At 39.8% G+C, this 115,343-nt stretch carries 91 protein-coding genes and 2 pseudogenes (2 of these 93 cut by a window edge); 42 read left to right on the forward strand and 51 right to left on the reverse strand.

Going from position 1 to position 115,343, the window contains the following annotated elements; translation table 11 throughout:
• The 7 genes from BLS33_RS08120 to BLS33_RS08150 form a co-directional block, all read left to right on the forward strand.
• On the forward strand, positions 1 to 350 hold the end of the coding sequence (locus tag BLS33_RS08120) for a sodium:solute symporter family protein (RefSeq protein ID WP_089887260.1). Its footprint begins 1,156 nt before the window's first position; 350 of the gene's 1,506 nt are visible here — the last part of the coding sequence; its start codon lies beyond the left edge, outside the window; its stop codon occupies positions 348 to 350.
• A 4-nt stretch (positions 351 to 354) separates the two neighbouring features.
• Positions 355 to 570, forward strand: a complete 216-nt coding sequence (locus BLS33_RS08125; RefSeq protein ID WP_089887263.1) for a hypothetical protein — start codon at positions 355 to 357, stop codon at positions 568 to 570.
• Positions 571 to 623: 53 nt separating this feature from the next.
• Positions 624 to 857, forward strand: coding sequence for a manganese efflux pump (locus BLS33_RS08130; protein WP_089887267.1), 234 nt, complete (start codon positions 624 to 626; stop codon positions 855 to 857).
• Positions 858 to 943: 86 nt separating this feature from the next.
• Entirely contained in the window at positions 944 to 3,466 is a 2,523-nt protein-coding gene (locus tag BLS33_RS08135) for a glycoside hydrolase family 2 protein (RefSeq protein WP_176801357.1), read from the forward strand.
• Positions 3,447 to 4,727: a DegT/DnrJ/EryC1/StrS family aminotransferase gene (locus tag BLS33_RS08140; protein ID WP_089887273.1), complete on the forward strand. Its 1,281-nt coding sequence runs from the start codon at positions 3,447 to 3,449 to the stop codon at positions 4,725 to 4,727. Before BLS33_RS08135 ends, BLS33_RS08140 begins: the two co-directional genes overlap by 20 nt.
• A 24-nt stretch (positions 4,728 to 4,751) precedes the next feature.
• A complete protein-coding gene (locus tag BLS33_RS08145) occupies positions 4,752 to 5,759 on the forward strand; it encodes a Gfo/Idh/MocA family protein (protein ID WP_089887275.1) in 1,008 nt (335 codons plus the stop codon).
• A gap of 4 nt (positions 5,760 to 5,763) precedes the next feature.
• Positions 5,764 to 6,711 (forward strand): ROK family protein, encoded by a 948-nt coding sequence (locus BLS33_RS08150; protein WP_089887278.1) that lies wholly within the window; start codon positions 5,764 to 5,766, stop codon positions 6,709 to 6,711.
• A gap of 113 nt (positions 6,712 to 6,824) precedes the next feature.
• On the opposite strand, the gene BLS33_RS08155 is transcribed toward BLS33_RS08150, so the two are convergent.
• The gene (locus tag BLS33_RS08155; RefSeq protein WP_089887280.1) at positions 6,825 to 7,331 is read right to left on the reverse strand and encodes a peroxiredoxin-like family protein; all 507 of its coding nucleotides are present in this window, start codon (positions 7,329 to 7,331) and stop codon (positions 6,825 to 6,827) included.
• 47 nt (positions 7,332 to 7,378) lie between these two features.
• On the reverse strand, positions 7,379 to 8,008 hold the full coding sequence (locus BLS33_RS08160; protein WP_089888140.1) for an SDR family oxidoreductase: 630 nt from the start codon (positions 8,006 to 8,008) through the stop codon (positions 7,379 to 7,381).
• A gap of 504 nt (positions 8,009 to 8,512) precedes the next feature.
• Between BLS33_RS08160 and leuC the strand changes: the two genes are divergently transcribed.
• The 4 genes from leuC (at position 8,513) to leuB (ending at position 13,353) form a co-directional block, all read left to right on the forward strand.
• Positions 8,513 to 9,928 (forward strand): 3-isopropylmalate dehydratase large subunit, encoded by a 1,416-nt coding sequence (leuC, locus tag BLS33_RS08165; RefSeq protein ID WP_089887283.1) that lies wholly within the window; start codon positions 8,513 to 8,515, stop codon positions 9,926 to 9,928.
• Positions 9,929 to 10,039: 111 nt separating this feature from the next.
• Complete coding sequence (leuD, locus tag BLS33_RS08170) at positions 10,040 to 10,636, forward strand: 3-isopropylmalate dehydratase small subunit (RefSeq protein ID WP_089887285.1); 597 nt, start codon at positions 10,040 to 10,042, stop codon at positions 10,634 to 10,636.
• Positions 10,637 to 10,763: 127 nt separating this feature from the next.
• Complete coding sequence (locus BLS33_RS08175) at positions 10,764 to 12,278, forward strand: alpha-isopropylmalate synthase regulatory domain-containing protein (RefSeq protein WP_089887289.1); 1,515 nt, start codon at positions 10,764 to 10,766, stop codon at positions 12,276 to 12,278.
• 19 nt (positions 12,279 to 12,297) lie between these two features.
• The gene (gene leuB / locus BLS33_RS08180; protein WP_089887291.1) at positions 12,298 to 13,353 is read left to right on the forward strand and encodes a 3-isopropylmalate dehydrogenase; all 1,056 of its coding nucleotides are present in this window, start codon (positions 12,298 to 12,300) and stop codon (positions 13,351 to 13,353) included.
• An 80-nt stretch (positions 13,354 to 13,433) separates the two neighbouring features.
• Here leuB and BLS33_RS08185 read toward each other — a convergent pair whose 3' ends face one another.
• The 8 genes from BLS33_RS08185 to ilvD form a co-directional block, all read right to left on the reverse strand.
• Positions 13,434 to 14,636, reverse strand: coding sequence for an MFS transporter (locus BLS33_RS08185; protein WP_089887293.1), 1,203 nt, complete (start codon positions 14,634 to 14,636; stop codon positions 13,434 to 13,436).
• A 531-nt stretch (positions 14,637 to 15,167) separates the two neighbouring features.
• Positions 15,168 to 16,760, reverse strand: a complete 1,593-nt coding sequence (locus BLS33_RS08190; protein WP_089887295.1) for an NADP-dependent glyceraldehyde-3-phosphate dehydrogenase — start codon at positions 16,758 to 16,760, stop codon at positions 15,168 to 15,170.
• A gap of 261 nt (positions 16,761 to 17,021) precedes the next feature.
• Positions 17,022 to 18,320: a threonine ammonia-lyase gene (ilvA, locus tag BLS33_RS08195; protein WP_089887297.1), complete on the reverse strand. Its 1,299-nt coding sequence runs from the start codon at positions 18,318 to 18,320 to the stop codon at positions 17,022 to 17,024.
• A 159-nt stretch (positions 18,321 to 18,479) separates the two neighbouring features.
• Complete coding sequence (ilvC, locus tag BLS33_RS08200) at positions 18,480 to 19,955, reverse strand: ketol-acid reductoisomerase (protein ID WP_089887299.1); 1,476 nt, start codon at positions 19,953 to 19,955, stop codon at positions 18,480 to 18,482.
• A gap of 29 nt (positions 19,956 to 19,984) precedes the next feature.
• Positions 19,985 to 20,515: an acetolactate synthase small subunit gene (gene ilvN, locus BLS33_RS08205; RefSeq protein ID WP_089887301.1), complete on the reverse strand. Its 531-nt coding sequence runs from the start codon at positions 20,513 to 20,515 to the stop codon at positions 19,985 to 19,987.
• A gap of 64 nt (positions 20,516 to 20,579) precedes the next feature.
• Positions 20,580 to 21,161 (reverse strand): O-methyltransferase, encoded by a 582-nt coding sequence (locus BLS33_RS08210; protein WP_089888143.1) that lies wholly within the window; start codon positions 21,159 to 21,161, stop codon positions 20,580 to 20,582.
• A 75-nt stretch (positions 21,162 to 21,236) separates the two neighbouring features.
• Positions 21,237 to 22,970 carry a biosynthetic-type acetolactate synthase large subunit gene (gene ilvB / locus BLS33_RS08215; protein WP_089887303.1) on the reverse strand — a complete coding sequence of 578 codons (1,734 nt, stop codon included), beginning with the start codon at positions 22,968 to 22,970 and terminating at the stop codon, positions 21,237 to 21,239.
• A gap of 94 nt (positions 22,971 to 23,064) precedes the next feature.
• Positions 23,065 to 24,741: a dihydroxy-acid dehydratase gene (gene ilvD / locus BLS33_RS08220; RefSeq protein WP_089887306.1), complete on the reverse strand. Its 1,677-nt coding sequence runs from the start codon at positions 24,739 to 24,741 to the stop codon at positions 23,065 to 23,067.
• Positions 24,742 to 25,235: 494 nt separating this feature from the next.
• On the opposite strand from ilvD, the gene BLS33_RS08225 reads away from it, so the two are divergent.
• Genes BLS33_RS08225 through BLS33_RS08235 form a run of 3 tightly spaced genes read left to right on the forward strand, consistent with a single transcriptional unit; the run spans position 25,236 to position 29,183 of the window.
• The gene (locus tag BLS33_RS08225; protein WP_245731335.1) at positions 25,236 to 26,243 is read left to right on the forward strand and encodes a cytochrome-c peroxidase; all 1,008 of its coding nucleotides are present in this window, start codon (positions 25,236 to 25,238) and stop codon (positions 26,241 to 26,243) included.
• A gap of 6 nt (positions 26,244 to 26,249) precedes the next feature.
• Positions 26,250 to 27,758, forward strand: coding sequence for a parallel beta-helix domain-containing protein (locus BLS33_RS08230; RefSeq protein ID WP_089887310.1), 1,509 nt, complete (start codon positions 26,250 to 26,252; stop codon positions 27,756 to 27,758).
• 60 nt (positions 27,759 to 27,818) lie between these two features.
• Positions 27,819 to 29,183, forward strand: coding sequence for an aldehyde dehydrogenase (locus tag BLS33_RS08235; protein WP_089887313.1), 1,365 nt, complete (start codon positions 27,819 to 27,821; stop codon positions 29,181 to 29,183).
• On the opposite strand, the gene BLS33_RS08240 is transcribed toward BLS33_RS08235, so the two are convergent.
• The 3 genes from BLS33_RS08240 to pxpA are packed head-to-tail and all read right to left on the reverse strand — an operon-like array spanning position 29,175 to position 31,487.
• The gene (locus BLS33_RS08240; RefSeq protein WP_089887315.1) at positions 29,175 to 30,017 is read right to left on the reverse strand and encodes a 5-oxoprolinase subunit C family protein; all 843 of its coding nucleotides are present in this window, start codon (positions 30,015 to 30,017) and stop codon (positions 29,175 to 29,177) included. The genes BLS33_RS08235 and BLS33_RS08240 overlap by 9 nt on opposite strands.
• Positions 30,010 to 30,747, reverse strand: a complete 738-nt coding sequence (gene pxpB, locus BLS33_RS08245) for a 5-oxoprolinase subunit PxpB (RefSeq protein ID WP_089887319.1) — start codon at positions 30,745 to 30,747, stop codon at positions 30,010 to 30,012. The genes BLS33_RS08240 and pxpB overlap by 8 nt, the downstream gene beginning before the upstream one ends.
• Positions 30,744 to 31,487, reverse strand: a complete 744-nt coding sequence (pxpA, locus tag BLS33_RS08250) for a 5-oxoprolinase subunit PxpA (protein WP_089887321.1) — start codon at positions 31,485 to 31,487, stop codon at positions 30,744 to 30,746. Before pxpA ends, pxpB begins: the two co-directional genes overlap by 4 nt.
• Positions 31,488 to 31,812: 325 nt before the next feature.
• Between pxpA and BLS33_RS08255 the strand changes: the two genes are divergently transcribed.
• The gene (locus BLS33_RS08255; RefSeq protein ID WP_089887324.1) at positions 31,813 to 32,256 is read left to right on the forward strand and encodes a hypothetical protein; all 444 of its coding nucleotides are present in this window, start codon (positions 31,813 to 31,815) and stop codon (positions 32,254 to 32,256) included.
• 10 nt (positions 32,257 to 32,266) lie between these two features.
• On the forward strand, positions 32,267 to 32,830 hold the full coding sequence (locus BLS33_RS08260) for a hypothetical protein (protein ID WP_089887326.1): 564 nt from the start codon (positions 32,267 to 32,269) through the stop codon (positions 32,828 to 32,830).
• A gap of 81 nt (positions 32,831 to 32,911) precedes the next feature.
• On the opposite strand, the gene BLS33_RS08265 is transcribed toward BLS33_RS08260, so the two are convergent.
• The 21 genes from BLS33_RS08265 to BLS33_RS08360 form a co-directional block, all read right to left on the reverse strand.
• Positions 32,912 to 34,258, reverse strand: coding sequence for an ATP-binding protein (locus BLS33_RS08265; RefSeq protein WP_089887328.1), 1,347 nt, complete (start codon positions 34,256 to 34,258; stop codon positions 32,912 to 32,914).
• The gene (locus BLS33_RS08270; RefSeq protein WP_089887330.1) at positions 34,236 to 35,078 is read right to left on the reverse strand and encodes an N-acetylmuramidase domain-containing protein; all 843 of its coding nucleotides are present in this window, start codon (positions 35,076 to 35,078) and stop codon (positions 34,236 to 34,238) included. The genes BLS33_RS08265 and BLS33_RS08270 overlap by 23 nt, the downstream gene beginning before the upstream one ends.
• Positions 35,079 to 35,158: 80 nt before the next feature.
• Positions 35,159 to 39,442 (reverse strand): eCIS core domain-containing protein, encoded by a 4,284-nt coding sequence (locus BLS33_RS08275; RefSeq protein WP_089887332.1) that lies wholly within the window; start codon positions 39,440 to 39,442, stop codon positions 35,159 to 35,161.
• A 207-nt stretch (positions 39,443 to 39,649) separates the two neighbouring features.
• Entirely contained in the window at positions 39,650 to 39,973 is a 324-nt protein-coding gene (locus BLS33_RS08280) for a hypothetical protein (RefSeq protein WP_089887334.1), read from the reverse strand.
• Between the two features lie 10 nt (positions 39,974 to 39,983).
• Positions 39,984 to 40,433 carry a hypothetical protein gene (locus tag BLS33_RS08285; RefSeq protein WP_089887336.1) on the reverse strand — a complete coding sequence of 150 codons (450 nt, stop codon included), beginning with the start codon at positions 40,431 to 40,433 and terminating at the stop codon, positions 39,984 to 39,986.
• Positions 40,434 to 40,512: 79 nt separating this feature from the next.
• Entirely contained in the window at positions 40,513 to 41,388 is an 876-nt protein-coding gene (locus BLS33_RS08290; RefSeq protein ID WP_089887338.1) for an eCIS core domain-containing protein, read from the reverse strand.
• Positions 41,389 to 41,414: 26 nt separating this feature from the next.
• Complete coding sequence (locus BLS33_RS08295; protein ID WP_089887340.1) at positions 41,415 to 42,503, reverse strand: M12 family metallopeptidase; 1,089 nt, start codon at positions 42,501 to 42,503, stop codon at positions 41,415 to 41,417.
• Between the two features lie 18 nt (positions 42,504 to 42,521).
• Complete coding sequence (locus BLS33_RS08300) at positions 42,522 to 44,054, reverse strand: contractile injection system tape measure protein (protein WP_089887343.1); 1,533 nt, start codon at positions 44,052 to 44,054, stop codon at positions 42,522 to 42,524.
• A gap of 9 nt (positions 44,055 to 44,063) precedes the next feature.
• Entirely contained in the window at positions 44,064 to 47,906 is a 3,843-nt protein-coding gene (locus tag BLS33_RS08305) for a PKD domain-containing protein (protein ID WP_089887345.1), read from the reverse strand.
• 4 nt (positions 47,907 to 47,910) lie between these two features.
• Entirely contained in the window at positions 47,911 to 50,748 is a 2,838-nt protein-coding gene (locus BLS33_RS08310) for a hypothetical protein (RefSeq protein WP_089887348.1), read from the reverse strand.
• A gap of 9 nt (positions 50,749 to 50,757) precedes the next feature.
• The gene (locus BLS33_RS08315; RefSeq protein WP_089887350.1) at positions 50,758 to 54,123 is read right to left on the reverse strand and encodes a baseplate J/gp47 family protein; all 3,366 of its coding nucleotides are present in this window, start codon (positions 54,121 to 54,123) and stop codon (positions 50,758 to 50,760) included.
• An 11-nt stretch (positions 54,124 to 54,134) separates the two neighbouring features.
• Positions 54,135 to 54,545 (reverse strand): GPW/gp25 family protein, encoded by a 411-nt coding sequence (locus BLS33_RS08320; protein ID WP_089887352.1) that lies wholly within the window; start codon positions 54,543 to 54,545, stop codon positions 54,135 to 54,137.
• A 4-nt stretch (positions 54,546 to 54,549) separates the two neighbouring features.
• Positions 54,550 to 54,840: a PAAR domain-containing protein gene (locus BLS33_RS08325; protein ID WP_089887354.1), complete on the reverse strand. Its 291-nt coding sequence runs from the start codon at positions 54,838 to 54,840 to the stop codon at positions 54,550 to 54,552.
• A 9-nt stretch (positions 54,841 to 54,849) separates the two neighbouring features.
• Positions 54,850 to 56,595, reverse strand: coding sequence for a type VI secretion system tip protein VgrG (vgrG, locus tag BLS33_RS08330; RefSeq protein ID WP_089887357.1), 1,746 nt, complete (start codon positions 56,593 to 56,595; stop codon positions 54,850 to 54,852).
• A 6-nt stretch (positions 56,596 to 56,601) separates the two neighbouring features.
• Entirely contained in the window at positions 56,602 to 57,288 is a 687-nt protein-coding gene (locus BLS33_RS08335; protein WP_089887360.1) for a CIS tube protein, read from the reverse strand.
• Between the two features lie 12 nt (positions 57,289 to 57,300).
• Positions 57,301 to 57,459, reverse strand: a complete 159-nt coding sequence (locus tag BLS33_RS24825) for a DUF5908 family protein (RefSeq protein WP_176801358.1) — start codon at positions 57,457 to 57,459, stop codon at positions 57,301 to 57,303.
• A gap of 2 nt (positions 57,460 to 57,461) precedes the next feature.
• Positions 57,462 to 57,905 (reverse strand): phage tail protein, encoded by a 444-nt coding sequence (locus tag BLS33_RS08340; RefSeq protein WP_089887363.1) that lies wholly within the window; start codon positions 57,903 to 57,905, stop codon positions 57,462 to 57,464.
• Complete coding sequence (locus tag BLS33_RS08345; protein WP_089887366.1) at positions 57,905 to 58,354, reverse strand: phage tail protein; 450 nt, start codon at positions 58,352 to 58,354, stop codon at positions 57,905 to 57,907. The genes BLS33_RS08340 and BLS33_RS08345 overlap by 1 nt, the downstream gene beginning before the upstream one ends.
• Before the next feature lie 36 nt (positions 58,355 to 58,390).
• On the reverse strand, positions 58,391 to 60,346 hold the full coding sequence (locus BLS33_RS08350) for a phage tail sheath family protein (RefSeq protein ID WP_176801359.1): 1,956 nt from the start codon (positions 60,344 to 60,346) through the stop codon (positions 58,391 to 58,393).
• 29 nt (positions 60,347 to 60,375) lie between these two features.
• The gene (locus BLS33_RS08355) at positions 60,376 to 61,353 is read right to left on the reverse strand and encodes a hypothetical protein (protein WP_089887371.1); all 978 of its coding nucleotides are present in this window, start codon (positions 61,351 to 61,353) and stop codon (positions 60,376 to 60,378) included.
• Complete coding sequence (locus BLS33_RS08360) at positions 61,350 to 61,937, reverse strand: Pvc16 family protein (protein WP_089887373.1); 588 nt, start codon at positions 61,935 to 61,937, stop codon at positions 61,350 to 61,352. Before BLS33_RS08360 ends, BLS33_RS08355 begins: the two co-directional genes overlap by 4 nt.
• An 855-nt stretch (positions 61,938 to 62,792) precedes the next feature.
• On the opposite strand from BLS33_RS08360, the gene BLS33_RS08365 reads away from it, so the two are divergent.
• Entirely contained in the window at positions 62,793 to 63,881 is a 1,089-nt protein-coding gene (locus BLS33_RS08365) for a Gfo/Idh/MocA family protein (RefSeq protein ID WP_089887377.1), read from the forward strand.
• A gap of 130 nt (positions 63,882 to 64,011) precedes the next feature.
• On the forward strand, positions 64,012 to 66,252 hold the full coding sequence (locus BLS33_RS08370) for a polysaccharide lyase family 8 super-sandwich domain-containing protein (protein ID WP_089887379.1): 2,241 nt from the start codon (positions 64,012 to 64,014) through the stop codon (positions 66,250 to 66,252).
• Between the two features lie 183 nt (positions 66,253 to 66,435).
• Here BLS33_RS08370 and BLS33_RS08375 read toward each other — a convergent pair whose 3' ends face one another.
• Positions 66,436 to 67,164: a hypothetical protein gene (locus BLS33_RS08375; protein ID WP_143017588.1), complete on the reverse strand. Its 729-nt coding sequence runs from the start codon at positions 67,162 to 67,164 to the stop codon at positions 66,436 to 66,438.
• Between the two features lie 475 nt (positions 67,165 to 67,639).
• On the opposite strand from BLS33_RS08375, the gene BLS33_RS08380 reads away from it, so the two are divergent.
• The 3 genes from BLS33_RS08380 to BLS33_RS08390 all read left to right on the forward strand — a co-directional run bounded on the left by BLS33_RS08380 (position 67,640) and on the right by BLS33_RS08390 (position 69,391).
• Entirely contained in the window at positions 67,640 to 68,185 is a 546-nt protein-coding gene (locus BLS33_RS08380; RefSeq protein WP_143017589.1) for a hypothetical protein, read from the forward strand.
• Between the two features lie 464 nt (positions 68,186 to 68,649).
• A complete protein-coding gene (locus BLS33_RS08385) occupies positions 68,650 to 69,081 on the forward strand; it encodes a hypothetical protein (RefSeq protein ID WP_143017590.1) in 432 nt (143 codons plus the stop codon).
• The gene (locus tag BLS33_RS08390; RefSeq protein ID WP_089887390.1) at positions 69,068 to 69,391 is read left to right on the forward strand and encodes a hypothetical protein; all 324 of its coding nucleotides are present in this window, start codon (positions 69,068 to 69,070) and stop codon (positions 69,389 to 69,391) included. Before BLS33_RS08385 ends, BLS33_RS08390 begins: the two co-directional genes overlap by 14 nt.
• Before the next feature lie 61 nt (positions 69,392 to 69,452).
• Here the strand turns inward: BLS33_RS08390 and BLS33_RS08395 are convergent, their stop codons facing one another.
• Together BLS33_RS08395 and BLS33_RS24650 are read right to left on the reverse strand one after the other, a co-directional pair.
• The gene (locus BLS33_RS08395; RefSeq protein ID WP_089887392.1) at positions 69,453 to 72,593 is read right to left on the reverse strand and encodes a TIR domain-containing protein; all 3,141 of its coding nucleotides are present in this window, start codon (positions 72,591 to 72,593) and stop codon (positions 69,453 to 69,455) included.
• Between the two features lie 301 nt (positions 72,594 to 72,894).
• A pseudogene (locus BLS33_RS24650) lies at positions 72,895 to 73,036 on the reverse strand (ATP-binding protein); the annotation flags it as partial.
• A gap of 591 nt (positions 73,037 to 73,627) precedes the next feature.
• Between BLS33_RS24650 and BLS33_RS08405 the strand changes: the two are divergent.
• Entirely contained in the window at positions 73,628 to 74,080 is a 453-nt protein-coding gene (locus tag BLS33_RS08405) for a DUF1036 domain-containing protein (RefSeq protein WP_176801360.1), read from the forward strand.
• Between the two features lie 242 nt (positions 74,081 to 74,322).
• Here the strand turns inward: BLS33_RS08405 and BLS33_RS08410 are convergent.
• From BLS33_RS08410 to BLS33_RS08425, 4 genes and pseudogenes are all read right to left on the reverse strand, one after another.
• Positions 74,323 to 75,036, reverse strand: a pseudogene (locus BLS33_RS08410) (YifB family Mg chelatase-like AAA ATPase); the annotation flags it as partial.
• A gap of 31 nt (positions 75,037 to 75,067) precedes the next feature.
• Positions 75,068 to 75,979: a hypothetical protein gene (locus BLS33_RS08415; protein ID WP_089887398.1), complete on the reverse strand. Its 912-nt coding sequence runs from the start codon at positions 75,977 to 75,979 to the stop codon at positions 75,068 to 75,070.
• A gap of 51 nt (positions 75,980 to 76,030) precedes the next feature.
• Positions 76,031 to 77,566, reverse strand: coding sequence for a YifB family Mg chelatase-like AAA ATPase (locus BLS33_RS08420; RefSeq protein ID WP_089887401.1), 1,536 nt, complete (start codon positions 77,564 to 77,566; stop codon positions 76,031 to 76,033).
• An 82-nt stretch (positions 77,567 to 77,648) separates the two neighbouring features.
• Positions 77,649 to 80,057, reverse strand: coding sequence for a penicillin acylase family protein (locus BLS33_RS08425; RefSeq protein ID WP_089887403.1), 2,409 nt, complete (start codon positions 80,055 to 80,057; stop codon positions 77,649 to 77,651).
• A gap of 190 nt (positions 80,058 to 80,247) precedes the next feature.
• Here BLS33_RS08425 and BLS33_RS08430 point away from each other — a divergent pair, with 190 nt between their 5' ends.
• The gene (locus BLS33_RS08430; protein ID WP_089887405.1) at positions 80,248 to 81,486 is read left to right on the forward strand and encodes a hypothetical protein; all 1,239 of its coding nucleotides are present in this window, start codon (positions 80,248 to 80,250) and stop codon (positions 81,484 to 81,486) included.
• 158 nt (positions 81,487 to 81,644) lie between these two features.
• Here the strand turns inward: BLS33_RS08430 and BLS33_RS08435 are convergent, their stop codons facing one another.
• From BLS33_RS08435 to BLS33_RS08460, 6 genes are all read right to left on the reverse strand, one after another.
• Positions 81,645 to 83,501, reverse strand: coding sequence for a CocE/NonD family hydrolase (locus BLS33_RS08435; protein ID WP_089887407.1), 1,857 nt, complete (start codon positions 83,499 to 83,501; stop codon positions 81,645 to 81,647).
• 98 nt (positions 83,502 to 83,599) lie between these two features.
• A complete protein-coding gene (locus BLS33_RS08440) occupies positions 83,600 to 85,579 on the reverse strand; it encodes a protein-disulfide reductase DsbD family protein (RefSeq protein ID WP_089887409.1) in 1,980 nt (659 codons plus the stop codon).
• Positions 85,579 to 86,883, reverse strand: a complete 1,305-nt coding sequence (gene tilS, locus BLS33_RS08445) for a tRNA lysidine(34) synthetase TilS (RefSeq protein WP_089887411.1) — start codon at positions 86,881 to 86,883, stop codon at positions 85,579 to 85,581. Before tilS ends, BLS33_RS08440 begins: the two co-directional genes overlap by 1 nt.
• Before the next feature lie 69 nt (positions 86,884 to 86,952).
• Positions 86,953 to 87,777, reverse strand: a complete 825-nt coding sequence (locus BLS33_RS08450) for an alpha/beta hydrolase (RefSeq protein ID WP_089887413.1) — start codon at positions 87,775 to 87,777, stop codon at positions 86,953 to 86,955.
• A 99-nt stretch (positions 87,778 to 87,876) separates the two neighbouring features.
• Complete coding sequence (locus tag BLS33_RS08455; protein ID WP_089887415.1) at positions 87,877 to 89,175, reverse strand: anthranilate synthase component I family protein; 1,299 nt, start codon at positions 89,173 to 89,175, stop codon at positions 87,877 to 87,879.
• A gap of 3 nt (positions 89,176 to 89,178) precedes the next feature.
• Complete coding sequence (locus tag BLS33_RS08460; RefSeq protein ID WP_089887418.1) at positions 89,179 to 89,712, reverse strand: NADPH-dependent FMN reductase; 534 nt, start codon at positions 89,710 to 89,712, stop codon at positions 89,179 to 89,181.
• 169 nt (positions 89,713 to 89,881) lie between these two features.
• On the opposite strand from BLS33_RS08460, the gene BLS33_RS08465 reads away from it, so the two are divergent.
• Positions 89,882 to 91,066 (forward strand): heparan-alpha-glucosaminide N-acetyltransferase domain-containing protein, encoded by a 1,185-nt coding sequence (locus BLS33_RS08465; protein WP_089887421.1) that lies wholly within the window; start codon positions 89,882 to 89,884, stop codon positions 91,064 to 91,066.
• A gap of 174 nt (positions 91,067 to 91,240) precedes the next feature.
• Positions 91,241 to 91,765 carry a GNAT family N-acetyltransferase gene (locus tag BLS33_RS08470; protein WP_089888145.1) on the forward strand — a complete coding sequence of 175 codons (525 nt, stop codon included), beginning with the start codon at positions 91,241 to 91,243 and terminating at the stop codon, positions 91,763 to 91,765.
• A gap of 87 nt (positions 91,766 to 91,852) precedes the next feature.
• Here the strand turns inward: BLS33_RS08470 and BLS33_RS08475 are convergent, their stop codons facing one another.
• From BLS33_RS08475 to BLS33_RS08485, 3 genes are read right to left on the reverse strand one after another with little or no spacing between them, the layout of a single operon-like run.
• A complete protein-coding gene (locus BLS33_RS08475; protein ID WP_089887423.1) occupies positions 91,853 to 92,743 on the reverse strand; it encodes a transglutaminase family protein in 891 nt (296 codons plus the stop codon).
• Position 92,744: 1 nt separating this feature from the next.
• Positions 92,745 to 95,306 (reverse strand): circularly permuted type 2 ATP-grasp protein, encoded by a 2,562-nt coding sequence (locus BLS33_RS08480; protein WP_089887426.1) that lies wholly within the window; start codon positions 95,304 to 95,306, stop codon positions 92,745 to 92,747.
• Positions 95,307 to 95,318: 12 nt separating this feature from the next.
• Complete coding sequence (locus tag BLS33_RS08485; protein WP_089887428.1) at positions 95,319 to 98,645, reverse strand: transglutaminase family protein; 3,327 nt, start codon at positions 98,643 to 98,645, stop codon at positions 95,319 to 95,321.
• A gap of 373 nt (positions 98,646 to 99,018) precedes the next feature.
• Here BLS33_RS08485 and BLS33_RS08490 point away from each other — a divergent pair, with 373 nt between their 5' ends.
• The 9 genes from BLS33_RS08490 to BLS33_RS08530 all read left to right on the forward strand — a co-directional run bounded on the left by BLS33_RS08490 (position 99,019) and on the right by BLS33_RS08530 (position 107,117).
• Entirely contained in the window at positions 99,019 to 100,032 is a 1,014-nt protein-coding gene (locus BLS33_RS08490) for a hypothetical protein (RefSeq protein WP_089888147.1), read from the forward strand.
• A 140-nt stretch (positions 100,033 to 100,172) separates the two neighbouring features.
• Complete coding sequence (locus BLS33_RS08495) at positions 100,173 to 101,897, forward strand: purine-cytosine permease family protein (RefSeq protein ID WP_089887430.1); 1,725 nt, start codon at positions 100,173 to 100,175, stop codon at positions 101,895 to 101,897.
• Between the two features lie 6 nt (positions 101,898 to 101,903).
• A complete protein-coding gene (locus BLS33_RS08500) occupies positions 101,904 to 103,376 on the forward strand; it encodes a mannitol dehydrogenase family protein (RefSeq protein WP_089887433.1) in 1,473 nt (490 codons plus the stop codon).
• 143 nt (positions 103,377 to 103,519) lie between these two features.
• On the forward strand, positions 103,520 to 104,140 hold the full coding sequence (locus tag BLS33_RS08505; protein WP_089887435.1) for a MarC family protein: 621 nt from the start codon (positions 103,520 to 103,522) through the stop codon (positions 104,138 to 104,140).
• A 166-nt stretch (positions 104,141 to 104,306) separates the two neighbouring features.
• Positions 104,307 to 105,068, forward strand: coding sequence for an SDR family oxidoreductase (locus tag BLS33_RS08510; RefSeq protein ID WP_089887438.1), 762 nt, complete (start codon positions 104,307 to 104,309; stop codon positions 105,066 to 105,068).
• A gap of 8 nt (positions 105,069 to 105,076) precedes the next feature.
• Positions 105,077 to 105,529 (forward strand): GNAT family N-acetyltransferase, encoded by a 453-nt coding sequence (locus tag BLS33_RS08515; protein ID WP_089887441.1) that lies wholly within the window; start codon positions 105,077 to 105,079, stop codon positions 105,527 to 105,529.
• Between the two features lie 118 nt (positions 105,530 to 105,647).
• Positions 105,648 to 106,214 carry a PAS domain-containing protein gene (locus BLS33_RS08520; RefSeq protein ID WP_089887443.1) on the forward strand — a complete coding sequence of 189 codons (567 nt, stop codon included), beginning with the start codon at positions 105,648 to 105,650 and terminating at the stop codon, positions 106,212 to 106,214.
• Positions 106,211 to 106,594 (forward strand): acyl-CoA thioesterase, encoded by a 384-nt coding sequence (locus tag BLS33_RS08525; RefSeq protein ID WP_089887446.1) that lies wholly within the window; start codon positions 106,211 to 106,213, stop codon positions 106,592 to 106,594. Before BLS33_RS08520 ends, BLS33_RS08525 begins: the two co-directional genes overlap by 4 nt.
• 97 nt (positions 106,595 to 106,691) lie before the next feature.
• Entirely contained in the window at positions 106,692 to 107,117 is a 426-nt protein-coding gene (locus BLS33_RS08530; protein WP_089887449.1) for a DUF1801 domain-containing protein, read from the forward strand.
• Between the two features lie 90 nt (positions 107,118 to 107,207).
• On the opposite strand, the gene lpdA is transcribed toward BLS33_RS08530, so the two are convergent.
• Positions 107,208 to 108,614, reverse strand: a complete 1,407-nt coding sequence (gene lpdA, locus BLS33_RS08535) for a dihydrolipoyl dehydrogenase (protein ID WP_089887452.1) — start codon at positions 108,612 to 108,614, stop codon at positions 107,208 to 107,210.
• A 166-nt stretch (positions 108,615 to 108,780) separates the two neighbouring features.
• Here lpdA and nhaC point away from each other — a divergent pair, with 166 nt between their 5' ends.
• The 8 genes from nhaC to BLS33_RS08575 all read left to right on the forward strand — a co-directional run.
• Positions 108,781 to 110,271 carry a Na+/H+ antiporter NhaC gene (gene nhaC / locus BLS33_RS08540; protein ID WP_089887455.1) on the forward strand — a complete coding sequence of 497 codons (1,491 nt, stop codon included), beginning with the start codon at positions 108,781 to 108,783 and terminating at the stop codon, positions 110,269 to 110,271.
• Positions 110,272 to 110,419: 148 nt separating this feature from the next.
• Positions 110,420 to 110,974 carry a hypothetical protein gene (locus BLS33_RS08545; protein WP_089887458.1) on the forward strand — a complete coding sequence of 185 codons (555 nt, stop codon included), beginning with the start codon at positions 110,420 to 110,422 and terminating at the stop codon, positions 110,972 to 110,974.
• A 209-nt stretch (positions 110,975 to 111,183) separates the two neighbouring features.
• A complete protein-coding gene (locus BLS33_RS08550) occupies positions 111,184 to 111,828 on the forward strand; it encodes a peroxiredoxin (protein WP_089887460.1) in 645 nt (214 codons plus the stop codon).
• 111 nt (positions 111,829 to 111,939) lie between these two features.
• Positions 111,940 to 112,254, forward strand: a complete 315-nt coding sequence (locus BLS33_RS08555; protein WP_089887462.1) for a thioredoxin family protein — start codon at positions 111,940 to 111,942, stop codon at positions 112,252 to 112,254.
• The gene (locus BLS33_RS08560; protein WP_089887463.1) at positions 112,235 to 112,492 is read left to right on the forward strand and encodes a DUF6952 family protein; all 258 of its coding nucleotides are present in this window, start codon (positions 112,235 to 112,237) and stop codon (positions 112,490 to 112,492) included. Before BLS33_RS08555 ends, BLS33_RS08560 begins: the two co-directional genes overlap by 20 nt.
• Before the next feature lie 257 nt (positions 112,493 to 112,749).
• The gene (tpx, locus tag BLS33_RS08565) at positions 112,750 to 113,256 is read left to right on the forward strand and encodes a thiol peroxidase (protein ID WP_089888150.1); all 507 of its coding nucleotides are present in this window, start codon (positions 112,750 to 112,752) and stop codon (positions 113,254 to 113,256) included.
• Positions 113,249 to 113,614 carry a diacylglycerol kinase gene (locus BLS33_RS08570; RefSeq protein ID WP_089887464.1) on the forward strand — a complete coding sequence of 122 codons (366 nt, stop codon included), beginning with the start codon at positions 113,249 to 113,251 and terminating at the stop codon, positions 113,612 to 113,614. Before tpx ends, BLS33_RS08570 begins: the two co-directional genes overlap by 8 nt.
• Positions 113,615 to 113,676: 62 nt before the next feature.
• A protein-coding gene (locus BLS33_RS08575) for an FtsK/SpoIIIE family DNA translocase (RefSeq protein ID WP_089887465.1) crosses the window boundary here: on the forward strand, positions 113,677 to 115,343 show its 5' portion. The gene runs 706 nt beyond the window's last position; only the first 1,667 of its 2,373 coding nucleotides appear in the window; its start codon is at positions 113,677 to 113,679; its stop codon lies beyond the right edge, outside the window.

The raw sequence follows: 115,343 nt of genomic DNA on the forward strand, positions 1-115,343 counted from the left end.
CGCCAATAAGCAGTGATTTTCCTGGTATCTATGTTGCGATACAAACCTTTATGTCATATTTTCAAGGACCAATCTTTTCAATACTATTGCTTGGTATTTTCTGGAAACGTACTACACAATGGGGTGGACTTTCAGCTCTAGTTATCGGAATTGGTTTCGCAGTTTTTCTTAATGTATTTAAAGCTGATTACTTTACGATAGAAGATCCGTTTTTATACATTTCTTGGTGGTCGTTCGTGTTAGGTTTTATAGTTAATATCACGGTAAGTTTATTGACCAAGAAACACTCAGATGCTGAACTGGAAGGTTTAGTTTTCAGTTCAAAAATTATAACTAAAAATAAAAGCTAAGATTATGTTGAATTTTGATTGGCTTTCAGGAGTTTCACCTGAAACAGCAAAAATGATATTTTTCGGACTCTATATTCTCATTGGTTTATTGGTGCTGAGTTTGCCTAATGAATATATTTGGGTAGGCATTAAAAAAGAAGACCGTCATTGGTATAACAATCTAAAAATTTGGTCAGTGACAGTATTGAGTATTTTGGCAACTGTTTATTATCAGTTTTAAGGAGAATAGAATTATTCCCGTATAGGACTTAGTGAAGTAAAAGCATAAATATTATGGACGAATTAGAGCGGCTTTCAATAATTAAATCGGCACAAATAAATCAAGCGTTAGGAGTATTTATATTCATTTTTGGCATAATTATCACTTTCGCTATGAGCTATACGGAGACTTTTGTGCAGCAAATGACTGACTTGGTCGCCGGTTTGGTTTTGATTACGATAGGCGGTGGAATGATATGGAAGTCAAAAAGAACCATTCGAAAATTTAAGAAGACCAACGATAAATAAGTAGTGTGTAGATGGAGTGTCTGAAAATCGAATTACGCGAGAATTGGAAAATTCAATCGTCTAAGCATGTTTCCCAAACCGGAAAAATGCTTTCAAAAGAATCCTCGCTTGCCGAAGATTGGCTACCCGCCCAAGTCCCTTCTACCGTTTTGGGTACTTTGGTTGCCAACCAAATATATAAAGATCCCTATTTTGGTGAGAATCTTAAAAATATACCAACTGAACCATTTGAAATTCCATGGTGGTACACAACCTCCTTTCAAATTAACGAGAAACAGGCAGCTCTTAATGCCTGCTTGAATTTTGATGGCATAAATTACAAGGCAAATGTTTGGTTGAACGGAAAACAAATTGCCGACTCCAAAGCTATAAATGGCGCATTTCGTATTACTTCGTTCGATGCAAGCACCGCTATTATTGCGGGTAAAAATGTATTGGCCATAGAGATTATTCCACCAAAACCAGGAGATTTTAGCACTGGTTTCGTCGACTGGAACCCGGCACCACCTGATGGCAATATGGGTATATTCAGGCCCGTAACGCTCCATTTATATGAAGGCGTTTTAATAAAGAATCCCTTTGTGCAATCAAAGGTAGACTTGAAAAATCTGAATAGAGCGGCTTTAACTGTTTCCGCAGAATTACAAAATACTACCGGGGCACCTATTTCCGGCATTTTGGTCGGTCAAATAGAGAATATACAGTTTCAACAAAAAGTGACCATCGCCGCAAATTCCTCAGGGTTCTTTAAGTATAATCCTATTGAATATCCACAATTGAACCTAGACAATCCTAGACTTTGGTGGCCCGTTCATTTAGGGAATCCGGATTTGTACAAATTAGAAATACATTTTATTGTGAATGAAGCGGTATCCGATACCACTGAAATCAAGTTCGGTATTCGTGAAGTAGAAGATTATTGGTTAAACGATATACATCGTGGCTATAAAATCAATGGCAAAAAAGTATTGATTAAAGGTGGCGGTTGGACCGATGACCTTTTCTTAATGGATACGGATGAAAATATCGAGGCACAGGTAAAGTACGTCAAGCAAATGAATTTGAATACCATTCGTTTAGAGGGCTTCTGGGGCAAAGATCATAAACTCTATGACCTTTGTGACGAGCATGGTATTTTACTTATGGTCGGATGGAGTTGTCACTGGGAACATGAAATTCATATGGGCGTGCCGGTAAACGAACGCTTTGGAGGGGTTTATAAACCCGAAGACATTGATCATGTGGCCCAAGCTTGGGAAGATCAGTTGATTTGGTTGCGTAACCACCCAAGCATCTTTGTATGGACAGTCGCCAGTGACAAAGTACCCATTACCGAATTGGAGCAGAAATACATTGAAACCTTCATGAAATATGACCCTACCCGCCCCTATTTAAATTCTACAGGTGGTGTAGGAAGTGATCAGCATGTCATTGGTAGTGAAGATGTTATCAGTGAAATAAGCGGCTCATCAGGTGTAAAGATGTTAGGGCCATACGCCTATACGGCACCGGTGTATTGGTTCACCGACACTAATTTTGGCGGAGCATACGGTTTCAACACGGAAACGGGCCCGGGTGCCCAAGTACCCCAATTGGAAAGTTTAAAGAAATTTATTCCCGAAGACAAACTCTGGCCGATAAGTGATGTTTGGAATTATCATTGTGGCCGCTACGAGTTTGCCGACCTGAGTCGTTTTATTACGGCCATAAATGAGCGTTATGGCATTCCAAAAAATATTGAGGGGTTCGATAAGATGGCCCAGGCCATGAATTATGAATTGATGCGCCCCATGTTCGAGGCTTTTCAAGTTCATAAAGATCGGTCAACGGGTATAATCCAATGGATGTTGAACGCGGCATGGCCCAAAATGTATTGGCAACTCTATGATTACTATCTTATGCCTACGGGGGCTTTCTATGCGACACAAAAAGCTTGTTCTCCCTTACACCTTGTATATAATTATGGGGACCATAAAATATATGTAATAAACGATCACGCAGATACTGTTGAAAATTTACGGGCTCAAATCCGTATTTATGATATTGATTCACAACTGTATTTAGACAAAACCATTAAATTTGAAGTATCAGCAGATGCATCCCATCCTATATTTGAAATTACAGGCATTGAGAATCTTTCTACTACCTATTTTGTCGACCTGCGATTATTTGACGAGACGAATAAAGAAATCGATACCAATTTTTATTGGTTGTCGACCAAAGAAGAGGTGTTAGACTATGAAGCAGACTTAGGAGAATTTGCCTTTCATACACCGAGTAAAACCTATGCCGATTTTTCATTGTTAAATACCTTGGAAAAAGTCGATATCGGGGTAGATTACAATTTTGAAGAAATTGAGGACCAACAGCAAATTACGGTAACCCTGTCAAATTCAAGTAATGTAATTGCTTTTTTAATCAACCTCAAACTTGTTGACAATGATACCGGGGAACCTATCTTGCCCGTTTTTTGGGAAGATAATTTTATTAGTCTACTACCAGGAGAACAAAGAACATTACAAGCAACGTTTAAGTACAACGCCAATGCCAACCTAATAGTCGAGGCTTGGAATTCAAATAATACAACCTATGGAAAAATTAGCGATTAAAGGCGGGAAGCCCTGTCGTGATACCAACTCTAACCCATGGCCAAAATGGCCGGTTTGGGGCAAAGAAGAAGAAGTTGCCCTTATTGAAGTACTCAATAGTGGGGTTTGGTCGTATAACGGACCAAAAGAGATGGAATTCAACCAACTATTTGCAGAATTCACCGGTACCAAATTTTCTATTTGTACCGTAAATGGCACAATTACAATGCAACTTGCGTTAGAGGCCTTGGGTATTGGAGTTGGTGATGAGGTTATAGTGCCAGGTATTACTTGGCAAGCTACAGCGGCAACCGTAATTGATGTAAATGCAACTCCGATTCTAGTTGATGTTCTTGAAGACACCTGGTGTATTGATCCGGTTGCCATAGAAAAAGCAATTACGCCTAAAACCAAAGCAATTATTCCGGTGCACTTGTATGGTGCATTTGCTGATATGGACGCTATTATGGAAATTGCTAAAAAGCACAACCTATATGTAATTGAAGATTGTGCCCATAAACATGGCGGTGAATGGAAAGGTAAAAAAGCAGGTAGCATAGGTGATGTTGGCAGTTTTAGTTTTCAATTGTCAAAACATCTAACGGCAGGCGAAGGTGGATCCATGACAACGGATGATGCTGACTTAGCTGAAAAATTGGATGCCCTAAGAAATGTTGGCCGTAGACCCGAAGGTGATTCCCTGATAGGAGCCGATAAAGGGATAGGAGATTATGGTGATGATGGTAATTTTATTCAGTCCGGCAACTTTCGGATTACGGAATTTCAAGCGGCTATGCTGATTGAAGGCTTAAAAAGATTGCCAGAACAAAATGCCAATAGAGATGCAAACGGTGCTTATTTAAATACCTTATTAAAAGAATTGCCAGGAGTAACTCCTTTAAAAAGAGATGACCGGGAAACGAAAAAGGCATATTTTAATTTTGCGTTTCGGTATGATCAAAGTAAATTTAATAATTTACCTATTGACAAATTTAGAGCTGCATTAGAAGCTGAATTGGGCATAATAGTAGACGCATGTTATGAGCCGTTAAATAATTGTTCGCTTTATGTGCCGCACACTAAACCAGCACGGCACAAACTAAATGAAAGTTATTGGGCAGCAATAGATCCCAAACGTTTTTCACTACCTGTTAGTGAACGCATTTTTGAAAAAGAGTCAGTTTGTTTACACCACAAAATTCTTATGGGTACTAAAGCAGATATGGACTTGATTGCGAGGGCCATTCAAAAAGTATACGATAACGCCGAATCTCTTTTTTAAAGCCAGTTTTAACAAGAACACCCTATGAATACCATTAAAATAGCGCTAATCGGAGTCGGGTACATTGCAGACTATCATGCTCGTGGATTACAAACCATTCCGAATGTGGAAATTGTTTGTGTAGTTTCCAAACGTATCGAAAGTGCCAAAAAATTTGCTGCTAAATATGATATTAAAGAAGCTTATACAGATATTCAGAAAGTAATCGATAATGGCGAAATTGATGGGGTCATTATCAGTACGCCCAATCAATTTCATGCACCTTACGCTATTTCATTTTTAGAAAGTGGTAAGGACGTTTTTCTTGAGAAACCCATGGGAATGAACCCTGAAGAGGGCCGACAAATTGATGCCGCGGCCAAGGCAAATAACCGATTGGTCATGGTCGGCCACATGTGGCGTTTTGATATCGATACTAATTATATCAAAGATGCCATCGATGCCGGGAAGCTGGGGAGAATTTTTAAGACGAAAGGCTACGGTATTCATGAAAATTGGGGGCCAGAAGGTTGGTTTACCAAGAAAGAGTTGGCCGGTGGCGGTGCCCTCGCAGATATGGGCGTTCATGCCATAGATACTGTAAGATACCTTATTGGTGACCCGAAACCCGTTAAGGTTTATGCTAGAATTTCAACGGAATTCGGCGATTACGATGTCGATGACACCGGCATTATTATAATTACATGGGACAATGAAGTAGAAAGCATTATTGAAAGTGGTTGGTGGCATCCACATATGGATGGACCTGAAGCGAGTACGGGGCTTTTCGGAACCAAAGGCTATGCAAGTTTATTTCCGACCTTATTGAAGCTAACGACAGGCGTAGAATCTTCCGAAGAGATTGTCCCTGACCTACCCAAGCGGGAAGACCATTGTGCCCAAATAATATATACCAAACAAATGGAACATTTTGTAGACTGCATCAAAAGTCGAACTCCCCCCATACCTGGTATATTGGAAGGACAAATTGTATTGGATATCGTAAATGCAGCATATAAATCTTCCGAAACGGGAGAAGCTGTTAACCTTTGAGCTAATGACAATCAATAAAAATTTAAAATATGCCGTAGGCGTTGATTTAGGAGGCACCTTCGTAAAGGTTGCCTTGATATCAGAACTTGGTGACATCCTTTTTAAAAACATGCTACCTATAGGTAGTGATGCCAATAAGCAGATTATTTTAGACACTATTGAAAAAATTATTCTGATTACTATTGACCAAGCCATTGAAAACGACTTAAAAGTTATCGGCATTGGCATAGGAACCCCGGGAATCATCTATAATGGGGTACTCTACGGAGGTGCAGACAACCTTAATGGGTGGGAGAATATCGACCTTGCCAATTATTATTCAAAAATTTTCAATCTTCCCGTTCAGGTAGATAATGATGCAAATCTGATGGGATTGGGTGAATTCTATTATGGCGCGGCAAAAGGCTGTACAGATGCCGTTTGCCTAACGGTTGGCACTGGTATCGGAGGTGCCATCATTGCAAATGGAGCCTTGTATGGAGGGTTTAAGAATAGAGGTACGGAATTAGGCCATATCGTTGTGGAACACAACGGGCCAAACTGCAATTGCGGAGGAAAAGGATGCTTGGAACAATATGCTTCCACTACAGCATTAATTCAACGATATGCTACCCTCACGGGTATGGATATTAAAAATCTGAACGGCCATTATATTGTCGATAAATATCATGAAAACGAGGAGCATGCCGTAAAGTGTCTTCAAGAACAAACCGATTATTTGGGGCACGGAATTGCATCATTTATAAATGTTTTCGCTCCTCAAAAAGTTGTTATCGGTGGAGGAATTTCAGATGCGGGACAATTCTATATTGATATGGTCGGCGCAGCGGCCACAAAATATATGATGTCAGATTGTGGAGGGCATACCGAAGTTGTCGGCGCGAAACTGGGGAATGCAGCGGGAAGCCTTGGCGCCGCCGCGTTGCTACTTAAAAATCCTGCTTTACAATAAAAGATGCCCGATTTTGAGAGAAGGGTCGGCATTAGTTTCCATTTTGCTACAGCCCTCAATTTAGGCGTATGGTGGCAAGCTAGGGAAAAAATTCTTCGAATTTTGACTAGATACTATGCCTCGCCACGTGGGGGATACTCCTTATCAACGATATAATCTATAGCTTTTAGAAGGTCGTCAAATTGAGGTCTGGCAAATGGCATACTCTGTATAGAAGCGCTGTACAAGGTGCAATCGGGTCGAATCAAGAAGAGTCCGGGTTCAATAAAAGTTTCCGGTTCATCTTTAATTCCTTTCGAAATAAAAAGCCTCCATTCGCGTGCCGCCTCTATATTGAAATCATAGCCAATCGGCACATCGGCCACTTTCCATTCCTCATAGGAAGCCAGTGCCTTTTCCTTGGTATCGGAGCTTATTGCGATTACATTTACACCGCGTTCGGTAAATTGTGATATCTTTTTTTGAAGTTCCTGCAAATAAGTTTTGCAAACAGGGCAATGTTTACCCCTATAAAAAACAACCATGGTAAAGTGTTTGGGCTTTTGATCGTTCAAAGCCCAACGGGTATTATTTACTAAATCTACTTCTATTTCAGGTACTTTATCTTTAGGTTTCAACATTGCATATACTCTTCTTTAAACATATTATTTCGCTCCAATCGCTATTGCTATACTATTGTATTGGTAGCTTCGCTAATAGGCGTATCACCTGATACTATTTCAAAAGTCGTTTTATTCGCCTTACCGCCTCGCAATACATCCACTAAAGTTTGTGCTACATCATCCCTACTGATCGATCCTGAATTATTTAGCTTTTTATCTAGTTTTATTTTCCCCGTACCATTGTCGTTGGTCAATGTTCCCGGTCTTACGATAACATAATCAAGATTACTGGCCTTCAAATATTCGTCAGCATTATGCTTAGCCTCCAAGTATTCCTTAAGATCAGCTGCGTTTTCTGGCTCGTCTGCACCCATAGAACTTAACATCACGAACTTTTTTAAACCAACATTTTTCGAAGCATCAATCAGTTTCTTAGCGCCGTTTTGATCCACCTTCACTACTTTCTCACCACCAGAACCGGCTGCAAACACAACTTTATCTATATTTTTGACAGTATGCGAAACATCTTCTTCCAAATCTCCCAAAACCGTTTCTATTTGTTCTTTTTTAAAGTGTTCCATCTGACTCTCTTTCCTTACCATCGCAACTGGATTGAATTCATATGAGGCTTTTAAAAGTGCCGTAATCTTTTTCCCTGTGGTACCGTTGGCACCGGCGATTAAAACATTCTCCATATTATTATTTTTATTTGTTTTCATATATCTACAAAAGTCATCATTCTGTTCACCAAGCTTTGATGCATACTAATTGAATATTGACGCATATCAAAAAGCCACTAAGCCCTATAACCAGAAAATAGCTGTATTTAAAAAAGGGAATATGCCTATGACCAACTGAATATTACTAAAAAAAGCGGTAGAATTACACCAATTTTGGAATACCGAAAAAAAATAAACCTGACCAAACTAAAAAAGGCATTCCTGGAAATTGAAAGAAGAGTTCAGGCCTTCCATTTTATGTTTCATAAAGCAAATGTACCGCAACCGTACTTGAGTAAATTAAGACCATTTTTATTAGCTTTCGAATGGTTCACAAAACTTCATTAATTAAACTTGAAATCAAGAAAACTTGGGTTTCCAAAACTCAATTCCCTGTTGAACGTCGTAATTTTAAGCTTCATTAATTTCTTATGACTGCTACTTTTAATAGCTTTGCAAGCTTAGAATTATCAAAACAAAATGAGTACAAAGAAGACATTATTTGACAAAGTGTGGGATTCCCACGTGGTACACCATATCGAAAACGGCCCTGATGTATTGTTCATCGACCGTCATATGGTTCATGAAGTAACCAGCCCTGTTGCATTTTTAGGAATTAAAGATCGTGGCATTCGGGTGATGTATCCAGAAAAGACTTTTGCTACGGCAGACCACAACACACCAACTATCAACCAACATTTACCTGTTGCCGACCCTCTTTCCGCCAATCAGTTAAGGGCTTTGGAAGAAAATTCCAATGAATATGGTATTTCCTATTGGGGCCTTGGCCACGAAAAAAACGGTATCGTACATGTTGTTGGGCCCGAATACGGTATTACCCAACCGGGAGCGACTATCGTTTGCGGTGATTCACATACCTCTACCCATGGTGCTTTCGGTGCTATTGCTTTTGGCATTGGTACTTCGGAAGTAGAAATGGTTTTGGCAACACAGTGTATCATGCAGACCAAGCCTAAGAGCATGCGTATTACGGTCAATGGAAGCTTAAGTAAAGCGGTGACTCCTAAAGATGTCGCGCTTTATATTATTTCTCAACTGACTACATCGGGAGCCACTGGATATTTTGTAGAATATGCAGGTGAAGTGTTCCGAAATATGTCCATGGAAGGGCGAATGACCGTATGTAACCTCAGTATAGAAATGGGCGCACGTGGTGGTATGATAGCGCCCGATGAAAAGACATTTGAGTATGTTAAGGGAAGGGAGTTTACTCCTGAAGGTGCCGCTTGGGACAAAGCCATGACTTACTGGGAATCTCTAGTCACTGACGAAGGAGCCGAGTATGATAAGGAAGTTGTTTTTGATGCTGCCGATATTGAACCGATGATTACCTACGGTACCAATCCGGGAATGGGCATCGGAATTTCCCATGGTATTCCTGTAGCGGAATCGCTGGAGGGCGGAGTTGCTACCTACAAAAAATCGCTGCAGTATATGGATTTCCACGAAGGCGATAGCATGATAGGCAAAAGAATAGATTTTGTTTTTCTTGGAAGTTGTACCAATGGTCGTATCGAAGATTTTAGGGCCTTCACTTCCCTAATAAAAGGTCGACAAAAAGCAGACCATGTCACCGCATGGTTAGTACCTGGCTCACACAAAGTAGAAGCTGCCATTAAAGAAGAGGGCCTTTTGGATATCTTGACAGATGCAGGGTTTGAACTTCGTGAACCTGGATGTTCGGCTTGTTTGGCCATGAACGATGACAAAGTACCAGCAGGCAAATATGCGGTCAGTACTTCAAACAGAAACTTCGAAGGAAGACAGGGACCTGGATCACGGACATTATTGGCAAGCCCCTTAGTGGCGGCCGCAGCCGCAGTTACCGGAAAGGTTACGGACCCTAGGGAACTAATGGAATTTGAAACCGCATAAATAGAGTCGTCTCTGCGAATGTAGCATTGCAAACTGCCGAAACCCATCCTAAATTTTAGTGGGAGTGTTTCATATCATTCAAAAGGACAGTTAACAAACAAATACACAAAAATGGCATACGATAAATTCAATATACTTACAAGCAGCGCTGTTCCATTGCCGATCGAAAATGTAGATACCGATCAAATCATTCCAGCACGTTTTTTAAAAGCAACCGAACGTAAGGGTTTTGGCGACAATTTGTTTCGTGATTGGCGTTACAATGCAGACAATACTCCTAAAGAGAACTTTGTACTAAATAATCCTATTTATAGCGGTAAAATTTTAGTCGGTGGTAAAAACTTCGGTTCCGGTTCTTCTCGCGAGCATGCGGCTTGGGCCGTCTACGATTATGGATTCCGTTGCGTTGTTTCCAGTTTTTTCGCCGATATCTTTAGAAACAACTGTTTGAACATTGGCGTTTTACCAGTTCAGGTGAGTGCCGAGTTTTTAGATAAAATCTATAAAGCTATCGAGACAGACCCAAATACCGAATTGGAAATTAGCCTGCCCGATCAAACCATAACTATTAAGGCCACGGGCGCTAAAGAGAGTTTTGACATCAACGACTACAAAAAAGCGAATATGTTGAACGGATTCGATGATATTGACTACTTATTGAACATTAAAGAAGATATTCGGGAATTCGCACTAGACAGACCACTTTAAATTACGTATTTGCGAGAAATATTTTCGTGACGAACCAAACTTTTCAAATCGGTTAGACATCTTAAAATGACCGCTTCGCTGAATTGGTCGTTTCATTTGACCTGCTCGCAATGACGAATACTAGAAAATGAAAAGAACCATCGAAATCATGGATACCACCCTGCGTGATGGGGAACAGACCTCTGGGGTATCCTTTTCCGCTTCTGAAAAGTTGACGCTGGCCAAGTTGTTACTTGACGAATTACAAGTGGATCGTATCGAGGTGGCCTCCGCACGGGTTTCGGATGGAGAACTTGAAGCTGTACAAAAAATAACCAATTGGGCAGCGTCACAAAACTACTTGGATCGTATTGAAGTATTGACTTTTGTTGACCGGGGGGTCTCACTGGAATGGATGCAAAAGGCAGGGGCTAAAGTTCAAAATTTATTGACCAAGGGCTCCTTGAACCATTTAACGCATCAACTTAAACAAACTCCGGAACAACATTTTGCAGCCATTGAAGAAAATGTGGTTCAAGCTCAAGAATTAGGTTTTACTACCAATGTCTACCTGGAAGATTGGAGCAACGGAATGCGTAATTCAAAGGAATATGTATTTCAGTTTTTAGACTTTTTGACCACACAACCGGTAAAACGAATTCTACTACCCGATACCTTGGGTGTTTTGACCCATACGGAAACCCATGAATATATAGCGGAAATTATCGTAAGATATCCGAACAGCCATTTTGACTTTCACGGTCACAACGATTATGATTTGAGTGTGGCAAATGTAATGGAAGCCTTAAAAGCAGGTTGTCATGGACTGCATTTGACGGTGAACGGTATGGGTGAACGGGCTGGCAACGCTCCCTTAGCAAGTGTTGTAGCTGTAATTAACGACTTTCATCCTGATATAAAAATCGGGGTAAAAGAAACAGCACTCTATAAAGTAAGCAAACTGGTCTCTGCCTTTACAGGTTTTGGGATTCCTGCGAACAAACCTATTGTAGGCGATAATGTTTTTACACAAACAGCTGGCATACATGCAGATGGGGATAGTAAAAAGAATCTTTATTTTAACGACTTATTACCCGAACGATTTGGCCGTAAGCGTAAATATGCCTTAGGAAAAACTTCTGGGAAAGCGAACATCCAAAAGAACCTTCAAGAACTAGGCCTGACCCTTAATGACGAGGAAATTAAAAAGGTGACGCAACGCATAATAGAGTTGGGCGATAAAAAAGAGCGGGTCACCAAAGAAGATTTGCCCTATATAATTTCCGACGTCTTGGATACCGTGGCCAAACAACAACGTGTGTTTGTAAAATCGTATGTGCTTACCCATGCCAAAGGACTAAAACCTTCCACGGCAGTAGCCGTTGAAATCGATGGGGAGCTGCATGAAGCGCATGCGCATGGAGATGGCCAATATGATGCTTTTATGAACGCTCTTCGAAGTATTTATAAAAACAAAAAAAAGGCATTTCCCGAGTTAACCGATTATGCCGTGAGAATTCCCCCAGGCAGCAACTCTGATGCCTTATGTGAAACCATTATTACTTGGGAACACGAAGGAAAAGAATTTATTACACGTGGGTTGGATTCCGATCAAACGGTTTCAGCCATCAAAGCCACGGAAAAAATGTTGAATATCATATAACCTAAATAGACTCTAGTACATGAAACTGAATATAGCCCTTTTAGCCGGAGATGGAATAGGCCCCGAAGTTATTGATCAAGCTGTAAAAGTATCGAACGCGATTGCTAAAAAATTCAACCACGAAATAAGTTGGTCTCCTGCCTTGACAGGTGCAGCGGCCATAGATGCCGTTGGAGAGCCCTACCCAGATGAAACACATGAGGTATGTGCCAGTGCGGATGCCGTTTTGTTCGGTGCCATTGGCCACCCCCGTTTTGACAACGATCCGTCAGCAAAAGTGCGTCCAGAGCAAGGCTTATTAAAAATGCGTCAAAAATTGGGTCTTTTCGCCAATGTTAGACCAACATTTACATTTCCGTCGCTTATCGATAAGTCTCCCCTGAAGCGCGAGCGAATCGAGGGAACCGATTTAATCATTCTTAGAGAGCTTACCGGAGGTATTTATTTCGGGGAGCGCGGAAGAAAAGACGATGGCAACACCGCTTTTGATACCATGACCTACCAACGTTTTGAAATAGAACGATTGGCAAAAAAAGGGTTTGAAATGGCGTTAAAACGTTCTAAAAAATTGTGTTGTGTGGACAAAGCAAATGTTTTAGAGTCTTCACGTCTATGGCGCGAGACCGTTCAAGCAATGGAAAAAGACTATCCCGAAGTAGAAGTTTCGTATGAGTTCATCGATGCGGTAGCCATGCGTTTGGTACAATGGCCCAAAGACTATGATGTAATCATTACCGCCAATCTTTTTGGTGATATTCTGACCGATGAAGCTTCTGTAATTGCAGGATCAATGGGATTAATGCCTTCTTCTTCCGTAGGAAGTAAAGTATCATTATACGAGCCCATTCACGGTTCTTATCCACAAGCAGCAGGTAAGGATATAGCCAACCCATTGGCCACTGTATTATCGGCAGCTATGCTATTTGAAGATATGGATTTGAATGCCGAGGCCCAAGCGATTCGCGATGTAGTAAACAAATCATTAGCTGAAGGTATTGTTACCGAAGATTTGGCCGAAGGCGGAAAAGCTTATAAAACCAGTGAAGTTGGTGATTGGTTGGCAAAGAATATTTAAGCCATTAACTTAGAATATATAAAAACCCCGAAACGCGTTTACACGAGTTTCGGGGTTTTACCTTTGAGTTAGTAATTTTATTATCTGCCACTAAGAGCAATTTTTCCTCTTTTAACACTACGGTTTTTCCTCATTACAATTACAGAAACCGACATCACTACACCTAACCCTGCCAGTACGGCACCTACAAGTCCTGCTGAAGTATAGCCATAACCTAATGTAATCGGCAACCCGGCAAGATAAGCCCCTGAGGCATTACCCATGTTGAATGCACTTTGATTCATAGAGGAAGCCAACATTTCAGATCCTTTCGAGGTATTGATAATGGCCATTTGAATAGGTGTGGCAACACTAAAGGAAACCATTCCTATAATAAAAGTCAATATTAATATGGCATTCGGATCAGAAGCAACGAAAGCATTGACCAGTAGCATTACGACCATTCCCGAAAGGCTTATGGCAACAGCTTTTAACGGGTTAAACCATTCCGCCATTTTGGCGCCAATAAAGTTACCCAATACCATACCCAAGCCCGCAATGATCATGGCATAGCCTACCACATTATCAGCATGTCCTGCCACCTTGGTAATTAAAGGGGCAATATAGCTGTACCAAGCAAAGAATCCACCAGTACCAATTGTAGTCAACAAAATAAGTATCCAAAGTTCCATGTTTTTAAGTCCCTGATTACCCTCTACGTGTGTTTTTGGCGGTTCAGGTTCAAAGCGGGGCATCCAAAAATAGATACTGGCCATAGTAATAAGACCGACCGCGCCGACCATTAAAAATGAAATATTCCATCCATAATGGTGACCTAAATATGTTCCAAGTGGTACACCAATTACATTGGCTACCGTTAAGCCGGCAAACATGGTGGCAATTGCCTGGGCAGCTTTCCCCGGTTTGGAAAGCTTTCCGGCTACGACCGCTCCAATTCCAAAAAAGGCACCATGAGGCAAACCTGACAAAAATCTATAAAAAAGTAAACTACCATAACTATCCGCAAAAGCGGACAAAGTATTAAAGATGGTAAACCAGACCATTAAATAAAGTAGCACTTTCTCCGCCGACCATTTGCCCGCGATTTGGGTAAATAAAGGCGCACCGACTACAACGCCCAAAGCGTAGGCCGCAATAAAGTGTCCTGCTTGGGGAATGCTTATTTGGAGTCCAGAAGCAACATCGGGCAATATACCCATGATGACAAACTCGGTAAGTCCTATGCCGAACCCTCCAAGGGCCAAGGCGATCAGGGCTTTTTTGTTTGATGTTTTTAGTTTCATAACTAACATTTTTAAGGTTAAACTTTCAAAAAAGAGTTGGGGCTCTTTAAATTCAAAAACGATTATATTTATCTGGGCAAAGTTAAAACAGACTTTTTCGATTATGATATGTGCTATTATCCAATATCTATTGGATATTACCCTGTATTATTCTTAAATACTGTTAAGAAAGGTAAATTGCTATAGAAAATGAACAACAGGGTGAATAACCCCATCAACTATCGAGAATGATAGCATTGATAGGCATTATCAAAAAGATACAGATACTTGCATTTCTATTCGGCATATGGTAAAATGCAACATCTATATGGGTTTATTTAACCTGGCCTTTTACTAGCCATAGAAAAAGGTATCGCCACGAATTAGCATTAAAAAATATCAATAGAAAACTTCCGGATTCATCTTAGAGAAAAATAAGCAACTTAACTCTATGTTGCAGACGTACATTCAAATACACCGTATAGCCCGAAATAAAAAGGCACATAAGGTCTTTTAAAACTTTATGTGCCTCCTAATCTGTATTATTAAAGTTTACAAAATATAATCCGTGCTTATAAAGTTAGACAGCTTTGCATCGAGCAAATGCTCAATTGTTTCATTGTTCAGATCATTGTCTTTAAAGGCAACAAACGTACGTATGGAAAATGAGCGCAAAGCATCGTGCACACTTAATGTAGATTGCGCAGAGTCTTTTCTTCCAGTAAAGGGATATACATCAGGACCCCGTTGACATGAACTGTTTAGATTAACGCGACAAACTAAATTGACCAATGTATCGATCAGTGGGGAAAGCGCATAAACATCTTTCCCGAACAGACTTACCTGTTGTCCGTAATTGCTTTCTGCCATATCATCTAAAGGTTCTTCAATATCACTGAAGGAAACAATAGGAATAACCGGACCAAATTGTTCTTCTTGATACACCCGCATATCTTTAGACACCGGGTACAGCACTGCAGGCCAAATATAGTTATCCGTCTGTTGTCCCCCCTTCTTATTTTTTATTTGCGCCCCTTTGGCCAGCGCATCATCAATAAGTTCTTGAATATAGGCCGGTTTCCCAGGCTCCGGTAAAGGCGTTAGTTTCGCACCGGTATCCCAAGGGTTTCCAAATTTGAGCTCATCTACTTTTTGGGAAAACCGTTTGATAAATTTCTCTTTAATATCCTCGTGAACATAAAGTACCTTCAGAGCCGTACAACGTTGCCCATTAAAGGAAAGAGTACCAGCAATGCATTCATCAATAGTCAAGTCTAAATCGGCATCTGGTAATATGATGGCAGGGTTCTTTGCCTCCAAGCCTAAAACCAATCGCAATCTATTGCTCTTCGGGTGTTGCTCTTGCAAGGCATTGGCCGATTTGCTATTTCCTATCAAGGCCAATACATCAACTTTTCCCGTTTGCATAATCGGTGCAGCCACTGCCCTACCCCTTCCAAAAATAATATTCACAACCCCTTTAGGAAAACTGCTTTGAAAGGCCTCCAAAAGTGGCGTAATCAATAGAACACCATGTTTTGCTGGTTTAAAAACAGTTGTATTCCCCATAATAATAGCAGGAATCAACAAGGCAAAGGTCTCATTCAAGGGATAATTATAGGGACCAAGACATAAAACCACCCCTAAAGGACCTCTTTTAACATGTGCATAGACACCATCATGTTTTTCAAACTTGGCCGAATTTCGGTCTAATTGCTTGTAATCTTCTATGGTATCACAAATATATTCTACCGTACGATCAAATTCCTTCTGTGAGTCGGGCAGTGATTTACCAATCTCCCACATGAGCAATTTCACGATTAGTTCGCGTTTATCCTTCATCTTCTTTACAAAGACTTCCATGCATTCAATACGATCTTTAACATGCATGGTAGGCCACACGCCTTTTCCTTTGTCAAATGCCCCCAAAGCTCCGTTCAAGGCATCTATAGCCTCAGGTTCCCCCATATCGGGAATGCTTCCCAAACGTGTCTTTGCGTAGGATTCCGATGAGGAAATGGTAGAAAAGACATCAGTGGAATTTCCTTTCCAATCTTTCAATTCACCATTGACTAAATATTTCTTTTGTTCTATAGTATCCGTAATCTGAAATTCAACTGGTATTGCTGTATTCGAGTCTCCCATTTTAGCTATAAGTTAGTTTAAAACTGTTTTAGTTGATGCTACATCAACGCAGTTTGTAATTCATTAAAATTTCAAGTAATGGCCTTTCTAATTTCACTCTTGAAAACCATCACCTATTTTATTTAAAAGTGCATATCAAAAATAAGGCATAAAATAACGAATTGCACAATTCAAAACGGTCTTTTGAATACCTATCCGATTTTAGACATTATCCATAAATAAACCCCTATGCTTTAGTAATAGCAATCGAACGAATACTTTTTACACCAAGTATTGGAACAAATCCGGTTTATCGTTTAGATAATCCCCAAAAAATCCTTTTGATTTCATTCGTTGTATCAAGGGCTGCAAATCATCGGGACTTTTCAATTCGATTCCCACTATAGCCGGTGCGTTTTCCTTGCTCGATTTCTTAGAGTATTCAAAATGGGTGATATCATCATCAGGACCTAAAATTTCAGCAACAAATTGCTTTAGCGCTCCTGGGCGTTGTGGAAAACGAACGATGAAATAATGTTTCAATTTGGCATAGAGCAACGCTCGTTCCTTTATTTCAGGGGTGCGTGTAATGTCATTATTGCTACCGCTGAGAATACAAACAACATTCTTACCCTTTATTTCTTCGGCAAACCTATCTAGAACGGCAATAGTGAGTGCTCCAGCAGGCTCTACAACAATCGCATCACGATTGTACAAATCTAGAATAGTCTGACAAACTTTACCTTCCGCGACCGTTACCATATCGTAAAGATTCTTGCTGCAAATCGAGAAAGCAAGGTCTCCTACTTTTTTAACGGCCGCCCCATCAACAAACTTGTCAATTTGGTTAAGTTCGGTATTGACACCCATTTTCATGGAAGTTACCATTGCAGGTGCACCTTCGGGTTCTACACCTATAATTTTGGTTTGAGGCGATAAAGCCTTGAAGACTCCACAAAGTCCGGAAGCCAACCCACCACCTCCAACGGCGACAAAAAGATAATCGATTGTTTCTTTTTCTTGTTCCACAATTTCAAGTCCCACAGTAGCTTGACCTTCAATGGTCTTAGGGTCGTCAAATGGATGTACAAAAGTTTTACCATGTGCTTTACAAAACTGGTTCGCGGCATTGGAGGCATCATCGTAAGTATCTCCTTCTAAGACAATCTGTACATTTTCACCCCCGAACATTTGGGTCTGTTCTATTTTTTGCTTCGGTGTTACCGAGGGCATGAAAACGGTGCCCTGTATGCCAAGGTGATTGCAAGCAAATGCAACTCCTTGGGCGTGGTTACCCGCACTGGCACATACCACGCCACGATCCATTTCTTCTTTGGATAACGAACTAATTTTATTAAAGGCACCACGAATTTTGTAAGAACGAACACGGTGTAAATCTTCCCGCTTTAATAATATGTTAGCACCATAAAGCTTGGAAAGACGAATACTTGAAACAAGGGGAGTAACCTCGGCAACCTGACGTATCGTTTCCGCCGCCTTTCGGATATCGGCTATCTGTGGGAAGTAAGGTATATCTTCCAAACCTTTGCCTTTGGGAGTTAAAGCATCATTCGGATTCATAGAAGAATGTATATCGATTCGTAATACCGGTTAAAAAATCGTACCGGATGTTAACAATGAAAAAAACCTGTCAGGTTTTACTGTTGAAATAAATTCCGCACAATGAAACTTGACAGGCTAAAAAACACCTTTCAAGAGAAAGGTATTTAGATAAATATATTACACTATGGGTTTCATAGCAGTCATTGACTCTCGTAATCTTGTACCAACAACTTCCACAGCGTGATCTCGCAATGCTTTATTGACGGTAATCAATTTCGCATTGTCTACACCATTATCTTTACCGGCCCCGAAAGGTTTACCAATAACATCAGTATCGATTTTTTTCATGAAATCGGCCAATAAAGGCTTACAAGCATGATCGAATAGATAACAGCCGTACTCAGCCGTATCGGAAATGACCCTATTCATTTCGAATAATTTCTTTCTTGCGATGGTATTTGCAATCAATGGAGTTTCGTGCAATGATTCATAGTAGGCAGATTCACCAATAATACCTGATTCGGTCATTGATTCATAAGCCAACTCCACTCCCGCTCTTACCATGGCGACCATTAATACGCCGTTGTCATAGAATTCCTGTTCAGAAATTTTCTCGTTACCGGCAGGTGTCTTTTCAAAAGCCGTTTCTCCGGTGGCTGCTCTCCAGCTCAACAAATTCTTATCATCATTGGCCCAATCTTCCATCATCGTTTTAGAAAAATGACCACTCATGATATCATCCATATGTTTATGGAAAAGAGGACGCATAATATCCTTTAATTCTTCGGATAATTCAAATGCTTTAATTTTCGCTGGGTTTGACAAGCGGTCCATCATGTTGGTGATACCACCATATTTCAATCCTTCGGTAATGGTCTCCCATCCGTATTGAATCAATTTGGATGCATAACCTGCATCGATTCCCTTTTCGATCATCTTATCAAAACAAAGAATAGAACCTGTCTGTAACAAACCACAGAGAATAGTTTGCTCACCCATTAAATCAGACTTTACCTCTGCAACAAAAGAAGACTCCAATACACCAGCTCTATGTCCGCCTGTTCCGGCCGCATAAGCTTTTGCTTGCTCTAATCCCTTACCCTCAGGATCGTTCTCTGGGTGTACGGCAATCAAAGTTGGCACACCAAAACCCCTTTTATATTCTTCACGTACTTCTGACCCAGGACTCTTAGGAGCGACCATAATCACAGTAAGATCTTTTCTTACTTGAGTACCTTCTTCTACAATATTAAAACCATGCGAATACGACAAAGTAGCACCTTGCTTCATTAATGGCATTACCGCGTTAACAACGGCCGTATGCTGTTTGTCAGGAGTAAGATTAATTACCAAATCGGCACTTGGCACTAATTCTTGGTAAGTACCAACGGTAAATCCGTTCTCGGTAGCATTTTTGTAAGATTGTCGTTGTTCTTTAATTGCAGCTTCCCGCAAGGTATACGAAATATCCAAGCCTGAATCACGCATGTTCAAACCTTGGTTCAAGCCCTGAGCACCACAACCAACGATTACTATTTTTTTTCCTTTCAATGCAGATACACCATCTGAAAATTCACTGGATTCCATAAACCTACATTTACCCAGCTGTGTCAATTGATCTCGTAATGATAGTGTATTAAAGTAATTTGCCATTTTGTGTTCTCTTTTTTATTCGTTTTAAATTATTTATCTTGATAAAATTCGTTTAATAAGGCGCTTATTCGCATCTCCGATTTTGTAACCGCGATACGCCCAGAGCGTACAAACTGCATAATACCAAAGGGTTTCAGTTGATCATGCATTTCATCTATCTCATTGCGGCGACCAGACTTGGCCAACACAAAGAAATCTCGGGCAACAGTAACAATCTGAGCCGCACTATCTTTGATAATATTTTGAATCTGTCGCTCATCGAACAACAAATCCGATGAAATCTTGAACAATGCAGATTCTTGATAAATCGTCTCATCATCCGTATGATAATACGCTTTAATCACTTCAATCTGCTTTTCTATTTGCCCCACGATATTACGCGTCCATTTCTCGGTGGTATTGACAACAATAGTAAATTTAGAAACTCCTTCAATTTCTGATTTGGAAACATTTAGACTCTCTATATTGATATGACGCTTCAAGAATATTCCTGATATTCTATTCAATAATCCGACATTATTTTCGGAATATACCGAAATGGTAAACCATTGTTTTTTCATCCGCTCTTTAAAAAATCCTCTTCGCAAAGAAAAGGAATTGATTTAATATTATTTAACAAACACTTTAAAACCTTCTTACTGCCATGATAATCCCTGTGGACCAATTCATTTTTGTAATACTAAAATCTTTTCTACCTGCCAGATAATCGATTAGGCCATCCACCTTTTTTTGGTGTCCATCCGGCCAATTGGGTTGGGCGCACATATCATCTATTATATAGAAACCTCCTACCTTAACAAGGTCTAATATTCTCTCGATACCACTATATTTACCGGGCCATGCATCTGCAAAAATCAAATCAAAACCAAGGCCATTGTACTTATTGATCCAATCTGCTCCATCTTTACAAATAATTTCAACTCTTTCGTCATTTCCGAAATAGGTACGTGCTATATGAATCAGTGTTGAATCGTTGTCAACCGTAGTCAATACAGCATCTTTGTCCATTCCATCAATCATCCAACAAAGACTTAACCCTATTCCCGTACCCAACTCTAGAATGTGGGCACCAGGCTTAGAAGAAATCAATGTTTTTAACAATGACCCAACATGCAAATCGGAAGGCATCGAAAAGCCGATTTCCTCAGATTTTCTTTGGATTTCTTCATGAATATCGGGTCTGTCTAAAATATTTGAGTCATTCATTTCTCTCATTTGTCAGTAGACAAAACAAAGAATCTTTATTTTACAAAAGATTTCACTTGTATCATGTTATGTGAATTATTTCAATCGAATATCGGAAACCGACGCCCCAGAAGGAACCATAGGAAATACATTGTCTTCCTGCTCAACCGATACTTCCAAGAAATAGGCATCTTTTGACGCTATCATCTCTGCAATGGTTGCTTTGAGCTCCGATCGTTGGCTAACTTTTTTCGCCTTGATGTGATAGCCTTCTGCAATCTTAACAAAATCTGGATTGGTCATTACGGTGGATGCATAGCGTCTGTCAAAAAATAATTCTTGCCACTGACGCACCATACCCAAATGTTCATTGTTCAATACCACAATTTTCACAGGTGTCTTGTTTTGAAAAATGGTCCCCAATTCCTGTATGGTCATTTGATAACCCCCATCGCCGATTATCGCTACTACTTCACGATCCATAGCGCCCATTTTAGCTCCAATGGCCGCTGGCAGGGCAAAGCCCATTGTACCCAACCCACCAGAGGTGACGTTACTCTTGCTTTGTTTGAACTTGGCGTATCGACATGCAATCATTTGATGTTGCCCTACATCTGAAACGATAATCGCTTTTTGGCCAGATGCGATGTTAATCTCTTCAATAACCTCACCCATGGTCAACCCTTCTTTCGTCGGATGGATATCGTTTTTGATAACCACATCAAACTCCTCTTGGTACTTTTTCTTGAACTCGTTATGCCAGGCCTCGTGCTTGTTCTCATTCACCAAGGGAAGCAATAACTCCAAAGTTTCTCTCGAATTTCCTAAAACGGCAACATCAGCCTCTACATTCTTGTTGATCTCGGCTGGATCTATTTCAAAATGAATAACTTTTGCTTGTTTCGCATACGTATCCAAACTACCCGTTACCCGATCGTCAAAACGCATACCGATGGCAATTAATAAGTCACATTCGTTGGTCAAAACATTGGGGCCGTAATTACCATGCATCCCTACCATGCCTACATTAAGCGGATGGTCCGTATCCATAGCCGAAAGACCTAATATCGTCCACGCAGCGGGAATTCCCGTCTTTTCGACCAATGCTTTTAATTGTGCTTCGGCCTCACCTAAAATAACGCCCTGACCAAAAACGATATATGGTTTTTTGGCAGTATTTATCAAAGCAGCTGCGGCCTCAATAGCCTTTAAATCCGGTTTTGGAACGGGATTATAACTACGAACGCCTGTACATTTCTCATAACTAAATTCAAATTCATCAATTTGGGCATTTTTGGTAATATCAACCAAAACAGGACCAGGCCGGCCAGATCTGGCAATATAAAAAGCCTTTGCCATTATTTCGGGGATCTCAGATGCCCTCGTAATTTGATAGTTCCATTTGGTAACAGGGGTAGAAATTCCAATGATATCTGTTTCCTGAAATGCATCCGAACCCAACAAATGTCTTGCTACTTGACCCGTGATACAAACCATTGGGGTTGAATCTATTTGTGCATCGGCTAACCCGGTCACCAAGTTTGTAGCCCCCGGACCAGATGTCGCCATTGCCACTCCAACCTTTCCTGTAACACGTGCAAAACCTTGGGCAGCATGTGTTGCCCCTTGTTCGTGCCGGGTAAGAATATGTGTCAATCGGTCTTGAAACTTATACAACTCATCGTAAACAGGCATAATCGCCCCACCAGGATAACCATAAATCAAATCGGCACCTTCCGCCAATAAACAATGGATTATCGCCTCTGCTCCACTTATTTTTATAATGGCTTTTTTTGCCGTCTCTGTCTTTTTTTCCTTTACTGTTTCCATAATCTTACCACCCAAATCTCATCAAATCCGAAATTTCTATAGGTCAATTAAATTAGACTCCAAAATTTGTATCCGCCTTCAAGCGGTATATTTACTAAAATTCATCAGTAACACATCCCTGCGCGGCCGATGATACAGAACGTGCATATTTATACAATACACCTTTCTTAAATTTCAACTCTGGCTCGACCCATGATTCCTTACGTTTTGCAAGCTCTTCATCGGAAACGGCCACATTTATTGTATTTGTCTCGGCATCAATTGTAATGATGTCTCCGTCTTCCACCAAGGCAATAGTACCTCCATCCTGGGCTTCGGGGGAGATATGCCCCACAACAAAACCATGGGTGCCTCCAGAAAAACGACCATCCGTAATCAGTGCGACTTCTTTACCTAAACCTGCTCCCATTATTGCAGCGGTAGGTTTCAGCATCTCCGGCATTCCCGGCCCACCTTTTGGCCCTTCGTATCGAATAACGACCACATCTCCCTTTTTAACCAAACCGGTACGTATACCGTCATTGGCATCATATTCACTGTTAAATACTTTCGCTGTTCCTTTAAACAACAAACCTTCTTTACCGGTAATCTTGGCCACAGAACCATTCTCTGCTAAATTTCCGTAAAGCATGCGTAGATGTCCTGTAGCTTTTATGGGGTTTTCCAATGAGTGAACTACATCTTGACCTTCTTGTAAACTAGGTACATTAGCTAAATTTTCAGCGAGTGTTTTTCCAGTGACCGTAAGACAATCGCCATGCAACAATCCTTTTTCCAATAAATATTTTAATACCGCAGGAGTACCACCAATACGATGCACATCTTCCATTAAGTACTTTCCACTAGGCTTTAAATCCGCAATAAAAGGCGTGGTATCACTTATATGTTGAAAATCTTGCAAGGTAAAATCGATATCGGCAGCTCGTGCAATAGCCAAAAAGTGTAGCACTGCATTTGTAGAGCCTCCCATGATGATAACCAGACGAATTCCATTTTCTAGAGATTTTCTAGTTACAATATCCAATGGTTTAATATCATTCTCCAGCAGGTAAAACATTTGTTTTCCTGCCGCAATACACTCTTGTTTTTTATCATCGCTGATGGCAGGATTCGAAGAATTGTAAGGCAAGGCCATTCCTAAGGCTTCGATAGCGGAAGCCATTGTATTAGCCGTATACATACCTCCACAAGCGCCAGCTCCTGGAATTGATTTTTTGATAATACAACCAAACTCATCCTCGTCCATGGTTCCCGCTACTTTCTCTCCCCACGCTTCAAAAGCAGAAACAATATCTAACTTTCTATGGTTGTGACAACCCGAGGCAATGGTACCACCGTAAACCAAAATAGATGGACGATTCAAACGTAACATCGCCATTAACGCACCCGGCATATTTTTATCGCAGCCCACCACAGTAACCAGACCATCATAAGACATGCCCTGAACAACCGTTTCCATAGAATCTGCGATTATATCACGAGATGGCAATGAAAAACGCATTCCTGGTGTTCCCATAGAAATCCCGTCACTGACCCCAATAGTATTAAAAATCAAGCCTACGGACTCGTTCGAATTTACGCCAGCTTTTACTTCTTTGGCCAAATCGTTCAAGTGCATGTTACAAGGGTTACCCTCGTAACCGGTACTTGCGATTCCGACCAACGGTTTCATAAAATCTTCATCCTTAAATCCTATTCCATAAAGCATAGCCTGAGCGGCCGGTTGCGTAGGGTCTTGAGTAACGTTTTTACTGTATTTATTAAGTTCCATTAAAGAGAGTCTTGGTATTTTTAAATTTTATTATGCATAATCATTAGGTCAAAGATAAATGTTTATAAATCCTTATAACCTTTACATTTAACACCAATTTAAATCCAATTATAAAAATATTTGATTAAACTATTGAATATCAATATAATAAGGTAGTTTTTTTATCATATTCAATAGGTTTCCAAGCGTGATATTAAGCACAAATTAATGGTCGGACAATATGTTTTCATTGTTGGGATTAGCTACCGGCATTTCATTCCCATGTTCTTTTTTTTACTTAATTTAGAACAGTTCGACAGGTAGTAGCACGGATGGGCAGAAAAAGCGTAATTATAAAATCAAGTATTTCGGGGATTCTTTTCGTCGCTCTTTTATCATTGTTTTTGACTAAAAACAATTCGGAGCCCTATGAAAGAATTCAACAATTGAACTCGAACTGCCCTCCTGGATTTAAACGCAACCAAAACAATGAATGTATTGCCCAAAATTTATACATGCAGTACAACTCGCCCAACAACATAGGAGTTGGCGGTTTAAAGACGGCACTGCCTGAAATTCGTGATGGATTTTCTCCGCAACAAATCGATTTGGGCAGGTATTTGTTTTTTGACCCCATACTTTCGGGGAACGGTACTATGGCTTGCGCTAGTTGCCACAACCCGGCAAAAGGATTTTCCGATGGAATGCCAACGAGTATCGGCAACAATAACCAAAAATTACAGCGGTCTGCACCAACACTTTGGAATGTAGCCTACTTGAGAAAATTTTTCTGGGACGGGCGTGCCAATTCTTTAGAAGCACAACTGCAGGGGCCTTTATTTTCAGAAGTTGAAATGAACAATTCCCCCGAAAATCTATTGAATACCCTAAATTCAATCGAAGCCTACGTAGAACTCTTCCGCGAGGCCTTCCCCAAAAAAAAGAACGGAAACCCGATAACTCTAGATGAAATTTATACGGCCATTAGCGCCTTCGAATCTTCGCTAATCTCATTGAACAGTAAATACGATCGCTATGCCCATGGGTATCACAAGGCATTGAACCAAAATGAAGTTGAGGGTATGAACATCTTCAGGTCTTTTGTTGCCCGATGTGCGGAATGTCATACGCCTCCCCTATTCACAAACCAGCAATTTGCCGTGATAGGGACTCCAGAGGCAGAAGGCCTTCGCTTGGACCCCGGTGCACAAATTCCCTTTAACGATACAACATTGAGGGGCGCTTTCAAGGTGCCCAGTTTAAGAAATATCGAAAATACGGCGCCATATATGCATTCGGGAAATTTCAAGACTTTACGGGAAACCGTTCAGTTCTATAATGATGGGCGCGGCCATGCCGTACCAAAGAACGAGGACCTGATTATTCACTGGCATATTTGGGAACCAAATTTAACAGAATATGAACTTGATAGATTGGTCGATTTTCTAAAAACATTGACCGATGAGTCGTTTATGCCCAGTATACCCGAAACACTTCCTTCGGGTTTAAAACCTGCAATCTAAAGAAACATGAAAAAAAAATCTACACTATTAAAAATTATTGGATCTCTTCTCTTACTAGTGATTGGAGTATTTTTAGGAAAAGTACTCTTCGAAACCAAGAATATTGAAACCATTCCCTTACCCTCAACCTTAAAATACAGAAACATAGGGCTAATGCAAGACAGCACACAGGCTGCTAGTTCCGAAGAGTTTAGCGGAAATATCATCGAAGTCAAAAAAGGTACCTCTATTCAAGCGGCCGTAGAAGAGGCTAACTCTGGGGATTTGATCCGCGTATACCCAGGCACCTATTCAGAGAACGTATACATCGATAAGGATAATATTAGCCTTCAAGGGGTTGTTATTGATGGAAAATGGCCAACACTTGACGGTAAAAAGGAAATAAATGATGCCTTTCTTTATTCCGGAAATGGCATATTGATAGAAAATTTCAAAATAATCAATTACAAAGGCAACGGAATTATGGGACAGGCGGGAAACAATTTTGTAATCCGTAATAATTGGATTATAGACACCGGAGTCTATGGAATTTTTCCGCAGTATGGAAAAAATGGACTTGTCGCACACAATGTGCTTAGCAAAATTGCCGATGCCGCTATTTATGTGGGTATGTGCGATAATGTAGATGTACTCCACAATGAAGTTTTTGACAATGTGGCGGGTATAGAAATAGAAAACTCAAGGCATTGTCTGGTCGAGAACAACTATGCCCACAATAACACCGGTGGTATTTTGGCCTTCGTAACTCCTGGCCTACCTATAAAAACAACTTTTGATGTTATAATTAGAAATAATTTTGTGGTAGATAACAACCATGAGAATTTTGGCGCTCCGGGTTCGACTGTAGCAGGAATTCCAACTGGTACCGGTATTTTAATAATGGCAGCAGATGATGTAATTGTAGAAGACAACATCATTACCGGAAATAATAATACAGGTATTACCATCGTAGACCTTGCAACCGGGGCACCAAAAGCCAATGACCCCAATTCTGAACCTAATCCCGATAGGGTCGTAATTCTTGATAATATCATGTTTGAAAACGGAAACGAACCGACAGGAGAAATAAAAGCGATAATGCTCACACAATTGGATACCAAAGGTCCTGATATTTTCGCCTATGGTGGTGGCACTGGTAGCACTATCAGAAATAAGAATAAATACCGCACTTTCGGTCTTGACGATTACGGTCCGGCCCAAATTACCGATACAAAAGACGTGACCACATTTTTAATGAGTTCACCTGTACCGCCAAGGTCGGTTTCTAAAGAAGAATTGGGCGAGCTCACATATTATGGAGTATGTGCAGGATGCCATGCTTTCGGCAGTCGACTAATTGGTCCACCGACCGAGATTATCCAAGCGATTCATAATGGCAATCCGCAAGGCATTGTAGATTACATAAAAAACCCTAAAAATTTGCGTGATGATTATCCAGAAATGCCGCCTCAGGATTATTTATCCGATGACGCTAAAATGGCCGTAGCGGAATACATTCTGGCCATGAAGGAATAAAGCCCAATTTGCCGTATATTTCCATTTACAAATATTAAAATCTAGTACAATTATTCCATAATGAATATAGTAAAGAAACAACGTGATTTTTTCCAAACACAAAAAACGAAAGAAATTTCTTTTCGAAAGGCCTCATTAAAGCGTTTGATGCAGGAAATTATTAATCGTGAAGATGCCATCTGCGATGCTCTTTATGCTGATTTCAAAAAACCAAAATTTGAAACTTTGGCTGCAGAGACCCAATTTGTTTTGGCTGAGTTAAAACACGCTATAAAAAATTGTACTTCTTGGGCGCGACCACAACGAATTTCTCCAAGCTTGATGAATTGGCCATCCGCCGATTATATTTACAAAGAACCATACGGTACCGTATTGATTATTGCTCCTTGGAATTACCCTTTTCAATTGGCCATTGCACCACTTGTTGGCGCCATAGTATCAGGCAATACCGCAGTAATCAAACCCTCTGAGGTTACACCGAACACGGCCAAAATCATATCAGAAATTATTAAATCGGTTTTTGAACCTAACTATGTTTCGGTTGTCGAAGGTGGCATTGAAGTTTCCCAAAAATTACTGGCCGAAAAATGGGATTATATCTTCTTCACCGGAAGCACACGCGTAGGGCAAATCGTTTACGAAAGTGCTTCAAAACACCTGACCCCCGTCACCTTGGAACTTGGCGGAAAAAATCCGTGTATTGTTGATCAAACAGCAACTATAGCAACGGCGGCGAAACGAATCGTATGGGGTAAATTTCTAAATGCGGGGCAAACCTGCATCGCCACCGATTATATTTTGGTACACAAAAGTGTCAAGGACGTATTAATTGAGGCCTTGAAGAAAAGTATTATCAATTTTTTTGGGGAGAATGTAGAACAATCTTCTGACTATGCCCGAATTGTAGATGAAAAACATTATACAGGCTTAAAGAGCATGTTGCTAGGGGAAGATGTTTTATTCGGTGGAGATACAAACGATACCGACAACTTCATTTCACCCACATTGGTCAATGAACCAAGTTTAGATGGCAAATTGATGGAAGGTGAGATTTTTGGGCCCATACTGCCCATTATTTCTTATGAAGATGAAATAGACATTAAAAGACATATCATGAACTACGGTAAGCCATTGGCCACCTATGTGTTTTCTAATCGTAAATCTTTTCAAAGGAAAATTATCGAAACCTACAGTTTCGGGGGCGGCGCCGTAAATGATACGGTTATACAAATCACCAATAAGCGATTGCCCTTTGGAGGAGTAGGAAATAGTGGCGTCGGGGCTTACCACGGTAAAGCTTCCTTCGATTTATTTTCGCATCACAAGTCCATAATCAAGAAAGCGAACTGGCCGGATATTCCCTTGCGCTACCCGCCCTATACGCTACCCATCAAATATGTAAAAAAAATTAAGAGTTTATTTTAGGACCTTAAACGAAACTTTATCGCCAAATTTCTTTTGAGCGAGAATAGAAATTGCCCGATCCGTAAGTTGTAGCACTCTGGGGTACCCTCCTGTGGTCTGACCATCTTTCATTAAGATAATCAATTTGCCTGATGGAGTCAATTGCACTGTACCCGGAAGCGTGGCCGAAGTCAACATTGAAACTTTATGACCCGTTATCTTCTCTTCGATTTGGTAGGCCATTCGATCATTTTGATTGGAGATTTTAAAGTCTTTGAAAAATAATTCTTCCAACTGCCTTTTCGATAGAATATGAAATTCAGGCCCCTCGGTGACGTACAAGACCGTTTCGTTCAAAAAGGAGTCTACTTTAAGTTCAGAGGTCTTGGGTACAAACAGTTCACACATGGTATAATCAACAGTGCTGCCATCATCTAAATGATTTTTCGATGTTATCGGCAAATAAAGAGATTGGCTTCCCAATATTTTCGGCGTTTTAAAACCCCCTTTGACTCCCAAATAACTACGAAAACCCTTTTTCAGTTTCCCGTAAGAGATGATATCCCCTTTTTCAACTTTATAGACTTTATAATCTTGTATCGGTTCATTATTCAAGGTAACCGATAACTGTGCGCCTCCCAAACATATATAAGTCCTTTTTCCAAACTCCAATGTTGGCCCTGTCATTGTCGTTTCAATCAATGCTGCGTTGGCCTCATTTTCAAGAAGTAAATTAATTTTGGAAGCCGAAGAAGTATCCATAAACCCTGAGACCGGTACGCCCTTATTAAGGTAACCAAACCTGCCACCATCTTGTATGGTGGTAAAAAATCCGGATTTTAATACTTTAAGCATTCCAATTTTCCTTTTCCAATTTATAAATACCTACCTCTCCTTCGATCTTATGTAAGTCATATTCCGCCCTTTCAATAGCGTAGAACTGTACTTTATCGCCAATGTTTACAAAACAAGGGTTTTCTTTTGAAGCATCGAACATGGGGACTGAACAATTACCGATAATATTCCACCCGCCCGGCGAAATTTGAGGGTATATTCCCGTTTGCTTACCTGCTAAGCCTACAGCCCCCTTCTGTACCTTTGGTCGAGGCTGTGCCTTTCTTGGCACTTCCAATTCCGCAGGCAGACCTCCCAAGTACATAAAACCTGGCAAAAAACCGATGCCATAAACGGTATAGGGCGATTTGGTATGTAATGCAATGATATCTTCAATGCTCAAATCTAAAATACCTGAAACCTCCATTAGATCGATTCCGAAATCCAAATCATAACAAACCGGCAATTTCCACAAATATTTTCGAGGAAGGACCGCTTCTTCCTTATTGGAATACCAATCTTGCAGTGTCTGACTAAAAGTGGTAAAATCAATAGGGTCTTTTCGATAAAGAAGTGTCAATGAATTATACGCCGGTATCATTTCCCAAAGGCTTTCATCTAAACAGTTTGTTCTTAAATGCCGCATGAACAAAAGTATATCATCTAAAATGGCTTCCTCTACTTTATTTGGCCACTCGACAAGTACCGTATGAACCCCGTAGGGCCGTATCGAAATAGAATAATTGCTCACCTTTTTATTTTGATGTTGTGTTTGGGTAATTCTTGGTCAAGATACATTAATATTTGTAAAGCGGAAGGCGAATCTCCGTGAATGCAATAGGTATCTGCTTTCATTTTCACTTCAGTATCATCAACGGTCAGTACCTTTGAATGCTTTGCCATCAATAAAAGGTGATCCAACACCTTTTGGCAATCTTGAATCAATGCCTTAGGCTGTGACCGTGAGACCAAACTCAAATCTGGATTGTAGCTACGATCTGCAAAAGCCTCATATTTTATATGAAAACCGCGCTTCGCCGCTTGTGCAGCTATCACACTACCATAAGGGGCATAGACAAAACTTCTTTCTTTATACTGTTCTATGGCGGATAGAAAAGTAGTGGCTAGTGTAGCATTTTTGGTAATATCGTTGTACAATGCTCCGTGGGCTTTAATATGATGTAAAACCACTCCTTGATTATCAAGAATATTGTTAAGACTTCGAACTTGCTCCTGAATACTTTGAAGAAGCGCTTCAGGAGAAATTTCCATTGTGATTCTTCCAAAATTTACCCTATCGGGATATGATGGATGTGCCCCAATTTTTATTTTATTTCGCTTTGCAAGCAGCACCACTTTTTGCATAGTGGCATCATTTCCCGCGTGCCCTCCACAAGCAATATTACATGAAGATATATACTGAAATAATTGGCTTTCATTATCAAAACCTTCCCCAACATCACAATTTATATCAATGTTTACAGCACTCATTTCATATAATCGTTAGGACAGGAGATGATTTTTTTTTAAATAAAAAGGTATAATCACCTTTACATAAACTTGTAATGCAATAATGATTTCTTCAAATAACCAGTTGGCTGCGCAATACTATAAATATTATGGTAATCATCGAAATTAATCCATCCTTTTACTCTTCCTACACCACAATTTTAACATTTAGATTTGCCGTTTATCTAAAAAAATGCCATTCGTCTAAAAGTGCTATGTCGTACAACGATATAATATAATATTCCTAAAACTGTGTGGTTATTATAGTCCCAAATCAACCGATAGCTATCGGAAAAAAGTTTATAAAATGACTTGTTTAGAGTGTACGAAAGAACTCAGTTACCTTGACCATAAAAATGCTATAGATTCATTAGGAGTTGAGCTATGTCCAAGCCATCTTAAAAGGATGGAAAAATTGATGAAAAGCAAGGGCACCCCCCTTGAAGCCATTCAATTATACTACGGACTGAAGGAAGAAGGTATTAATGCCATGTTAGAATGGTGGGATGGAAAAAAGTCGGTAGATATTGCTATATCAAGGGTAAAGCTAAATATAGAAATAGATGCTACTTATGAGAGAATGACCCATGAACAAGCTATCAATGATCTTGAGGAAGCAATGCATTCATTTAAAAATGGTTTTACCACTATTCGTATTCCGCATGTATTGATACAGCACTATCTAAAGGATACCGTTACCAATGTAATAGGAATAATGGATGGGCTCAAAGCGAACATTAAAGTAATTTAAATAAAAACGTATGGCTGCACAAGAGAAAATCTTAAAGATACCCCTTAGAGTTTCAATGACCCTTCTTTTATTGGCCATGTTAGCGCAGATGTTTGATTGGCCCCATGCAAGTAAAATGCTGCTACTATGCTTCAGTGTCGTCGGAATCTTATACGCTATTAGATTTTGGAAAAAGCGGGAAAAAAAGTTTATCGCTTATGTAAAGGTTACTCTAGTCACTTTTTGGTCAATTAATGGTATCTCAAGCATATTAGGCTTTCAGCACGCGGTTTTCTTTCAGACGATCATCGGCATTACCTTTCTAATCTGGTTTATCATGGAGGGCACAGCCTACTTTTTAGACGAGGACCGAAAATCAAAAAATAGCCTTTCACAAATTTTATGGAATATTGCCATGGTGATTGGAACATTGGCCATTATAATGGGAAGCCTCTTAAACATGCTTAACTGGCAATTCTCATTACCCCTACTTGCATTTGGTATTTTAACCGTTGCCATATACATTCTAAAAGATGTGTTCATCGTAACTAAAATGGAGAAAGAAGATAGAAATAACGAAGAATTCCAGTTATAGAAGATTATAAATATCGGAAAATTTAACAATACTCTAAAGTCCATTAATCCGGCTTTAAGCATATCCCACTTTTATTTGCAATCAAATGGCAGCTGTTTTCCCTTCTTTCAAAAGTTCTTTTTTAATTCCTTCTAAAACGTAAGATTGCTGTATCTCTTTCTTTTTGGCCGCAATGGTCTTAAGACAGGCATATTGAACAATGTTGACAATATTGGCCCCTGTCAATGCATACTTCTTGGCCAAATCTTCCAACGATATCGATTTTTGCAAGGGCACTTTTGCTGGAAAATTGTTCTGCCACAAGCGCAGTCGCTCTTTATAACTTGGCAGTTCAAATTCGATAATCGACTGAAACCTTCTTGTAAATGCCGCATCAATATTATTTTTGAAGTTGGATGCCAAAATCACCAGACCCGGATGCGCTTCAATACGCTGTAATAAATAAGAAACCTCTTGATTGGCATATTTATCGTGTGCATCACGAACATTGGTACGCTTACCGAAAATAGCATCTGCCTCATCAAAAAATAAAATCCAATTTTTGTTGGTGGCTTTATCGAACAGACTGGATAGATTTTTTTCCGTCTCCCCAATATATTTGGAAACCACCACTGAAAGGTCGATACGGTACACATCTTTGCCAGTGTACTTTCCTAAAAGACTTGCCGTCAAGGTTTTGCCTGTCCCAGGAGGACCATAGAACATCACTCTAAACCCCGGTTTTATCTTGTCTTTCATGTTCCATTCATCCATAAGAACGGAGTTATATTTTAACCATGTCTCCAATTCCTTTATTTCCTCAAGCGTCCGCTGGTTCAAAATAAGGTCATCCCATTCTAATCTTGTTTCAATAGGAGTAGCAGGGAAATTTGGTCCTAAATGAGGTTTTAAAACAACTCCCGAAATCAATTTCGCCACGTATTCTACATCCATCTGAAGCTTACCGCTCATAGGCGGCTCCCCTTTTGGAACGGCTTCCAAGTATAATATGCCAGCCTTGAACAGTTCTGATTTCGTGGTAACCAACTCTAGAGATTCCAATCTTTTCTCTATATCGTTACCGGCCAAAAGATAGAGTGCCGTTTCTCCTGTCGGAAGGATTCCCCTATGATTTTTACCTTTTGTTCCTCCGAATTCCGGAAAATCACCGCCTTTTGGCAGAAAATCGGCCACTACTCCGCTTAAAGCATTTGGGTACACATTAGGCACCAATGCAAGCAAAACGAGTAAGATCTCTTCATCGGTCAGCTTTTTTTCATTAATGAATTTTGCCAAATACGATTGGTTTTTTAATAAGTCTAACTTAGGAACACGCAATGGCTCTTGGGCCAGTTCTTTGGAAAGTCGATGGGCTAAGTATTTTTCCAAATAATCAAAAAGCTGGGCAATCGAAATACTATTTTCTTTATTGGTTACGGTATCGTTCATAAGCTGCTTTTAATTTACTATCATATTTGTTTTGTTTATAACCCGGCCCGTTATAGCCATGGGCAAAATTTGCCCAATTCTTTTCTTTTAACCAATTGGTCAATGTTTTGCCTTTAAAACGGTTTACGGAAATAAACTTCCCAAACGATAGTAAATGCTCTCTTTCATGCTCCTGCATCTTTGAGACAAATTCGTTTATAGAAGTATAATCCAAGTTTTTATAATGGTAGCCCATAATTTGAAAGGCGCCCCAAGAAGCCGAGCAGTGTGCCGCATCTGCTACATCTTGAAGATCTGACATCTCTACAGCCTTAAGTAATCGGGTATATTCCCCAGAACCACCTTTGTAATGTTTTCGTGTCCATTTTTCGTACAACACATCTTTGGTTTGATCATTAAGGAAATCTTTGGGATTTAGGCCCCTTTTCTTCAACTCCCTCCAAAACACATGACCCTCAAAGAGAATGACTGCCCTACCATCTACCAAAAAACCCTTACCTCGACTCTCCACCGTGTTTACGGCCTTGACCGCGGCCAGTTCCAAATTGTAGTGATCAGCAAAATCTTGAAGATCTTGTTCGGATAACAATTTGGAGTTAAAGTTGGTGAGAAGGTTTTTCTTTTCCACCAGTTTGGCCCAAGTCTTTAGCCCAACCAACCCATCAACGACCAAGTCATTTTCTTTCTGGAATTGCATTATAGCCTGATGCGTATCCCTTCCAAAAAATTGGGAAACATAGACGTCATACCCCAAGGTGTTTAAGATTTCTTCGAGCAGAAATACTTCAGGGCCTCGGGAACGGTATTTTAGTGTTTTCATGTTTATAACATTTATTGAAAATCTTGTTCTAAAAAATGTGAATCGTAGTTTTCTAGTGTTGTAAATTGAATGTATAAAAATTAAGCATTTTCTTCGGTATTTCTATTATCAGAACTTTCCATTTGCTCAATTACCGATTTATATGAGGAATCTTCACCTAAAGTGACATTCTTGTTTTCCACATCAAAATTATGGACATCAAATTCTCTTTCTTTTTCATTTTCTACATCTCCTTTGCTGCCTTCATCACTATCAAACGCATTTTTATTAAATTGATGATCACTGGAGGCGTATGTCACTTGTGTAAATTGTCCCGGAACTTCTTTCAAATCTTTGTTGATTTCTTTCTGCAATACACCAATTAGCTTTGTTTCCGCTTCTTCAGCAGATAATCCCTCAAATTTTCCGCCCTTTTTATTGGCATTATCCTCGTCAAATTCTTCAGCTAAAATTGTTTTTAAATTATTATCTTTCTCGTGTTGTATTGTAGCGTTAACCGTCAAATCGTATGATTTAGCACCTTTCGAAAAAATAGCCGCCATTTGATTCTCAACACCCAACATTGCCCTTCTATTATATCTTGGTGATGAGGGATAAATATTAAGTGCGGCATTTCTGCCCGACCCACCAAAACGATCTCCAATAAGGTGCGCGTTGTCAAATCCATTTCCGGCAGAGTCTGTTGCTCCCCTAGGATTTCCTTCAGGCTTAAAAGTAAGATTATCACCCTTTACGTTACGTGTTTCAGTACTATTAGGATTGTCGTTCAATACTTCATTAAAGGAAATCTTAATTTCAAAGCTAGGAGGTTTTTCATCACGAATCACACCATCGAAAGGTTTGGTGGTATACGTAGCTGTATAGATAGTTCCCGCTTTGACCATTTTTATCTTATCCGGAATGTAATTTTTATGAAGGGGTACATAGGCTTTTGATTCCCCTTCCTTTAAAATACCTACTGCTCCTTCGTTGTTTTCAATAAACAACATAGGATACTCCACTCCAAACCCTGCGCCTCTTCGAAACTTATAACCAGTTGCTCTGTTATCTAAAATATAAACTTGGTTTTCGTCAACTTTATTTATATCCGTTTTCAGGTCATTAATGAAGGTTTTCAAAGGAATTCCGTCATTATCAACCACCTTATTTCCTAAATATTTCTTCACAAATTGTAATTTTTCACTGTCGTCGTCCGCCTTTGTTATCGCAGTATCCAACTCTTCTTCAGGACTAGCCGTATATTTATAATTCCAGCTGTCATCACCGTCGATGACGTTAAAAGAAGTAAATACAGGGTGATTTTGTCGTACAGCTGTTGCAACTTCCCCAGCCTGGGCTCTGGTAATTTTACCATCAACTGCAATTCTAGCTTCCTCTGTTCTTGCAAAATTAAGGCCTGCCTGTATTTGAACTGCTTTTTCGGGGTTGTGTGTTTCTTCTAAATTTTGTGCCTCATCAGAATCGCCACCTAGATCAAGAGCATTTAAAAACGCTGTTCCGGCAGCCAGTGCGCGTTCAATCAACCAATCAATAGCTCCGTTAATCATCTCCCGAGCATTTTCTATCATTTCGGCAATCTTCTCACTGATATTTCCCAAACCAAGTTGCTTGGCAAGAAAAGAGATAGCCACCGGTACACCATCTGCCAACCCAGTTTCCAGAAAGGCAGATGCGGTTACAATACTCCCTCTAGCAATATCGGCCACACCGGCTACGAAGGAATTTATAATTCCGAGAATCTCTCGAAGTTTTTCAATGAAGGACATGATAGCATTGAAAATACTTTGTACACCGCGAATGACCGGCAAAATGCCGGTTACATCCAAGAACGACAACAGCCATCCAATAGCTTGCTGAATGACTTTTTGTTGTATAAAGCCCATAATCCCTTCCTTGATAATATTCCAAAGATTGCTAATCTGGCTTTGTATATATTCCCAAATGGCGATAGGTCCTCGTTCAATGACATCTCTGACAAAGGTCCAAATTCCCGTAAGCCTGTCGAGTACTGATCGGATCTTTGCCATTCTTTCTTCCCCTATTCGGAGTGCCAATCGTTCTAATATATTATCCACAGTAATACCCAATACATCCATAGCCATACCTAAAAGTGACCGAATGCTTAAATCGGATGGAATCTGAACCCCCGCATCGGCCAACGTTCCGAATAACCAATTTTGTAAGCCACTTAACAAATGGGTTCCTATATTGCCGAGGAATTGCAAAAAACCGTTTTTAACGGCATTCATTAAGTTGAGCAAGAAACCGATTGGATCATTTTTAATATCTTCAAAAGCAGCCATAGCGTTGGCAATAATATTACCAATCATATCTGGCGGGATACCCATTATTTCCAGAATCAACGCAACCAACACCTTTACTACCTTCACCACAAAAATGAACAAGCGCGAGATAGGTTCTCCAAATTGGGCTACCGTCCGCTGGAACGCTCCTATAGGGTCAACCAAATCTCCAATAGAGAAGGAATTCCACATATCGGTAAATAACTGAATGATATAGGCGAGTGAAAAGCCTAACTCCGCTATCAAAGTTTCGATCTGCCCTGCGGCCCTTGGGACAACACCTGATTGTTTTAATTCTTGAAACTTTGCCTCTCCTCCTGGAACCAATCCCATAAAACCACGTATGATATTTTCAATAGATCTAGGTACATCTTCACCAGTGAGTGGATTCTTCCCTAGTACGACCGTCATCAAAGTAAACCCTGGAATCTCTGCCGCAAAAGAGTTGAGCCAGCCTAACAAGGCGTTTTTAAGTAAAGCCAGAACTTGCATTGCAACTGTTGAAGCAAATGACCATACCCTCTGGAGAAAACCAGTTGTCTGAACGGCCAATTCCCTTAAATTATCTAGAATGGTCGGCAGATTTTGAGGTTTGATAGCATCCCATACACTGTTAATCAGTACACTTAACTGACTCAATAATGACATGAAATTGCCGATCTGGGTATCAAGCCAATCTGCTGTTTCTTGCAACGTGCCACGCTCTCGCATCTGTTCCAACTCGGTTTCTTTACCAATTAGTAAAAGGAAATCTTCAAGAATTTCTATAGTAGGCGCAACAACCTCTTCATCCCTAAGCGGGTCATAGTGTATAATTTTCTTAATAAGCGACCAGGCCCTGTTTTCAGCCAATATGGGTTCAGCAATTCCAATTAAAGCTTCTTTGATCCATGTCAACACCTGATTTACCAGCGAGTTGGCAAAATTTTCAATTCTACCTATAACTTGTTGAAACTTGTCAGTAATGACCGATATGATATTGGTATAAGGGAAACTTACTTCATTCCAAGCCTCTTCAACCAAATCTAATAATCCTTGTGCTGTTAAATGAAGCCTGTTGAGCTGCCCACTAATCCAATCAAATGTCTTTTGAAGAATACTAAGCTCCTGTAATTTGTCAAAAATTGCAGTACCAAAGGGAACCAATCCCATCAGTCCTTCTATTAAATTGATAGGCGTACGCGTAACAGCCTGACCCAAAAGAGGGTCATATGATATTAGTACTGTAAACAGGGTATACCCAGGAATATGTCTAGCATTATTAATAATCCAATTAGGTATCAAGTCTACAATACCAAACCCTTGAATCATTTTGGGGGCCGGTGAAATCGAAATAGGTTTACGCTGAACACTACACCGCTGCTGAACGGTATGGGTCAGCTCGTGCGCTAATAGATGTTTCCCTGAACTACTTTGCGGATTGTATTTGCCTTCATTGAAATAGATGTCGTTACCGTGGGTAAAGGCCTGCGCCCCCAGGTTTTGGCTCATCTGACTAGCATTGCTATCGTTATGCACCCGTACACCGCTAAAATCAGTGCCAAAACCTGATTCCATTTCACTCTTAGTAGCAGCTGGTAACGGGCTTCCGCCACCTTTTGAACTGTTTAAATTGCCCTCCAATGATGAGAATTCTTCCGGACCGGCACCGGCATCGGATCGCTTCTGGAGCTGTGCTTCTTCTTTTAACTGCGCATTATCTTCTGCATTCTCTTGTAACCCCTCCTCTTGAGGTTGTCTACGTACCAAAGGAGTTATCGTTTCTACAAAGGGTTTTTGCTGAATCTGGAAAGCTTCTTTTTCACCTTCGGAGCGTTTTTCCTGAACATCTTCCTCTTGTGTTTTTCGCTGTATCGCGAGAGATGCACCAAAAAATGGATTACGTTGCCCATTGGCTCTAGCCACAACTGTATCGGCGACCCGATCCGCTTCTACTTCATAGACATCTCCCGCTTTTCCAATGTTCAGTTTGGGCTGTATAAAGGCATCGTTTCCCTTGTCTCTCTGAAAAAGAGAGGAGTTACTGGGTTTGGCATTTGCCTTTTGCGCCGTTGCGAACATTTCTTATGGTTGATAGTTTTTGGTTAATGGTTGAAAATTATAATTTGATACAAATCATCGTTTATTGCTAAATCGTGGATACAGAGTGCCAGATGTCTGATGTTCGGTGTTCATTGTTCGGTTTAAACCGCTCGCTGAATACTGCCAACTGTTCACTGCTAACTATTCACCGTTTACTGTTTACTTAAGTCAATCAACAACAATGTCTTAAACCACATAGGTTACAATTTTGGTAAAAACCACCCCCACAACTTTATTTTTAAAATGGCCCAAAGATATTTTTGAGACTCCGGTTTGATAAAGTGACTGCATTACGAACAGGTCTTTTTGACTGGCTAATAGCAGTTCCAATTCATCTTTTGATATTTGTCCACTAGCGAACAACAATGTCCATCGTTGCAATTTTTCTCTAGACTCGTCGACAAATTCAGCGATTTCGTTTTTAACCGTGCTGCTTTCTTCCCCAAATTTTTCTTTTATGAGTTCCGATATTTCTGTTTTCAGTTCCTTAAATAATTTTTCCGATTCCATAATTCAAATTTTATAGGTTACTCAAAAATGATGTAATCGCATTTTCAGATGCCTTACTTTTTTTATTTTCATACTCGATCATCAAATCAAATGCTTTGGATATTTGCGGACTAAATTCTTTCGCAAATACCGGACTCAAGGTTCCTTTGTTTTCCCATGTTTCCAAGAACTTATGGATTGCCGAATTATCCCGATTTAAATACTCCCACATTTTGAGTGTTATCTGGTTTTTCTCTTTGGCCCGTTCATAAGCCACCATGGTCTGTAACTGTACCTTTAAATCATCTACAAGTGAAATATTATCGGAATATGGCGTATTCGATTTTTGAATTAAATGTTCGGCCTTTACCTTGGTATTCAAAGTTTCTGTAAAGGTATAGTGGTCATAAAGGCTGCTCGCACAACCGCATAAGACAGTAACCGAAATAAAAATAATGAAGGTATTCTTTAGTTTTTTCATTGTACTTTATTTTACCGTATTATAAACTCGTTTTAGAAGGCTTTTGTCTTTTACAAACTTTTATGACAAACACCATTTTTTATTCTATCGGAACTTCTGGTTGTTCGTTTTTTGATTTTGCCTTTATCCCTTTTTGCTGTATGGTATGGGTAAGTTCGTGCGCCAATAGGTGCTGACCTTCTTTAGAATTCGGATTGTACTTTCCCTCATTGAAATAAATATCCTTTCCATGTGTAAACGCTTGGGCCCCGAGTTCTTTGCTCATTTGTACGGCATTATCATCGGTATGAATGCGGATGTCACTAAAATCGGCCCCAAAACGCGATTCCATTTCCTGTCGAACTATAGCATTCATTTTATTACCCCCGCCTTTACTTTGCATTAGGCTACTTTCTAGAGACGGCCTGGAACCCGATTTCTTGTTGGGTTTGGGCTGGGCAGTTTCTTCTTCCTCCATCTGCTGAACGGACTTCTCCTCTTCCATCCTTTGGACTGGTTCTTCCTCCTCTTCGGATTGCGTTTGCACTTCTTCTTCCTGCTGCTGAACCGTATTCTCTTCCTCCATCTGCTGAACAGACTCTTCCTCTTCCTCCCTTTGTACGGGTTCTTCTTGCTCTTCGGACTGCGTCTGCACCTCTTCCTCCACCTGCTGTTGTAGCGGTTCTTCCTCTTCCATTCTTCGAACAGGGTATTTTTCAATTAGCCCCTCTCGCTGTAAGGTAGAAACGGATTTGGCAAGCGGTTTTTGTTGCATTTCTTCCTCCGTACCGCCCATCTTTTGGACCGCTGGTGAAGATTCGGAATTACTAACTACTTTATCAGCAATAGCATCAGCCTCCATTTCATAGGCATCCCCTGCCCTACCAACCTTTAATTTTCGTTGGATGGGCGGTTTAAAGAACATTTCGTTACCTGCAACCTGTTGTGACGGTAATCTCCGGTGTTTTCTTCTCATGGCCAATTTATTAAGTCAACTATTGTCTACCACAACATCACACAGGTATCCCCTGTGCTTTCTTTGTAGTATAAACGTATGTTCACAATGTATTTTTTCCCTTTGATCAACTTGAGTTTTATATAGGAATTTCTGTCTTCACCACTATCATCATCTCCCGATAGGTATACATTTTCCCCATTTATTTCTTCGGAAAGTATCATGACCGTATCCATTGTTCCAAAGGTGGAAATGGTGTAGGTTCGAGTTTCCTCAGGCTTAAATTCTAAATTGATTTGACCCCCGACATCGAGGGAAATTATTTCGGAATGGAAGGGCTTAAGCTCCAAAAAAGTACGTTTATCCATTTTTGGATAAAATTGTTGCACCCATGCAATATCTCTGGCAGAGAGCCCATCTTCAGGAAACAAGCCGTTTGCATACTCCGAGGGTGCTGTTATAAGACCTGGCCCAAATGGGTAGTGCATGATGGAGTTTGGGTCCCAACTAGAGCCTTGAACGGCGTCTGGTTCAATTTTTCTAATGATATTGTGAAATGTTTTTTCCCGGGACCAAGAATTCGGTGGTGCTGCCAAAGCTGTGTATACCGCCTCTTCGTTCCAAACGATACCCGCATTTGGGTTCTGATGTTCGTGTGGGAAGCCCATAGCGTGACCGATTTCATGTAAAACAGTGTCTTGGTCGTCCAGAATATCCCAACCAAAATTCATAGTCCGCTGTTCTTTGGGAATATCCCAAGAATCACGACCAACGTAAGACCATGACCCCTCTCCTTTTGCAAAACCAATGCGCACATGGGCTTCAAGCCTGTCCGTGGTTTCCTCAAATTCTAAGCCGATACCCTGATTTTTCCATTTTTTGAAGGCATTACGAACTACTTCTTTTTCACCAGAACTACCTTTCCAAGGAATTTTCACTTGATTACCTCCACTATCTATTGCCGTAGTAAAAAACGAATCATCGTTGAACAGAAAGTACTTAAGTTTGGTTCCGTTGACCCATTTCTTTTCTAACATGATAATCGCCTCCATTCGCGAAGGGTTCATTGCCATGGCGAAGGCCCTTCTTGGCATTTCGGGCAAATTGCAGTAATGAATCTGACTTTGTTCTCTCATAATCTTAAATTTTAAATATTACCAATCCGTAAAAACTATTTTATTTTTCCATGGGAGTTTACATAGGCCGATATTCCATGGTAATTTCTCCAACAGAATGTCTTGTGTCTTTCGCTCCACTATAACTTTGGGGTTCTCTTGGGTCAACACCAATTTACCGGGTCTTTGAAGGTACTCATTGCGCAATAGCTCCAAAGAGGCATTTTTCATTTCTGGCCAGTTCTTCAATACGGCCCGTAACATTTCCTCTGCCTGTAATTTCAAATCGGATGATAATCTGATGTCTCTATTTATAGGTTTTTCCAAAGGGATGTTACACAGAAACTTTTCGAAAACCATTTGATATTCGTATTGTTTTTCCTGATTTGTGGCGATAAAATGCAGCAAGTGAGCAGCAATTTCCGGACGCGCTATTTCATCACCATCAAGCAACTTGCAGTTAAGAAGCAATTGTTTTAAATAAGGATGAAGTAATATCAGCCCGGCGTTTTCCACATAATAATTTGAAGCAGGTTCATGAATTGCGTTTTCTTTTGGTAGTACAAATTCATCATCGCTATGGGTCAAACTCCTTTTATCCTTAATTACTTCCTTGCTCTCAAAAATCTCATGGTCCGCCTTTATTCTTTCTTTTTTTGAATCTTTTTTTACTATGGAGCTTGAGGCACGAAGTTCTTCGATATCCTTAGACAACTCACCAGCAAGGACTCGAAGTAGCTTATCTGAATTTTTAGAATTAATCAGCTTCGAAACACTGTTTTTAATAGATTCGCCCTTATTTTTTGCAGAAGGACCTGTATGACTTCTAAGAAGCTCGAGTACTATAAAAAGTTTACTCTTCAATTTAGTCTTATCTATTTTAATCAAGGCTCCTAGGGCTATTTCCCAAACCAAATACCTTTTCACCAATAAAAAGGAATCGGACAAACTATTGTCCGTTTTAATAATACTGACAAGGTCATTGATTGTCGATACCCTTATGGAAGTATCTACATCAATCTTCAAGCCTACGAAGCTCTTATAGAGTTCAAATAATTGATTATCATCCAATTGTTTGATGAGTCGTTCCCTAAACAGGTCTTGGTGCAAACTTCTTAGCAATTCAAGTATAAGCTCATTGGAATTCAAAAGCGAAGTAACCATTTCTTCATTGTAAAATTCAGTTAAGGCATTTGAATCACTCCACCAAGGCACACTGCCCATTTTAAAAAAATGCAGCAGCTTGGTTTCAAGCCTTTCTTCAGAACTTATGGCGTTTGTAAACCTCTTTTGCTCAAGCTCTTTCATTACCCCTTTCTTAATAAGAACCTTTAGCTGATCAAAATCCATTGGCCGGTCTAAAGAAAGGTTTAGGGCTATTTTTTCAATCTGTAAATTGCTCTTGGCAGGAAGCTTTTGCTGGAATTCATTAAAATAAGCTTCCAAATAAGGTAAAGCCTGTTCTTTTAAGAACACATCAAGATTATCTTTAAGGTGATATGCCTCCGTACTAGAGTTCGTATGTACCTCTAAGAAAACCTTATTGATGATATGTTTTTGACTTTTATCCATTGCTTACTTTTAAAGCAGTTCCAATTGTTTTTTAAAATGATCCACCAATAATCCCAAGTCGGTTACTTTCTCAAGTAGTGTATTTAAAAAATCTTTGAGTTCCCCTGTTTCATCTATCTTGATTTTATTTTTCTCAAATGCGGTCAGTGTATCTTCAATTCCTTTTAAAAACGCATCCAAGGGTTTAGCAATCTTTTCGATTCGGTCTTTTGGTTGACAACAAAGGATGCTGTAGAATAATTGGATTTGCAATCGGTAAATATTGAGCAATGCAGAAAAAACTTTGGTATCTTGACTATTGCTTCGTTCCAATATACTTCCCGCCGTTGTCTCCATAAGATTACCGAACAAATTGTTCAAATCGTCATTCAATTTCCCGGAGAGAAATGAAACGGAGTTCTCAATAACTTCTTTGTAAAGTGCAGAGGTCGGATTATAGATGATTTTGCGAAGTTCAGTAGATATCTCATTAAATTTTGACAAGGAATCGTTGTCAGCTATTATATCTTGCTGGGTCTCCTCAATACAGGTTTCGGCGACTATTTCCGGTTCAAAAACAATATCATGAGTTTCCGAATGGCTACATTTCCCATTGGTCACAGTTAAGGTAACGGTTAGTGAAATAACATTTTTTTCGGAAAAATCCAATTGATATTCATGCCTCGGGTTTTCATCCGTATTATTATCGGGCAGGGTATCATCTCCAAAATCCCAGAAATAGGTTACCTCTTGTGAAAGTTCATCGATTTGTGAAGTAAAGTTTACCAGTGCAATTGCATTATTTTTAAAGAATCTAGGTTCAGAAAATGTAAAATCAAATACGGGCTCCCTAAAAACGGTAATCTTGGCATCGGTAAATTGTCCGTTCACCGTGAATTTGATTTCTTGGCCTAGAAGTTCCTCACTTAATAGGGAAGCGTTGAAGAAGAACTTACCATCGGTTTGCTCAACTCCTCCAACAAGACCCTCACCCACGTCGGCTGCTACCACCCCATCTGCCGGTGAAACTTCAAAAGCGAGTGGCGTTGACTCATCACCTAAACAGACAAAATCTTTGGGCAAACGCAACGATACGGTTGCTTTAGGTACAATAAAAGCTACTGGTGAACAGTCTGAGCAGCACATATAGGGCAGGGCAAAATCTGCTACCACCGTATTTTCTGTCACATTGGCGGTCGGTCTGAACAAAAATGCATCTTGGAGTTCAGTATTCAATTCTTTCAATTCTCCTGTTTCAAAACGGCGTTGGAGCTCAGTATTTAAAAAATCAATTTCTTCCCTGCCAGTTGTTTTGCCTAATGTGCCTTTATCTAGATAATTCTTTATAGGATTTATGGAAATGTTGCTCCTAGTAAGCAAATCGGTTAAATTCGCCACCGATTTTGTTGCCCGGTTTTTTCCTTTATAAACCATAACAAAAGTGCCTCCAGGCTCAACACCGGCTTTATGCTCCAATCCCGCATGCTTTTCTACGAACTTGGAAAGAAGTTTTTGTTCCAAAATCCTTTTCTTTCGCTCTTCTATTTCTTCAAATAGTACTTTCATCTTCTCCGCAGCGCAACAGTTTACCGACAACTGATTCAACAGTAAAGCATATTGCTCCTCATATCCGCGGCGTACATATTTACTGTCTTTATTGAATAAAAGCGAAGTCATGTTCTTTTTGAAACTCTCGACACGATCGCAAAGATCTTCTACCGTGGCTTCATAGCTTCCGATACGGTCAACATTCATTTCTGACACATTATTTGGTATAAACCTGGTCGCAACTTTTGTATATGCTAAAATTTCATAGGGCTGATCGATAGCCACTTTACGTACTTCTGCGTCCCAGCCCGACATCTGGGGGTCCTTGTCAACTTCTGTTTTTACAATGGATGCAATGTCAACAGCAGAACCTTCCGGTTTTTCTTTTATGGCCTTATCAATAAACTTACCCAATACATCTTCATCAGTCTTAAGGTTATCTTCAATAACAGTGTCACGTTTGTAGACTAAGTTCTTAAAATTGGCATTAAGGGCGTTGACATCCAATTTAAGCCCACTAATCAATGAAGTACGTGGTTGCAAAAGTGTACCTATGTTCCCTGTATTCGTTGTTTTTATAGTAATCTTTGGTTTAACGGCCTCAGCAGTAGACGTTACCTCTGAAACAACACGAGCATTGTTCAATGTATAATATTTATGTGCTCCCTGCTCTTTCAAACTAAAACCGGAGAAGAACTTTGAAATACTCGCATTTAAGCAGTTTTGTTCGGCCCGCCATGCTTTTAAAACGGTATTGAGATCATCAAATTCACACTCATAATCAGCAGGATCGATACTATCTAACGTCTCGTCTATGCTCAAAACCTTGATTTCAAAGGGAAGTCCTTTTTCACTCTTAATTACATCAAGGTCTGCCAAAGCTGTTCGATAATCTTTACCTAGATGACCTTCGATTCTATAAAAACCATTAGCGCAAATATCATAATCCAAAGGATTCTGAACGGCATCCCTTTTAGCTAAGTTTTCTGTTCTATATCCCAAATTATCTCCCGCAGCAAATTTCCGTGTCTTTTCATAATCCCAATTTTCAACCAATTGGGTGGTTACACCATAATAATAGGGAATGGACCGATTGCCTAAAGTTTTATCACACTTTTTAGAAGGCGTCACTTTTATTAAAGATGCGGTTGATTGAGGAATATCATATTCGGTTACCATTAAATGGAATCGGAGCAATAGGGATTTTATTTTTTTCAATTTTTCCGTTCCATGTGGAATGATGGGAGCGGGATAAAAATCATGACGGAATTGCACATATGTTTCTGTAGGTTCTAGCTCGCCCAATAAAACATGTTTTGGAAAAGCGGTGCGTTCGGGACAGCATGTAGCCCTTAAATCAAAAATTAATTGTTTGATTTCGTTATACGTATCCAACAAATCCAATAAAAGATCAAAGCGGTATTGCACATCAATAGGAATATTCTTTACGTTGAAGTCAAACAGATTGTCAATTCCTTTATTAATATTGGCACTTTTTATTTTCAAGGAATCCGTTCCTATTAAAGATCCGAAATCAGTAAAAAGTTTATCAACGCCATTTTTCAGTTGTGCCAGTACACCTGTATCCTGAATTACTTTCCGATAGCTTTCCTTTAATTTTGCATAATCTGCCGTATTCGAGTTTTGAGATATCACATCTTCTCCATTGGCATTGGTGATATAACTATTCTGAAGAATTATTCTTCTTATCGCTATCTCGGGTAAATCGATGTATTTCTTTGTATTGTTGAATTTATCAAAAATGGGGTCATTGTCTTTATTACTGATTGTTTTTACATTTTCTTTATTCATCAACAGTACCCTTATTTTAGCAGCCTGTTCTTGGCCCTGTGTATCGCAATCGCTCGAAGTACATGGTGTTTCATCTTTAGAGTAATACTCCAAATACAAAATAACAACCATGTTGGCCAAGTTTGATACCTTACCTATAATTTCTACACCACTTTCTTCAGCATTAGTTGCCGTTTTAAGTTCTAAAATTGGTATATCAATAAATCTTTCATATTTCGCCTCGCTATCTTCGAAGACCTTTGCCCCTGTATATGTTGCACCCTCAAAAGAAATCAAATCACCATCGGTAGTTACCGCACAACCCTTTGTGACCTCAACGGAAGTGTTTTCAGTATACTTCACCTGCAAACCACACACAATTCCCACCCCACTGAGGCAAACACGTGACAAGCTATCTTGGCGTTCGAAATGGTCTACTACATCGTTCAATTGTGTGGCTGTAAGTACCTGATCAGATACAAATCTTCTATATGCTGGTTCTTTCGTTTCCTTATTCAATTTTATAGTTGCCATGATATTATGCTTTAAGGTTGCCAATATTTGTTCTGCCCAATATTATTTTATTCCCTTTGTTCTCGGTTCCATCGTTATCGCAATCGTGTAAGCTTCCTGACCTATAAATACTATGTAAGCCATTCAAGCATGGAATAAATTTTGCGAGTGTCTCCCTATACCTTTTTAAATCTGCGGAGTTCGATGTTTTCTTTTCACTTTTTTCTTTTAGTTGATTTAAGAATTGCGGATATTTCTCCTGAATTTGAAAAATATCGTTCTCCTTATCGGAAACCACTCCCTTAATGTTACCTACCCAACATATTTTTGCCAATACATGTGCTGGAAGCTCTTCCCTAATGATTCTTTCCATATACGCCCTAAAATCTGCATTGAAAAAACGTTGCGTCCATCCAGGAAGCACTACCGAAACTCGAAAGGAATAAGGGTCTAATGGTCCGCAAGTTTCGCAATCTCCGTCTAAACAGGAAGGCATAAAGGTTTCAGGGGGGGCATTTGGGGACTCTTTTTCGGGTTGCTCATTATCCGTCTCGGCATTTGTAATATACGAGGTGTCGGGTCGTAACAAAATATGCTCAATGAGATACATACCTTCTTGATCCATACTTAATTCGTTCAAGTAAGCAATGATTTCATTTCTTTTCAGTTCCGATTTTTCTTGGGTTGAAGTGTACGCAATTCTTCTGGCCACGATCCAATCTTCGCTTTGTTTATCTGAAATCGCAGGGTCTACAATATTGAAATATGTTCGTCCGTTTTTAGTCTTTTTTAAATCGTAATTAGAGGCATCCTTAGCTAATTCAAGAGCATACAAAAGTTCATTGAGCGCCCCGGTAATGGTGTGATAATGCTTGCTTGAAGAAATTAAGATTTTTTCTCCATTTTTGATTCTCCAACGGTATTCAGTAAGGTTGTCTTGTACCTTATCTATTTCATCATATACTTCTATTGCATCGGTCAAAAGGTTTCTTCTGCTAAAATCAGAAATTCCGGTAAGCCGTGCGACCCGCTTCTGTACCCCAGATACATTTTCGGTGTTCCAAACCTCGGAATCACCATAATTGAATCCTATTCCCCTTTCACAACTTATTTTTTTATAGTCATCAAGAAATTTAGTCTTAGCCTTTAATATCTGGTGTTTTGCGCCACCTTCACCATAAATCATCTTCATAATAAAGGTATAATCACTGAACTTTTCAGCAAACCTGGCAATTAGATGGTCTAAAAATTGGTTTCGTCTTTCATAAAAGTCACTAGCGTCGCCACCTTTGGAATTGTCTTTTATCGCGTTGTTAATAGCCACCAATCTTTCTTGATAAATTTCTGAATCTACCAAATCATCGATTTCTGTTATATCAGGAACGATTTTCGAAAAATAGGTTTGCTTTTCTCTGGGCGTAAGCTCGGCGAGCGTATTTATCGTGTACAATCGCTTTAAGCTCTCATCGACTGATAAAAGGTCTTTTGCTTTGGATAGATGAGAAAAGTAATTCGCCAATACTTGGTCAAAAAATAAGAGATATGCTTTTAATTGTTTGGCCTTAGCTTTTCTTTCTTTGGGAGCAGAACTTGACAAACCTTCAGGGGAAATACCATAGGTCTCGGGAAAATCATTTTGAATTGTGGAGTAAGCCCCTGCATCTGAAAAACTGCCCAAAGCAAAAGGAACATCTTCGGTAACAAGAGTGCTTAACCCCTTTTTTTCTTCAATTTCCAAAGCATTAAGAATTTGTATCACCCTACTCTCGTTCACACCAATGGGAAGCAAACCTTTACTGAAATTAAAAATACTTTTGCCACAATCTTTACAATCATCCCCTTCATTCTTCCAGCACAACACAGGTTTATGACTATTTTTTACACAAATGATCCAAGGATCCTGTTCCCCATTATCATCTCCACATGTCTTTATTGAAATGTCTTTAATCGTCAATACGCCCTCGATCTTCATAATCAGCTGAATAATATCGGAAAGTCGCACTTGAGTTCGAAGTTCGGCACGTTTTAAATCCACATCATCAACAAAACCACCTTGAAAATCGTTGGGTTCGATACAACCTTCTAAAAAAGGAATAGGGCCTTCAAATATTTTATCCGTTGTATACCCCTTGTCGTACATTTGCTGTAGCGAATAAAAGGGAACAGGTGGTGACAGATAGTCGTCGATTTTCTTAATAATTAAAGCCTGTATTTTTTCTTCATCGGCTTCTGGTGCGATATCCAAATAAACACAGATACTTATGTGGTGTTCGGGAATCTCGTGTACAGCGACCAAATCTTCACACAGGTTTCTGTTTCGATGGTAAATCTCTTTTACCTCCTCAAAAACAGCCTCACGATCAACAACATTTTTTTCAAGATCCAAATAAATATCGTTCAACCCCTTTAGACCGAATTCTTTTTGGTCTTTGGCATTAACATCAAAAGGGGCATATGACATTTTCCCGTTCTTACAATTGAGATACACTTTTTGATCATGTTTGACGATCCATGCATTTTTGACTTCTTTCAAATGCACAAAAAGTTTTCGATAATCAAGCGCTGTCACCGGTTTGGAGGGTAGAATATGTACAGCCGATAAAAATTGCTGGTGCATTTTCTTGAAATTATCGGTTTCTGAGGCCAACAAATTCTCAATGGGCATTTCGATGCGCTGCGAAAGGTCGGTAATCGCATAACAGAGCATCTCTAAAATGGTAATACCAGGATCATGAACATTATAATCAGTCCAAAGTTTGCTTCCTAGACTTTCAATGTATTCAAGTCCTTTTTGTCTCAAGAACTCGAAATCAAGATCGTCTTTGGTGCTTACATCTTTTGGTATGTTAATGGTCTCGCTCATAATTTAATTTTACATCGTAGCACATTCTTCTATGCCAATAACCTCAACTTTATGTTGTTCTGGTTTAACAGAAGTCAGAATAGTTTTTGCATTTTCGGGCATCACCTTGTTCACACTTTCGAAGACCACAGTACCATTAACATCGGTTCTGTCGGTTGCTATGAGTAACTCAAAATCTTTGATATAGTCTACATACCCCAATTTTTCAATGTAAAATATGATGATGCTTTTGTGCAGGGTAATTCCAAAATTAATTTCAGCAGTTTCTTCATACGCCCATGGTGCCAAGAACTTGGCAATATCTTTTTGAAGCTCTTTGGAATAAAAATTTCCATCCTTACCCGTGTAGAATTTAACCTTTAAAGCCACTTTTACTTCTTGATAAAGCGGATTTTCGAGCAACGCATTCACATGAAGCGTATTCAACTTGTTAACAAACACCTGTATTTCGTTGCGTTTTGCCTTACTTATTCTTGGCTTGAAACTGTCGAACACATTCTGATCAACAATGTTCGGGATGACCAAAACAGTAACGTTACCGGGTGAAAGCGAAGAATTTCCTAACGTATGTTTTAAGCAATTTACCTTATAGATATCGGGAAAATATTGTAAAATCAAATGCTCATAATCACAAATGGTTATAGCTCGCTGCTTATGCCGCAACCTTTCGCTCACCCGTCGATAAAATTTGGCATCGGTCTCTTTTGCTACACCGCCAAAAGAACTATGGGGTTGTGAGATTCCTTTTAGGGTTGCTATACGTTCGACCAATTTAGCGATGGTTTCTGCTGGCAAACCGGTCGCTAAATGAGAAACTTCATTATTATTATTTTCAAATTCTGCCCGGGTTACTTGTGTGTTGATACTTACCGCTTGACAAACCGTGTCGAATTTTTTTTCATTGCGGATTTTTAACCAAAAGAAATCACCTGGCAGCCGATTGTTGTTCTTTGTGGCCTCCTTCGGAATTGAAATACTTACAATACCCGATTTCAAGAAATTATCCGTCCCATTTGAAAGGATAAAGTCTTGGTTCAAAGGTTTCCACTCATCATTAGACAAAATAGCCCATTCCAACTTTTCATTTCCCTGAAAGGTACTTACCCCTTCATATTCTGGATTCTCACTGCCTTCCAACACCTGTACCAACAATGTCACTTGTTGCAATTGTGCCGCTCCCTCCAAGGCGACATACAACTCACCTTTATCATGGTCAGGAACCAAAACACATCCAACATCGTTTAAAAAGTCATGCTTTGATTTCAAATAGGTATGCTCTTCCGATTGCCCAAAGGGATGTTCGTGAAAGAGCTCCAAAGATTCATCAAGATAATCTGCTAGGTTACCTTTAACACTATTGCTCGATGCATCCAAATCGAAATGCTTGCTTACCGAAGCACTATATGCGATTCGAAGCGTTTCTACCAAGGGCGTGTAAGGTTGATTGGGTATTAGCGCATTCTTATCCTCTTCTTTCGAAAGTGCTATGGCGTATATTTTCGGGTATAGTTCATGAAAGAAAGATTGTCGCAGCGAGAGCCGAATAAATCCTTTTTTTGCAGTCGATGAGAAATTTTCTTGCTGTATGGCATTATCGAACAGCAGTTGGGTTCCGCCCATAATCCCCTTTTGAAAATCCAAAAATGTATTGCCGAACAGGGTATTGATATCCCCTTTAATTTTTTCTGTCGTTTTCTTTGAATAACCCTTTACTTCATCAAAAATCGTAGGCTTGGCCTTTTTACTGCTCGAACTCTTTGAAGTCGCCGTCATTCTACTTTCTTGAGGCTGTTCTATTACAAAAAGGCTACGGTACGACTCATCATTTTTTTCAAAAAGAACTCCCTCATTTTCGGGGATTTTAGGTTCCCAATTCTTATCATTCAAAGTTTCGATGTCGACTTTAAAATCGGTATCATTTTTTACAATTCGACCACCATCCAACTCGTCACCACTATCATCCGTGGTAAGGGTATAGGTCTGCTTTCCCAAATTGGTCAAGTAGTCGTATCTATAGGCTTTATAATGTTCTACAAAATTGGGTATTCCCTCGCCATAAAATGGAGTGTCTTTCCAGCCAAGATCAATACTGATTTTAGTCCATGGTTTGTTCAAGGCTTCTTGACACCCGATGTATAGTTTCGACCATATTACGGGTTGTGGACCAAACGGCAAAAAAGGTTTAGACGCATCGAGTCTGCCCAAATCATTCTCCAATATCAGTTCTTGCATTTCCTGAACTTGAACATCGATGGAGATTTTTTTCAACTTATTATTTTTGAGAATGGTATAGAGCTGATAACCAAGCCCATCGGCTTCCGTGGTAAATAAAAATCGCGCAATCGGGTTGTTCGAGTTAAAATTTTCCAACAATACTTCCTTGTTATACGGAACAATAGCATCGGCACCAGCTGAAAGTTCTACTGTCAACAGCATTTTTTTATCGGTCAAAAAAGACGAATTGGTATTGATGGTAGCCGGAATCCATCCCTTTTCACCACTTAGAATTACTTCTAATGCCTCATCAAAGCTTTCTTTGGAAAAATCTTTTTTCAGCCTGGTTTCAAAATCAAACGTGAAGGTTATCGTGCGTATGCCTTCTTTTAATACCAAAATTGGCGATGCAATTGCAAACCCTAATTTGGCATCAGGAAGGTTTGGGACATCTTTTTCAGTTTCCAAGGTTGGATGACCAAAGGGCCACCATTTTACCGCATTATCATGAAAGGGTTCTCCCAGACCATCCATAGAATTGGCTATTTCCGAATATTTTACGCCCTTTCCGTCTTCGTGGAATACATTTTTAAGGTCCGCGACTTTCGCTTTGTTTACAATGAGTTCTTCTACAGTCTTATAGATTCTCTTATTTCCGAGACCATCCTTTCCTCCATCTAACGCCGTTAATTTGTCAACCTTCACTTCTGAAGCATTTTTCGCCAATTCGAAAAGCACATGAACCTTATCAGGTTTTGCTTCTCTATGACGCAGGTTCAACACCTCTTTATAATAAAAATCCAAATGTCTCTTGGTAAGATTGTTCAACCTATTTTGGCTGAATTCGATAAGACTCAAAAAACAAACGAACAAGGTCAAATGCGGATCAAGATCTTTATTCGTCCTAGCACTGGAAAGCAAGTCTTTTATTTTATCTTTTGCTATAAAGAACGCTTGCCAATTCTCCCCATCCGTTGTATTGGTATCCGTATTAAAATAATTGACTTCACCAGCGAAAGCATGCGCAAAGGCCATCCAATCTTCGACACTAAAATCATGGAGTTTTACCGCATTCGGATCCAAGGCGGTAATAGACCGTTGGTTTTGGTCTGTTCCGTTCCGTTTAAGCAAAATATCGTTATGATCGCAGTCTTTACCCATTATCAGTTTAATTAAACATCTGTACCCTCAACCTTGTAAAAAGGAAACACCAAATTTCCCCGCGCATTGGTTGCCCGTATGAGGTATTCTATTAAAATCAAAAACTCGCCTTTTAATTCGTTAGATTCGGAAATGTCTATTTTTGATACGTCTATTCGAGGTTCATAATACAATATGGCCGTTCGTATCAATTCTATGACATAAGTCTTTAGGGTTAGGTTCAGTGGTTCAAAAAGCAGTTCATCTAAATTACAGCCGTACCGCGGCACCATAATACGTTCGCCCAATCGGGTGGACAATAAAATTTCAAGACTTTTATTTATATCTTCCTCATCCGACGTAGTCAAAACGGTCTTTCGTTCTATATCGAATTCAGGAGGGAAGCTCCAACCAGTACCTAAGAATGACGTTTTGTTTTCCATAATATCATCCAATTAAAACTGTTGCTAATCCACCTATTATCGTGCCTCCGTGAACTGTTGAATCGCCCAATCTTGCCGCTGGCATGCCACCTATCATAACTGTACCAGAACCAGCCAATATTGTATCTGGCGGACCAACACAGGTAGCCATATCACCTACCCTTGCCGCTGGCACTCCACCAATAAGAACCGTTGGTTCCCCTGCGGGTAATATGGGACCTCCCACATGGGGAACAGTCCCGGTGACCATCGGACAGATATGCATATCAGTAATTCGTGCTGCTGGTGCTCCCATATTCTTACGTTAATTTATTTGTACTAATGATCCTTTTACCGTTGCCGTTCCACTGGAAGACATTTCCGCCCCGGCAGAACCTTCGGCCTTGAACTGGGCGCTGGCCTTAATATTCACATTGGTTCCTTCTATATTCACGTCTCCTGTTGCTTTTATATCGACATCAGCACCACTTTCAATGGCTATTCCATTACTGTCTATAGTTATCGTATTCGAATTTTCATCCTCTAGAATAATCGTTCCGGCATCCTCATCCAAAGAAATCACCTTGCCGGAAGGAGTTTCGATTCGAACCGATTTTTTATCATCATTAAAAAGTACTTTCATCTCACTTCTTGTGACCAAGCCTTTTTCGTGATTATCATCACTCGCCGTTAATGGGGCGGGTTTAGCACTACTGTTCAGCATTCCGAGAACAATCGCATCGTTAGGGTCTTCGTTGATAAAACCGACGATTACTTCGTCACCTATTTCAGGCCTAAAGAAGAAACCCCTGTTTTCGCCAGCATCTAACGATGCTATTCTACACCAGATGCCCTGTTCTTGATCATTAACAATGGGAAGTTGTACTAGAATTCTATCCTCGCCATCTGGATCGTCTTGTAGCTGACTGACAACACCTATTTGAAGTCCGTTTACGGCGCCCAAAAGACCGGATGCTGGTTGCGGATTGATATCGAACGTCTCAGAAAACCATTCCGGATTGATTCCGAACTGTGCATCGACCGCCCAATTTCCTTCTGCAATCTCATGACGTACTCCAGAAATATAGGCTTTGCCATTAAATCGCTCACCTACACCCTCGAGGTTTAAAATAACCCCGGGTTTTACTGTAGAAATACCCTGAAATTTTACTCTACCCCTAATTTTTGCCAATTGTTGGAACAGCGACTTGGCATCTGCCCAATCTTGCAGCTCTATATCGCTCAAAGTACCGCCATGCCTTAATTCATAATTTTCAAGACCAATTGTATCACCAAGTTCAGAGGTTGACAGGTTTCCGTTCAGCGAGACATTGGAATCGTTCGCCTCAATTTCCAAAAGCTCTTGATCCGCCGGGGTCCAAGCATAAGAAGATACTTTATGGTATTGATTACGTGCATCTATTTCCGCATCGAAATCAAGTATGGTCGCGCCAAAGGCCACCGTTTCAACAGCATCTTGTGCCACATCAGGCTTTTTAATGGAGATTTTGCCATCTTCCAGAAAACATAATTTACCGTTGGCCTGGGCCCTAGAGACTATAAAATCCCAATCGGAAGTTTGATACTGAACCAATTCTTTATGGGTATAATTGGTTTTTTCGATATCCTTTTCCAATCGATAGGAGTCAATAATCGATTCAAAGATTTCACTATCGGCCAATTCATAGTAATATTTACTCTTCCTACCAATGGTCATTTTTACCGCTTCGTCTTTGCACTCAACAATCAAAAGGGAACTGTTGTTTCTAATTTTGATACTATGCTTTATGATAATTCCCTTAAAAATCTGTTCCTCATCGGAATGATACCCTGCAGAAACTTCAATGAGCTTACCGGGAATCAACAAGTCTTTATTACTCAAATTAAAATCTTGCTTTGCCGCTTCGCCATCGACGAGTGTCAGAGTGGCCGTTGTAATTCGGTTGATTTCTTTTTCGACTAAAATTCGCTTTACTTGATGTTTTTTGGAAAGCTCTTCACCCTCGACCAATATTTTGTAGGTAACAAGGTCAGCACTTTGCTTTGTATTTATGACTCTACTATTATTCATACTTGATTAATTTTTTGCTAGTGGTGGAAAAAAAATACGTGTTCCCGTCTCCAATTTTCTAAAATTTCCGATGTTATTTGCCCGTGCAACCTCCAAATAATATTTTGAGTCACCATAAATTCTGTATGACATTAAAGGTAGGGTGTCGCCATCTTTTACAGTTCTCACATGGGTAAGATCTGGCGATTGGTTATTCTCCATCGCCACACGTAAATCATCTTCTACAAAGCCCTTAAATTTAGCTTTGGCAACAGCTCTTAAAGGTGCTCCGTTCGGTTTGAACAGTTTAAACTCAATACTCATTTCGGTAAGACTTCCCTTGAACAGCAGTGTTCCCCAAGAGATAATCAAATAGTAAGGCTTATGTTCTTCGCCACTATAATCAAGTATGACCTTTTTAAACTTTTCAATATCCTCTATAATTCCTTCTTCCGCTGAAGAAACCTGTGATATCACTCCGGTTCTATCGAATAAAAAATCCAACTCTAGATCTTCCGGTAGTTTCTTGTTAAACTTTGGTGAAAGATCACTGGTACCGGCCGCCTGATCATTATTCGATTCTATGGCATATTTGAACGTATATTTCTCCGGATTCAGAAGACTGGTGAACTCCCCATCACTCACCTTTTCATTAAATTGGGGGTCTTTATAGGCAATAACCCTTAATTTTGTCAATTGTGCATCATTTGCCATAGTCAATTGAAATTATCGTTCATTTTTCTTTGCCAAAATTTCCATAACCTGTTCTACGGTTGTCGCGATTATTGCTTGTTTATCCGCCCCTTTTTCCTTTTTTAAGGAAGGATTATCATGTTCACCATCAACACTTATTTTTATGTGTAGCTCTTTAATTTCTATAGCCATACTTATAGGATTGTAAAATAATTATATGCTAACTCTATCGACTCGATGACCAATTTGCTTTCTTGGGCATTGAAGTCTTCTACCGACCATTTAACAGGATATGCGTTAACAATGTTCCACGTTTTTAATGGACTATGTTCTTCGTCCAATAAGTCAATAGTGATGTTCGCTGGTTTGAAAACAAAGTTCTCTATGGCATCTTGACACCAGGCAATAACTTCGGAATCAAGCAACATACCGCGCTTCAAGACCAAGTTTGGAAACTTCGTTTTAACAGGGAGTTTGTGCTTAAACCTGTTCTCTCCGCCTTCGGCATAATCCTCGGTCTCTATATCCACAGACAGCCCTGACACCGATTGAAATCGGTAGTCTTCGTTATTCTTGGACACTCCATCAAAGTTTACCTTAAAATGAAACCCGACAGGCGGATAATAGTTAACCGACATCAATCTGCGAGTTTGAGTTTTTCATGTGCGAACTCGGCCGTTTCAATGGCTATTTCATTGCCATCGGCTTTTAAATCAGTAGACTGAATTTTAAGCACCCAAGCATTGGCGGCCATCCAGGTAACAATAGGCTCGTGGGCCTCATCTAACATGCTAATCGTCATATCTCCCCGGTACTGTTCTCCCTCTTCCTGAAAAAATACCGTTTTCTTCCATTCATCGAAGAATTGATTTTTTGAGTTCTTAAAGGTGCCCCGTTTTAAGGTAATGTTACTATACTTCTTTAACCCCGGTTGTTTGGTTTTATGGTACTCTTTATCAAGACCTCCCCTATATTCTATAATTTCTGTTTCAAAGTCCAGTCCGGATACTTCGGTACAGTTAAATTCTGCGTCCCCGAAGGTTACTTTGAAGTGGAACTTTGGTAATGGATAATCACTGGCTGCCATAATGCTGTATTTAAATTATTAATTGAATTTTTTTGATTATGCCTCTTGCATTTTGTGTGAGAACTTTAAAACGATAAATTCTGCTGGCCTCACCGCAGCCATACCGATTTCTACAATCATTTTACCCTCCAATATATCTTGAGCGGTCATCGTTTCTCCTAATCCTATTTTTACATAATAAGCACTTTCAGGAGTTGGCCCCGCCAATGCACCCGCTTTCCATTGTAGATTCAGAAAGTTGGTAATCATAGCCTTTACCTTGGTCCAAGTATTGGCATCGTTCGGTTCGAAGACAAATTGTTCAGTAGCCTGTTGTACTGATTCCTCTACCATATTGAAGAAACGTCTCACTGGAACATAGCGCCATTCATTATCATTACCTGCAAGTGTTCTAGCCCCCCAGACCAGTGTTCCCTTTCCAGTAAAAGTTCTAATGGCATTAATCGATTTACCCGCAGTGGTATCGACATTCAAACGGTCTTGGATGTCATTGGTGATTTTTTTACTGGGTTTCACTATATACTTTACCGAAACATTGGCGGGTGCCTTCCAAACGCCACGAGCGCTGTCGACTCTGGCATATATACCTGCCATTGTAGTGGATGGTGGTAATCGCAACGGAAGATTGTTAATCGCCGTTTTTATATTGTTATAGGTAGCGCTATCGGTATTCTTTATTTCACCGAGCATATATCCATCTAAAGGTCCAGCGTCAGGGTCGACAGCTGAAGCAGCTGTAATGGCATCAATTACGGCGGGGGCAATCAGGCCTTCTATAGCTTGAATGGTATTTTCGACCCCCGTTAGGGCTGCAACAGCCGCGGCAGATTCTGTTTTTACGGCAGTTCCTCCAGTAGCAGCTTCTATCGTTTCTAAATGACCATTAAGTGAGTTAATAAGGGTATTTATTGCCGACGCCTCTCCGATACCATTCTCCAAATCAGTAGCGGCCGAAGCTGCTCCTGCTGAAACCGCAGCATCTTCATTGGCATTTTTTGCCGCCGAATTTGCATTGTTCACGACGTTATTTGCCGCATCGGCAATCGCCATTAAGGAATCAACAATTGGTTGTAGTGTTTGGGTAACAGTCGATGCATTTGCCAAAGCTTCCGGTGCACTCAGCGCTTGTAAAGCTGTATCGGCAGTGGTGAGGTTGGCTACCAATGCACCCATGCCCGATCTTTCATCGGAAATATTCGTTAATGAGACATTGGTATCGGATAACAGTGAAGGCTGGTTGGTATTGTGCGTAATCTGAAGACTATTCTCATCGTAATGATAGTCAAGAATAGAATCTAGATATGGAAAATAAACGGCCCCGTACTTTATTTCTTCAAGATCTGAGCTTATAACATTTCGAACACCCTCGGGGGCGTTCATTTCAATATCTTCATCATCGGTATAGGTATCTATGATCGTAAACCTGTCTTGCAGTTTTTTACATTGGGCCAATGCATTGTTATAAAGATTATAAAAATCGGAATGATTGGCCAAAGATGTGGCATCGGGAAACACCAGCAAGGTCGGCTCATCTTCCTTTTCCAAAGTGGTTAATCCTTCGCTTAAATCAGCAAACTGCACAGGACTTACTGAATTGTTCGCAATAGCATCTTCATAACTGTTTACAGACACTATATAACACGGACCTCCGCCGTTGGCAAAGTACATCTGCATACCATAATACATCAAAAAAGGTGACTTATTTGCCATGGTCGCCTCGGTGACCTTTATCGATTTTTCACCATCAGTCTCAGTAATGATAATTCCCAAAGCAGTTTCCTTTTTGGGGAATCCAAAATGTACCTCATATTCTAACATAGAGGTAATTCGTTTTGGAACCCTATGCAATGTTTCGCTAAGATCTTCTTCTTTTTCCTTGGCTTTCTCGGTATACCCGACAAAGGCAGGAATCGCAGTCTCGACTTGAGCTACCGAAGGAGGAAACTTCGATATTTCCTCAATGTAGACTCCAGGTGTTCTGTAATTTGCCATAATTTTTGTTTTTAGATTAAATTGCTATTTCAAATGAATATGTCTGAGTAATACTTACTTTCTTCCTTCTTTATAAGGTTAACCTTGGGGTTCGGAAAATGGTGTTCCACTGCAGGTTCGGGGTTAAAATCCGAGGTTCCGATCGGGATAAAGCCATTTTTAACTAAAGGTTTGGTATCCGAAGTAACCCATGGTGCCCCTTCAAAATCACCATTGTATCTCCAGAATGTTCGTCTATTTTTAAATCCTAAAGTGAATTGAAGGGGTAGGTTTTGTATGTATTGTTTTATGTTGGCAGGGTTGCTCTCATCGAATTCTAATAGATCATGATTATTATCGCCCTTTACAGACAAGCGGATAAAACCAATCAAACCTTTGCTCTTCTGGGTTTGGATATATTTTTCCAAGAGTGCAACATTATCGGGAGTCTCAATATTTGACTTATCGATATGGGCTATAGAAAACCTGTTATTGTTTGAATTGAAAAATTCATCTTCGAAAGCTATGGTATGCACGATTCTTCTAGCTCCTTCCTCTGTCAATAAAAAATCTGGATCGACACTCCCATCCCAAGTAAAAATATTAGCAAAATCGGATGTTTCCGAATCGGGCTTTAGATTGGAAAACAAATAAAGCCCATTGTTACTCTTTGAGGTAATTTGGGTATAATTTTCAAAATATGGGTCGGTACTGTACAGTTTGTAAGTAAGTGTCAAGTCATTGGGCAACGCAATCAACGGGGTATATTTTACTGGGTCTGAATCTCCTTCGATTAACACTTGTGAACCCATTCTAAAACCTTCGGAATGCGGTTTGAACAATAGTCGATAGCCTTTAATAGTATGTTGAGTTGACAGCGTGGGCACAACTTTCAAATAATCTGAAATCTTATAGTTTCTTAAGATTTTCATTCTTTCATTTTCCGGTAGGCCTGAAAACACATCATCTCCTTTATTTAAAAAGTAGGCATGGTGAAAGTTGATATTGAAGAGCGTACGATATATCATGATTCGATATTTTTAAGTTGATTATCTATTTCAGTAATCAAACTGCCACGTTCTACTCCAACGTCTTTTCGCTCTAACTCTATAAGCGAAACCTTATATAGCACTGATGGATATTGTTTCCCTCCTAAAGTGCCCCAAATAAAATTAAGCTCTTCAAATGTTGGTGTGTACAGGCTAATCGAAAACCTAAAGTCTTCCACATCCATCATATCTCCTTCCCGAATGAAACTCGAATTAGCTTGTGTAAACACACTCTTACCTTGAAAAAATTCGATGATTTTTGAAACTCCTTTTAAGGCTTCTGTGTATAAGGCATTTGTTGCACTAAAAAGCACATAAAGGTTTAAGTTGACCTTATGGTTTCTATAATCTACTGTGGTGCCCGTACTATAATTATTGGATATGTTCTTCATCGCAAACTCTTCCTGCATATTCAACAGTGATAGTACGATGTCAGTAGTGGTATTTTGATTATCGTTACCATCAGAATCCATTACGGTAGCAATATTTTCCAAGGAAACCGGATTTCCTTCGAAATAACTATTTACTTCTTCTGTAATGACCTGCAAAACTTCGTAAATCATAGTGCTATTTATAAAGTACCAATTATAAAACTCATTACGGTTTCGGTGTTTTTAAATTACATCAAACATTAAAAAGGACGAATACGGGGGAGTTTCACGTCTAATTCATTATTTAAAATGAGCGGGCCACATTAAATCGCATCGGGGGAGTATGCTGTCGTATCAAGACTTCGCATTGCAATTATTCTAAACGTAGATTCTGTCATAGAGGGTATAGACAGAGGTAAAATTTGAGATAGATTAAAAATAGGTAATCTTCCGAAGGTCTTAAACAAACATGTATAGTTGGCACAAAATCCTGTATAAGCCGTGTCTAACAGTACTTTTTATGCAAATACCCAGAATTTTCCAGGAAAATGAGACATAACATGGGGCTACTGTCTTTATGCTAAAACATCAGATTAAAAAGATAATTTCAATGTTCAATCATCCTACTTATAGTACTTACGACAAACCCGTTTATAGATCAAAAAAGCATTTGAACGAAATCGAAAACGCCTAATCGAATTTACTGCCACTTCATGGAGGTAAAATCCTACATTATGAATTTTGCCGTTTTATAAAAAAACCATTTTATGGATAAGAAAACTACCTATTCTTACTTTGTTTACATTTTTTGCGGATTCTGCTTTCTTTGGTCAATGTACATACTGATATCAAGAATATAATGTTTTAAAGGTTTTGAATAATCTAGAAGGAACCTGATCGGATTTATTCCAGTGCTGTTCCTGTATCTGTATAACAATCTCATTGAGCTGACCGCTATTTTTTTGGTCTTCTTTTTTTAGTCTGTAGTTTGTCTATTGACTGATTTATTCGAAATTTATTGTAATTTCTACGCTAAATTTCAAAATTATGAAAAACCAAAGACGCATATTTCTACAAAAAACGGGAATTATTGCAGCTGCATCGGCTTTTTCACCGAATGTACTGCTATCGGCCACCAGCCCAAAAAAAGAAAAATTAGGGGTTGCCCTTGTGGGCTTGGGGTATTATAGTACTGATCTACTCGCCCCCGCTCTACAGTTGACTAAAAATTGTGAGCTCAAGGGTATTGTAACCGGAAGTCCTGAGAAAATTCCGGTATGGAAGGAGAAATACGGCATAGCCGATAAAAACATCTATAACTATCAAAATTACGATACCATCGCGAATAATCCTGAAATCGATGTTATCTACGTTGTTCTCCCACCCTCAATGCATGCTGAATACACTGTACGCGGTGCCAAAGCCGGCAAACATATTTGGTGTGAGAAACCAATGGCACCATCTATTGCCGATTGTGAGGCCATGATAAAGGCATGTAATGATAATAAAGTGAAACTTGCCATAGGTTATCGCTGCCAACACGACCCTGGTATTCAAGCCTATATGAAAGTCGCCAAAGAAAAACCCTTTGGTAAAATTAAAATGGTCACCTCGGCCGCTGGATATTTCGACGGAAGAACCGACCATTGGAAACAAAAGAAAAACTTGGGTGGCGGTGCAATGGGCGATATGGGTGTTTACGCCTTGCAAGGTGCTCGATTAGCCACGGGGGAAGAACCTATTTCGGTTCTCGCACAAGCTTCTACCACACGGCCGGAAGTATATCATGAAGTTGAGGAAACCATGATGTTTCAACTCGAATTTCCTAGTGGTGCCCGAGCTTCATGCCAGACGAGCTTTGGTATTAATATGAACCACCTTCAAGTCAATTACGAAAAGGGGTGGCTTAAAATGGAACCCCATTCTTCGTATCGCGGCAATAAGGGAAGCATGTCGAATGGTACTGAAATAAACTATCCCATCGAAAGTCAGCAGGCCAAGCAAATGGATGAAGACGCCATGGCAATTATGAACAAAACTGATTTACTTGTTCCTGGTGAAGAGGGTCTGCGCGATATTCGCGTGGTAGAAGCAATTTACAAATCTGCAAATGCCAATTGCACAGTAAAAATATAAACCGCTAATCGGCACATAAGAATTTGTCAAAGTTTCTCATTTAAGGGCATTCCAATCAAGAATGTACTGAGATCCTATGCATTTACTATACTACCTCAATAATTATTTACTATCAATAATTAAAAAATAAATGGCCAAAAACACGGTAACATCTCACATACAAATAAGTTTCAAATTATTCATTGTTCTGTTCTTTATTGGAAATTCATTGGCGGCGGCCCAAACTGATATTGAGCGTATTAAGCAGAGAATTGTTACCAAACTGATGGATTCTTATCCCGGTGACATGCAAATCGAATCAATAATCGATACATTTCGAGAAGATGGCACTTGGCCTGGTATCGACTATGCTGACGTTTCCCGCGAAGGATTTCTTCATCGTATTCATGCGAACAATATGCTGTCATTGGGGCAAGCTTATAAAACCGAAAATTCAAAATTTTATAAGAACGAACAGGTAAAAGATATTATCGAAAGGGCATTAAAAAATTGGGTAGATAATGATTATATCTGTGATAATTGGTGGTACAACCAAATCGGGATACCAAATATTCTAGTAGCTTTATTATTGGTAATCGGGGACGATTTGCCCCCTGCCCTAGTCGAAAAAGCGCAACCTATGATTAATAGGGCCAATATCGATGCGCAAGGCGCTCGGCCAGGCGGAGACCGTATCAAAATTGCCGGTATCGAAGCAAAGAACATGCTTTTCTTAAATAATAATAAGCAATTCGATCTGGTTATCAAGGTAATTGAAAGTGAAATAAAGAACGTCGAATGGATCGGCATGAAATATGGTTATGGTTTCCGCCATGATCCAGGGGGATTTGAGAACCGCACTGCCGGCGGACGGGGAATTCAGTATGATAACAGTTTCCATCACCGTCAAGATGGGGTGAATAACACTTTATCATACGGGTTAAGCTATGCCAGCGCTTTCGTCGAATGGGCTGTGTATACGGCCGACACAGCATATAGTTTTTCTGATGAGAAGTTAGCAGGTTTAATCGACTATTTTTTAGATGGCATCTGTAAAACTGCCGTCTTTGGCAAGTACCCCGATGCCGGGGCCAAAAACCGAAGCATGAGTCGCGAAGGTTCACTTCACGCCTATAATTCAGATATGGCCAAAGGGTTATTGCGTACATCATCTTATAGAAAAGACGAACTTCAGGAAATCGTAGATATCAGGGATAAAGGAATAAAACCCACCACTTCACATGCCACATTTTATAGGCATTCGGAGCATTTTTCCTTTCAACGTCCCGATTTTTTTACATCGGTGCGAATGTACTCCACCCGAAATCATAACATGGAGAGCCCCTATAATAGTGAAGGGCTACTAAACCATTATCGCGGAGATGGTACTAACCATGTTTCGCGTACAGGGGATGAATATTTTGATATTTGGCCCGTTTACGACTACCAAAAAATACCGGGTGCGACCATCGTTCAAAAACCGGAAATGCAGGATCCTGAACAAATTAAGAAACGGGGCTCCACTGAATTTGTCGGTGCCGTCACCGATGGCAAATATGCAGCGGTCGCCTTTGATTTTGAGAGTCAGCACGATACCCTTTGCGCTCGAAAGTCATGGTTCTTTTTTGATGAGGAATACGTTGCCCTTGGTGCGGGTATTTCTTATGAAAATAAAGTCGCCGTAGCAACAACATTGAATCAGTGTCTGCTTCGAGATGATGTCACTATTTCTAAAAACAGCACACCCTCAGTCATCGAAAAAAATGACAAGGCCTATGAAAACATCGACTGGGTCTATCAAGATGGAATTGGTTATGTCTTCACAAAACCTACTAACGTACACATAAAAAATAATGAAGCCACTGGATCGTGGTGGAAAATCAACAAACAGGCCGATTCTCCCAAAGAAGAAGTGAAACTTGATGTTTTCAAATTATGGCTTGATCATGGAGTCAGACCGGCCGATGCGTCATACGAGTACATTGTAGTGCCAGCAACTTCATTAGAGAAATTAAAACAAAATAGTTCTAAAAGCCGTATTACCATAGTTTCGAACACCCCAGAAGTACAAGCCGTTAGAAACTCAGAACTAAACATTTTTCAGGCTGTTTTCTATAAAGCAAATACTATTGATATCTCAGAAAATCTACAATTATGTGCAGATAGTCCGGGAATTGTGATGATCAAAACCAAAGGTGATTTAGTGAAAAGCATTTCGGTATCGGATCCCAATCGAGAATTGGGAAAAATGCATATTTCTATTTCAGGAAAGGTAAATAAGCAAGGTGAAAATTTCTCGGCTATCTGGAATAAGAAGGAAAAAGTCTCAAGAATTTCTATTGATTTGCCCCAAGGTGTCGATGCTGGTAAAAGCGTGACAATAGCCTTATAAGTGAATCGATTTGATTGTCGAAACAACCTTTTAAATTCTTAAAAAAGACGCTTGTCAATAAATAAATCACAACCTTGTTCGGTTATGATTTATTTACTTTTATGATTAGGAAAGGGGGTATTTCAATATAAAACCACGGTCATTGCTAACCGTGGTCTTTTTATCAAAGTAATGCTAGTAGCTCTAATTAAAGTTCATTCTACCAGAACCCACATTTCCTGTGGAATAATAATCCCAACCGCTAGAGGTATTATTGTCCAACCAAACCTCTGGGGATGAAAACACATGGGTACTTCCTGATGCAGATCCCGATTGATAACTAGTATGAACATGGATATCAAAGTTCTTTACATACCAACCATCGGTACCTTGTAGTGCTAAGGTAGCATTTTCTGCTTCCAACCACCCAATAGATGGATTTTGTGTGGTTGATCTAAAAAGGTAAACACCCCAACCACCTTCATGGTCATTATACGGCCAAGCATGATCTAATTTCATCCAGCTCAAATGTCGATGTCCTGCATCGGTTAAAAAATTGACCCTAGCCCAAACATTGCCATCGGTATCATTGTTTGATTGGGTACCTGTATTTGTCTGCACTTTGTAGAACCATTCCGTACTCTTTGCAGCACTTTTGTTTTCTTTAATATATTTGGCCACCTCCTTTTCAGAAGCTGCTTCTACATCCTCTTTACTCATTGATGCATCATATTGCAGTTGTAGAACTGGACTTAATACTTCAGAAGTTTCTTCCGAAACCGAATCGTTGTTACCAGTTACACTCTTAAAGCCCTCCTCTTGGGCGTCATTCTTCGGCAGCTCCGTTTCCGTGTCCGATTTCTCACACGATATGACAAAAAGACTTCCCATAAATAGGAATGTAAATGCTCTAATAATATTTATACGTTTCATTTTCTAAAATTTAAAGATTAAAATTGATTTTCATTTGATCGATACATCGAAAAATCCGCTAGCAAGAATTCTGTACGTCATCAAATAGTATGGAGCAAATGTAAATAATGGACTACAAAATAAAAGTAAGAAATGTATAGATGGTCTATGCTGACGTGTTCGTTGCTCAATGAGCAATTCAATAGGTGTTTTCTACATAAAATATTGAATTTTACAGAAATTTTGCCCGTCACCATGTAAAAAAACATCCTCTTAGAATCAATTAAGTAAACTTTTCCAAGGATGGAAATAAGAACAAATATGAAGAGTAATTCTCATAGAAATCTGATAGAATTATTAGGCTTTAAAAAAATGAACACAATTGAAAACAGGGCGTTGACCACAAAAGACCACCTATTTACCACATAATTTTCTTTATCCCGTAAAGTTGGTCTTTCTTGCACTCCCAAATCTTAAATGAACTAAACCTGCTCCTATGTGCAAGAAATCATTATTATCAACTCTTTTCCTATTAACTATCATGTTTGCATCGGCAAACTGTGATAATACTTATTCATCTGTTTCCTATGTTTTAAGCCATACCAAGAAATCAATGAGCTCCAATAATTTTGAGCATCAGAAATACTATGCTACCAGAGCATTGGAAGCTTTGGAGAAAACACAAAAATTGGCAAAAACATGCGGATGTGAACCAGCCATGGAGGCTATTTTTGATGGATTGGATAATCTGGAAAAAGCAATCGAACAAGACGATTGGGATATGGGTCGACACTATACCAAAAAGGCACTTGAAAATACGCAAGACGTAATTAATCAACTCGACCTTTTTACCCAGAACAATCAAGATGAAATCAATGATTCCGATAGCTTTCCGGTTGAAACTTCACCCGAAGCCACAGCATTACAGCTAGAATTGGAAAAGATTAAGCAGAAGCAACTTCAATTGGCTGAAGAACAAAAAAAATTACTTCAACGGCGTAAAACAATTGAAGACGAAATAGCTACTATAGCTAGCTATTAATTTATATAAGCGGTTTCTGTAACCCTATATCGTTCCTATCAACAAGTACATGGTAGGAACGAAAATTTTAGGCCATGTGCATTCACGATTGCTTAAAATCTACTCTTTAAAATTTCTGCTTTAACTCCCTTTTCTTTAATTTGGAAACAGGACAGTTACTACGTATAATTGGTTTAACGCTCCACTATAGTGTTAAATTTTAAAACTTTACCTCTTAATTGGCTTGTAAGAATTACATTTATTATATTTGGTAAGAAAATAAATGTTAATAAAAAGGTAATTTTTGTGGATAACAACCCCTTGTAAAACAAGTTAGTAGCGAAAACTTTTATAGTTTAAGGATATTATAAACCTTAAATATTTTATTATGAAAGTTTCAAAACTTGTTTTATTTGCTTTGGTTAGTGTATTCACAATGGGTTTAACGTCGTGCGTTGATAGTACCGCGCAAGATGACCAGCTTTATGAGGATGCAATTAGAAAAGACGAAATCAAAGACCAAGACGTGGACTAAAACGTCAACAAAGCACTTATGGGTAGCATTGGGTATTATCGTAATCTCATTGCTACCCTATTTGCATAATCTTTTTCCAAACCTACCAGAAGGTGGAGTGTTAGGGTATTCTAGCTGGAACGCTTTTTTATGGTCGACCGGTATGTACCTCTCCATTCATATTGCTTGGTTGATAGCTTACAAACTCGCAATAGGCAAGCCCTATCGTTTCGCTCTGCTTATTCCTGTTTTTTTAAGTCTTTATCAGCTCGTTATCATTTTTACAAACCAAAAAAGTTCTGCCATTTTGAACGGCATAAATATAAAATTGGGTCTGGTAGTAATTCTCAGTATTTTCTTGATTATCAACTTCTTTAAAAACAACAACAATGAAGGAATATAATGGCACACGGGTCAGTTTTCTGACCCAAGCAGGTAAGCGATTGGTAAGCATGACACAAAAAATCAATGCCATAATATCCCTTATAAATAATCAAGATTCGTTTGCATACGATTTTACCGATGCCGTAGAGCGCTTTCAGTCTAAGAAATATAGTGATTTAGAAGGTTTTTGCTGTGATGAAACCTTATCATACCATTTATTACTTAAAGACCGTTCGGAAGACACCCCGGAAAACAGAGAGATGTATTATCTGGCACTACGCAACCATCTTTTAAGTTTGGGGAATATTCATTTAGCCAAAGATTATTAGTATTTGTTTATACTTTGATCAAACACCAAGTAAACGCTTATTGACCTACCACCGACCCTACCTATAATCTAAAATCACGGACTGCCCGAACTTGAAATTTTCGGTGTGCTACTTTCTTATTGTAATGGTACGAAGTATTGCCATCACTAAATCTTAAAAGCCGTGCCTGGTTTGTATCGTAAGCGGTAGCGCTCCAATACAATTTGTCAGCAAATTGACCACTGTTAGTCGCGCCCTGACCAATAGTCCGGTACATGGCCCCCAATTCATCAAGAGTGGGCAACCTCCAGCCTTCGCCCAGTTGCTCGTGAATATTCATGGCCTTCTCCCATGACATTGGTCCCGCATCTTTTGAATAGGCTATCTTACCCGTTTTACCGGATTGGTCAATTATAAAGATAATACCTCCCCCATAGGTGTCGCCAATAGCCAGTTTTGAAAAAGATTCTCCCTGCTCCGCAGCATCAATTGTGGTTTCGGTCACGATTTCAGAATCTACCCCTGTTTGCTCAATTTCCGGTAAGTTGGTTGATTTCTTTTCAGAACCTCCCGTAAACATATAAATCATTAGTCCACCAATAATAAAGGCCGCAATGAAGAATCCGTTCCGCATTCTTCTATTTTCACCCCACCCTTTTTCTTTAATAGTAGCTTCTTTGGCCTTGACCACTTTTTTGATTATAGACTGATAATAATGTCCTAGGGCGAGGCGATTTTTTTTCATGACCCTTTTCAGCATCGCGACCACATCCCCTAGCCTTTTTTTCAATTTAGCCACGCTTTCGGATTTTGTTGTCCCGACGCCACTTTTCGACGCTACTGCCATCTGGGCTTTTGCCTCTTCATTCTCCTCCTTTTCTTCTATAGTTGCTTCTTTGGCCCTGAACAATTTTTCGATTATGGATTGATAATAATGTTCTAAGGCGAGGCGATTTTTTTTAATGACCCTTTTCAGCATCGCGACCACTTCCCCTAGTCTTTTTTTCAATTTAGCCACGCTTTCGGGTTTTGTTGTCTCGACGCGACTTTTCGGCGCTACTGACATCTGGGCTTTTGCATTTTCATTCTCCTCCTTTTCTTCTATAGTTGCTTCTTTGGCCTTGAACAATTTTTCGATTATAGACTGATAATAATGTCCTAGGGCGAGGCGATTTTTTTTCATGACCCTTTTCAGCATCGCGACCACATCCCCTAGCCTTTGTTTCAATATAGCCTCGCTTTCGGGCTTTGCTATCTCGACGCCACTTTTCGGCGCTACTGCCATCTGGGCTTTTGCCTCTTCATTATCTTCCTTTTCTTCTATGGTTGCTTCTTTGGCCTTGAACAATTTTCCGATTATAGACTGATAATAATGTTCTAAGGCGAGGCGATTTTTTTTCATGACGCTTTTCAGCATCGCGACCACTTCCCCTAATCTTTTTTTCAATTTAGCCTCGCTTTTTTTCAATTTAGCCTCGCTTTCGGGCTTTGTTATCTCGACGCCACTTTTCGGCGCTACTGCCATCTGGGCTTTTACATCTTCATTCCCTCCCTTTTCTTCTATGGTTGCTTCTTTGGCCTCGACTACTTTTCCGGTTTTAAATCGATAATTATATCCTGTGAGGCGATTTTTCTTTAGGATTCTTATCTGCTCCGTAACATCTACTCCTCCTCTTTTTCCCAATTTAGTCTCGCCTTCTGATTTTTTTATCTCGACTTCTCTCTTCGACTTTATTGCTATCTGGGCTTTTGCCTCTTCATTCCCTCCTTTTTCTTCTATAGTTACTTCTTTGGCCTCGACCACTTTTCCGGTTTTAAATCGATAATTATATCCTGTGAGGCGATTTTTCTTTAGGATTCTTATCTGCTCCGCAACATCTTCTCCTCCTCTTTCTTCCAATATAGTCTCGCTTTCGGATTTTGTTATCTCGACGTCTCTTTTCGACTTTACTGTCATCTGAGCTTTTGCCTCTTCATTCTCCCACTTTTCTTCTATAGTTGCTTCTTTGGCCTCGACCACTTTTCCGGTTTTAAATCGATAATTATATCCTGTGAGGCGATTTCTTCTTATGACTCTTTTCTGCGTCGCAACATCTTCACTTCGCCTTTTTTCCTGTTCGTAACCTTTTTCGGATTTTACCTCTTCATTCTCCCACTTTTCTTCTATACTTACTTCTTTGGCCTCAGCCCCTTCTTTTAATCTCTTCTCTTCCTGAACTATTCTTGCAGCTTCGGTCGCTTCCCTGATTCTATTCTCCTCATCAATTACCTTTTTAGCTTCGGCTTCCTGTCGCACAATTTCATCTAGTTCAGCCTTTCTCTTAACTTCGGTTTCTGCTTTTAGTCTTTTTTCTTCCTCAAGTCTATTCGCCTCTTCGACTCTTTTATTAGCCTCGGCTTCTTCTTTCAATCGCTTTTCTTCTTGAACGATTCTTTCCACTTCGGCTTTTTCTTTTAGTTTCTTTTCTTCCTCCTGTATAATCTCCTTTTCTACTCCTTTTTCAGCTTCAATTTCTTCCTGTAGTCGCCTTTCTTCCTGAGCTATTCTTATGGCCTTGGCTTCCTCCATGCGTTTGTTCTCCTTCTGTAACTTCTTTTTAGCCTCAGCTTCTTCCTTAAGTCTTTTATCCTCTTCAGTGATAGCATTAATTTTATTTTCTTCGAAAAAATTTATCTCTATCTGTTCTTTCCTATTGCTAACAGCCATCTTCTTTTTTATCTTATCCTTAGATTTCATTTGTTCATGATTCTCTGTAAATGAAGCCATCACCTCTTTCAAATGGTCGACAACCTGCATAAATACCTGATCTGCAGAATTCCAGTCGGTAATGGGTTTTCCCTCGTTAGGTAAGACCTTCAGTTCCTTTATATTAAAATTGTGATCATCGAATTCAAAATCAATATCCCATTTACAATCATCAAGTAGTACAGGTATGACTATAGCCTTACCCCTTCGATATCGATTAATCACCAATTTGAATTCATCTTGTTTGATAAATTCAGAATGCAAGAAAGCCTCACTTACCAAAAGGAGAAATATATCGGCCCTATTAAATCGTGATGCATTTTTCGGTTTCCATTGCTGTTCAGGATAAATAGGGTCATCATGCCAAATAGCCACATTAAATTCATCTTCTAATTGCTTCAGATAAAGCAAAAGATAAAGCAACTGCTCGTTATTTTGGCCGGCATAAATCGCAAAAATATTTCTCTTCCGACGCATTTGCTTATAGATTGCTCATTTTGTGAAAAATCGTAGTAAGCATTACAGCAAACCGTTGGCTGAAACTTTACTTTTTTTGAATTTTTCGTTAACCCCTCAAAATTAGAAAATTATGTCGTAACGTTTTCATTTGAAATGGGATTTTTTGGGGTTGTACCTGGGGTTAAAACTGATGCAAAAGCCCTCATGTAATTACTGTCCTACATTTTCTGAGCTATCGCCTTTATTATAATCAAATATGTATGTAGGTTACGGTAAACCGTGCCCGTGAAATTATAATCTCACAATCTTCCAAGGGTCAACGCATCGCTTCAAGTACGCCTCTTTCAAACTAGGGGAGTTCGTTTAAAAATAAAACTCCATTATGTGACAATGAAATTTCTCCTAGCTGATAATAGTCCACACCTCCGACAAAGCAACGTCAGTAATTATGTATGATGTGGGGGATCATATTTTTGAGAATGGTCAATTGCTAAATCTACTAACTTAACACCATAATCAACTAATAATAAATTCTTTATAAATAGAAACTACGAATTTAATTCAAATTCTGAATATACTACTACAAATAGGAGATGTAGTACTAATTGCCCATGAGCTTGCTAAAGCAGCAGCTCGTTATCTTGGCTGGCGTAAATCACAAAAATAGTTCTCTACTGATGCATTTATTGATAATTTGCTTATTCCCACAAACTCTTGGCAAGTTTTGCTATCAAGGATTGGCTGTACTTTTACTTTTTTTTTGAATTTTTCATTAACCCCTCAAAATTGGAAAATTATGCCGTAACGGCTCAAATACAATTGAATCTTTTGAGTACACCCTTTCGAGCCATCACCATCACTGCTTCTTGTCTAAACGCTACTATTGGAATAGCCTAGACTAACGGTCTAGAAAAACTATAATGAAAATTTAAGCAGACTTTTTGTATTTTCCCTATTTTTGATCCGCTGCACGCTCCTTTTTTTTAATCGCGCTGATACTCATGATAAAAAATTTATTGTTTTTTATAGCTGTTCTATTTTGCTCTCAAAATATGCAAAGCCAAAAACGCTCGAGTGTTCCTGAGGGAACCAAAACTTCACAAACGGAGCGAACACACAAGAAAAAGGGCGTAAAATATCACACTATAACCATACATAATCGTTGCGCTGAAACAATTTCAGTTGCTGCATTATATGTTGATTCCGATGGTTCGAAAAAAGTCGCTGGATGGTTTGTGGTCGAACCAAATGCTAAGGAAGATATAGGTGTAAAGACCTATGAACACCTTATTTATTTGCATGCAGAAAGTTCTAAAGGAAGCGTATGGGATGGCAGTCTAGACCCTGAAAACCAAATAGAGGCGCCTGTTTTTGATAAATCTTTCGAATACTCCATGGACCAAATAAGCTATTTAGATAAAGATTCGGCAGAATGGGTATCTTTTTTTTCTAGCGATATACCCAGTAATTTGCGGAATTACACGCTTCCTTTTACGTGTAAATAATTTTCTGTCTGCTTCTAACTACTAGACAAAACTGTACTATAACAGTGTATTAGGTATTTGATTTGTGAACCGGAAGCAATGACGTGACAGGCGATGCAAAAAGTAAGTGCCTTAAGATTGGGTTTAATAGGTTACATGATGAGGATAGTCATAGTTTTTTTACACTGTCGATCACGTAAAACTGATATTATGAGACTATAATCCATTTAGACCTCATGTTTTATAATTTGAAAGATTCCTCTTTAACCCAACCACCCTTCACGATCCAAACTCCGATACTGAATCGCTTCTCCAATATGATTTCCATTTAAGGCTTCCGTTTTTTCAAGATCGGCAATGGTACGCGCTACTTTTAAAATTCGGTCATAGGCCCGCGCTGAAAGATTCAGTCGTTCCATAGCATTTTTCAACAACGATTTTGATGGCTCATCGAGTTTACAGAATTGGCGTATCTGTTTCGAATTCATTTGGGCATTGTAATGCACATTTTCCAGCCCCTCAAAACGATGCGTCTGTATTTCTCGCGCTTCGGTTACTCGTTTACGGATTGCCACACTGCTTTCTCCTTTTCGGTCCTCCGAGAGTTTTTCAAAAGGAACGGGGGTCACTTCGATATGTATATCGATACGATCCAATAAAGGTCCGGATATTTTACTGAGATACCGTTGCATTTCTGCAGGGGAAGAGGTTACCGGCGCATCGGGGTCGTTAAAATAACCTCCGGGACTCGGGTTCATACTGGCGACCAACATAAAACTACTGGGGTAGGTAACCGTAAATCGTGCTCGTGAAATCGTAACCTCGCGATCTTCCAAAGGTTGGCGCATGACTTCAAGAACGCCTCTTTTAAATTCGGGCAGTTCATCTAGAAACAGAACTCCATTATGGGACAACGAAATTTCCCCCGGCTGCGGATAGGCCCCGCCACCGACCAGGGCGACATCAGTTATTGTGTATAATGTGGGGTGTAATATTTTTTCTGGAAATTTATTCTATTTTAAAATTAATGACATCTATTGTCCTATATTCAACATCCCCTTTCATAAAATCTTCAAATTTAAGGTTATACTCCTTTCCATTAATTTGTAAAAAAGCGGAGGATACTTTTAGATTCTGATGATTTGTGAAATCTTCTTCATTCATGAATTCGAGCTTTGGATCACAAAATAGAGTTACTGAATTTAACTTTTCAATAGACACATCACCTTTTATTTCAACAATTTCAAATTTGTAAGAAATTATAAAATCCCACACCCAAATATTTGCGTCCTTGCCAGTAATATCCAAGTTTATGTAAGGTATGTGATAAGCGTTTCTGTTCTTTCCACCACCTTCTTGACTAGAATAGATAAAGTCTCCCTCGTTCGCTGTGTATTTCAAATTATTAGATCCCTGACTAACATGTAAAGAATATCTAAAATCACCAACAAAAGAACCCAAAAATGCCTTTAGTTCTTCCTTATTATCCATCCCTTGCCCCGCAGACCTCGATACTCTATATCTCACTCTCAAAACAGCTGAATTATAAAGCAAACCCTTTCTCAATCTATCAGTATCACTTTCTATTTTGCTAATACTCGATTGGATAATTTCAGAGGCTTCTTGTGATTTTTTACTGAGATTAGCAATTATTGTTTCACCTTGGGTATTGAGTGCCTTCATATTGGACTCTGAGTTACTCTTTAAAGACTCTAAAACACTTTGAAATTGTATTTTCATCGTTTCGACAGTCTGATCCACAGATTTTTGTACTGTCAAATCAATTTTTTTCTTAATATCTTCTTCTGATTTCTTAGCTTCCCTTTTAGCATGCATTTGAATGATTACAAATGATACGCCAGCAAAAATAGCAGCTGAAGCAATGCCATATTCAATAATAAAATCTATCATCTTTTTCATTTCAAATATTCCAAAATCCTTCTAACAAATCTAACTTATAAAAATTACCAATCACCCCAACCACCCCTCTCTGTCCAGACTACGGTATTGAATGGCTTCACTAATATGGTTGCCATTTAAGGCTTCCGTTTTTTCAAGGTCGGCAATCGTTCGGGCGACCTTTAAAATTCGATCATAGGCACGTGCCGAAAGGTTCAACCGTTCCATCGCATTTTTTAAGAGCGATTTTGAAGGCTCATCGAGTTTACAGAATTGGCGTATCTGTTTGGAATTCATCTGGGCATTGTAATGTACATTTTCCAAGCCCTCAAAACGGTGGGTCTGTAGTTCCCGTGCTTCGGTTACCCGTTGACGAATGGCGACGCTGCCTTCCCCCTTACGGTCCTCAGAGAGTTTTTCAAAGGGTACCGGGGTCACTTCGATATGTATGTCGATACGATCTAAAAGAGGGCCTGATATTTTGCTTAAATACCGCTGCATTTCAGCCGGGGAAGAAGTTACCGGTGCATCGGGGTCGTTAAAATACCCTCCAGGACTCGGGTTCATACTCGCCACCAACATAAAACTACTGGGATAGGTTACGGTAAACCGTGCCCTTGAAATGGTAACCTCACGGTCTTCAAGCGGTTGGCGCATAACTTCGAGTACGCCCCTTTTAAATTCGGGCAATTCGTCTAAAAATAAAACCCCATTGTGCGACAATGAAATTTCCCCGGGTTGCGGATAGGCACCCCCGCCCACCAGGGCGACGTCACTGATGGTGTGGTGCGGACTTCGAAAAGGCCGCTGACTCATCAGCCCCATATTCTTAATTTTACCGACAACACTATGTATTTTAGTAGTTTCCAAGGCTTCCTGCAGCGTCATGGGCGGCAAAATAGAAGGCAATCGTTTGGCCAACATCGTTTTACCCGCACCCGGTGGCCCTATCAAGATAATGTTATGTCCGCCAGCGGCGGCTATTTCCATACAGCGCTTGATACTCTCCTGTCCTTTTACATCGGAGAAATCAAATTCTGGGAAATCAAGATTTTTATAGAACTCTTCCTGAATATCAATTATGGTTCGTTCAAGAGGTTTACCAGTGTCAAAAAATGAAATGACTTCAGCTATATTTTCAACGCCATAGACTTTAAGACCATCAACGATGGCGGCTTCTTTGGCATTTTCTTTGGGAAGGATAAATCCTTCAAACCCCTCTTCTTTGGCCTTTAGGGCAATCGGAAGGGCTCCTTTTATGGGTTGTAGGCTTCCGTCCAAGGAAAGCTCGCCCATAATGATGTACTTTTCAATGTCAGTGGATTGTATTTGATTAGAGGCCGTCAATATACCCAAGGCCAAGGTAAGATCATATGCAGAACCTTCTTTTCGTAAATCTGCCGGAGCCAAGTTCAAAGTAATCTTTTTGCCGGGAATACGGTACCCATTGTTCAAAAGAGCGGCAGCAATGCGATAATTGCTTTCTTTAATGGCATTATCGGGCAAACCCACCAAATGGTAGCCCACACCCGTATCAACATTCACTTCGACGGTTATGGTGGTTGCTTCCACCCCAAAAACGGAACTGCCATAAACTTTTGTCAGCATTGTTTATATTTTAGATGACTATTAGCCAAAAGCACTAGTACCCTGAACAGCATTGCATTGTGCGGTTCAAATTCTCTCTTTTCTACTCCGCTGCTTCTTGAACTGGCTTCAATATAAGCAAAGATTTTGAAGTACTTATAATTTCATCTTTGTTCATCAACATCTTACGAAATTCACCTTTTGCATACATTTTGGCCTGGTCTTTATAATGGGCGCTGAACGGATTACCCGATTGGCCGGTCGGTGAGATGCTATAACTGTTTTCAATATCGGAAAAATCAATGACACGCCTTGTTGATGGGCCGTAGCTTACCTTATAGAATCCGGTCGAGTCATATGAGAAAGCCATATTATTGATTACTTCGCGCGTACCCTCGACTGCAAATGGTCCGACGTTAAAAAATGGTCGAAGAGCGGCTATCTGCCCAATAGGATGACCATGTTCCAAGGTATGTACCTTTTTCCAACTCCACTTCGACATATCTTCCCCAAAATCTTTTGACAGCGAGGCATATGCCTGTAAAAAGGAGATCTGTACTATTTGCTCCTTTGTTTCGACTTTATCCGGGGTAAGTACATCATCCCACCAAATCGAATTTTCCTTCGCCGCCATTAACGCAATCTGTTTCTTGAGAAAATGCGTTTCCATAAACTGTTGGAATCTTGTCTCTCCCAACTCATCCTCAAATGTATTCTTTAAAAAATAGTAAATCCACCTGTGGTATAATGTGGTTTCGGAACTTTCCAAAACAGAAGCCCCCGACCAAACATTAATTCTATCCAAAGCATCAATTTGCTTGCGCGAAAGTTGTTCAACCTCCATCAAACGTGCCAAATCATCAATTATCTCCGTATTCACAATGGAAGTTACATCGTTCATCATATCACGTACCGAAGCCATATCCCAATCGTTCTTCGGTTCCAAAAGTTGTACGATACGTTTTGCCCTGTTTTCTGGCAAATAATAGCCCGGGTAAGGCTTTCCTTCCATTGAATCGGGCTCATTATTGGCGGAATAAACGTAGTTCCAAGGAGGATTAATCGCATGTGGATTTTTAGTGAAATCAAGATATTTTCTATTTAGGGGAAGTCCCGCATTTTCCTCAAAAACCAATTTGGTATTTACACTATCGGGAATTTCATAAAGTTTCGCCGTAGCCCACCATGCCACATTGTCTTGAGCATCTCCGTACATCACATTAAGCCCTGGTGCATGAATATTAGGCAATGCATTTTGAAACTGCACCATATTTTGGGCATGTGACATGCCATACAACGCCGTCATGATTCTATTCTCATTTTCGGTATATACCCACCGCATGGCCATTGGCCGCTCACTGGTTATTTGTTCGATTAAACCGTTCATTATCGGGCCATGATTCGTTTTTCTATAGGAAAATTGCACATCCTCGGCATCTTTGACAGTAATCGATTTAGAAACCGTTTCAAAGTTTTTCCACTCCTTCTCTGTTCGGTATTGTGTCGCATCAGACGAATTAGTTTCCTCAAAATAGAAATCAACATCATCGTTCTCGAACATGGTCACACCATACGCCATTTCATGATTATGCGCCAATACCGGAAAAGGTACCCCGGCCAAATAGCACCCGTATATTTTATAGGTCGGTGTACTGATATGGGCTTCATACCAAACGGTCGGCTGTGAAAAGCTAATATGGGGATCATTGGCGAACAATACTTTCCTGTTCTTTGTCTTTTCAGGTCCTAATACCCAGCCGTTACTACCTTCAAAAAGCGGAATGGCCAATGCCTCGAGAGACTCCATCACCGCCGTGGTCAAATTTGTAACGGCAACTTCTGACGACTTGAGTTCGTAATTCGGAATCCGTAATGTGTTTTTTCCAAATCCTTCCTCCAAATCGTTAATATAATCTGCCCCAAGGGTGTTCTTAATATTAGTAAGCAAGGGGTCGCTCTTGTGCGCCATGGCAAAACTAAAAGCCATATACCCAATGGTATTATAGACATCCTTCAATTCGAAAGGTCGTTTTTCAATTCCGGTAAGATAAAATTCTACTGGGGTCGGGCCTTCTTTAATAAACTGGTTGATACCATCTAAATAAGCCTGGGCCAACCGTATTTCTTTATCATAAAGATTTAATTCAGATACCGCTTTCTCCGAAGCGTCATTGACGCCCAGGGCTAAAAAGAATTTGTCGGTACTCACTAAATCTTGGCCAAACACCTCAGATAATCCTCCACTCGCTATACGCCGCAGCAACTCCATTTGCCACAAACGGTCTTGGGCATGTACATAGCCCATAGCCCTTAAAGCATCTTCTTCATTGGTTCCATAAATATGTGGAATGCCATAGGTGTCATAGTATACCTCGACTTCTTCAGAAAGATTAGTTAATTCTTTTTCCCCTTCATAATCGGGACTTAACAAATAAGCTATTACCCCAATGGAAATGAGACACAGCACTACAAACAGTAGAAATAAGCCTCCTATTTTTTTTATTTTTTTCACAAAACAAATATGATTCAAAATTTGGCTCCTTGCAAGGCAAGAACCCCAAACTTACAGATAATTTATGCGTTATTCCGATAGAACCAAGCCATTCTACGTGTAGGGTTACATTTCAAAATTTAATAGTCTTAATCGTACATATTTTTAACAAATTTTTGTATTTTCAACTTAAGAACCTAAAAACACTATTATGAAAAAAAACACTATCCGAGTTTACCTATGCTCATTTTTTATCGGGCTGCTACTCTCCTCCTGCTCCAAGGAAACTGATGAAACCGACCTCGAAATTCTAACGAGTGTCAGTGCGAAGACCACAATGGCAAAAAACACAGAATATTCCATTCCATCACTTGCTATCGATTTACCAAATGGTTTTAAATCCAACGATATTCCTTTCGATATTGCCAAAGCAGTTGAACCAAGCGCTTGCGCTCCCACTCCTTTTGATGATGTCATCAATGCCTCGGTTTCAAGTAACTTAGACGCCTTGGGCCTGGAATGGTACAGCCTTTATGCGGAAATGAACTTTGTATATACACTTACCGATGAAGGTCATCAATACTTCGGGGAAAGAGGTGAATATACATTTTACGTGTATTATCTAAAATGGAAACTTGAAAGATTTTGGAAAATGCGTCACGAGGTTACCGTACGCGGACAACATAATACTACCTTGAACAATTTTGACAAAATCGTGGAAATTTTAACCTTTTGGTATGGTTTTAATGAAGCCGACGCGGCTGACTATGCCGATTTTTTTATCAACGTCGTGAATGTTGAAAGTACCTTTCTAGTAGAGACGCCACTTTTGTCGTTCGATGCTTTTGCTATAGCTCTAGAGGGTGACTTCGACCAAGGCGATCTTATCGTACTCGGTGATGGTCTTATAGAACTGATGGCTGAAACCGGAATTGACAAAAAAGTTATTTTGAGCGGAATTTTATCCCATGAATGGGCTCATCAAATTCAATTTAATAATTTCGAAACATGGTATCCTGATGGCGCTGCCGATAATGTGCCCGAGGCTACGCGTACCACAGAACTTGAAGCTGATTTTTTCACAGGTTATTACTTGACCCACCAAAGGGGAGGAACACACAATTGGCAAAGGGCCAAACAATTTCTTGATTTGTTCTACAACATAGGCGATTGCTCTTTTGATAATGATGGTCACCATGGCACACCCGACCAACGCATGGAAGCAGCCAAACAAGGATACGAATTAGGTCGCCAAGGTTTCTATAATTGTAACAAAGCATGTAAAGGCTATGCCTATGGTAAAATACACCGACATTATTTTTCCCGAGGTCATGCGCTGGATGAAAATGAAGTTCATACCGCCTTTTTAGATACATTGGAAGAAATCATTGGTAGCCCCTCAACAGAACAGGAAGTTGAAGAAGAAGAGAATGAGCAATACTACTATTAAAATCGCACCACGGCAAGGTTAAAATATACTCCGGCCGTGTCAAAAGCAAAGCTTCATCCCGATGATTCGGGATGAAGTTATTTTTTTAGTAGCAAAGCAACTCATAGAAACTGTATTTACCCACTTCTATAAACTGCTTCTCATCGTTATAGCAAAAGCTAGTCTTCTAAGGTTGTAAATTCTATGATCGAGTTATTATAAACTCTGTGTGTTTGCTTTTGAAAATCTTCAGGTTTGGCGTAGAAGATATTCGGCACAAAAGTCTGTGGATTGATATCAATATATGGGAACCATGTGCTTTGCACCTGTATTTGAATTTTATGCCCTTTTTTAAACGTATGAAAAACGTCTTGTAGTTTAATTTCAACAGGAGTTTCCTGATTTGGAACAAAAGCTTCGGGAGTGGAAAAATCGTTTCGATAGCGCCCCCTTAGCACTTCACTGCGCACCATTTGATGATAGTTACCCATTTTTAAATAGTCTTGTGTCTCCTCATAATCAGGATGGTCTGACGGGTACACATCAATTAATTTGACCACCCAATCGGCGTCAGTTCCGGTTGTTGAAACCCTGAGTTTCGCCATGATGTCTCCCACAAAAGTCATAGGATTTTCCAAGGGCTCCGTCTCAAAAACCAAAACATCTGGTCTACGGGCCGCAAAACGCTGGTCGTCGGTCATATATTTTCTGGGTGTAAAAACCATTTTAATATCTTCGGAATACGGAACCGGTTTTTCGGGGTCGCTTACGAATTCTTGAAACGAATACTCCCTAGTCGCGATATTTGACAAACGCTGGTTACGCTGTAAAGAATAGGCATACTTTTTAGTTTGTTTTGGTGGCCAGGTATCGAAGGTTTCCCAACGCTTTGCTCCTGTATCGAACATATAGGCTTCCGGCAAACTAAAATTTTTATCACCTTCTTCTTTTAGAAAATGGTTAAAGAATTTCGTTTCGATTTCCTCTTGGTAGAATCTTGAAATATCGTCTCCAAAATATACATTTCCAACTGCTTGCCGCTTGTTCGAACGCGACCAATCTCCATGGCTCCAAGGCCCCATAACTATCGTGTTATAATTTTTACTGTTTTCCTCAATAGTACCGTAAGTTTCCAACGGACCATATAAATCTTCCGCATCATACCATCCACCAACAACCATTACGGCAGGTTTGATATCTTTTAGGTGCTGAATGATGCCCCGTTCTTGCCAAAAGTTGTCGTAGTCAGGATGCTCTTTTAATTGGTTCCAGAAAACATTATCTTCCTTATAATACTTATCCAAATTGGATAATGGACCTACATCAAGAAAGAACTGGTATTGATCTTCTGTTCCCAAATCGGGAAATTTGTACCATTCCTCTTTTGTGGGTTGGTCTTTCATATAGCCAAAAACGGCTGTCGCCCGCCAATAACTGAGCAAATACGCTCCATTGTGATGAAAATCATCGAAATAGAAATCACCGATAGGGGCTTGGGGCGATACTGCTTTTATCGCTGGATGGCCGCTTAGCAGTGCATAAGTTGCATAAAAACCAGGGTATGAAATGCCCCAACTTCCCACTTTTCCATTATGGTTATCTACATTGGTTAGCAACCAGTCAATCGTATCATACGTATCGGACGCTTCATCCACTTCTTTTCCTACTTTGTTCGGTTTGAATGGCCGAACATTATCATATATACCTTCACTGTTATATCTACCGCGTACATCTTGGCAGACCACGATATTCCCTTCTTTCATCATGGTCGTATTGGGGCCGATGACGGAAGGAAACTCATTAGCACCATAAGGTTTGCAGCTATACGTTGTTCTATACAACAATATGGGGTATTCTTTCGACGTGTCTTTGGGTGAATAAACCGTTGTATGCAACTTGATACCATCGCGCATGATAATCGTCACTTCTTGCTTGTTATAATAGTCTTTAGGGCTGTAATTAACTGTGCTATCGGATTGTGTTAGGGCACAGGAAACCGAGGAAATTGTTAAAAAAAAGAGTATAATGTACTTCATCTGCCTATAATTTAGTTTTCAAAAACCTGATACTATTCTCCTTCACATACCAACTGGTATTCGCCAATAATAGGAAGTCATTCTTTTCAGCATTGCATTTACTCCATGGACAGTTCCCTGAACTTCGCTAGACCCGTTTTCAGCCAATCACGGTAGGTATCGCTATCGGTACGCTGTATGGAGGAATTCAATACCTCAAGATTTGGTGACATTAGCACATAAAACGGCTGTGAAGCCGAATTAAAATTTAATGTTTGGAAAGTACCCCACTTCTCACCCACCGTTTCAATAGCCTTTACACGGCCTGAATCGAATTTAAAATCGAACTGCTCTTCTCGTGGCAATTCTTTACGGTCATCGATGTATAAGGAAATCAATACGTAATCTTCTTTCAAAATCGGATAAATATCCGGTTCGCTCCAAACATTTTCCTCCATTTTACGGCAGTTTACACAGGCCCATCCGGTAAAATCGAGCAGTACCGGTTTGTTTACCGATTTGGCGTAAGCGATACCTTTATCAAAATCTTTAAAGCAATCGATACCTAAGGGGCAATCGCTTTCTGTTTCTTGAAGGCTATAAAAATCAGGTGGTGGAAATCCGCTTAACAATTTCAGATTTGATATATTCAACAGTCCCAGAATCAGATATAGCGAAAAAGCCGCACTGACCACCCCTACTCCCTTTCGGGTAATTGATAATTTCTGTTTCGGACCGTCATGTGGAAAACGAAACACCCCGAAAAGATACAAGGTCAATAACACAAATAATAAAATCCATATCCCTAGGAAAATCTCACGTTTCAAGAGGCCCCAATGTGCCACCAAATCGGCATTGGAAAGAAATTTCAAGGCCAAAGCCAATTCGAGAAAGCCTAACACTACCTTGACGGTGGTCATCCATCCTCCTGATTTTGGTAATGAATTCAACCAAGCCGGAAAAAGTGCAAAAAGAGCAAACGGTAATGCCAGTGCCACACCAAAACCGGTCATACCAGCCGTAAGGTTAACAGCCACATCACCCTCTTCAAGAACGGTACTGCCTAACAACCCGCCTAAAATAGGGCCAGTGCACGAAAAAGAAACAATAGCCAAGGTAACCGCCATAAAAAATATTCCAAAACCACCCCCGACTTTACTTGAAGCCGCATCCATCCTATTTGCCCAAGAACTCGGCAGCGTCAATTCATAATACCCAAAGAAAGAGAAAGCAAAAAAGACGAAAACGACAAAGAAGACGATATTCAGCCAAATATTGGTCGCTATGGTATTCAAGATTTGTGAATCGACCGAATCAAAAATATGGAAAGGCAAACTCAGCGCGAAGTAGATAAGAACAATAAAGAACCCGTACAATATGGCATTCGCTATTCCCTTCGACTTCTTTTGAGAGTGTTTTGTAAAAAACGATACTGTAAGGGGGATCATCGGGAAAACACAGGGTGTCAGCAAAGCAATAAGACCACCTAAAAATCCGAGTCCAAAAATGCCCCACAATCCCGACTTTGATTCCAAGGCTTGCCCTACGGAATCTGTCAAAAGTGTTTTGTTCTTTAAATCGAGTTTTAAGGCTTTACCCATAGCCAAACTTCGGGCATCGACTTCTTTTTCAGATTTTATGACGGTACCTCCGTCCAATGAAAAACTAAAATCTTTCTCCACGGGGATACATACCTCCTTGCACACCTGATACCAAAGGTTCACATCGATTTGGCGTACATTCGGATCGAGCAATCGTATTTTCTGGGTAAAGACTACTTCATCCTTAAAGAAAGTTTCGTCTACATCGAAAACTTCAACGTATTCGGTTATGGTCTCGCTCTCCTCGGTTTTTCCAATAAGTTCATAGTCGGTACCTGCCTTATCAAAAGTAAATTCGCTGGGCATTGAACCCCCGTCGGCAGTAAATTGCGAGTACACATGCCAGCCCTCGAATATGTCGCCCTTGATGATTAGTTCATATTCAGTATCTGAAATCTTATGGTATTCATGCGACCATAACACTGGATTGTCATCATCTTGTGATAAAACAGGTAAAATGCTGATAAATAATACTATAAATAGTGTTATATATTTCATTAGTTTACTATAAATTTTACAATTTTATGAGTTTTTTCCGTAACCTTAAACCGATTGTCGGGGCGTCTCCCAATGACCCAAACAATGGCTTCTCCCGAACAAAGCAACAATTGGTTATGTTTTGTGATTACGTCTATTTTTTCATCCTTAAAAAACTTGGACAATTTCTTTTTGCCTTGCATTCCCAAAGGGTAAAAATAGTCGCCTTCGCTCCATTTTCTTACGGTCAGCGGATACTTTAACGTTTCTTTATCTACGTAAAGTATCTTTGGTCCCGTTTCGCCTATTCCTTCCACTTCAATCATCTGCATATGCATAGGGTTCTCTATCCCTATCTCATTTTCTCCAATGACATAAACTTCATTTGATATGGGAGTGATTTCCGTTAACAATAGAAATTCGCGATCTTTGACCAACCGATGTGTTTTGGAACGGACCTCCTTGCCACTCATTGCGGTCAAGAGACCTGAAATATCCTCCCAAGCACTAAATCCAAATTCTGAAAATAAGGCGTGTAAATAGGCTATTCTGGGTTGCAGTGGCAGCAATTCTGAGACAGCTATGCGAATTATTCCTTCTTCTTCATCAAACAAGTCTTTTTGTAATCGCTTAGCATAGTCACTTATAAGGCTAGCGGTATCTGATAAATGTGCTCTAGTAAGTTCAAAATTATTCAAAAAACTAGGATGTAATTCTTTGAGCAACGGCACAATTTCGTGTCGTATTTTATTTCGCAGGTATTTGGTATTGGCATTGCTACTATCTTCCCGCCATGTCAAATTCCGATTATGGGCATATGTCAAAATCTCCTCCCGGGAAAAAGGCAATAAAGGCCGGGCAATAGTGTCCGTTTTAGAAGGAATTCCCGTCAACCCGGCAATACCTGTACCCCTTGATAAGTTAATTATAAAAGTCTCCAAATTATCATCGGCATGATGAGCCGTCACCAAGGTATTTACACCCCTTTCTTCCATCATTTCGGCGAACCAGCTATACCTAAGGTCCCGTGCTGCTATTTGAAGTGAAACTTTATTAATGTTTATATAACCTATTGTATCAAAATGAGTTACCAAAAATAATTTATTGATATCCCCACTAACTTTCCGAACCAATGCCTCATCACCCTCACTGGCTTCACCACGAAGCTTAAAGTTACAATGTGCTATTACAAAATCAAGATTACATCTGTCACACAAATCTACCAGCACCATACTATCGACACCACCGCTACAGGCCAGCAGGAATGTTTTCCCGAATAGATTGGGAAAATGGGTTTCGATATGTTTTTTAAAATCCTCCAACATGGTGCAAAAGTAAGGAAGAATTATGAGGTGAAAGATTTGAAATTCTTACCCAGAATTGTTTGTAGAGATTTACAATTTTGACTTCAACCAGTTTCTAACCGTATCCAGCATTTGATCACGACATTCATCATGATGTAATTCATGGTACCCCCCTTCGAAAGGCTTTAATTCCGCCTTTTTTGAATTTCGGCAAAAATCTTCCGTACCGTGATAATCAATAATAGGGTCCGCTGTACCATGCAACAATAAGGCATGTGATTTTAATTCATCGGCGTGAGCTATAGCCCACTCTCCGGCATCCATGACCGGAAAAGAATACATTGGACTCACTTTGTCATGCACCAAGGGATCGGAGACATATTCAGCAACTTCCTCGGGTATCCTAGAAATTCCATTTGGATCCAAACCTGATGGCATAGTTATCGATGGAAGAATATGCAACATTAGCTTCCCTAAAGCCATTTTCCACAACGGGGGTCGAAAAGCCAACCTCAAATACGGACTGCTCGCCAGAATACCTCGAATGGGCATCTCGAACCGCAAAGCGTAATTCAGCACCAAATTACCGCCCATACTATGGCCATACAAAAATAAAGGAAGGTCGGGATAGCGTTCTTGGGCTTTTTGAACCACCTGGCTTAAAATATCCATCAAGGCATCATAACTTGGACAATCCCCGCGTTTACCCCCAGATTTTCCATGACCAATGTTATCATACTGTACTACGGCCAAGCCCAAATTCGATAGCATGGGAACCACATGTTTTGCGTAGCGCCCCGAATGCTCACCGAAGCCATGCACCAAGACTACAACACCACGAACAGTTTCAGACGAGGTATGAGTCCCAAAAATTTGGACGTCATATGCCGGAATAGTAAATTCTTCAACATGCATTTAGTAAAAGTAAAATAATATTCGATGTTTTGTCAAAAGCTATGATTCCAAAACTCTCGTCTTATCCTTCGTGCCTACCCCCTTCACCTTTCCATTCGCTTAATAATCTTCCAACACCTCACGCATAGCTTTCGCCTTTAACAAACATTCTTCATATTCCTTCTCTGGAATAGCCTGCGCCGTGATTGCCCCACCCACGGAATACGAAACATATTTTTTTGTTGCATTGTACAGAATACTTCGAATTACAACATTAAAATCAAAATCGCCTTCCGGGGTTATATACCCCACTGCACCACTATAAAGTCCGCGTTTAAAAGCCTCCTGTTCCTCGATTATTTTCATAGCGGATATCTTTGGCGCCCCGGTCATACTCCCCATCGGAAAGGTTTCCCTAATCAAATCTACCGGATTTTTATGCGCTTCAACACTTGCACTAACAGTTGAAATCATCTGATGTACTTGTCTAAAAGTGTATACTCTACAAAGTTCATCAACAATGACAGTTCCTTTTTTGGCACTTTTCGAAAGATCATTTCGCACCAGATCAACAATCATAATATTCTCGGCACGCTCTTTTTCATCAAGTGCCAAATTATGTTTTAATAATTTATCCGTTTCAGCATCTTTAGAACGCTTGGCCGTACCCTTTATCGGTTGCGATATAATTTTGTTTCCAGATTTTTTCAGGTAGCGTTCAGGCGAAGCCGAAAGCAGGTATTTATCTTCCAATTTAAGAAATACGGCAAAGGGTGGTTGTGAAATGGCATTCAATTTCAAATATGTACGGAAGGCGTCGATAACGGTATTCTCGGCATAAAATTCTTGACAAAAATTAGCTTCATAAATATCACCGCGATGAATATGAGCCAAAAGGGCATCGACCCTTCTAAAATATTCATCCTTAAAAATGCGCAGTTTAATATGGATGTCTTTGGTAACCGCTGGGTCTTTTTCTGGAATTACAGTTTCCAACACCTCCTTAAAATCCCCCTCTATTTCGTCATCTACCATATTCAGGTAGATAAAGTCAACCTTGTTCGCGGTGATACGGATTATTTTTTTAGGCTGAAAAAAATGCAGCTCCGGGAAATGCAAACCATCAAAATTAGCCGAATCGAGTTGCTCGACATCATTTTTAAGGTCGTAAGAGAGATAGCCGAACAGCCAATCGTTTGCACGCTGCTGATATTCTTTCAAATCATCAAAGGCTTGCTTGGCATCTGTCGTAAGACTCGTAAGGGCATCGACCGCCAACAACGCATCAAAAGCGCCGTAGGCGTCTTTATGACCGTTGCTATCTAACCAAACGACCTCCCTAAATTGACCGGCCCAACACAAAAGCGCGTTCTTAAAGTTCGGAACATCTGCAATTGTAAACGAGACCCTCTTTCTCAAGGCTTAAATTTTGGTCAAAAATTCGTTGAGCTTTTTGAGATGCTCTTCTGCCATATCGGTATTAGAAATACCATTCTCTTCATCAAAGTTATCATGGAAAGAAGGAAGCGAAAAAGTTTCGACTACCTCAGCTCCAAATCGGGGAAGTAAATTTTTAATGACCTCCAAAGACCCCATTCCTCCTCGCCTACCACCTGAAGTAGACATTAAAAACACTTTCTTATCCGCCAAAAATTTAAGCTCCAAACGCGACAACCAATCGAGAACATTCTTAAAATAGGCCGAAGGATTGCTATTGTGTTCATTGACGGAAATTATAAGCCCATCGACCTGTTCAATGTCACCCTTTAATTCGACCAATGAATTGGAATACCCTTTGTCCCGCTCATAGTCGGCACTATACATGGGAAACGGGAAGTTTGCCAAATTTAACAATTGCACATTTTGTCCTTCAATTTTAGACACTGTGTATTTTACGAGTTTGAAATTGATCGATGTGGAAGAATTACTCCCGGCGAATGCCAATAGTGTAGCCATAGTTGCATATTAATGTCCGTTGAGCGAAAATACCCCAAATACTGCTTAAATGCGAGTATTTTATCTAATTTTGCGGAACAAAACATCCAAACACCCTGTAATACAAGTATATAAGGTAGTTAAATCAAAATGTTTCTGTTGCCAATTTAGCGGGCATTAAATAGCTTATATGAAAAAAAAGACTGCCAGACTCTATTTTATCGACGCCATGCGGGCTTGGGCCATTCTTATGATGCTTCAGGGGCATTTTGTCGATGGGCTGCTTGACACCGCTTTTCGTGATGACACCAACACGATTTTTGGTATATGGAAATATTTTCGGGGCATTACCGCTCCGGTCTTTTTTACAGTTTCAGGCTTTATTTTCACGTATTTATTGGTTCGCGGTGATAAGGTCGGCTTTGAGAACCCACGGGTAAAAAAGGGTATTAAACGCGGATTAGAGCTTTTATTGATCGGCTACTTGTTGCGCATAAACCTTTTCGGGCTGCTTCAGGGCCAAATATACGAGTCGTTCTACCTCGTCGACGTCTTACATTGTATCGGCCTTTCAATTTTAGGAATAGTTGGCATCTACCTCTTGACCTTCAAACGAAAAGGATTTGTTTTCCCATTGGTTCTAGCTGCAGCTATGTTTTCCATCTTTCTTTTTGAACCGCTTTATGCAACATGGAACTTTTCATCCTTACCCAGTTTTCTGGCAAATTACCTGACGCGGTCCAACGGTTCTGTATTTACCATTTTACCTTGGTTCGGCTATGCCGCTACGGGTGGTTTTCTTTCGCTGCTATTTAGCAGATTCAAGAATTTTAAATACCTCTATCCGACGGCCATTGTTAGTACCGCTATAATCGGTATTGGACTTATTTTATTTTCGTCCGACTTCTTTTATATACTTTATCAAAATACTGATATACAATTATTTAATAACATCTTATTAAATAATTACTTGTTCATTAGATTGGGTAATGTTCTTGTTGTATTTACTGTTTTTATGCTATTTCGAGGCTTGTTACAAAACCCGACCTTACTTAAAATCGGACAAAGTACATTGTCTATTTACGTAGTGCATTTTATAATTTTATATGGCAGTTTTACCGGGCTGGGTCTTTATCGGTTTTTGAACCATGCGCTGACTCCTGAAGTTGTCGTGCCAAGTGCCTTACTCTTTATGGTCGTCTCTACTTATACGGCGCTCCAATACGAACGCCATAAGGAATTCATCAAATTAAACATTGCTTCAACACTACACTTCTGTTGGATACAAACAGAAACCTTAGCGCTATACACGGCAAGCCTTTTAAAAACGCTTTTCTTTCGCTTATTGCGACGTTTGGGTTTGGCTAAAAACTAATTTCAGATATAATTTCATTGTCAAATAGCTTTTTCAGCGATTTTATACATTATGTTCTTCCAACAAAGCCTTTGGAAAACCTTTGAAACAGGCTCTTAGAATAAGATATAAAACCTCATCTTGATGACCCAAGCGGGTTTTGTTTATAATTACAAACTGTCACATAAGCTAAAAATGAAATACCTACTCACAGGACAAGAAACCGAGCGATTAAAATTTAGACTATTGAAATCAGATGATTTTGATACTTGGTTAGGTTTATTTAAAGTAAAAAATGTTGCAAAATTCTTGGATCTTGACCCCAAACTCTCCGAATCTGAATTATGCAAAAAATGGTTTGACAAGGCATTTCATAGATACGAAAATGATTTGGGAGGAATGAATGTTCTTATTGATAAAAAAACAAACCTACTCGTAGGTCAATGTGGTCTATTAGTTCAAACTGTTGAAAATATCGAGCGCTTAGAAATCGGGTATTCTATACTTCCTGAGTATTGGAGTCAAGGTTTTGCGTCTGAAGCTGCAAAAAAATGTAAAAATTATGCTTTTGACAACGATTTTGCTCCTTCATTAATTTCAATGATGCATATCGATAACTTAGGTTCTGAAAAAGTTGCATTAAAAAATGGTATGACCTTTGAAAAAAAATTGAAGTCTTTTAATATTTTTAGGATAGACCGGGAGAATTGGAAACAATAAACGCCAGCAAAACTAAAAATCAAAAATATAGCAAACAAAAGGTTTTTGAAAGTGACCTTGTCCACTGCAAAAAATGGGTGCTCTTCGCTACACCATAGCGGCAATATCAACAGCTACCTTAAGTTTACTCTTACCGCTACCATACACCACACCTTTTAAGGGCGGAACATCATAGTAATCCCTACCCCAACCGACTACAATATGTTGATCCATAGGTATAAGATTGTTAGTAGGGTCAAAATCTACCCATCCAAAACCAGGAATAAAAATAGAAAACCAAGCATGGGAGGCATCCGCCCCAACCAATTTCTCTTTGCCTTCAGGGGGCACAGTTTCAATATATCCACTGATATACCTGGCAGGCAACCCTACCGAACGTATGCAAGCAATGGCTATTTGGGCAAAGTCTTGACAAACCCCCTTCTTCTCTTTCATGACTTCTGCTATAGGCGTAGAAATACTGGTGAACCCCGAAACAAACTGAAAATCTGTATATATACGCTGCATTAATTCGTAGGCTGCCTCAAAAACGGAACGATTATTTTTAAAGGAAACCTCAGCATATGCCCGTATACTGGCATCGGCACGTTTTATAAAAATAGACTCCAAGATGTATTGCTTTGCCTCCATCACTTCGGGATTGATTCTACTTAATGCAAAAAGCGCATCATTTATAGTTACTCTTTTGCATTCTTCCGAAAAAAATGAATCTCTAAACTGTGCATAATTCCGGACTATCTTACTTTTAGTAGTGACTTTGAGCTCTTTATGCTCTGTTTGTATAGAAAATCGGGTGATGTAATTTCCAAAGAAATCTTTGCGTTCTGATATTTCTGCGGGCTCCGGTATAACCTGTATTTTATACCCCAACAACTGCTGCCCCTTAGATTCACGTGGACGAAGCGTGGCAATATTATGGCAATAACTTACTGGTGCACTGTAAGCGTATTTCGTAGTATGTGTAACCTTAAAGACCATATTATATAGGAAAAGATTGGGTTACCAATTGATTTTGCTTGTTGGTATGATTGAAATAAGTGCTACTTATCGATTGGGATGATTCATATAAGAGTTCGGAAAGTTTTTCCAATAGCGTATCCAACTCCTCCCTAAAAAAGTCGGTTTCAGATTTTGTTTTCACTAAATCGGAAGACTCCGCCAATCGCAACCTTGAGAATGCTTCAAAAATATATTTCTGATAATTACTTAGACTGTTCTCCTTATGGGAATGCGGTAATCGTGCAATATCTTTCTGAACCCTATTTAACATAAAGGTCAAAGATCTTGGGTATTCCAAATCAAGCAGCACCAAGTCCAGCACGTGCTCCAGTTGAATGTAGGAGCGATAACTATAGCGGTATATATTAAGACTTTCATGGCTGGCCAACAAATATTCCAAGAGATCATATTCTACCTGCTCATCATATTTAATAGTAAGTAGGGAGCGACATTTCGTAATTGTCAGCATGCTTTGTTCCAATTGCAGCCCAATAAAATAGAGCAACAAGCCCTGTTGCACCAAAATGCTCTCCTCAATAAGCCCCATAAAGGCAATCAAGCGGGTAATCAGCTGGTTGAGAACTTTTAAAATTTTATTGATCGACCGGTCCTTTCCCTCTTCGAATGACTGCCATAGCTTTTGAATGTTTTCGAATACCCGCCACATATCGGACGACCATAAGTTTCGAATGGAATAATACGAATTGCTGAACATTGAAATCGTATGCGCTAAACTCCCAGGTCTGTCTCTATCGAGTATTACCGATAACATTTCTTCCATGGGGTCTTCCATTGCCAATTTGCCTTCCTTGGTTTTATCGGTAAAACCAGGGTATGTACCCGTTAGTTGGGTTACCGCCTTAAATAAGACCTGAAGTTTAATCGAATCTGGCTTTTCATTTCTATTCTGCACTAGGGCCATGTGTCGCATCACCATACGAATAAAGCGGGCATTTACCAACGTACGCCCCACATAACGCCCGGCCCAATATAGGTTTTCAGCAGTAAGGCTGGGCAAATCATTCAAACCACTTATGGCCACAGAACTCCTTTTTTGCCAATGTCTGTACTTATCTTCCTTAATTGGGGCGTCGTCTAGCACCCATAAATCTTTACTAGTACCTCCGCGTTGATTAGATACCCTGATGGTTTCTCGATCAGGAGCCACGCGCACGAGCCCACCGGACATTACGCTATATTTATCATCTGATGCAATGCAAAAAGCACGCGTCACTAAATTTCTAGACTCAATACTTTCATTGACTAGATTGGGCGCAGTAGAAAAGCTTATTCTTTCTTGGGCAACATAACGATAAGGAGTTTCTTCAATTTCCTTTTTAAGATCATTCAATTGTTGCTGGGCCATGAACTCGGTAAAATAAATACTTTCCCTATTGGTTCGATCGATTCTTTTGATGACCAAATGCGATAAATTCTCCAGTACATATTTTCTTTCCCGTTCTTGTCCGCACCACCATGATGCAATTTGTGGCAGAATCAAATCTTGATTAAGAAAGTATTTAGCAACGGCCGGCATAAAAGGAATCAACCCAGGATTCTCAATTACCCCACTGCCCACGGGGTTTATAACAGATACATTTTTTCTCCGTACCACATCCAATAATCCGGCGACCCCCAAATGGGAATCTTCCCGGAGCTCCAAGGGATCGGCGAAAGCATCGTCAACCCTACGCAAAACCACATCTATACGCTTAAGTCCTTGTAAGGATTTCATCCACAGAAAGCCATCCCTCACCACAAGGTCGTTGCCTTGTACCAAAGGATATCCTAAAAAGGAAGATAGATAGGCATGTTCAAAATAGGTTTCGTTGTGAGAGCCCGGTGTTAAAATGACAATATTGGGATTCTCTTTTTTTACGGGAGAAGCAGCTATCAACATTTGATTTAATTCTTGAAAGAATCCCGATAGGCGCTTCACATTCATTCTACCATACATCTCAGGAAGAATTCTACTGGTGGTCGACCTGTTTTCGAGGGCGTACCCCATTCCCGAAGGGGCCTCCGCACGATCATTTACGACCCAAAGCCTACCATCGGTACCACGGGAAAGGTCTGCCGCATAAATAGAAAGAAATTTGTCTGTTGGATATTCAATGCCCGCACATTGTCTTAAAAATCCACGATGGCCATAAATTATTTCATAAGGAACAATGCCATTTTTAATTAGATTACCCTCACCATATATATCTTTTAGAACTAAATTTAGAAGCTCTGCCCGTTGTTCTATACCGGCCTCTACTGTTTGCCATTCGCTTTTGGGGAGGATAAAAGGAACCACATTTAAGTTCCAGGGACGGTGCATGCCTTGTGGGTCGTTGTACACGTTATAGGTAACGCCATTCTCAAAAAGCAACCAATCTATATCCCTTTGGCGGGCCATTAACCCGTTGGGACCTAATTTATCAAACTCTGTTAGTAGTTTATTCCAATATGGTTTGATACCGTTTTTCGGAGTAAACATTTCATCGTTCCTATATTCGGTATTATAATTACTTAACCAGCGCGTACTTGTTATGGGCATAAAATCTATGAATTACTTCTTTCGCAAATCCAACACATGTGGGAATTCACGATTTGGGGGTACTTCTTTATATACAAATGTATTGGAAGCAGCCTTAGGTTCTACCATTCTACCGGTAAAATTTGATGTAGCGACCATTTCCATCGGTATGACTTCACCTTGCGTATGCCCAAAATCCCAAAATCTGTTGATTCGCCTAGATTCTGCTTCATAACTGTTCACAGGATAGGTGTCGTAAGATCGGCCTCCGGGATGTGCAACAAAGTACGTGCAACCGCCAATGGATTTTTTATTCCATTTGTCGACAATATCAAAAACCAAAGGTACATCTACCGCTATTGTAGGATGTAAGGCAGACCAAGGGTCCCAAGCTTTATAGCGAACTCCAGCTACATATTCGCCTTTCGTACCCGTAGAATTCAATTCTATTTTTACGCCGTTACAGGTCAGACTATAGCGCTCTTCCGTGAAGTTTTTTATTTTTACCTGCACCCTTTCCAAAGAAGAGTCTACATAACGCGCTGTTCCCCTACCTGACATTTCTTCACCCAATACGTGCCACGGTTCTATGGCCATGCGTAGTTCAATTTGCATCGAATTAATCTCTACCATTCCATAAAGCGGGAAGCGGAACTCAAAAAATGGGTCAAACCAATCTAATTTAAAAGGATAACCCGCATCGTTTAGTTGCGAAACAATATCTCTTAAATCTTCCTTGACGTAATGTTCTAACAAAAACTTGTCATGTAGCTCAGTGCCCCAACGCACCAAATCATGCTTGTAGGGGTGCTTCCAGAACCAAGAGACCAAGGTGCGTACCAATAGCATCTGCATCAAACTCATTTGTGCATGTGGCGGCATGTCGAAAGCACGCAATTCTAAAATACCCAATCTACCCGAAGAAGAATCTGGTGAATACAATTTATCGATACAAAACTCCGCCCTGTGGGTATTTCCAGTGATATCGGTCAATAGATGCCGAAATAAGCGATCTGTTAACCAAAAAGGTACTTCTTTATCTTCCGGAATCTGTGAAAAAGCGATTTCCAATTCATATAAATTTTCCAGTCGCGCCTCATCTACGCGTGGCGCCTGGCTTGTGGGCCCAATAAACGCACCCGAAAACAAATAGGAAAGCCCAGGGTGATGCTGCCAAAAAGTTAGTAAGCTGCGGAGCAATTGCGGGTTTCGAAGTAACGGACTGTCTGCAGGCGTGACCCCACCTAACGTAACGTGATTACCCCCACCAGTTCCGGTATGCTTGCCATCCAACATAAACTTCTCGGTTCCCAAACGTGACTTCTTAGCCTCCGCATAAAGCTTGAGGGTATTGTCAGTGAGCTCTTGCCAATTCTTGGCGGGATGCACATTTACTTCTATGACCCCAGGGTCTGGCGTAATCTTTAACACCTCAAGGCGGTTATCCCTCGGTGGCTCATACCCTTCCATGATTATGGGAATTTCCAATTCTCTAGCGGTTGCCTCGATGCTTGCCACTAGGTCTAAAAAGTCTTCCGCACTGTCTAAAGGCGGTAAGAAAAGGAATAATTTACCGTCTCGTACTTCTGCACATATCGCCGTACGTACAAATGGTTGCTTTTTGCTGACGGAGGTCGAAGTAATGGAATTTAATCGCTTTTGTAAATCGGTCGCATAAGCATCCAAAGGTGGTTTTTCCTCGAACAATTCTGGCTCTGCAGTTGGTTCCGATGGTATTTCAGGTTCTTTAGGTAACGATTCCAAAGGCAATCGTAACCCTATTGGTGAATTCCCGGGAGTTAAGAATAAATGCTTACCTCTAAATTTCCAGGTATTGGTAATCCAATTGTCATCCTTTTTGGCCAATGGAAAAACATGGCCTACAGTTTTACCAACACCCTGCTCCAATACTTCGCCCAACTTTCGTCGCAAAGCCGTATCTTTTTCTTTATAGTCTTTTGGTTCTACATCTATCGGTAGTTTTCCTTCTTCCCACAAAAAGTAAAAAGCATCTTCATAAGCAGGAACTATACTAGCATCGGAACAAGCCAAATATTTGGTCAAAGTCTTTAAAAAAATATTTGTAATATCCTCCGGGAGGGTATAATTTTCCGTAAACGAAGCCAACCATTTGGAATCCTTCCAAATTGATTCGCCATCCTTTCGCCAATGAATACCGATAAGCCAACGTGGCAAGGGTTCTCCTGGATACCATTTTCCTTGTGTGTGGTGCAACATTCCGCCTTTGCCAAAAGCATCCAATAGGCGTAACGAAAGCGAACTTGCCAATTTGCGTTTGTGTTCGCCGTCGGCCGCAGTATTCCATTCTTCCCCTTCCATATCATCTATGGAAACAAAGGTGGGCTCACCGCCCATCGTAAGGCGAACATCATTTTGTTGCAGCTCTTCCTCAACTACAAAGCCCAAATTATAAATGGCATTCCATTGATCTTCGGTATAAGGTTTGGTTACCCGTGGCGATTCAAAAATGCGGGTTACGGAATTATCAAATTCAAATTCCGTTTCGCAGGGATCTGTCAATCCATATACTGGGGCAGCACTTTCAAAGGAAGGTGTACATGCCAAGGGAATATGCCCCTCCCCTGCCAAAAGACCTGAAGTTGCATCAAGACCGATCCAGCCGGCACCAGGCAAATAAACTTCTGCCCAGGCATGTAAATCGGTAAAATCCTCATCCGGACCGGAAGGACCGTCCAATGATTTCTCATCTTGCTTTAACTGCACAAGATAGCCAGATACAAATCGAGCTGCCAATCCTAAATGCCGAAGTGTTTGCACCAACAACCATGCGAAATCCCTACAAGAACCCAATTTATTACCCAGGGTTTGCTCACAGCTTTGTACCCCGGGTTCCATACGAATGGTATAATTGAGGTACTCGTATAAATTTTGATTTAGACCAATTAGAAAATCAATACTTCGCCGAGGCGTCATGTCTATTTTTTCTATCCATTCTTTTAGCAACGGTCCTTTTTCGGATATTTCCAAGTAGGGTTGTAATTCTTTTTTTAAATCCTCTGAATACGTAAACGGAAAATTCTCTACGGCTTCCTCAACGAAGAAATCAAAGGGATTAATGGTTTTTAAGTCTGCAATAATTTCTACCTCCACAGAGAGTTCTTCCGTTTGTTCAGGAAAGACGATACGGGCCAGATAATTACCAAAAGGATCCTGTTGCCAATTAAAAAAATGATTCTCTGGTTTTATTTTTATGGAATATGCTTCTATTGGTGTTCTGCTATGCGGTGCAGGCCGCAATCTAAAAATATGCGGGGAAAGGCTTACCCGTCGATCATATTTATAAACGGTTTTATGTGCAATTGCTACTTTTAATGCCATGTCGAAATCAAATTTTCAATGTATCCTAAGATAAGCACTTATAATAGTAATTCGCTCTCTTAAACAGAGATAGTTTAAACTTTTATCCATAAAAAATTAATAGCTATTCCTTTTTGCTAGATCGATAATCTTTGCCCTCCTTTTTGCCTGTTTTATAGAAAGCAGCCTTGTTCTTGTATTTTTTCTCGTTTTAGCCTTGTTAAGGTTCAAACCTCAATTTCAGATTTACACAACTCGACGAACAAGTAACACAAGCGGATAAACCCACATTAATTGGCCCAGACAGGGTGCTGTGTTTCTCTTTTTATTTGTAAGTTTATTTAATAATCGACCAATGTAAATGATTAAACAATCTCCAAAAACCATACTTCAAATGCACATAAGAAGTCTTATTAGTAAGCTTTTAGGTTTAAATATTGTATTTGTAATCACCGCTTCTTTTATCAACAACCCTGTTGACAGTTCTGAAAATTGGAGTGACCTGCCACAATCAATGGATTTCAATACAGACGGCCTCTATTTTGCCGAATTTTATGATTACATCTACCGGGGCCATTTTGAAAACATTGAACTGAAACGCGAAGACATGCAATTTCTTATGATTTTCGGACAATACCTCAGGGCCTTTGGCAAACAGTGCCCAAGTGCCCTACCTGCAGATAAGGTCGAAATTATGGAAGAAGTGTGTGCTACGGAAGAAGTTACGCGCAATGGATACGGCGACGTTCTCAGTAGAGTGTGCGTTAGATGGGAATGGGTAGGAACTGGATTATATGCACGACCCGATCTTTACGCTGCCAAAATGGAGGTCGAAGGCATGCAACGTACCGATGCCCTACGAACCGCCATGGAAATGATAACCGACCCAAACTCCATGGGCAATTCGGTAGATTTGATGCACAAAGCCAAAGGACTACAAAACGATATGGTTCAAATTTTCAAATTAAATCCCTGTAATAGCCTCGGTGTTCGGCGCTTTGAGGAAAACCTTAAGCTATTTGCCCTGAGCAAACCTGCCATTCGCATGCAGGGAAGTAGTAAATATGCGACTATGAAAAAGTCTGGAGGCCCCTCTGGGTCACAAGATTTCAATAGATTGATTGATGATTTGGTTGCCAACCAATCAAAAACCTGGTCGTTCAATCGCTATACCCAGGGAAGCATTTCTGGTGTTACTATACTATCAAAAGACAACGAAGGAAGACCTATGGCATTACAGGCAAACTATAGCTATAAAGGCTTTGGGAGTAGCGCGAACGGATGGGTAAAAATAGATTTCACCAATGGCCTGCCCAATTGCATTTATTTTTTCGATTTCCCAAGTAATTGCAAAACGCCAAGTAGTAGCATTGTTGCCGCATATGCACAAGGTAGCTATGGAAAATAATGAACATAAAGGATAATGAGGAGATATTAGAATATGTTGTAAACTTAACAACGTGACGAAAACACTAAAGCTTTTTAAAGGATAAATGGAGCCTTTCAGTAGTAATTGACATTAACCCATTTTCAACGTACGAGCCAAATATGAGCACAACCAAAGATTTTGCAGAATTCGAAAGCCTAGACGAAGAGCAATTACCCGTTCCCAAGCATAAATTACATGATTGGACCCATTTTGCGGGGCTATATGCCGCAGAACACGTAGCTGCGACCGAGTTTGTTATCGGGGCGACATTTGTCGCATTGGGAGCAAAAACAATGGACATTCTATTGGGACTATTAATTGGAAATATTTTGGCGGTTCTAAGTTGGACGTTCATTACTTCACCTATCGCCGTTGATACTCGATTGAGCTTATACACCTATCTCAATAAGATTGCGGGTGATTCAATGACCAAGCTTTACAATTGGGCGAATGTCATTATCTTCACGGTTATTTCCGCAGCTATGGTTACGGTATCGGCCACAGCGGTTCGTTTTGCGTTTGATATCCCTGCCCAACTTAACTGGTATCCTACGAATCTTTGGTTTATTCTCATTGTTTTTGGAGTTGGAATAGTGGTTGTTTCCATAGCTATATATGGATTTAATGCAGTCTCTGAATTTTCCGGTATCTGTGCGCCTTGGCTGTTCGTAATGTTTACGAGTGGTGCCCTCGTTCTCCTCCCAGCACTTTCGTTAGACGTTTTGGGCAAAACCCTACCCCAAGGATGGGATGATTTTATAGCATTGGGCAATCAGTCGATATGGACAGGAATCGACAGCAACGGTGAACCAGGGATTGGACTTATTGAAGTCATTGGTTTCGCTTGGGCCGCCAATACTATTACCCATTTTGGCCTCATCGACATGGCACTATTGCGATTCGCAAAAAAGAAATCGTACGGACTTGCCACAAGCACGGGAATGATGTTCGGTCATTATGTCGCTTGGATTGCCGCCGGTATTATGGGGGCTGGGGCTGCCGTAATATTAGGAAAATCGATTGTTGAACTCGATCCCGGTGACGTAGCCTACTACGCCCTGGGTTGGTCAGGGTTTGTAATTGTAATCGTTGCCGGTTGGACCACGGCCGTAGCAAACCTTTACAGGGCAGGCTTGGCTGCACAGGCCATATTCTTTAACCATTCCCGGAGGAAAACCACCCTTACGGTAGGTCTTCTAACTATTGTGGTTGCCTGTTTCCCATTTGTTTTCACGCAAATACTGCCGCTACTAACGTATGCCGGATTATTGGTGGTTCCCGTGGGTGGAATTGTATTTGCCGAACATCAAATATTTCCACGGATAGGATATACCCGTTATTGGTCGTCGTACCGTAAATTGACATTTAGCACTCCCGCAATTGCTTCATGGGCAATGGGCCTTTTGTTCGGTTTTGGACTGAACGCACTTAATGTAATGTCTTTCTTTTACCTTTTTATCCCTACTTGGATTTTCACGATCCTTATTTATACCCTGTTAGCGGCACGCTACGGTGCTAAAAAATCCTATCCTGAAGAAGAGGAGCAAGAAAAAAGACGCAACGAAAACATGGAGAGGTTTCAAGAGCAAAAAGCCCAACTAGAGCCTGAGCCTATAGCTGACAACTCTATATTTACCAAAATACTAAAAATCATAGCGATTATTGTTCTTATAATTACATTGGTACTGGCGTGCATTGTATTGTTCGGTAGTTCAAATGAGGCTTTGTACATCGAAAACCGTGAAATATTTTATAGATATGCGTTTATATGCACTTTGATTTACTTTATAACCGCCTATATGGCGTCGAAACGCAACACATTAAAAAATCATAATAAAAAATAAATCTCTATGTTACTAAATCAAAAGAATTTAGGCCAAATCGCAAGCCTACTACCTTGTCCGGATTATGACCGAAAAAAACTTAAAGTAGGAATTGTACATATTGGGGTCGGTGGGTTTCATCGGGCACATCAGGCTTTCTATACACATTTACTTCAGGAAAAAATTGGTGCTTCTGAATGGGGAATCTGCGGTGTTGGTTTGCGTTCCGGCGATCAAAAAATACACGATGTGCTTAAAGCCCAAGATGGTCTTTACACGCTTATCGTTAAACATCCCGATGGAACGGTAGAGAGCCAAATTATTGGTTCAATTGTTGATTTCCTGCTTGGACATAATGACCCAGATCCTGTCATAAATATTATGGCAGCCCCATCTACTAAAATTGTTTCCCTTACAATTACCGAAGGAGGCTATAATTTTAACCCTTCAACAGGAGAATTTGACTTTAGAAATCCTGATATCCAACATGAACTGAGTCATCCCGATAGCCCAAAAACAGTATATGGTTTTCTTACGGCTGCATTAAAAAAACGTCGCGATGCGGGACTTCCTGCCTTTACTATTATGTCTTGTGATAACATTCAACATAACGGTGATATAACACGTGATATGTTGTTGACATTTATTAAAAAACTAGATTCTGAACTGGCCGAATGGGTTGAGGCGCAAGTACAGTTCCCGAATACCATGGTTGATCGGATAACCCCCGTTACGACTCAGGCCGATATCGCATACCTCAATGATACGTACGGAATAAAAGACGATTGGCCCGTAACCTGTGAACCGTTCATACAATGGGTCGTGGAAGATAAATTTTCAGAAGGGCGGCCTGAATTCCAAAAGGTCGGAGTACAATTTGTACCTGATGTAAAACCTTATGAAAAAATGAAGCTCCGCCTGCTGAATGCGGGTCATTCGGTACTAGGTATTTTAGGTGCTATCCATGGACATATGACTATCAACGCTTGCATGGAAGACGAAATATTCGTCACCTATTTGAGAGCCTTTATGGACAAGGAAGCAAGCCCAATATTGGACGAGGTTAAAGGGATTGATTTAAACAGTTACAAAAACAGCTTAGAAAAACGTTTTGCCAACCCTAACATAAAAGACAGCGTAAGCCGTATTTGCTCAGAAAGTTCGGCCAAATTGCCAAAGTTTTTAATTGCCACCCTTCAGGAAAACTTGGCTCGACAAGGAAGTATTCAATTTTCAACCCTGGTAATTGCCGCTTGGTGCTACTATAGTGACAAAAATGTAGATAGCCATGGAGAACCAATTGAAATTATCGATGTAATGAGCGCCGAACTTCATAAGGCCGCGAAACAAACTGAAATAGACCCATTAGCCTTTATAAAGCAGAAATCCCTTTTTGGTGATCTTGCCAAAAATGAGCGATTTGCGAATTTATATGTCGATACAGTACAGAAAATTTATAAAGACGTGGATATCAGAAGACAAATGAAAGCCATGATATAAAGTGGTTTGCTAAGGCATTTGTAAAAGCCTAATATTACTTTTATGTTCGATTTATCGGTATAAATTACGACTAGGTTTCCAAGCCATATACTGCTGACAAGAACCTAAGGAAGGAACCAACACCTATACCCTAAATGAAATAAATGGACAACCTTATAACATTTTCTATTACCGTATTCACAGGTTTCTTTGCCATTATGAACCCAATTTCAAATATGCCTATTTTTTTGTCCTTAGTGCAAGGAGCGGACAAAGAAACAAAGCAAAAAATAAATAGAAAGGCCGTTTTCATCGCCTTCGTAATCATAAGCATCTTTGTCATATTGGGTAAGTTCATTTTTGAGCTCTTTGGAATAACCATACCCGCATTCAAGATTACAGGAGGTATTCTAATCTTTTATGTTGGTTTCGAGATGTTACAATCTAAAAAATCGAACGTTAAGCATTTACAGAAAACCAATATCGATGAAAACATAGCCGTGTCACCTTTGGCAATTCCTATTCTGGCCGGACCGGGAACAATCGTTACTGCAATGAATTTTGTATCCAATGCAACCTACGTACACATTGGTTTGGTACTGCTTATTTTTGGTTTAATGTGCCTATTGACCTACATTACATTCAGTCTGAGCGATTTCATTGCAGAGAAAATTGGCGACAATGTAATTTCCGTCATTGGAAAAATAATGGGACTGATTATTGCTATTATAGGCACAAGTATGGTTATCGAAGGAATCAAAATATCCTTTGGCTTACTAAAATGAAAAGTGCTTCCAAATTGTACACCGCGTAAGATTATTTTACCTTTAAACTCTTGAACAATATACCTGAAAATTATCGGTATAAATTTATTGGTAAACAAGAACCGTATTTCAAGACTTTTTACACAAAACTCTTTACACAATTTTAAAAGCATAAAAATCCACTGAAATGTCAAAAAACAAAATTGCCCTCGTAACTGGCGGAAGTCGTGGTTTAGGACGTGACATTGCCATTAGTCTGGCAAAAAAAAATATCGATTCTATTATCACTTACCATTCAAACAAATCGGCAGCTGATGAAGTAGTCGCCGAAATAAGACAAATGGGTCAAACTAGTTATGCATTACAGCTTGACACTAGTAAAATCAATACTTTTGATGAATTTTTCAATCAACTTTCTGTCTATTTAAAATCAGAAACTCAATATGATAATCTTGATTTTTTAATAAATAATGCGGGAACCGGAATTTACCAACCCTTTATTGAAACAACCGAAGATCAATTCGATGAAATGGTCAACGTTCACTTTAAAGGAGTTTATTTCTTGACACAAAAAGCCTTGGGGTATTTGAACGATGGTAGTAGAATTATTAATATTTCTTCCGGTTTGACAAGGTTTACTTTCCCAAATTCATCCGCTTATGCCCCTGTTAAAGGAGCCGTAGAAGTATTTACAAAATATCTGGCCAAAGAATTGGCACATCGAAAGATTACAGCAAATGTTGTGGCCCCTGGTGCTGTTGCAACAGATTTTGGTGGCGGTGAAAATAAAACAAACGAGCAAAAAAGAAAAGCGGTAACCAATGTTACTGCATTAGGTCGTGTGGGAGAACCCGAAGATATTGGAGGTGTAGTTGCCTTTTTGTGCACCGAAGATGCAAGGTGGATAAATGGACAACGTATAGAAGCTTCTGGAGGAATTCTATTATAGAACAACCGATGATTAAAAAACTTCAAAACAAGGAGATAACTATTGCCGACAACATCCGTTCCGTTTTTCAGGATTCGTATGCGGTCGAGGCAAAACTACTAAACGCAAAAGATTTTCCGCCCTTAAAAAGAAGCCTTGAAAGTTATTCAAAAAGCAAAAATTATTTTTTTGGATATCTAAAAAACCATGAGCTTGCAGGAGTTATTGAAATTAATAATGAAAGCGACTTTACTCATATTCAAAGTTTGGTCGTTGCGCCCAATTTTTTCAGACAAGGAATAGCGCGGCAATTGATGGAATTTGTACTCCATACTTATAATTCAAAACCTTTTATGGTAGAAACGGGTGCAGCCAATGCCCCGGCAATAGCGCTGTACCTCAAGTTTGGTTTCAAAGAGGTAAAACAATGGAACACAGAAAGTGGTATTAGAAAAGTTAGGTTGAATAGAATAATCCGATAAAACCGCTTTATAATAGGGGCCGTTCTCAAGTGGGCGTTAACCAATTTAACTATATTTACATACCAAACGCTGCACTTTCTGAGGCAATATCGTTTACAGAAACGGCAATCTAAAAATTATGAAGCACAATCTATCTCAAATGATGTCATTAGACATTTATCTTTCCGCTCTAAGCAAAACGGAATATTTTAAAGTCAGACCACTAATAAGTCCTCAAAATTTTAAAAAAACACCCCTCTTAAGTTGGGATATTTACGGCGAAAATTACTTCAATAGTCTAATAGAACTGAAAAGGGAACAAGACATTCGTAAGATTAAAGAGATGGCAAATAAGCTAGGCTGGAAAAACGATATCGACGCCATTTTTGACAAGAGCAAGTTTGAAGCGCTTGTAATTACAGATATCGAACAAAAAATAATATGGGTCAATGATGGCTTTACAGAGATGACAGGCTATTCCAAAATCGAGGCCCTGAACAACACTCCTGATTTTTTACAGGGTCCGGACACCAGTTCAAAAGCAAAAAAAAGAATCTCAACAAAATTAAATAGCAAAACACCTTTTACAGAAGTGCTGATAAATTATAAAAAAGATAGTACGCCCTACTCCTGTGAGATCAAAGTATTCCCCCTATTCGACCATTCAACAACTCATTTTTTAGCTCTGGAAAAAGTAGCCGTATGACGATTGAACAACGTATTGAAAATTCAAAAACAACTATATTCAAAGCTGTATTCCCCAACACTACCAATCATTATGACACACTTTTTGGCGGTACCGCCATGCAACTCATGGATGAAACGGCATTTATAACAGCTACACGTTTTGGCAGACAACAAATGGTTACGGTCAGCAGCGATAAAATTGATTTTAAAAAAGCGATTCCTGCAGGTACAATCATTGAACTTTCTGGAAAAATAAGCCATATAGGTAATACGAGTTTAAAAGTGAGGGTCGACATTTTTGTGGAGGAAATGTATTCTTCGTTCAGAGAAAAAGCAGTATCGGGTGAATTTACTTTTGTAGCTATCGATGAAAACAAGCAACCCACTAAGATACTGTGAGCAATGGTATTAAAATGACTATAAAACTTCATTTATATTAACCATACTTAAGTACATAAAGTGCAATACCAGCTATTTAACCTCAACACCATAGTTTATGAAACTAACAACCGACCCCAAGGCCACAGCAGTTTTTAATAACTATCCGTCTACCGTACAGGAGAAGTTGCTTTATCTAAGAACATTGGTGCTAAAAGTAGCTGAAGAACTTGAAGGACTTGAAAAACTCGAAGAGACGCTGAAATGGGGAGAGCCCAGCTATTTAACGAAATACGGAAGCACCGTGCGCATGGATTGGAAAGTAAAAAAACCCGACCAATTTGCCATCTATTTTAAATGTACATCTAAATTAGTACCTACATTTAAGTTACTTTATAAAGATAAATTTGATTTTGAGGGAAACCGGGCCATTGTTTTTAAAATCGATGATCAAATACCCGAAGAAGAACTAAAGCATTGTATTTCGTTGGCCTTGAATTACCATAAAATAAAGCAGTTGCCTTTACTTGGTGCCAAAGGTTGAAAAAGTGCTTAAGCAAAGAATACAAAAAAGCCCCTATTATGGGGCTTTTATATTAAAAAATACGGTAATTATAATTATATCGTTTAATAATTAAACATGCAACGCTCGATCATCGGTTGCTGCCAAGGCCGCCTCTTTCACTGCTTCGGCATAGGTGGGGTGGGCATGACTCATGCGCGAAATATCTTCTGCCGAAGCACGGAACTCCATAGCCGTTACTCCTTCCGCGATTAAATCAGCTACTCGCGCCCCGATCATATGTATTCCCAGAACCTCATCGGTTTTGGTATCGGCTAATATTTTCACAAAGCCATCAGTATCCATACTAGCACGGGCGCGACCCAAAGCTCGCATGGGAAATTGACCTACCTTATAATCCACTCCTGCTTCCTTTAATTCTTCCTCGGTCTTACCAACGGCGGCAACTTCGGGCCACGTATAAACCACCCCAGGAATCAAATTATAATCTATATGTGGTTTTTGTCCGGCCAATTGCTCGGCAACCAAGGCACCTTCCTCTTCTGCTTTATGAGCTAACATAGCGCCTTTGATAACATCGCCAATAGCATAGATATTCGAAATATTGGTTTGTAAATGCTCATTTACCGCAATTTTGCCCCTTTCTTCCAATTGTACACCTGCAGCATCAAGATTCAATCCTTCGGTATATGCATGACGACCTACGGAGACCAAACAGTAATCTCCTTTAAATTCAACTTCTTGTCCCTTTTTATCATCGGCTTTCACTATGACCTCATCGCCTTTTCGTTCAACGGACTTTACTTTGTGCGAGAGGCTGAACTTCACCTTTTGCTTTTTCATCACTTTCATCAACTCTTTGGAAAGCGCACCATCCATCCCAGGAATAATGCGATCCATAAACTCAATAACGGTCACCTCTGCTCCCAAACGCTTATATACCTGTCCAAGTTCCAAACCAATAACCCCGCCACCAATAACAATCAAATGTTTCGGGATCTCTTTCAGTTTTAAAGCTTCTGTAGATGTAATAACCCTTTCTTTGTCCAATTTTATAAAAGGCAAAGTAGACGGTTTAGATCCTGTTGCTATAATGGTATTTTTAGCCTCAATGGTTTCAACCTTACCATCATTCTTTTTAATATTGATATGGGTGCTATCGGAAAAGCTGCCCAATCCTTCAAAAACATCGATTTTATTTTTATCCATCAAAAACTGGATACCCTTTGTAGTTTGATCAACTACGGATTGTTTACGGGAAATCATTTGCTCAAGATTCACCTTTATTTCCCCCGGGATATCAATTCCGTGTTCTTCAAAGTGCTTTATTGCATCTTCATAATGATGACTAGAGTCTAATAGCGCCTTTGACGGAATACATCCTACGTTAAGGCATGTACCTCCTAAGGTGCTATATTTTTCAATAATCGCCGTTTTCATGCCCAGTTGTGCACATCGAATCGCTGCTACATATCCTCCAGGTCCTGAGCCAATAATGGCCACATCGTATGAACTCATAAAATTTTTGTTTAATTAAAGTAACAAAATTAACACTATTTTTCGGTTAACAATAGACCGTAAAGATAAAGATACAGGCTTTGGTCGCAGATTCGATATACGTACATGACCGTTTGCAGAACAGATGGCAAAATCGTAATATTACCAGAATGTTAAACCAAAATGCATGAAAGGCAAAAAGGGACCCAAATACCGTCAAGACGAGCATATCGTTGAAAATAGGGAGTTGAGAATTTGGGAGGCATTGATTCCGGTTATTGCCCTTGTAGCCATGTTGGCCTATAATGTATACGTTTTTGGAGATGATGCCATAAGTGGCTCGAATCAGTTTATTCTTCTTTTGGGTGGCGCTGTAGCTGCCATTGTAGGTTTTTTAAACAAAGTTTCTTACAAACAAATGATTGCCGAGGTTGCCGAGAATGTAAAATCGACAACTGGGGCCCTACTTATTCTTTTAATGGTGGGTGCCTTAGCGGGTACTTGGTTGATCAGTGGTATTATTCCGGCAATGATTTATTACGGGCTTCAAATTTTGAATCCCACTATTTTTTTGGCAGCCTGTGTCATAATATGTTCTATAATATCGATTGCCACAGGAAGTAGTTGGACCACTTCGGCAACTGTAGGTATCGCATTGATAGGAATAGGCGAAGCACTTGGTATTTCCCTTGGGATGACAGCTGGAGCTGTTCTTTCGGGAGCCTACTTTGGAGACAAAATGTCACCGCTAAGTGACACGACCAATTTGGCTCCGGCAATGGCGGGAGGTGAGCTTTTCGATCACATTAAGTATATGACAATCACCACGGTACCTACCATTTTGGTAACACTACTGATATTTATCGTCATAGGGTTTTCTTTGGACACCAATGGAACGGCAGATACCGAAGCAATTCTATCAAGCATAGACACCACTTTCAATATAAACGGATGGTTGTTTTTAGTTCCGGTTATGGTCATTTTTTTAATTGTAAAAAGGACTCCTCCCTTAGCTGCTTTATTAATAGGAACGCTCTTAGGGGCCATATTTGCGCTAATATTTCAACCCGAAATCGTAGCAGGATTGACCGGGTCCAATAAACTTGATTTTGAATCGGGGTATAAGGGAATATTAAATGCCATTACCCTTGAAACTTCGATACCAACGGAAAATGAATCCCTGGCCAAACTTTTTTCTTCCAAGGGCATGAACGGTATGCTGGGTACTATTTGGCTAATTCTATGTGCTATGGTTTTCGGTGGCATCATGGATGGCATAGGGGCCTTGTCCCGTATTACAAAAAGCCTTCTCGCAATGGCCAAAACTACTTTTGGCTTGTTTGCCAGTACCGTAGGGAGCTGTTTAGCCTTGAACATAACTGCTTCCGACCAATACCTGGCAATCGTCGTACCAGGAAAAATGTTTGCCAAAGCTTATAAAGACCGCGGGTTGGCCCCTGAAAATTTAAGTCGTACCCTCGAAGATTCAGGTACAGTAACATCCGTTTTGATTCCATGGAATACTTGTGGTGCGTATCACAGCGGAGTGTTAGGAGTCAGTGTGGCCGACTATTTTATGTATGCGATTTTCAACTGGCTAAGTCCAATAATGACGTTGCTATTTGCGGCTTTGGGCATTAAAATAAAGCAATTGGCCTCCTCTTCGAAGAGCGAATAGCAATACAACTACTAATTTGTTATCACCCTATCGGTGAAGTATTGGGTAAAAGAATTTTAACACACTTTTAACCTGACATCCAGCACTTTATAAAAAGGATTGGCATTTTATTTGTGGCCAAAAAATTGAATTATAAAATTGGTCAAAAATGAAAAAGTACATCTTACTTTCGTTGGTGGCGATTTTAGCTACCTCGTGCCACGCTCAAGAAAAAAACAATCTTGAGTCCAAACAAGAAAACAAGGAAAAAGAATTGGCACAAACAAAACCAAAAGGGTCTTGGAGGGTCAATAAAGAAGTTGACGAACACGGTAATCTGATTCGTTATGATTCCATATACTCATGGTCGTCCTCTTCAGACGGACCCAACACCATTGGAAAGCATAATATTGATAGTCTAAATCAAATGTTCAATAGCATTTATAAGAGATTCGGAACTATCAGCGGAAACCGAACGTTACCTGATTTTTTTAATAATGATTCTCTCTTTGCAGAAGACTTTTTCCAAAATGATTTTTTTGATGAGGAATTCTTTCATAATCGATTTAATGACGATTTTTCAGATTGGAAAAAAATGAGAAAACATATGGACTCCCTTCAAAAGGAATTCTTGGAAAAATACAATTTCCAAGTAGTCCCATTGGAAAATGAAGGGAATGAAAAAAAGAATAGGTCACATGCAATTTCTACTCAAAAAGTTTAAAAACACACCTCGTAATTTTTAATATAAAAAAATTAGAAACCAGCAAAATTAAGGGCTGTTTTTTAATGATAACACAAGAAACGTATCCGTGGGACTGTGCTATTTGTAATAGTTATGCTGCTATCGTTTTTTTAAATACCTAATGCTTTTCTAGCCATTTAGAAGCCCTAATTTTGTGATAGAAACAACCCTTAAAAAAGAGTTATAATATGTCATTTGTAGGAAAAAAATTCCCCAATTTAAGTGTAAACGCCATGAACGATTTAGGCGACACTTTCAAAATTAATGTCTTGGAAGAAGCCCAAAAGAACAATAAAAAAGTAATCTTGTTCTGGTATCCAAAAGACTTTACGTTCGTATGCCCCACGGAGCTGCACGCTTTTCAAGCGGCCCTTGGTGAGTTTGAAAAAAGAAATACAGTAATTATCGGAGCTTCTTGCGATACAGCCGAAGTTCACTTTGCTTGGTTGAGCACTGCCAAGGACAATGGCGGCATTGAAGGTGTAACATACCCTATACTAGCAGACAGCAATAGAAATTTGGCTTCTACCTTAGGTATTTTAGACATCACTGATGAAGAATACAATGAAGAAACCGGAGTTGTTACTGTAGAAGGTGATAATGTAACCTATAGAGCTACTTATCTTATCGATGAAGAAGGAACTGTCTTTCACGAGGGCATTAACCACATGCCATTAGGTAGAAACGTAAATGAATTTTTACGTTTGATCGATGCGTACACCCATGTACAGGAAAAAGGTGAAGTATGCCCCGCAAACTGGGAGGAAGGTAAAGATGCCATGACGGCCGACAGATCAGGTGTTGCCAGTTACCTTTCTACACACGCTAACTAATTAGCGAATAACAATGCAAAGTTTAAAAGATGTGAGTGAACGAAGCAATTGCTGGAATAAATCTTTCAATTGCCTCGTTGCACCACGTAGAAATTATTAAAGCGTATACTAATGATATTAGAACTAGAACAAGATAATTTACAGGAAATCATTGAGACAAACAAAAATGTTGTAGTCCAGTATTCGGCCGGTTGGTGTGGTAATTGCCGCATCATGAAACCAAAATTCAAAAAAGAGGCGGCAACACATGAAGATATTACTTTTATCATAGCCGATGCCGAGAAGTTCCCGGAGTCCCGGAAAATGGCAAAAGTTGATAACCTGCCTACCTTTGCTGCCTTTACTAATGGGAAATTCAAAAATCAAGTACAGACAAACAAGTATGATGTTTTAAAAGAGCTGATCAATGAAGTTACCAGTAATTAAGCATTTAACGAATTTTATAGAAAATAACGATGAAGATTTCGTTGTAGAAACTATTGAAACGCTTGAAGATCTTACCGAAGTGTCTTCTCTAAAAGATGAGGAACTTGATGTTATCGGGGAGCTGATTTCCAATATGTACGGGGCTTTAGAAGTACATAAAGCTATAAAAGACGGACAACCCAAAAAAGAAGCATTGAATGAATTCATGAAACGCGTAACAGGTTCTATAGACACCTAGTACCGTTTTTTAGTGAGTTTAGATAAATCCTCATTTGCATATTTGAATACTATAAAGTAACCTCAAAATAGGCTGTTTTTTCTTTTTAATCTATTTGATGGTTATCATCCGGTTTTGATGGGGTTGGCCTGATCTTAAAACAAAGGCTAAAACGCACTGGATGTCAGATGTAAAAAAAGCGGATAAAAAATCATGATGGCGACTAACATATAACCTTTATATTTTTTAATTTCACGGTCAACTTAAAAATGAACATCATGGCAACAGTAACGCTTAAAGGAAATACAATACATACATTAGGAAACTTACCAGCAAACAAAAGTAAGGCTCCCAATTTCAGTTTAACAAAAACGGATCTCTCATCTGCTTCATTAGCTGACTACCAAGGTAAAAAAGTCGTGCTTAATATATTTCCAAGTGTTGATACCGGAACTTGTGCCCAATCAGTGCGACAATTCAATGAAGAAGCCGCAGAATTAGACAATACTGTTGTTTTGTGCATCTCTAAAGATCTTCCTTTCGCTCAAGCTCGTTTTTGTGGTGCTGAGGGAATAACCAATGTTGAAATGCTATCTGATTTTAAAGATGGTTCTTTTGGAAAGTCTTACCAAGTGGAGTTTTCCGATGGTCCGTTGCAATCGTTATTATCACGGTCGGTAGTTGTTCTTAATGAGAACGGCGAAGTAATTTATAGCGAACAAGTTCCTGAAACTGTGGACGAGCCCAACTACAAGGCCGCTCTAGAAGCATTGATGGATGCCTAAGGAATCTTTTGCAAAAAATAGAATAAGAAGTGTGGGTTTCGCTTTACGCGGGGCCCTACTTTTGATTCGCACCGAAGCAAGTATCAAGGTTCAGGTGGGTATTGCTATTATCGTTACCGCTGCAGGGTTTTTCTATAACCTCTCTGCCACCGAATGGATACTCCAAATTTTTGCTATTGGTCTGGTTATGGGAATCGAGGGAATAAATACCGCTGTCGAAAAAATTGCCGATTATATACAGCCTGAATTTGATGAAAAAATAGGCTTCATCAAAGATATTTCTGCCGGTGCTGTAATGTTGGTATCTATTGCCGCCAGTATTATTGGAGTTATCATTTACTTTCCTAAGATTTTTTGAAGTATAAATCTCACCGCCTTCGACTGTAAATTTGTAATTTAGCCCCCAGAATAAAAGATTTCATGGCAAAGAAGGTACGAAAACCAAAGCCTAAAACGGTTAAAAAGGGCATGGGTTTTAGCATGTCAAAACAAAATAAGATAATAGTGGGAAGCCTTTTGGTGCTACTCAGTATCGCACTTTTCTTTTCCTTTGTTTCCTTCTATTTTACATGGCAAGATGATCAGAGCATGCTCACTGAATTCGCCAATAGAAATGCAGAGGCAAAAAATTTACTTAACAAATTCGGAGCAAGTGTCAGTCACTTTTTTATGTACAAAGGGTTCGGTTTGGCGTCATTCGTCCTTCCGTTTTTGATGTGCCTCACCGGGCTTTATATGTTTCTTGGTATTGAGAAAAAAGGGTTGCTCAAAAAATGGATATGGGGATTGGTATTTATTTTATGGCTTTCCATCGCCTTGGGTTTCTTTGCCTATGACAACCCTTTGTGGGGCGGATTGGTCGGTTATGAAATGAATGATTTTCTTCAAGATTATGCCGGAAAGATAGGTGTACTCCTACTTTTGTTATTCGGATTGGTTTTTATCTTGGTTCGGTTGTTCAAATTCTCGCCCGAGGATATCGGTATATACTTCAATAAGAAAAGAACGGCATTGTCTTCCGAATTTAAAAAAGATAAAAAGGAAGGTCCCAACGACAAGTTCACATCAGTTGAAACTGAAGAAGAAATTCCGGTAATCATAGATACCTACACGCACAAAGAAAATATTCCACATTTAGAGCAAGAATCGGTCAAAGATGATTTTGAGGTGACTATGCCCATAGAGGAAGAAGTCGAGAAAGATTTGTCGATGGAAGTTGAAAAAATCGTCGAAGAAAAAGAGGAGGTCGATAATATGGCTAGTAAGCTGGTAGATGATTTCGGAGAGTTTGACCCTACGCTTGAGTTGGGCAACTACAAATTTCCGACCATAGAACTTTTAGACCAGCACGGAGTTTCAGGAAGCATTACCATCAATCAAGAAGAACTTGAGGACAATAAGAACAAGATTGTCGATACCTTAAAGAACTACAAGATTGGTATTGCGCAGATCAAGGCCACAATTGGTCCAACGGTAACCCTTTACGAAATCGTACCTGAAGCAGGAGTACGCATATCGAAAATAAAGAACCTAGAAGATGATATCGCCTTGTCTTTAGCCGCGCTTGGTATTCGAATTATCGCGCCTATACCTGGCAAGGGAACCATTGGTATCGAAGTGCCGAACAAGAATGCCACAACGGTTTCAATGCGCTCCGTTATTGCTTCCAGTAAATTTCAAAAAGCTGAAATGGAATTGCCCATTGCCTTTGGAAAAACGATTAGCAACGAGACATTCGTTGTCGATCTTGCCAAAATGCCACACATGCTTATGGCCGGGGCAACTGGTCAGGGTAAATCGGTCGGCTTGAATGCCGTACTGACTTCCCTCCTGTATAAAAAACATCCTGCCGAAGTCAAGTTTATCTTGGTAGATCCCAAAAAAGTAGAATTGACACTTTACAATAAAATTGAACGACACTTTTTGGCAAAATTACCCGACTCCGAGGAAGCCATTATTACCGATAACACCAAAGTAATACATACATTGAACTCGCTTTGTATCGAGATGGACAACCGCTATGAATTGTTGAAACATGCCATGGTTCGTAACCTCAAGGAATACAATACCAAGTTCAAGGCGCGAAA

The sequence above is a fragment of the Kriegella aquimaris genome (genome assembly GCF_900103215.1).
Classification (GTDB): domain Bacteria; phylum Bacteroidota; class Bacteroidia; order Flavobacteriales; family Flavobacteriaceae; genus Kriegella; species Kriegella aquimaris.

Coding starts and splice junctions, on each gene's coding strand:
- BLS33_RS08370 (WP_089887379.1), top strand. CDS start 64,012: ATGGCCAAAAACACGGTAACATCTCACATACAAATAAGTTTCAAATTA.
- BLS33_RS08300 (WP_089887343.1), bottom strand. CDS start 44,054: ATGGATAAAAGTCAAAAACATATCATCAATAAGGTTTTCTTAGAGGTA.
- BLS33_RS08440 (WP_089887409.1), bottom strand. CDS start 85,579: ATGAAATATATAACACTATTTATAGTATTATTTATCAGCATTTTACCT.
- BLS33_RS08380 (WP_143017589.1), top strand. CDS start 67,640: ATGTGCAAGAAATCATTATTATCAACTCTTTTCCTATTAACTATCATG.
- BLS33_RS24825 (WP_176801358.1), bottom strand. CDS start 57,459: ATGGCTATAGAAATTAAAGAGCTACACATAAAAATAAGTGTTGATGGT.
- BLS33_RS08430 (WP_089887405.1), top strand. CDS start 80,248: ATGAAAAAAAACACTATCCGAGTTTACCTATGCTCATTTTTTATCGGG.
- BLS33_RS08460 (WP_089887418.1), bottom strand. CDS start 89,712: ATGGCTACACTATTGGCATTCGCCGGGAGTAATTCTTCCACATCGATC.
- BLS33_RS08350 (WP_176801359.1), bottom strand. CDS start 60,346: ATGGCAAATTACAGAACACCTGGAGTCTACATTGAGGAAATATCGAAG.
- BLS33_RS08260 (WP_089887326.1), top strand. CDS start 32,267: ATGGCTGCACAAGAGAAAATCTTAAAGATACCCCTTAGAGTTTCAATG.
- BLS33_RS08340 (WP_089887363.1), bottom strand. CDS start 57,905: ATGTCGGTTAACTATTATCCGCCTGTCGGGTTTCATTTTAAGGTAAAC.
- BLS33_RS08275 (WP_089887332.1), bottom strand. CDS start 39,442: ATGTTCGCAACGGCGCAAAAGGCAAATGCCAAACCCAGTAACTCCTCT.
- BLS33_RS08140 (WP_089887273.1), top strand. CDS start 3,447: ATGGAAAAATTAGCGATTAAAGGCGGGAAGCCCTGTCGTGATACCAAC.
- BLS33_RS08475 (WP_089887423.1), bottom strand. CDS start 92,743: ATGGTCTTTAAGGTTACACATACTACGAAATACGCTTACAGTGCACCA.
- BLS33_RS08235 (WP_089887313.1), top strand. CDS start 27,819: ATGAATATAGTAAAGAAACAACGTGATTTTTTCCAAACACAAAAAACG.
- BLS33_RS08495 (WP_089887430.1), top strand. CDS start 100,173: ATGAGCACAACCAAAGATTTTGCAGAATTCGAAAGCCTAGACGAAGAG.
- BLS33_RS08270 (WP_089887330.1), bottom strand. CDS start 35,078: ATGAAAACACTAAAATACCGTTCCCGAGGCCCTGAAGTATTTCTGCTC.
- BLS33_RS08295 (WP_089887340.1), bottom strand. CDS start 42,503: ATGAGAGAACAAAGTCAGATTCATTACTGCAATTTGCCCGAAATGCCA.
- BLS33_RS08345 (WP_089887366.1), bottom strand. CDS start 58,354: ATGGCAGCCAGTGATTATCCATTACCAAAGTTCCACTTCAAAGTAACC.
- ilvA (WP_089887297.1), bottom strand. CDS start 18,320: ATGAATCCGAATGATGCTTTAACTCCCAAAGGCAAAGGTTTGGAAGAT.
- BLS33_RS08390 (WP_089887390.1), top strand. CDS start 69,068: ATGAAGGAATATAATGGCACACGGGTCAGTTTTCTGACCCAAGCAGGT.
- BLS33_RS08310 (WP_089887348.1), bottom strand. CDS start 50,748: ATGAGCGAGACCATTAACATACCAAAAGATGTAAGCACCAAAGACGAT.
- BLS33_RS08320 (WP_089887352.1), bottom strand. CDS start 54,545: ATGGAAAACAAAACGTCATTCTTAGGTACTGGTTGGAGCTTCCCTCCT.
- BLS33_RS08210 (WP_089888143.1), bottom strand. CDS start 21,161: ATGAATGACTCAAATATTTTAGACAGACCCGATATTCATGAAGAAATC.
- BLS33_RS08480 (WP_089887426.1), bottom strand. CDS start 95,306: ATGCCCATAACAAGTACGCGCTGGTTAAGTAATTATAATACCGAATAT.
- BLS33_RS08530 (WP_089887449.1), top strand. CDS start 106,692: ATGAAACTAACAACCGACCCCAAGGCCACAGCAGTTTTTAATAACTAT.
- BLS33_RS08555 (WP_089887462.1), top strand. CDS start 111,940: ATGATATTAGAACTAGAACAAGATAATTTACAGGAAATCATTGAGACA.
- leuD (WP_089887285.1), top strand. CDS start 10,040: ATGGCATACGATAAATTCAATATACTTACAAGCAGCGCTGTTCCATTG.
- BLS33_RS08560 (WP_089887463.1), top strand. CDS start 112,235: ATGAAGTTACCAGTAATTAAGCATTTAACGAATTTTATAGAAAATAAC.
- BLS33_RS08355 (WP_089887371.1), bottom strand. CDS start 61,353: ATGATATATCGTACGCTCTTCAATATCAACTTTCACCATGCCTACTTT.
- BLS33_RS08385 (WP_143017590.1), top strand. CDS start 68,650: ATGAGGATGCAATTAGAAAAGACGAAATCAAAGACCAAGACGTGGACT.
- leuB (WP_089887291.1), top strand. CDS start 12,298: ATGAAACTGAATATAGCCCTTTTAGCCGGAGATGGAATAGGCCCCGAA.
- BLS33_RS08465 (WP_089887421.1), top strand. CDS start 89,882: ATGAAAAAAAAGACTGCCAGACTCTATTTTATCGACGCCATGCGGGCT.
- leuC (WP_089887283.1), top strand. CDS start 8,513: ATGAGTACAAAGAAGACATTATTTGACAAAGTGTGGGATTCCCACGTG.
- BLS33_RS08225 (WP_245731335.1), top strand. CDS start 25,236: ATGCAGTACAACTCGCCCAACAACATAGGAGTTGGCGGTTTAAAGACG.
- BLS33_RS08360 (WP_089887373.1), bottom strand. CDS start 61,937: ATGATTTACGAAGTTTTGCAGGTCATTACAGAAGAAGTAAATAGTTAT.
- BLS33_RS08415 (WP_089887398.1), bottom strand. CDS start 75,979: ATGAAAAAGATGATAGATTTTATTATTGAATATGGCATTGCTTCAGCT.
- BLS33_RS08505 (WP_089887435.1), top strand. CDS start 103,520: ATGGACAACCTTATAACATTTTCTATTACCGTATTCACAGGTTTCTTT.
- vgrG (WP_089887357.1), bottom strand. CDS start 56,595: ATGAATAATAGTAGAGTCATAAATACAAAGCAAAGTGCTGACCTTGTT.
- BLS33_RS08405 (WP_176801360.1), top strand. CDS start 73,628: ATGCAAAGCCAAAAACGCTCGAGTGTTCCTGAGGGAACCAAAACTTCA.
- BLS33_RS08125 (WP_089887263.1), top strand. CDS start 355: ATGTTGAATTTTGATTGGCTTTCAGGAGTTTCACCTGAAACAGCAAAA.
- ilvC (WP_089887299.1), bottom strand. CDS start 19,955: ATGGCAAATTACTTTAATACACTATCATTACGAGATCAATTGACACAG.
- ilvD (WP_089887306.1), bottom strand. CDS start 24,741: ATGGAACTTAATAAATACAGTAAAAACGTTACTCAAGACCCTACGCAA.
- BLS33_RS08490 (WP_089888147.1), top strand. CDS start 99,019: ATGCACATAAGAAGTCTTATTAGTAAGCTTTTAGGTTTAAATATTGTA.
- BLS33_RS08130 (WP_089887267.1), top strand. CDS start 624: ATGGACGAATTAGAGCGGCTTTCAATAATTAAATCGGCACAAATAAAT.
- BLS33_RS08450 (WP_089887413.1), bottom strand. CDS start 87,777: ATGCATGTTGAAGAATTTACTATTCCGGCATATGACGTCCAAATTTTT.
- BLS33_RS08395 (WP_089887392.1), bottom strand. CDS start 72,593: ATGCGTCGGAAGAGAAATATTTTTGCGATTTATGCCGGCCAAAATAAC.
- BLS33_RS08190 (WP_089887295.1), bottom strand. CDS start 16,760: ATGGGAGACTCGAATACAGCAATACCAGTTGAATTTCAGATTACGGAT.
- ilvB (WP_089887303.1), bottom strand. CDS start 22,970: ATGGAAACAGTAAAGGAAAAAAAGACAGAGACGGCAAAAAAAGCCATT.
- BLS33_RS08255 (WP_089887324.1), top strand. CDS start 31,813: ATGACTTGTTTAGAGTGTACGAAAGAACTCAGTTACCTTGACCATAAA.
- BLS33_RS08515 (WP_089887441.1), top strand. CDS start 105,077: ATGATTAAAAAACTTCAAAACAAGGAGATAACTATTGCCGACAACATC.
- BLS33_RS08550 (WP_089887460.1), top strand. CDS start 111,184: ATGTCATTTGTAGGAAAAAAATTCCCCAATTTAAGTGTAAACGCCATG.
- BLS33_RS08160 (WP_089888140.1), bottom strand. CDS start 8,008: ATGGAGAATGTTTTAATCGCCGGTGCCAACGGTACCACAGGGAAAAAG.
- BLS33_RS08435 (WP_089887407.1), bottom strand. CDS start 83,501: ATGAAGTACATTATACTCTTTTTTTTAACAATTTCCTCGGTTTCCTGT.
- BLS33_RS08135 (WP_176801357.1), top strand. CDS start 944: ATGCTTTCAAAAGAATCCTCGCTTGCCGAAGATTGGCTACCCGCCCAA.
- BLS33_RS08525 (WP_089887446.1), top strand. CDS start 106,211: ATGACGATTGAACAACGTATTGAAAATTCAAAAACAACTATATTCAAA.
- BLS33_RS08420 (WP_089887401.1), bottom strand. CDS start 77,566: ATGCTGACAAAAGTTTATGGCAGTTCCGTTTTTGGGGTGGAAGCAACC.
- BLS33_RS08315 (WP_089887350.1), bottom strand. CDS start 54,123: ATGGGTAAAGACTGCGATCATAACGATATTTTGCTTAAACGGAACGGA.
- BLS33_RS08325 (WP_089887354.1), bottom strand. CDS start 54,840: ATGGGAGCACCAGCAGCACGAATTACTGATATGCATATCTGTCCGATG.
- BLS33_RS08570 (WP_089887464.1), top strand. CDS start 113,249: ATGCCTAAGGAATCTTTTGCAAAAAATAGAATAAGAAGTGTGGGTTTC.
- BLS33_RS08545 (WP_089887458.1), top strand. CDS start 110,420: ATGAAAAAGTACATCTTACTTTCGTTGGTGGCGATTTTAGCTACCTCG.
- tilS (WP_089887411.1), bottom strand. CDS start 86,883: ATGTTGGAGGATTTTAAAAAACATATCGAAACCCATTTTCCCAATCTA.
- BLS33_RS08485 (WP_089887428.1), bottom strand. CDS start 98,645: ATGGCATTAAAAGTAGCAATTGCACATAAAACCGTTTATAAATATGAT.
- BLS33_RS08185 (WP_089887293.1), bottom strand. CDS start 14,636: ATGAAACTAAAAACATCAAACAAAAAAGCCCTGATCGCCTTGGCCCTT.
- tpx (WP_089888150.1), top strand. CDS start 112,750: ATGGCAACAGTAACGCTTAAAGGAAATACAATACATACATTAGGAAAC.
- BLS33_RS08335 (WP_089887360.1), bottom strand. CDS start 57,288: ATGGCAAATGATGCACAATTGACAAAATTAAGGGTTATTGCCTATAAA.
- pxpA (WP_089887321.1), bottom strand. CDS start 31,487: ATGAGTGCTGTAAACATTGATATAAATTGTGATGTTGGGGAAGGTTTT.
- nhaC (WP_089887455.1), top strand. CDS start 108,781: ATGAAAGGCAAAAAGGGACCCAAATACCGTCAAGACGAGCATATCGTT.
- BLS33_RS08285 (WP_089887336.1), bottom strand. CDS start 40,433: ATGAAAAAACTAAAGAATACCTTCATTATTTTTATTTCGGTTACTGTC.
- BLS33_RS08365 (WP_089887377.1), top strand. CDS start 62,793: ATGAAAAACCAAAGACGCATATTTCTACAAAAAACGGGAATTATTGCA.
- BLS33_RS08290 (WP_089887338.1), bottom strand. CDS start 41,388: ATGAGAAGAAAACACCGGAGATTACCGTCACAACAGGTTGCAGGTAAC.
- BLS33_RS08145 (WP_089887275.1), top strand. CDS start 4,752: ATGAATACCATTAAAATAGCGCTAATCGGAGTCGGGTACATTGCAGAC.
- BLS33_RS08150 (WP_089887278.1), top strand. CDS start 5,764: ATGACAATCAATAAAAATTTAAAATATGCCGTAGGCGTTGATTTAGGA.
- BLS33_RS08500 (WP_089887433.1), top strand. CDS start 101,904: ATGTTACTAAATCAAAAGAATTTAGGCCAAATCGCAAGCCTACTACCT.
- BLS33_RS08280 (WP_089887334.1), bottom strand. CDS start 39,973: ATGGAATCGGAAAAATTATTTAAGGAACTGAAAACAGAAATATCGGAA.
- BLS33_RS08470 (WP_089888145.1), top strand. CDS start 91,241: ATGAAATACCTACTCACAGGACAAGAAACCGAGCGATTAAAATTTAGA.
- lpdA (WP_089887452.1), bottom strand. CDS start 108,614: ATGAGTTCATACGATGTGGCCATTATTGGCTCAGGACCTGGAGGATAT.
- BLS33_RS08175 (WP_089887289.1), top strand. CDS start 10,764: ATGAAAAGAACCATCGAAATCATGGATACCACCCTGCGTGATGGGGAA.
- BLS33_RS08155 (WP_089887280.1), bottom strand. CDS start 7,331: ATGTTGAAACCTAAAGATAAAGTACCTGAAATAGAAGTAGATTTAGTA.
- BLS33_RS08240 (WP_089887315.1), bottom strand. CDS start 30,017: ATGCTTAAAGTATTAAAATCCGGATTTTTTACCACCATACAAGATGGT.
- BLS33_RS08230 (WP_089887310.1), top strand. CDS start 26,250: ATGAAAAAAAAATCTACACTATTAAAAATTATTGGATCTCTTCTCTTA.
- BLS33_RS08305 (WP_089887345.1), bottom strand. CDS start 47,906: ATGGCAACTATAAAATTGAATAAGGAAACGAAAGAACCAGCATATAGA.
- ilvN (WP_089887301.1), bottom strand. CDS start 20,515: ATGAAAAAACAATGGTTTACCATTTCGGTATATTCCGAAAATAATGTC.
- BLS33_RS08375 (WP_143017588.1), bottom strand. CDS start 67,164: ATGAAACGTATAAATATTATTAGAGCATTTACATTCCTATTTATGGGA.
- BLS33_RS08265 (WP_089887328.1), bottom strand. CDS start 34,258: ATGAACGATACCGTAACCAATAAAGAAAATAGTATTTCGATTGCCCAG.
- BLS33_RS08510 (WP_089887438.1), top strand. CDS start 104,307: ATGTCAAAAAACAAAATTGCCCTCGTAACTGGCGGAAGTCGTGGTTTA.
- BLS33_RS08520 (WP_089887443.1), top strand. CDS start 105,648: ATGAAGCACAATCTATCTCAAATGATGTCATTAGACATTTATCTTTCC.